Origin of the sequence: Pseudomonas sp. NPDC086581, from assembly GCF_044746165.1 — a bacterium.
GTDB lineage: Bacteria > Pseudomonadota > Gammaproteobacteria > Pseudomonadales > Pseudomonadaceae > Pseudomonas.
In genome coordinates, this window is sequence record NZ_JBIVBR010000001.1 from 669,263 (window position 1) to 778,560 (window position 109,298).

107 protein-coding genes and 1 riboswitch (1 of these 108 cut by a window edge) are annotated in these 109,298 nt (G+C 65.4%); of the genes, 43 read left to right on the top strand and 64 right to left on the bottom strand.

Annotated elements, in window-relative coordinates; all coding sequences use genetic code 11:
• Nucleotides 1-174, top strand: partial view of a sulfate transporter CysZ gene (gene cysZ / locus ACIPK7_RS03250; protein WP_401085227.1) — the 3' end only. 567 nt of this gene lie to the left of the window's left edge; the window shows 174 of its 741 coding nt (coding positions 568-741); its start codon lies beyond the left edge, outside the window; the stop codon is at nt 172-174.
• 83 nt (nt 175-257) lie between these two features.
• Nucleotides 258-1,454, top strand: coding sequence for a glycosyltransferase family 1 protein (locus ACIPK7_RS03255; protein WP_192430775.1), 1,197 nt, complete (start codon nt 258-260; stop codon nt 1,452-1,454).
• A 2-nt stretch (nt 1,455-1,456) separates the two neighbouring features.
• Here ACIPK7_RS03255 and ACIPK7_RS03260 read toward each other — a convergent pair whose 3' ends face one another.
• The 4 genes from ACIPK7_RS03260 to ACIPK7_RS03275 form a co-directional block, all read right to left on the bottom strand.
• Nucleotides 1,457-2,416, bottom strand: a complete 960-nt coding sequence (locus tag ACIPK7_RS03260) for a DegV family protein (RefSeq protein ID WP_192430776.1) — start codon at nt 2,414-2,416, stop codon at nt 1,457-1,459.
• Nucleotides 2,417-2,723: 307 nt separating this feature from the next.
• Nucleotides 2,724-3,836 (bottom strand): NADH:flavin oxidoreductase, encoded by a 1,113-nt coding sequence (locus ACIPK7_RS03265; protein ID WP_401085230.1) that lies wholly within the window; start codon nt 3,834-3,836, stop codon nt 2,724-2,726.
• A 72-nt stretch (nt 3,837-3,908) separates the two neighbouring features.
• Complete coding sequence (locus ACIPK7_RS03270; protein WP_401085233.1) at nt 3,909-4,499, bottom strand: TetR/AcrR family transcriptional regulator; 591 nt, start codon at nt 4,497-4,499, stop codon at nt 3,909-3,911.
• A gap of 74 nt (nt 4,500-4,573) precedes the next feature.
• Nucleotides 4,574-5,464 carry a LysR substrate-binding domain-containing protein gene (locus tag ACIPK7_RS03275; protein ID WP_401085236.1) on the bottom strand — a complete coding sequence of 297 codons (891 nt, stop codon included), beginning with the start codon at nt 5,462-5,464 and terminating at the stop codon, nt 4,574-4,576.
• 107 nt (nt 5,465-5,571) lie between these two features.
• Between ACIPK7_RS03275 and ACIPK7_RS03280 the strand changes: the two genes are divergently transcribed.
• Together ACIPK7_RS03280 and ACIPK7_RS03285 are read left to right on the top strand one after the other, a co-directional pair.
• Nucleotides 5,572-5,877 (top strand): carboxymuconolactone decarboxylase family protein, encoded by a 306-nt coding sequence (locus tag ACIPK7_RS03280; RefSeq protein WP_401085239.1) that lies wholly within the window; start codon nt 5,572-5,574, stop codon nt 5,875-5,877.
• A 4-nt stretch (nt 5,878-5,881) separates the two neighbouring features.
• Nucleotides 5,882-6,289, top strand: a complete 408-nt coding sequence (locus ACIPK7_RS03285) for a tautomerase family protein (RefSeq protein WP_401085242.1) — start codon at nt 5,882-5,884, stop codon at nt 6,287-6,289.
• On the opposite strand, the gene ACIPK7_RS03290 is transcribed toward ACIPK7_RS03285, so the two are convergent.
• The 3 genes from ACIPK7_RS03290 to ACIPK7_RS03300 all read right to left on the bottom strand — a co-directional run bounded on the left by ACIPK7_RS03290 (nt 6,276) and on the right by ACIPK7_RS03300 (nt 8,319).
• Complete coding sequence (locus tag ACIPK7_RS03290; protein WP_192430780.1) at nt 6,276-7,016, bottom strand: nitroreductase family protein; 741 nt, start codon at nt 7,014-7,016, stop codon at nt 6,276-6,278. The genes ACIPK7_RS03285 and ACIPK7_RS03290 overlap by 14 nt on opposite strands.
• A 113-nt stretch (nt 7,017-7,129) precedes the next feature.
• Complete coding sequence (locus ACIPK7_RS03295) at nt 7,130-7,615, bottom strand: glutathione peroxidase (RefSeq protein ID WP_192430781.1); 486 nt, start codon at nt 7,613-7,615, stop codon at nt 7,130-7,132.
• 218 nt (nt 7,616-7,833) lie between these two features.
• Entirely contained in the window at nt 7,834-8,319 is a 486-nt protein-coding gene (locus tag ACIPK7_RS03300) for a peptidylprolyl isomerase (RefSeq protein WP_192430782.1), read from the bottom strand.
• Here ACIPK7_RS03300 and ACIPK7_RS03305 point away from each other — a divergent pair.
• The 4 genes from ACIPK7_RS03305 to ACIPK7_RS03320 all read left to right on the top strand — a co-directional run bounded on the left by ACIPK7_RS03305 (nt 8,288) and on the right by ACIPK7_RS03320 (nt 12,994).
• Nucleotides 8,288-8,647: a DUF3565 domain-containing protein gene (locus tag ACIPK7_RS03305; RefSeq protein ID WP_401085246.1), complete on the top strand. Its 360-nt coding sequence runs from the start codon at nt 8,288-8,290 to the stop codon at nt 8,645-8,647. The genes ACIPK7_RS03300 and ACIPK7_RS03305 overlap by 32 nt on opposite strands.
• Nucleotides 8,623-9,813: an acetate kinase gene (locus ACIPK7_RS03310; RefSeq protein WP_401085249.1), complete on the top strand. Its 1,191-nt coding sequence runs from the start codon at nt 8,623-8,625 to the stop codon at nt 9,811-9,813. The genes ACIPK7_RS03305 and ACIPK7_RS03310 overlap by 25 nt, the downstream gene beginning before the upstream one ends.
• 61 nt (nt 9,814-9,874) lie before the next feature.
• On the top strand, nt 9,875-12,001 hold the full coding sequence (gene pta / locus ACIPK7_RS03315; RefSeq protein WP_401085252.1) for a phosphate acetyltransferase: 2,127 nt from the start codon (nt 9,875-9,877) through the stop codon (nt 11,999-12,001).
• Between the two features lie 81 nt (nt 12,002-12,082).
• Nucleotides 12,083-12,994 carry an acyltransferase gene (locus ACIPK7_RS03320; protein ID WP_401085255.1) on the top strand — a complete coding sequence of 304 codons (912 nt, stop codon included), beginning with the start codon at nt 12,083-12,085 and terminating at the stop codon, nt 12,992-12,994.
• Nucleotides 12,995-13,202: 208 nt separating this feature from the next.
• Here ACIPK7_RS03320 and ACIPK7_RS03325 read toward each other — a convergent pair whose 3' ends face one another.
• The 3 genes from ACIPK7_RS03325 to ACIPK7_RS03335 form a co-directional block, all read right to left on the bottom strand.
• Entirely contained in the window at nt 13,203-13,916 is a 714-nt protein-coding gene (locus tag ACIPK7_RS03325; RefSeq protein ID WP_192430787.1) for an OmpA family protein, read from the bottom strand.
• An 85-nt stretch (nt 13,917-14,001) separates the two neighbouring features.
• Nucleotides 14,002-14,643 carry an MBL fold metallo-hydrolase gene (locus ACIPK7_RS03330; RefSeq protein WP_192430788.1) on the bottom strand — a complete coding sequence of 214 codons (642 nt, stop codon included), beginning with the start codon at nt 14,641-14,643 and terminating at the stop codon, nt 14,002-14,004.
• 83 nt (nt 14,644-14,726) lie between these two features.
• Entirely contained in the window at nt 14,727-15,746 is a 1,020-nt protein-coding gene (locus ACIPK7_RS03335; protein WP_192430789.1) for an AraC family transcriptional regulator, read from the bottom strand.
• A gap of 121 nt (nt 15,747-15,867) precedes the next feature.
• Here ACIPK7_RS03335 and ACIPK7_RS03340 point away from each other — a divergent pair, with 121 nt between their 5' ends.
• Nucleotides 15,868-16,707 (top strand): metal-dependent hydrolase, encoded by an 840-nt coding sequence (locus ACIPK7_RS03340; RefSeq protein WP_401085604.1) that lies wholly within the window; start codon nt 15,868-15,870, stop codon nt 16,705-16,707.
• Nucleotides 16,708-17,037: 330 nt separating this feature from the next.
• Here the strand turns inward: ACIPK7_RS03340 and ACIPK7_RS03345 are convergent, their stop codons facing one another.
• Nucleotides 17,038-17,976 carry an alpha/beta fold hydrolase gene (locus tag ACIPK7_RS03345; protein ID WP_401085260.1) on the bottom strand — a complete coding sequence of 313 codons (939 nt, stop codon included), beginning with the start codon at nt 17,974-17,976 and terminating at the stop codon, nt 17,038-17,040.
• 163 nt (nt 17,977-18,139) lie between these two features.
• Here ACIPK7_RS03345 and ACIPK7_RS03350 point away from each other — a divergent pair, with 163 nt between their 5' ends.
• Nucleotides 18,140-19,012, top strand: coding sequence for a hypothetical protein (locus tag ACIPK7_RS03350; RefSeq protein WP_401085263.1), 873 nt, complete (start codon nt 18,140-18,142; stop codon nt 19,010-19,012).
• Between the two features lie 126 nt (nt 19,013-19,138).
• Here ACIPK7_RS03350 and ACIPK7_RS03355 read toward each other — a convergent pair whose 3' ends face one another.
• The 4 genes from ACIPK7_RS03355 to ACIPK7_RS03370 all read right to left on the bottom strand — a co-directional run bounded on the left by ACIPK7_RS03355 (nt 19,139) and on the right by ACIPK7_RS03370 (nt 27,443).
• Complete coding sequence (locus ACIPK7_RS03355; RefSeq protein WP_401085266.1) at nt 19,139-21,865, bottom strand: LuxR C-terminal-related transcriptional regulator; 2,727 nt, start codon at nt 21,863-21,865, stop codon at nt 19,139-19,141.
• Between the two features lie 231 nt (nt 21,866-22,096).
• Complete coding sequence (locus ACIPK7_RS03360) at nt 22,097-23,464, bottom strand: DUF1329 domain-containing protein (RefSeq protein ID WP_192430793.1); 1,368 nt, start codon at nt 23,462-23,464, stop codon at nt 22,097-22,099.
• A gap of 166 nt (nt 23,465-23,630) precedes the next feature.
• Nucleotides 23,631-25,553 (bottom strand): DUF1302 domain-containing protein, encoded by a 1,923-nt coding sequence (locus ACIPK7_RS03365; protein ID WP_192430794.1) that lies wholly within the window; start codon nt 25,551-25,553, stop codon nt 23,631-23,633.
• A 207-nt stretch (nt 25,554-25,760) separates the two neighbouring features.
• The gene (locus ACIPK7_RS03370) at nt 25,761-27,443 is read right to left on the bottom strand and encodes a fatty acid--CoA ligase (protein ID WP_192430795.1); all 1,683 of its coding nucleotides are present in this window, start codon (nt 27,441-27,443) and stop codon (nt 25,761-25,763) included.
• Between the two features lie 333 nt (nt 27,444-27,776).
• On the opposite strand from ACIPK7_RS03370, the gene ACIPK7_RS03375 reads away from it, so the two are divergent.
• Complete coding sequence (locus ACIPK7_RS03375) at nt 27,777-28,952, top strand: acetyl-CoA C-acyltransferase (RefSeq protein ID WP_192430796.1); 1,176 nt, start codon at nt 27,777-27,779, stop codon at nt 28,950-28,952.
• A gap of 106 nt (nt 28,953-29,058) precedes the next feature.
• Here the strand turns inward: ACIPK7_RS03375 and ACIPK7_RS03380 are convergent, their stop codons facing one another.
• A complete protein-coding gene (locus tag ACIPK7_RS03380; RefSeq protein WP_192430797.1) occupies nt 29,059-29,688 on the bottom strand; it encodes a LysE family translocator in 630 nt (209 codons plus the stop codon).
• A 29-nt stretch (nt 29,689-29,717) separates the two neighbouring features.
• Nucleotides 29,718-31,058 (bottom strand): DUF1266 domain-containing protein, encoded by a 1,341-nt coding sequence (locus ACIPK7_RS03385; RefSeq protein ID WP_192430798.1) that lies wholly within the window; start codon nt 31,056-31,058, stop codon nt 29,718-29,720.
• A 327-nt stretch (nt 31,059-31,385) separates the two neighbouring features.
• Here ACIPK7_RS03385 and ACIPK7_RS03390 point away from each other — a divergent pair, with 327 nt between their 5' ends.
• The 6 genes from ACIPK7_RS03390 to ACIPK7_RS03415 all read left to right on the top strand — a co-directional run bounded on the left by ACIPK7_RS03390 (nt 31,386) and on the right by ACIPK7_RS03415 (nt 37,124).
• Nucleotides 31,386-32,351, top strand: a complete 966-nt coding sequence (locus ACIPK7_RS03390) for a 2-hydroxyacid dehydrogenase (RefSeq protein WP_401085272.1) — start codon at nt 31,386-31,388, stop codon at nt 32,349-32,351.
• The gene (locus ACIPK7_RS03395) at nt 32,348-33,112 is read left to right on the top strand and encodes a DUF1835 domain-containing protein (RefSeq protein ID WP_192430800.1); all 765 of its coding nucleotides are present in this window, start codon (nt 32,348-32,350) and stop codon (nt 33,110-33,112) included. The genes ACIPK7_RS03390 and ACIPK7_RS03395 overlap by 4 nt, the downstream gene beginning before the upstream one ends.
• 53 nt (nt 33,113-33,165) lie before the next feature.
• Nucleotides 33,166-34,167, top strand: coding sequence for a methyltransferase (locus ACIPK7_RS03400; RefSeq protein ID WP_401085275.1), 1,002 nt, complete (start codon nt 33,166-33,168; stop codon nt 34,165-34,167).
• A gap of 119 nt (nt 34,168-34,286) precedes the next feature.
• Complete coding sequence (locus ACIPK7_RS03405; RefSeq protein WP_401085607.1) at nt 34,287-35,744, top strand: amino acid permease; 1,458 nt, start codon at nt 34,287-34,289, stop codon at nt 35,742-35,744.
• Between the two features lie 44 nt (nt 35,745-35,788).
• A riboswitch (yybP-ykoY riboswitch) is annotated at nt 35,789-35,992 on the top strand.
• Nucleotides 35,993-35,998: 6 nt separating this feature from the next.
• Nucleotides 35,999-36,580 carry a TMEM165/GDT1 family protein gene (locus tag ACIPK7_RS03410; protein WP_081516290.1) on the top strand — a complete coding sequence of 194 codons (582 nt, stop codon included), beginning with the start codon at nt 35,999-36,001 and terminating at the stop codon, nt 36,578-36,580.
• Between the two features lie 100 nt (nt 36,581-36,680).
• Nucleotides 36,681-37,124 carry a ketosteroid isomerase-related protein gene (locus ACIPK7_RS03415; RefSeq protein ID WP_045210962.1) on the top strand — a complete coding sequence of 148 codons (444 nt, stop codon included), beginning with the start codon at nt 36,681-36,683 and terminating at the stop codon, nt 37,122-37,124.
• 167 nt (nt 37,125-37,291) lie between these two features.
• On the opposite strand, the gene ACIPK7_RS03420 is transcribed toward ACIPK7_RS03415, so the two are convergent.
• Both ACIPK7_RS03420 and ACIPK7_RS03425 read right to left on the bottom strand, forming a co-directional pair.
• Nucleotides 37,292-38,275 (bottom strand): NAD-dependent epimerase/dehydratase family protein, encoded by a 984-nt coding sequence (locus ACIPK7_RS03420; protein WP_138216039.1) that lies wholly within the window; start codon nt 38,273-38,275, stop codon nt 37,292-37,294.
• Between the two features lie 92 nt (nt 38,276-38,367).
• Nucleotides 38,368-39,189, bottom strand: a complete 822-nt coding sequence (locus tag ACIPK7_RS03425; RefSeq protein WP_401085280.1) for a M48 family metallopeptidase — start codon at nt 39,187-39,189, stop codon at nt 38,368-38,370.
• 430 nt (nt 39,190-39,619) lie between these two features.
• On the opposite strand from ACIPK7_RS03425, the gene ACIPK7_RS03430 reads away from it, so the two are divergent.
• Nucleotides 39,620-41,752 carry a methyl-accepting chemotaxis protein gene (locus tag ACIPK7_RS03430; protein ID WP_401085283.1) on the top strand — a complete coding sequence of 711 codons (2,133 nt, stop codon included), beginning with the start codon at nt 39,620-39,622 and terminating at the stop codon, nt 41,750-41,752.
• Between the two features lie 193 nt (nt 41,753-41,945).
• Here ACIPK7_RS03430 and ACIPK7_RS03435 read toward each other — a convergent pair whose 3' ends face one another.
• From ACIPK7_RS03435 to ACIPK7_RS03445, 3 genes are read right to left on the bottom strand one after another with little or no spacing between them, the layout of a single operon-like run.
• Nucleotides 41,946-42,557 carry an SOS response-associated peptidase gene (locus tag ACIPK7_RS03435; protein ID WP_401085286.1) on the bottom strand — a complete coding sequence of 204 codons (612 nt, stop codon included), beginning with the start codon at nt 42,555-42,557 and terminating at the stop codon, nt 41,946-41,948.
• Nucleotides 42,558-42,603: 46 nt separating this feature from the next.
• Nucleotides 42,604-42,870: a putative signal transducing protein gene (locus ACIPK7_RS03440; protein ID WP_192430806.1), complete on the bottom strand. Its 267-nt coding sequence runs from the start codon at nt 42,868-42,870 to the stop codon at nt 42,604-42,606.
• Nucleotides 42,870-43,052: a CPXCG motif-containing cysteine-rich protein gene (locus tag ACIPK7_RS03445; protein ID WP_192430807.1), complete on the bottom strand. Its 183-nt coding sequence runs from the start codon at nt 43,050-43,052 to the stop codon at nt 42,870-42,872. Before ACIPK7_RS03445 ends, ACIPK7_RS03440 begins: the two co-directional genes overlap by 1 nt.
• A gap of 131 nt (nt 43,053-43,183) precedes the next feature.
• Here ACIPK7_RS03445 and ACIPK7_RS03450 point away from each other — a divergent pair, with 131 nt between their 5' ends.
• Nucleotides 43,184-44,344, top strand: coding sequence for a 1-acyl-sn-glycerol-3-phosphate acyltransferase (locus ACIPK7_RS03450; RefSeq protein WP_401085291.1), 1,161 nt, complete (start codon nt 43,184-43,186; stop codon nt 44,342-44,344).
• A 37-nt stretch (nt 44,345-44,381) separates the two neighbouring features.
• Here ACIPK7_RS03450 and ACIPK7_RS03455 read toward each other — a convergent pair whose 3' ends face one another.
• Nucleotides 44,382-44,666 carry a hypothetical protein gene (locus ACIPK7_RS03455; protein ID WP_401085294.1) on the bottom strand — a complete coding sequence of 95 codons (285 nt, stop codon included), beginning with the start codon at nt 44,664-44,666 and terminating at the stop codon, nt 44,382-44,384.
• A gap of 263 nt (nt 44,667-44,929) precedes the next feature.
• Between ACIPK7_RS03455 and ACIPK7_RS03460 the strand changes: the two genes are divergently transcribed.
• Nucleotides 44,930-45,136, top strand: a complete 207-nt coding sequence (locus tag ACIPK7_RS03460; RefSeq protein ID WP_081516299.1) for a hypothetical protein — start codon at nt 44,930-44,932, stop codon at nt 45,134-45,136.
• 63 nt (nt 45,137-45,199) lie between these two features.
• On the opposite strand, the gene ACIPK7_RS03465 is transcribed toward ACIPK7_RS03460, so the two are convergent.
• A complete protein-coding gene (locus ACIPK7_RS03465; RefSeq protein WP_081516300.1) occupies nt 45,200-45,787 on the bottom strand; it encodes a YajG family lipoprotein in 588 nt (195 codons plus the stop codon).
• Between the two features lie 802 nt (nt 45,788-46,589).
• On the opposite strand from ACIPK7_RS03465, the gene mqo reads away from it, so the two are divergent.
• Nucleotides 46,590-48,083, top strand: a complete 1,494-nt coding sequence (mqo, locus tag ACIPK7_RS03470) for a malate dehydrogenase (quinone) (RefSeq protein ID WP_401085298.1) — start codon at nt 46,590-46,592, stop codon at nt 48,081-48,083.
• Nucleotides 48,084-48,146: 63 nt separating this feature from the next.
• On the opposite strand, the gene ACIPK7_RS03475 is transcribed toward mqo, so the two are convergent.
• The 3 genes from ACIPK7_RS03475 to ACIPK7_RS03485 form a co-directional block, all read right to left on the bottom strand.
• Nucleotides 48,147-48,548 (bottom strand): VOC family protein, encoded by a 402-nt coding sequence (locus ACIPK7_RS03475; protein ID WP_401085301.1) that lies wholly within the window; start codon nt 48,546-48,548, stop codon nt 48,147-48,149.
• A 187-nt stretch (nt 48,549-48,735) separates the two neighbouring features.
• Nucleotides 48,736-49,023, bottom strand: coding sequence for a PA4642 family protein (locus tag ACIPK7_RS03480; RefSeq protein ID WP_401085304.1), 288 nt, complete (start codon nt 49,021-49,023; stop codon nt 48,736-48,738).
• 98 nt (nt 49,024-49,121) lie between these two features.
• Nucleotides 49,122-49,550 (bottom strand): hypothetical protein, encoded by a 429-nt coding sequence (locus ACIPK7_RS03485; RefSeq protein WP_401085610.1) that lies wholly within the window; start codon nt 49,548-49,550, stop codon nt 49,122-49,124.
• A gap of 194 nt (nt 49,551-49,744) precedes the next feature.
• Between ACIPK7_RS03485 and ACIPK7_RS03490 the strand changes: the two genes are divergently transcribed.
• On the top strand, nt 49,745-50,662 hold the full coding sequence (locus tag ACIPK7_RS03490; RefSeq protein ID WP_401085307.1) for a LysR family transcriptional regulator: 918 nt from the start codon (nt 49,745-49,747) through the stop codon (nt 50,660-50,662).
• On the opposite strand, the gene ACIPK7_RS03495 is transcribed toward ACIPK7_RS03490, so the two are convergent.
• The 3 genes from ACIPK7_RS03495 to ACIPK7_RS03505 form a co-directional block, all read right to left on the bottom strand.
• Entirely contained in the window at nt 50,646-52,070 is a 1,425-nt protein-coding gene (locus ACIPK7_RS03495; RefSeq protein WP_401085309.1) for an aldehyde dehydrogenase family protein, read from the bottom strand. The two genes, ACIPK7_RS03490 and ACIPK7_RS03495, sit on opposite strands and share 17 nt — an antisense overlap.
• Before the next feature lie 202 nt (nt 52,071-52,272).
• Entirely contained in the window at nt 52,273-52,746 is a 474-nt protein-coding gene (locus ACIPK7_RS03500) for a WbuC family cupin fold metalloprotein (RefSeq protein WP_401085312.1), read from the bottom strand.
• Between the two features lie 2 nt (nt 52,747-52,748).
• Complete coding sequence (locus tag ACIPK7_RS03505; RefSeq protein ID WP_017519718.1) at nt 52,749-53,306, bottom strand: hypoxanthine-guanine phosphoribosyltransferase; 558 nt, start codon at nt 53,304-53,306, stop codon at nt 52,749-52,751.
• A 155-nt stretch (nt 53,307-53,461) separates the two neighbouring features.
• On the opposite strand from ACIPK7_RS03505, the gene upp reads away from it, so the two are divergent.
• The 3 genes from upp to ACIPK7_RS03520 all read left to right on the top strand — a co-directional run bounded on the left by upp (nt 53,462) and on the right by ACIPK7_RS03520 (nt 56,565).
• Nucleotides 53,462-54,100 carry a uracil phosphoribosyltransferase gene (upp, locus tag ACIPK7_RS03510; protein ID WP_081516307.1) on the top strand — a complete coding sequence of 213 codons (639 nt, stop codon included), beginning with the start codon at nt 53,462-53,464 and terminating at the stop codon, nt 54,098-54,100.
• A 3-nt stretch (nt 54,101-54,103) separates the two neighbouring features.
• A complete protein-coding gene (locus tag ACIPK7_RS03515; RefSeq protein ID WP_192430816.1) occupies nt 54,104-55,405 on the top strand; it encodes a uracil-xanthine permease family protein in 1,302 nt (433 codons plus the stop codon).
• A 161-nt stretch (nt 55,406-55,566) separates the two neighbouring features.
• The gene (locus ACIPK7_RS03520; protein ID WP_192430817.1) at nt 55,567-56,565 is read left to right on the top strand and encodes a YbhN family protein; all 999 of its coding nucleotides are present in this window, start codon (nt 55,567-55,569) and stop codon (nt 56,563-56,565) included.
• Between the two features lie 3 nt (nt 56,566-56,568).
• On the opposite strand, the gene ACIPK7_RS03525 is transcribed toward ACIPK7_RS03520, so the two are convergent.
• Nucleotides 56,569-56,754 (bottom strand): hypothetical protein, encoded by a 186-nt coding sequence (locus ACIPK7_RS03525; RefSeq protein ID WP_192430818.1) that lies wholly within the window; start codon nt 56,752-56,754, stop codon nt 56,569-56,571.
• An 87-nt stretch (nt 56,755-56,841) separates the two neighbouring features.
• The gene (purU, locus tag ACIPK7_RS03530; RefSeq protein ID WP_017519713.1) at nt 56,842-57,693 is read right to left on the bottom strand and encodes a formyltetrahydrofolate deformylase; all 852 of its coding nucleotides are present in this window, start codon (nt 57,691-57,693) and stop codon (nt 56,842-56,844) included.
• A 258-nt stretch (nt 57,694-57,951) separates the two neighbouring features.
• Here purU and mvaT point away from each other — a divergent pair, with 258 nt between their 5' ends.
• Nucleotides 57,952-58,326 (top strand): histone-like nucleoid-structuring protein MvaT, encoded by a 375-nt coding sequence (gene mvaT, locus ACIPK7_RS03535; protein ID WP_045211008.1) that lies wholly within the window; start codon nt 57,952-57,954, stop codon nt 58,324-58,326.
• A 70-nt stretch (nt 58,327-58,396) separates the two neighbouring features.
• Here the strand turns inward: mvaT and sbcB are convergent, their stop codons facing one another.
• A complete protein-coding gene (gene sbcB / locus ACIPK7_RS03540; protein WP_401085315.1) occupies nt 58,397-59,827 on the bottom strand; it encodes an exodeoxyribonuclease I in 1,431 nt (476 codons plus the stop codon).
• 143 nt (nt 59,828-59,970) lie between these two features.
• On the opposite strand from sbcB, the gene ACIPK7_RS03545 reads away from it, so the two are divergent.
• From ACIPK7_RS03545 to ACIPK7_RS03575, 7 genes are all read left to right on the top strand, one after another.
• Nucleotides 59,971-60,786, top strand: coding sequence for a hypothetical protein (locus tag ACIPK7_RS03545; protein WP_192430820.1), 816 nt, complete (start codon nt 59,971-59,973; stop codon nt 60,784-60,786).
• A gap of 88 nt (nt 60,787-60,874) precedes the next feature.
• Nucleotides 60,875-61,612, top strand: coding sequence for an RDD family protein (locus ACIPK7_RS03550; protein WP_225614632.1), 738 nt, complete (start codon nt 60,875-60,877; stop codon nt 61,610-61,612).
• Nucleotides 61,609-62,595, top strand: a complete 987-nt coding sequence (locus tag ACIPK7_RS03555) for a stage II sporulation protein M (protein WP_401085316.1) — start codon at nt 61,609-61,611, stop codon at nt 62,593-62,595. Before ACIPK7_RS03550 ends, ACIPK7_RS03555 begins: the two co-directional genes overlap by 4 nt.
• The gene (locus tag ACIPK7_RS03560) at nt 62,582-64,177 is read left to right on the top strand and encodes a DUF4129 domain-containing protein (RefSeq protein ID WP_401085318.1); all 1,596 of its coding nucleotides are present in this window, start codon (nt 62,582-62,584) and stop codon (nt 64,175-64,177) included. Before ACIPK7_RS03555 ends, ACIPK7_RS03560 begins: the two co-directional genes overlap by 14 nt.
• Nucleotides 64,174-65,463, top strand: a complete 1,290-nt coding sequence (locus tag ACIPK7_RS03565) for a DUF4350 domain-containing protein (RefSeq protein WP_401085321.1) — start codon at nt 64,174-64,176, stop codon at nt 65,461-65,463. Before ACIPK7_RS03560 ends, ACIPK7_RS03565 begins: the two co-directional genes overlap by 4 nt.
• Complete coding sequence (locus tag ACIPK7_RS03570) at nt 65,460-66,479, top strand: MoxR family ATPase (protein WP_081516317.1); 1,020 nt, start codon at nt 65,460-65,462, stop codon at nt 66,477-66,479. Before ACIPK7_RS03565 ends, ACIPK7_RS03570 begins: the two co-directional genes overlap by 4 nt.
• Nucleotides 66,476-67,804 (top strand): DUF58 domain-containing protein, encoded by a 1,329-nt coding sequence (locus ACIPK7_RS03575; RefSeq protein ID WP_401085324.1) that lies wholly within the window; start codon nt 66,476-66,478, stop codon nt 67,802-67,804. Before ACIPK7_RS03570 ends, ACIPK7_RS03575 begins: the two co-directional genes overlap by 4 nt.
• A gap of 71 nt (nt 67,805-67,875) precedes the next feature.
• On the opposite strand, the gene ACIPK7_RS03580 is transcribed toward ACIPK7_RS03575, so the two are convergent.
• The 3 genes from ACIPK7_RS03580 to ACIPK7_RS03590 all read right to left on the bottom strand — a co-directional run bounded on the left by ACIPK7_RS03580 (nt 67,876) and on the right by ACIPK7_RS03590 (nt 69,162).
• Nucleotides 67,876-68,235: a PilZ domain-containing protein gene (locus ACIPK7_RS03580; protein ID WP_081516319.1), complete on the bottom strand. Its 360-nt coding sequence runs from the start codon at nt 68,233-68,235 to the stop codon at nt 67,876-67,878.
• Between the two features lie 60 nt (nt 68,236-68,295).
• Complete coding sequence (locus tag ACIPK7_RS03585; protein WP_192430825.1) at nt 68,296-68,718, bottom strand: DUF4124 domain-containing protein; 423 nt, start codon at nt 68,716-68,718, stop codon at nt 68,296-68,298.
• A gap of 75 nt (nt 68,719-68,793) precedes the next feature.
• The gene (locus ACIPK7_RS03590; protein WP_045211033.1) at nt 68,794-69,162 is read right to left on the bottom strand and encodes a lipoprotein; all 369 of its coding nucleotides are present in this window, start codon (nt 69,160-69,162) and stop codon (nt 68,794-68,796) included.
• A gap of 99 nt (nt 69,163-69,261) precedes the next feature.
• Between ACIPK7_RS03590 and ACIPK7_RS03595 the strand changes: the two genes are divergently transcribed.
• The 3 genes from ACIPK7_RS03595 (at nt 69,262) to pyk (ending at nt 72,652) form a co-directional block, all read left to right on the top strand.
• Complete coding sequence (locus tag ACIPK7_RS03595; RefSeq protein WP_401085329.1) at nt 69,262-70,086, top strand: outer membrane assembly lipoprotein YfiO; 825 nt, start codon at nt 69,262-69,264, stop codon at nt 70,084-70,086.
• Nucleotides 70,087-70,186: 100 nt separating this feature from the next.
• Nucleotides 70,187-71,095 (top strand): universal stress protein, encoded by a 909-nt coding sequence (locus ACIPK7_RS03600; RefSeq protein WP_081516322.1) that lies wholly within the window; start codon nt 70,187-70,189, stop codon nt 71,093-71,095.
• Nucleotides 71,096-71,200: 105 nt separating this feature from the next.
• Nucleotides 71,201-72,652 (top strand): pyruvate kinase, encoded by a 1,452-nt coding sequence (gene pyk, locus ACIPK7_RS03605; RefSeq protein ID WP_081516323.1) that lies wholly within the window; start codon nt 71,201-71,203, stop codon nt 72,650-72,652.
• A gap of 423 nt (nt 72,653-73,075) precedes the next feature.
• Here the strand turns inward: pyk and ACIPK7_RS03610 are convergent, their stop codons facing one another.
• From ACIPK7_RS03610 to ACIPK7_RS03620, 3 genes are all read right to left on the bottom strand, one after another.
• A complete protein-coding gene (locus ACIPK7_RS03610) occupies nt 73,076-73,849 on the bottom strand; it encodes an enoyl-CoA hydratase-related protein (protein WP_401085333.1) in 774 nt (257 codons plus the stop codon).
• A gap of 196 nt (nt 73,850-74,045) precedes the next feature.
• Nucleotides 74,046-74,984, bottom strand: coding sequence for an iron-sulfur-binding ferredoxin reductase (locus ACIPK7_RS03615; RefSeq protein ID WP_151188270.1), 939 nt, complete (start codon nt 74,982-74,984; stop codon nt 74,046-74,048).
• Nucleotides 74,977-76,104: a diguanylate cyclase gene (locus ACIPK7_RS03620; protein ID WP_192430831.1), complete on the bottom strand. Its 1,128-nt coding sequence runs from the start codon at nt 76,102-76,104 to the stop codon at nt 74,977-74,979. The genes ACIPK7_RS03615 and ACIPK7_RS03620 overlap by 8 nt, the downstream gene beginning before the upstream one ends.
• Before the next feature lie 274 nt (nt 76,105-76,378).
• Here ACIPK7_RS03620 and ACIPK7_RS03625 point away from each other — a divergent pair, with 274 nt between their 5' ends.
• Nucleotides 76,379-77,902 carry a fumarate hydratase gene (locus tag ACIPK7_RS03625; protein ID WP_054908611.1) on the top strand — a complete coding sequence of 508 codons (1,524 nt, stop codon included), beginning with the start codon at nt 76,379-76,381 and terminating at the stop codon, nt 77,900-77,902.
• 216 nt (nt 77,903-78,118) lie between these two features.
• Here ACIPK7_RS03625 and ACIPK7_RS03630 read toward each other — a convergent pair whose 3' ends face one another.
• The 8 genes from ACIPK7_RS03630 to ACIPK7_RS03665 all read right to left on the bottom strand — a co-directional run bounded on the left by ACIPK7_RS03630 (nt 78,119) and on the right by ACIPK7_RS03665 (nt 87,305).
• Nucleotides 78,119-78,421, bottom strand: coding sequence for a ribbon-helix-helix domain-containing protein (locus ACIPK7_RS03630; protein ID WP_275608579.1), 303 nt, complete (start codon nt 78,419-78,421; stop codon nt 78,119-78,121).
• A gap of 33 nt (nt 78,422-78,454) precedes the next feature.
• Entirely contained in the window at nt 78,455-79,036 is a 582-nt protein-coding gene (locus ACIPK7_RS03635; RefSeq protein ID WP_138216007.1) for a DJ-1/PfpI family protein, read from the bottom strand.
• 90 nt (nt 79,037-79,126) lie between these two features.
• Complete coding sequence (locus ACIPK7_RS03640; RefSeq protein ID WP_401085339.1) at nt 79,127-80,791, bottom strand: GMC family oxidoreductase; 1,665 nt, start codon at nt 80,789-80,791, stop codon at nt 79,127-79,129.
• A gap of 75 nt (nt 80,792-80,866) precedes the next feature.
• Entirely contained in the window at nt 80,867-82,084 is a 1,218-nt protein-coding gene (locus ACIPK7_RS03645) for a mandelate racemase/muconate lactonizing enzyme family protein (RefSeq protein ID WP_401085342.1), read from the bottom strand.
• Nucleotides 82,081-83,376, bottom strand: coding sequence for a nitrate/nitrite transporter (locus ACIPK7_RS03650; RefSeq protein ID WP_401085345.1), 1,296 nt, complete (start codon nt 83,374-83,376; stop codon nt 82,081-82,083). The genes ACIPK7_RS03645 and ACIPK7_RS03650 overlap by 4 nt, the downstream gene beginning before the upstream one ends.
• A gap of 106 nt (nt 83,377-83,482) precedes the next feature.
• Nucleotides 83,483-84,904 (bottom strand): aldehyde dehydrogenase, encoded by a 1,422-nt coding sequence (gene aldA, locus ACIPK7_RS03655; protein ID WP_401085348.1) that lies wholly within the window; start codon nt 84,902-84,904, stop codon nt 83,483-83,485.
• 257 nt (nt 84,905-85,161) lie between these two features.
• Complete coding sequence (locus ACIPK7_RS03660) at nt 85,162-86,100, bottom strand: LysR substrate-binding domain-containing protein (protein WP_401085351.1); 939 nt, start codon at nt 86,098-86,100, stop codon at nt 85,162-85,164.
• A 53-nt stretch (nt 86,101-86,153) separates the two neighbouring features.
• Complete coding sequence (locus ACIPK7_RS03665) at nt 86,154-87,305, bottom strand: hypothetical protein (protein WP_401085612.1); 1,152 nt, start codon at nt 87,303-87,305, stop codon at nt 86,154-86,156.
• 236 nt (nt 87,306-87,541) lie between these two features.
• Here ACIPK7_RS03665 and ACIPK7_RS03670 point away from each other — a divergent pair, with 236 nt between their 5' ends.
• The gene (locus ACIPK7_RS03670) at nt 87,542-88,417 is read left to right on the top strand and encodes a LysR substrate-binding domain-containing protein (RefSeq protein WP_401085354.1); all 876 of its coding nucleotides are present in this window, start codon (nt 87,542-87,544) and stop codon (nt 88,415-88,417) included.
• A 32-nt stretch (nt 88,418-88,449) separates the two neighbouring features.
• Here the strand turns inward: ACIPK7_RS03670 and ACIPK7_RS03675 are convergent, their stop codons facing one another.
• The 5 genes from ACIPK7_RS03675 to ACIPK7_RS03695 form a co-directional block, all read right to left on the bottom strand.
• A complete protein-coding gene (locus ACIPK7_RS03675) occupies nt 88,450-89,811 on the bottom strand; it encodes an MFS transporter (RefSeq protein WP_192430840.1) in 1,362 nt (453 codons plus the stop codon).
• Between the two features lie 96 nt (nt 89,812-89,907).
• Nucleotides 89,908-91,347, bottom strand: a complete 1,440-nt coding sequence (locus ACIPK7_RS03680; RefSeq protein ID WP_401085357.1) for an NAD-dependent succinate-semialdehyde dehydrogenase — start codon at nt 91,345-91,347, stop codon at nt 89,908-89,910.
• Nucleotides 91,344-92,378 carry an aldo/keto reductase gene (locus ACIPK7_RS03685; RefSeq protein ID WP_401085360.1) on the bottom strand — a complete coding sequence of 345 codons (1,035 nt, stop codon included), beginning with the start codon at nt 92,376-92,378 and terminating at the stop codon, nt 91,344-91,346. The genes ACIPK7_RS03680 and ACIPK7_RS03685 overlap by 4 nt, the downstream gene beginning before the upstream one ends.
• A 10-nt stretch (nt 92,379-92,388) precedes the next feature.
• Nucleotides 92,389-92,901: a formaldehyde-activating enzyme gene (fae, locus tag ACIPK7_RS03690; protein ID WP_192430843.1), complete on the bottom strand. Its 513-nt coding sequence runs from the start codon at nt 92,899-92,901 to the stop codon at nt 92,389-92,391.
• A 329-nt stretch (nt 92,902-93,230) separates the two neighbouring features.
• Nucleotides 93,231-93,809, bottom strand: coding sequence for a DUF2846 domain-containing protein (locus ACIPK7_RS03695; RefSeq protein ID WP_192430844.1), 579 nt, complete (start codon nt 93,807-93,809; stop codon nt 93,231-93,233).
• 187 nt (nt 93,810-93,996) lie between these two features.
• Between ACIPK7_RS03695 and ACIPK7_RS03700 the strand changes: the two genes are divergently transcribed.
• Together ACIPK7_RS03700 and ACIPK7_RS03705 are read left to right on the top strand one after the other, a co-directional pair.
• Nucleotides 93,997-94,266: a CopG family ribbon-helix-helix protein gene (locus tag ACIPK7_RS03700; RefSeq protein ID WP_199287148.1), complete on the top strand. Its 270-nt coding sequence runs from the start codon at nt 93,997-93,999 to the stop codon at nt 94,264-94,266.
• The gene (locus ACIPK7_RS03705) at nt 94,257-94,544 is read left to right on the top strand and encodes a type II toxin-antitoxin system RelE/ParE family toxin (protein ID WP_401085365.1); all 288 of its coding nucleotides are present in this window, start codon (nt 94,257-94,259) and stop codon (nt 94,542-94,544) included. The genes ACIPK7_RS03700 and ACIPK7_RS03705 overlap by 10 nt, the downstream gene beginning before the upstream one ends.
• A gap of 7 nt (nt 94,545-94,551) precedes the next feature.
• On the opposite strand, the gene ACIPK7_RS03710 is transcribed toward ACIPK7_RS03705, so the two are convergent.
• The 5 genes from ACIPK7_RS03710 to ACIPK7_RS03730 form a co-directional block, all read right to left on the bottom strand.
• Entirely contained in the window at nt 94,552-95,139 is a 588-nt protein-coding gene (locus tag ACIPK7_RS03710) for a GNAT family acetyltransferase (RefSeq protein WP_401085615.1), read from the bottom strand.
• Nucleotides 95,140-95,299: 160 nt separating this feature from the next.
• Entirely contained in the window at nt 95,300-96,586 is a 1,287-nt protein-coding gene (locus ACIPK7_RS03715; RefSeq protein WP_401085368.1) for an acyltransferase family protein, read from the bottom strand.
• Between the two features lie 51 nt (nt 96,587-96,637).
• A complete protein-coding gene (locus tag ACIPK7_RS03720) occupies nt 96,638-97,795 on the bottom strand; it encodes a phosphatidylserine/phosphatidylglycerophosphate/cardiolipin synthase family protein (protein ID WP_401085371.1) in 1,158 nt (385 codons plus the stop codon).
• Nucleotides 97,792-98,367: a YceI family protein gene (locus ACIPK7_RS03725; protein WP_401085374.1), complete on the bottom strand. Its 576-nt coding sequence runs from the start codon at nt 98,365-98,367 to the stop codon at nt 97,792-97,794. The genes ACIPK7_RS03720 and ACIPK7_RS03725 overlap by 4 nt, the downstream gene beginning before the upstream one ends.
• Before the next feature lie 112 nt (nt 98,368-98,479).
• Nucleotides 98,480-99,385, bottom strand: coding sequence for a LysR family transcriptional regulator (locus ACIPK7_RS03730; protein WP_192430850.1), 906 nt, complete (start codon nt 99,383-99,385; stop codon nt 98,480-98,482).
• 109 nt (nt 99,386-99,494) lie between these two features.
• Between ACIPK7_RS03730 and ACIPK7_RS03735 the strand changes: the two genes are divergently transcribed.
• Nucleotides 99,495-100,994: an MFS transporter gene (locus tag ACIPK7_RS03735; RefSeq protein WP_401085377.1), complete on the top strand. Its 1,500-nt coding sequence runs from the start codon at nt 99,495-99,497 to the stop codon at nt 100,992-100,994.
• A 634-nt stretch (nt 100,995-101,628) separates the two neighbouring features.
• On the opposite strand, the gene ACIPK7_RS03740 is transcribed toward ACIPK7_RS03735, so the two are convergent.
• The 5 genes from ACIPK7_RS03740 to ACIPK7_RS03760 form a co-directional block, all read right to left on the bottom strand.
• Entirely contained in the window at nt 101,629-102,228 is a 600-nt protein-coding gene (locus ACIPK7_RS03740; protein ID WP_401085379.1) for a YceI family protein, read from the bottom strand.
• Between the two features lie 43 nt (nt 102,229-102,271).
• On the bottom strand, nt 102,272-102,619 hold the full coding sequence (locus tag ACIPK7_RS03745; protein WP_401085382.1) for an amidase: 348 nt from the start codon (nt 102,617-102,619) through the stop codon (nt 102,272-102,274).
• Nucleotides 102,616-103,743 carry a serine hydrolase domain-containing protein gene (locus ACIPK7_RS03750; RefSeq protein WP_401085385.1) on the bottom strand — a complete coding sequence of 376 codons (1,128 nt, stop codon included), beginning with the start codon at nt 103,741-103,743 and terminating at the stop codon, nt 102,616-102,618. Before ACIPK7_RS03750 ends, ACIPK7_RS03745 begins: the two co-directional genes overlap by 4 nt.
• A gap of 144 nt (nt 103,744-103,887) precedes the next feature.
• Complete coding sequence (locus ACIPK7_RS03755; protein ID WP_192430854.1) at nt 103,888-104,673, bottom strand: MBL fold metallo-hydrolase; 786 nt, start codon at nt 104,671-104,673, stop codon at nt 103,888-103,890.
• Nucleotides 104,674-104,778: 105 nt separating this feature from the next.
• On the bottom strand, nt 104,779-105,675 hold the full coding sequence (locus ACIPK7_RS03760) for an acyl-CoA dehydrogenase (protein ID WP_192430855.1): 897 nt from the start codon (nt 105,673-105,675) through the stop codon (nt 104,779-104,781).
• Nucleotides 105,676-105,823: 148 nt separating this feature from the next.
• Between ACIPK7_RS03760 and olsB the strand changes: the two genes are divergently transcribed.
• Together olsB and ACIPK7_RS03770 are read left to right on the top strand one after the other, a co-directional pair.
• Nucleotides 105,824-106,579 carry an L-ornithine N(alpha)-acyltransferase gene (gene olsB / locus ACIPK7_RS03765; RefSeq protein WP_192430856.1) on the top strand — a complete coding sequence of 252 codons (756 nt, stop codon included), beginning with the start codon at nt 105,824-105,826 and terminating at the stop codon, nt 106,577-106,579.
• Entirely contained in the window at nt 106,579-107,346 is a 768-nt protein-coding gene (locus ACIPK7_RS03770) for a 1-acyl-sn-glycerol-3-phosphate acyltransferase (RefSeq protein ID WP_192430857.1), read from the top strand. The genes olsB and ACIPK7_RS03770 overlap by 1 nt, the downstream gene beginning before the upstream one ends.
• 161 nt (nt 107,347-107,507) lie before the next feature.
• On the opposite strand, the gene ACIPK7_RS03775 is transcribed toward ACIPK7_RS03770, so the two are convergent.
• Nucleotides 107,508-108,368 (bottom strand): universal stress protein, encoded by an 861-nt coding sequence (locus ACIPK7_RS03775; protein ID WP_225614634.1) that lies wholly within the window; start codon nt 108,366-108,368, stop codon nt 107,508-107,510.
• A gap of 75 nt (nt 108,369-108,443) precedes the next feature.
• A complete protein-coding gene (locus ACIPK7_RS03780) occupies nt 108,444-109,037 on the bottom strand; it encodes an ACP phosphodiesterase (protein WP_401085390.1) in 594 nt (197 codons plus the stop codon).
• Nucleotides 109,038-109,298 lie beyond the last annotated feature (261 nt).

Below are 109,298 nucleotides of genomic sequence, written 5' to 3' on the forward strand. Positions count from 1 at the left end.
AACGAGATGCTCGCCTGGCTGCGCAGCAAGCGCTGGGCGTGCATGGGCTTTGGCGGCATCACCTACCTGGCGCTGCTGATCCCGGTGGTCAACCTGGTCGCCATGCCCGCCGCCGTGGCCGGCGCCGTGCTGTTCTGGGTGCGCGAAGGCGGGGACAAGGCGCTGGTAAAGTAAACACCAGTACCGCCTCAGCGCCTGTCACCTATCGATCATCGCTCTGTCATCGGCGCGCCACCGCGCGCCGGGACACTGCGAGCATGACCACGACTCCTCTGCGCATCGCGCTGATCAGCGAAACCTTTCCGCCGGAAATCAACGGCGTTGCCAACACCCTGGGTCGACTGGCCTCTGGGCTGTTACGCCTTGGCCACCAGATTCAGGTCGTGCGCCCGCGCCAGCAGGGCGATGAAGGCCGTCACAGCGATGGCGAGCTGGTGCTCACCCGTGGATGGCCGCTCCCGGGCTACCCCGGCCTGCAATGGGGCCAGTCCTGCCTGCACAAGCTGCTGCGCCACTGGAACAGCACCCGCCCGGACGTGCTCTACATCGCCACCGAAGGCCCGCTCGGTCTCGCCGCCCTGCGCGCCGCGCGGCGCCTTCGGATCCCGGTGATCAGCGGCTTCCACACCAACTTCCAGCAGTACAGCGCGCACTACGGCTTCGGCCCGCTGATGCGCCTGGTGACGCTGTACCTGCGCTGGTTCCACAACCGCACTCAGCAGACCCTGGTGCCCAGCGCCAGCCAGTCCATGGAACTGCAACGGCGCGGTTTCGAACGTCTTGCGCAACTCTCGCGCGGCGTCGACAGCAAACTGTTCAACCCCGCCCGGCGCGATGAAGCGCTGCGCCGCGAATGGGGCCTGGGCGAGCGCGACATCGCCGTGCTGCATGTCGGTCGGCTGGCGGCGGAGAAGAACCTGTCGCTTCTGGGCAACAGCTTCCGCGCGCTGTGCGCGGCGCACCCGCAGCTCAAGCTGCGTCTGGTGATAGTCGGCGACGGCCCGCAGCGCGCGCATTTGCAGAAGGAACTTCCCGAAGCGATCTTCTGTGGCCTGCAGCGGGGCGAGGAACTGGCCCGGCACTACGCCAGCGGCGACCTGTTCCTGTTTCCCAGCCTGTCGGAAACCTTCGGCAACGTGGTCCTGGAAGCCTTGGCATCAGGGCTGGGCGTGGTGGCTTTCGACCAGGCAGCCGCCGGCCAGCACATTCGCCACGGGCACAACGGCGTGCTCGGCGTGCCGGGGGAAGAGCAGAGCTTCTTCGAAGCGGCGAGCTGGTTGCTGAGCGACCCGGAGCGCCTGCGCCGGGTGCGCCTCAACGCGCGCCACCACGCCATCCATCAGGCGTGGGACACGGTGGTCGAGCGTTTCGAGGGCTATCTGCAGGCAGCCTGCCGCACAGCCTTGCCGGGGAAGAACCCCGGCGGCCTGGGGCACCCTGAAATCCACAAATAGGATCAGGTGAAGGGCTTGGGCTCGGCGGCGAAGGACAGGCTCATGGCGCCCGCGCCGAGGTTGATGCCCCCCGTGGGGCTGAGCATCGCCAGGTGTACCTGGATGCCTTTTGCCTCGCAGGCATCCTCCAGCGCCGCAAAACCGGGCAGATCGCGCAGGGCGGAAGGATCGCCGGCGTAGCTCAGGCACATCTGCGGCGCCAGCAGCTCGCCCGCCTCGACCCGCGCACGGGCGAAGTTGAGCAGCCGCTCGGCGGACTTCTCGTAGTTCGGCGACACCGATACCGGCTTGTCCTCGCCCTGTACCAGACTCAGCACCGGTTTCATGTCGAGCATCGAGCCCAGGCCGAGGAAGGCACCGCGCAGGCGGTCGCCGATGCTGCTGCGGTCGCCCTTCTGGAAGCCCCGGCGGCGGATGTGCCCCAGGTCGCTGGCGACCAGGAAGGTGTTCATCTGCTGGCTGAGCTGTTCCAGGCGGGTGCGCACGGCGTTGGGATGCTGGTCTTCGCCGAGCAGGCGCACGCCTTCGGCGGCCAGCACGGCAAGGCCGGCGAATACGGTCTGGCTGTCGATCACCCGCAATGCGAACGGCCCGGCGATGCCCGCGGCGGCTCGGCGCTCCTTGTAGCTCTGCAGCAGGCTGAAGGAGGCCTGGGTGGCGTGCTCGAAGATCGGGCTGCGCTGGCTGGTCACGGTCAGGCAGATAACGTAGTCGAAGTCGGTGACCAACTGCTCCAGGAACCAGTCGTGGGTCTGCGCCGGCGTCAGCGGTTCGCTGCCGTCCTCCGGGCCGACCTTGGGCAGGTCCTGGGAATAGAATTTGAGGGTGGTGTCGGGATCGCGGTCATCGACGATGCGCCGCTCGCCCACGCGGATACCGATGGGCAGCACGCGAATGTTGTGGGCAGCAAGGAACTCGGGGGGAAGGTCGCAGGTTGCATCGACTGCCAAGCCGATCCGCATGACTTACTCCTATGGCCGTCTCCCGGCCTATTGTTGTGTGAACGCGTTCATACTCTGCCCGTTTCGGACTGGGAAGTCAGCATGCGGAAAGGTGGGTCTCAGAAAAGTTTTGTAAACGCCTAGGACGGTGCTTTCAGACCATTCAGGCAATCAATACTCCGCCATCATCGAGACGCATCTCTAGGAACGAGATTGCTCGCGAACATCGCCCCCAGCGGGGGTCCGTTCGCGAGCAGCCTCGCTCTAACGAAGAGCAAAAAGCCCCTGGCACCATCGGCGCCAGGGGCTTTTCACATCCACTCGCGGATCAGGCCAGCGACATCAGCGCATCGCGGCTGAAGGGCTTGATGTCCGCCAGGCGGCCATCGCGTACCTTCACTGCCCAGTCCGGGTCAACCAGCAGGGCGCGGCCAACAGCCACCAAGTCGAACTCTTCCTTGTTCAGGCGCTCCAGCAGACCGTCGATACCCGACGGCTGGGCGACTTCCTCGGTGTTGCCGAAGAAGGCGAGGAACTCGCTGCCATCCAGGCCGACGTTACCGACGGTGATGGTCGGCTTGCCGATGAGTTGGCGGGTCCACCCGGCCAGGTTGAGGTCGGAGCCTTCGAATTCCGGAATCCAGAAGCGGCGGGTAGAGCAGTGGAAGATGTCCACGCCGGCATCCGACAGCGGCTTGAGGAAGGCTTCCAGCTCTTCGGCGGTCTGTACCAGGCGGGCGCTGTAGTCCTGCTGCTTCCACTGGGAGAAGCGGAAGATGATCGGGTAGTCGGGGCCGACGGCCGCGCGCACGGCCTGGATCAGCTCGATGGCGAAGCGCGAACGGTTGGCCAGGCTGCCGCCGTATTCGTCGGTGCGCTTGTTGCTGCCGTCCCAGAAGAACTGGTCGATCAGGTAGCCGTGGGCGCCGTGGATTTCCACGCCGTCCATGCCGATGGACTTCGCGTCGACGGCGGCCTGGGCGAAGGCGGCGATGACCTCCTGGATGTCTTCCTTGGTCATCTCATGGACCAGCACGGTGCCGTCCTTTTCCTTGCCGCTGGGGCCGTAGCCCGGAACGCTGGCGTCCGGCTCGGTGCCCAGGCGGCGCACGGCGCCGACGTGCCACAGCTGCGGGACGATCTTGCCGCCTTCGGCGTGCACGGCGTCGACTACCTGCTTCCAGCCGGCCAGGGCGTCTTCACCGTGGAAGCGCGGTACGTTCGGGTAGCCGTTGGCGGCCTTGTGGTTGACCGTGGTGCCTTCGGTGACGATCAGGCCGACGCCGGCAGCGGCGCGGCGACGGTAGTACTCGACTACCTGGGCGTGCGGTACGCCACCCGGGGTGAAGTTGCGGGTCATCGGCGCCATCACGATGCGCGTGGGCAGTTCCAGGCCGCCCAGGCGGAAGGGCGAAAACAGGGTGTCTACGGATGCGGTCATTGAGGTCTCCAGGACGGCCAGGCGACCGGTCGTCTCGTTTTTCAATTTAAGGGTGGGGATAACTCAGGCAGATCAGGCCTGAAGCAGGTGCTCCAGGCGTTCGATAAAGCGTTCTACGGGCTTGAGTGAGGCGCTGACTTTCATGCGCGCCAGCACACCCTGCCAGGCGTTGCCGATGAACTCGGCCAGGGATTCGGCGTCCTCTGTTGCCGGCAGCTCACCGGCGCGCTGGGCATCGGCCAGGCAGCCGCGCAGGGTGTCGATGGACTGCTGGAGGATGCCATCCACCCGTTCGGCGATGGCTGGCGACAGCTCCGCCATCTCGAAGCTCAGGCTACCGATGAAGCAGTGGTATTCGAGCTTCTCCTGGCGGGCGAAGTGCGCCAGGAGTTCGCGGTAATAGGTGAGGATACGTGCACGCGGGCCCAATGCCGGGTTGCCCAGCGCCTCGGCGTAACGAGCCAGGCGCGGCGCGTACAGATGCTCCAGGGCCTGCAGAGCGAAGTCTTCCTTGCTCTCGAAGTAGTGATAGAAGGAGCCCTTGGGGATGCCGGCTGCCTGGACGATGTCCTGCACGCCGGTGCCGTGGTAGCCGCTGCGGGTCATCGCCAGGGAGCCCTTGGCGAGGATCAGGTCGCGTTTGTCGAGTCGGATACTGTTCATGGGCGCAAGAATATGACCGGTCGTCTCGCTTTTTCCAGCACCATTGATCGCAGTGATTTTCCCCCAGAAGCGGATCAGCGAATCGCCGGGCTTTCCAGCAGCTCCGCCACGCCCTCCTGCAGCAGTTCCCGCAGGCGCTCCACGACCGCTTCCGGCTCGGCTTCGCCACGGTGCAGGCACAGACCCAGCGGCGCCATCACCGGCAACCCGGTGCGCGCGGCGTCCAGCCGTTCGACGCTGGCCGGCAGACCGATCGGCGTGCGCAGGCCGACGCCCAAGCCGGCGCCAACCGCCGCCCAGATGCCGGACAACCCGGCACTGGTAAAGGCCACGCGCCAGGCGATGCCAGCCCGGTCCAGCGCCGCCGTTGCCGCGCTGCGCAGCAGGCACGGCGCCTCCAGCATTACCAGCGGCAAGGGTTCCGCGCTAGGCGACGGGAGGGCGTCCGGTGCTCCGATCCAGCACTGCGCCACCGCGCCGATGCGCTCCATGTGCGGCGTGCGCTCGCCGGTTTCCCAGGCCAGCGCCAGGTCCAGCTCGCCGCTGCGCACGCCTTCGATGAGCTGCTGGTTGCGCGCCGTGCGCACTTCGATGCGCACCTTGGGATGGGCGCGGGCGAAGCGCGCCAGCACAGCGGGCAGCAGGGTTTCGCCGAAGTCTTCCTGCAGGCCGAGTCGCACCCGGCCTTCCAGCGAGCCGCCGCGCAAGGCGCCGGCCGCCTCGTCGTTCAACTCCAGCAGGCGACGGGCGTAGGCCAGCAGCGTCTCGCCCGCCTCGGTCAGCGCCATGCCGCGCCCTTCACGGCGCAGCACCGGGGTGCCGGCCTGCTCTTCCAGCTTCTTCAGCTGCGCGCTGACGGCGGAAGTGGAACGCCCCAGGCGATCCGCCGCGCGGGCGAAGCTGCCCAGTTCGATGCCGGTGACGAAGGTGCGCAGCACGTCCAAGTCGAAGTTGATGCGGGCCATGGCAACCATCCTGATTAATCGAACTGTTGGTAAAATATTTCCCGATTTTCTGAATCAACTTGCCGGGATAGCCTGAACTCGTCAAGTCACCGAAGAGGAACGGCACGATGTCTTCTCCACCCCGGGTTTCCCCCGCCCTGCAGCGGCAGGCTCCCAAACTGGCGCAGATCACCGAGCAAGTGCTGTTCGGCGATATCTGGCAGCGCCCGCAACTGGCCCCGCGAGAACGCAGCCTGGCGACCGTTGCGGCACTGGTCGCGATGGGACGGCTGGAGCAGTTGCCCTTCCATCTCCAACTGGCCCGCGACAACGGCCTGACCCGCGAGGAGCTGGTCGAGCTGATCACCCACCTGGCCTTCTACAGCGGCTGGCCGACCGCTGCTTCCGCTCTCAACCGTCTCGAAGAGGAATAACCCCATGCCTACCGTCCGCATCTCCCTGCTCAAGGGCAAGCAGCCCGACTACCTGCGCACTCTCGCCGACACCGTCTACGACGCCATGCACGAGGCCTTCAACGTGCCGGAGGGCGATCAGTTCGTGATGATCCACCAGCACGAGGCAGAAGAGTTCGTGTTCAACCGTCACTACCTGGGAGGGCCGCGGAGCAACGACTTCGTGCTGATCGCCATCACCATCGGCCGCCCACGGGACTCGCAGATCAAGCAGGCACTCTACCGCCGGCTCAACGCGCTGCTGGGCGAGCGACTGGGATTGGCCAGCGAGGACGTGATGGTGCAGATCACCACCAGCGAGGCGGACGACTGGTCCTTCGGCGGCGGACGCATGGGCGTGCTGACGCGCCCCGATGCGGTCAGTGCCAGCTGACGCGCTGCTCCAGCGGGAAGCGCAGGCGCGGATTGTAGACGCCGTTGTCGGCAGCCCGCCCGACGGCCAGCAGCATGATCGGCACTGCGCGCCGGGGAATCTGCAGCACCTTGCGCAGCCGCACCTCGTCGAAGCCCTCCATGGGGCAGGTGGCAAAGCCGTGGCTCTGCAAGGCGAGCATCAGGTTCTGCGCCGCCAGCGAGGTGGACTTCACCGCCCACAGCCGCATCTCGGCGTGGCTGTTGGGTTGGCGCATCAGCGCGCGGCGCAGGCCGACCACCGAGTAGAGCGCACGCTTGAACAGCCCGAGAAGGCCGAACGCGCCCTGGTTGTACTGGAAGGGCGCGGTGCGCTGGTAGAAGTCGCGCACCTTGTCCGGAACGTTAGCTTCGGGCCACTGATCGAGGATCGCCGCGCAGGACTCGCGCCAGGTATCCGGGCGCGCCAGCACGGCGATCAGCACCGGAGCCGTGCGCGCCGCATTCTGCCCCAGGCACACTGGCGCCAGCCGGCGGCGCAGCTCGGCATCGCGTATCACCTGGAAGCTCCAGGGCTGCAGGTTGCAGGCATTGGGCGCCAGCACCGCCTGTTCCAGGCAGTCGCGCAGCACGACATCCGGCACCGGCTCGTCGAGGAAACGGCGCACCGCGCGGCGCTGTTCGATCAGGGCGCGCAAGGCATCGGGCGTGGCGGGCAGGCAGGCGGACTCGACGGCAAAACGGCTCATGGCGGGCTCCGGAAGCAGGTCGCCCGATTAAGCCGCCACCATCGGCGTGGAACAAGACGAAAGGGAGAAATGCCGGCGGGATTGGCGCATGCGCCCTCTCCCGCCGGGAAAGATCAGGCGCCCAGCGCCTTCTCGATAGCGTGGATCAGCGCCGGATCATCCGGCGTGGTGCGCGGGCTGAAGCGGGCCAGCACACGGCCATCCGGGCCGAGGAGGAACTTCTCGAAATTCCAGGTGATGTCGCCGGGGAACTCGGCGCCCTCGCCCGCGAGCAGACGGTACAGCGGGTGGCGCTCGGAGCCGTTCACCTCGAGCTTGCCCGACATGGGGAAGCTGACCCCGTAGTTCAGCGAGCAGAACGACTGGATCTCGGATTCGCTGCCCGGCTCCTGCCCGGCGAACTGGTTGCATGGCAGGCCCAGCACCACGAACCCCTGATCCTTGTATTGCTGGTAGAGCTGCTCCAGACCGGTGTACTGCGGAGTCAGGCCGCATTTCGAGGCGACGTTGACCACCAGCACGACCTTGCCCTTGAGCGGGGCCAGCGGCAGATCCTGGCCGTCGAGACCATGCAGCGTCAGATCGTGAAAAGCGCTCATTGCTTGCTCCTTGAAGAGGTAGGCACAAAGTGCCCGCGCAGGGAGCGGACAACGCGTCCGTCGTGCTGCGCAATCCCAGTCGATACGGGAAAAATGCCCTGGCATTCTTTGCAGTTACAGCGACTTGCATGAGAAAGGCGCCCGAAGGCGCCTTTCACGATTGAGCGTAGCAGCTCAATGATGGCTGCACCCGGTCGAAGGCGACCGAGTGACGGCAATCAGTGGTGGTGACCACCTTCGCCATGCACGTGGCCATGGGCGACTTCTTCGGCGGAAGCGTCGCGGATGTCGACCACTTTCACCTTGAAGTTCAGGCGCTGGCCGGCCAGCGGGTGGTTGCCGTCGACGATCACGTCATCGCCTTCGATGTCGCGGATGGTGACGATCTGCATGCCGCCGTCCGGCGCGGAAGCGTGGAACTGCATGCCGACTTCCAGCTCGTCCACGCCTTCGAACATTTCGCGGGTCAGGGTGGCAACCAGCTCGGCGCTGTATTCGCCGTAGGCATCGGCCGGCTCGACGGTCACGTCCAGCTCGTCACCGACCTGCTTGCCTTCCAGGGCCTTTTCCAGGCCGCCGATGATGTTGCTGGCGCCGTGCAGGTAAACCAGCGGAGCGCCACCGGCGGAGCTGTCGATGACCTCACCCGCGTCGTTGGTCAGGGTATAGTCGATGGAAACCGCCTTGTTGGCCGCGATCTGCATGGTTCGAAACCTATCTGATATAGAAGTTGAGCGCGTAAGTTTACGCGGCGACGCCCCCGAATGCGACCCGAAGACGGACGGACGGGATCACGCGGCCCCGCCGCGCCTGCTTGACTTTCATCAGGACGAAGACGGCCACTGGGTGGCAGTCTTGTCCTGCGGCCATACCCAGCATCTGCGCCACCAGCCGCCCTGGCAGTCTCGGCCCTGGGTGCTGGACCCGCAGCAGCGCATGGCGCAGATCGGCCGCGACTTCCCCTGCGGCTGGTGCGCCAAAGATTCCGACAGCAACAAGGAGTATGCATGCCGGCTCGCAATATCCTGGTGATCAACTGCGGTAGTTCGTCGATCAAGTTCGCTCTGGTTCGAGAGGGCCGCGACGATTTCATCCTCCACGGCCTGGCCGAACGCCTCGGCGCTAATGGCGCCAGCCTGCGCTGGCAGGGCGAGACCGACGAGCAGCCGCAAACACTGGAGATTCCCGGCGCCGACCACAAGGCTGCCCTCGCCCGCCTGCTGCCGCTGGTAGCCCAAGCCGCGCAGGGCGAACTGCATGCCATCGGCCACCGCGTAGTACACGGCGGCGAGCGCTTCACCCAGGCCTCGCGCCTGACCGAAGAAGTGCTCAGCGCGATCCGCGAGACCTCGCCGCTGGCGCCGCTGCACAACCCGGCCAACCTGGTCGGTATCGACGCCGCCATGGCGCTCTATCCGGACCTGCCGCACATCGCGGTATTCGACACCGCCTTCCACCAGAGCCTGCCCGAGCGCGCCTACCGCTACGCCATCCCCGAGCCGCTGTACCGCGAGCAGCACGTACGCCGCTACGGCTTCCACGGCACCAGCCACCGCTATGTCAGCCACAAGGCCGCCGAGATGAGCGGGCTGGCGGTGGGCGACAGCTACTGGCTGTCCGCGCACCTGGGCAACGGCAGCTCCACCTGCGCCATCGCCAACGGCCAGAGCCGCGACACCAGCATGGGCCTGACCCCGCTGGAAGGCCTGATGATGGGCACCCGCTCCGGTGACGTCGACCCGAACCTGCACAGCCACCTGGCGCGCACCCTGGGCTGGAGCCTGGAAAAGATCGACCACATGCTCAACCACGACAGCGGCCTGCTCGGCCTGTCGGGGCTGTCCAACGATATGCGTACCCTGGAGAACGCCCGCGAGCAGGGCCACGCCAATGCGGCGCTGGCCATCGAAGTATTCTGTTACCGATTGGCCAAGTCCCTGGCCTCGCTGACCTGTGCGCTCCCGCGCCTGGACGGCATCATCTTCACCGGTGGCATCGGCGAGAACTCCGCGCTGGTGCGCAACCTCACGGTCAAGCACCTGCATGTGCTCAATCTCGAACTCGATGGCGAAGCCAATGCCCGCTGCGTGCGTGGCGTCGGCGGGCCGATCCACCTGTCCGGCCACCCCCGCGTACTGGTGATCCCCACCAACGAGGAAAAACAGATCGCGCTCGACACCCTGGCCGTGCTCGACTGAAGATTCATCGGTCGCGCCCCACAAGGGCACAGACCACTCCCGCACGGCTTAAGGAGCCCGGATGCACACCTTCTTCCTCGCGCCGACCGGTTTCGGTGTCGGCCTGACGTCCACCAGCCTGGGCTTGATCCGCGCCCTGCAACGCGCCGGCCTGAAAGTCGGCTTCTTCAAGCCCATCGCCCAGCCCCACGCCGGGGACGACGGCCCGGAGCGTTCCAGCGAACTGGTCGCGCGCACCCACGGCCTCAACGCACCCACCCCGCTATCGCTATCCAAGGTCGAGCGCATGCTCGGCGACGGCCTGCTCGACGAGCTGCTCGAGGACATCGTCGGCATGTACAACAGCGCCGCCGTCGACAAGGACGTGATGATCGTCGAGGGCATGGTGCCGACCAAGCACGCCAGCTACGCCGCGCGTATCAACGCGCACCTGGCGCGCAGCGTGGACGCCGAGGTGATCCTCGTCTCCGCGCCGGACAACGAGACGGTGAGCGAGCTGTCCGACCGCATCGAGATCCTCGCCCAGCTGTTCGGCGGCCCGCGCGACCCGCACCTGGCCGGCCTGATCGTGAACAAGGTGCGCGGCGGCGAGCGCGAGGACATGCCCCGCGACGCCGAGGAAGCCGCGCGGTTGTTCGGCGAGCGCCTGAAGGAACACTCGCCGCTGCTGCGCGACGGCGACGTGCGCCTGGTCGGCTGCATTCCCTGGCAGGACGAGATGAACGCCCCGCGTACCCGCGACGTGGCCGACCTGCTGGACGCCAGCGTGCTCAACGCCGGCGATTACGAACAACGCCGCGTGCAGAAGATCATCCTCTGCGCGCCCTCGGCGCCCAACACCGTGCACCTGCTCAAGCCGGGCGTGCTGGTGGTGGTGCCGGGCGACCGCGACGACATCATCCTCGCCGCCTGCCTGGCCGCCATGAATGGCGTGCCGCTGGCCGGCCTGCTGCTGTGCTCGGGCCTGACGCCGGACGCGCGCATCCTCGAACTGTGCCGCAGCGCGCTGCAGAGCGGCCTCCCGGTGCTGACGGTGAAGACCGGCTCGTTCGACACCGCCGGCGACCTGTCGCGGATGAACAAGGAAATCCCGGTGGACGACCGCGAACGCGCCGAGCGCGTCACCGAGTTCGTCGCCGAGCACATCGACTTCGAATGGCTCAAGGACCGCTGCGGCGCGCCCCACGAACTGCGCCTGTCGCCGCCGGTGTTCCGCTACCAGCTGACCCAGCGCGCCAACCGCGCCGGCAAGCGCATTGTCCTGCCCGAAGGCAGCGAACCGCGCACCGTGCAGGCCGCCGCCATCTGCCACGCCCGCGGCATCGCCCGCTGCGTATTGCTGGCCAAGCCCGACGACGTACAGGCCGTGGCGCAGATGCTGGGCATCGTGCTGCCCGAGGACCTGGAAGTGGTCGACCCGGACCTGGTGCGCAGCCGCTACGTCGAGCCCATGGTCGAGCTGCGCAAGGGCAAGAGCCTGAACGCGCCGATGGCCGAGCAGCAACTGGAGGACAACGTGGTGCTGGGCACCATGATGCTCGCCCTGGATGAAGTGGACGGCCTGGTCTCCGGCGCCATCCACACCACCGCCAACACCATTCGCCCGGCCTTGCAACTGATCAAGACGGCGCCCGGCTACAACCTGGTGTCCTCGGTGTTCTTCATGTTGCTGCCCGACCAGGTGGTGGTCTACGGCGACTGCGCCGTGAATCCCGATCCTTCGGCCAGTGACCTGGCGGAGATCGCCCTGCAGAGTGCCGCCTCGGCGCAGGCGTTCGGCATCACCCCGCGGGTGGCGATGATCAGCTACTCCACCGGCGACTCCGGAACTGGCGCAGATGTCGAGAAAGTCCGCGAAGCTACGCGCATCGCGCGGGAAAAACGCCCCGATCTGTTGATCGACGGCCCCTTGCAGTATGATGCCGCCGCCATCGCCAGCGTGGGCCGCCAGAAGGCGCCCGACAGCCCGGTGGCCGGACGCGCCAACGTGTACGTGTTCCCCGACCTGAACACCGGGAACACCACCTACAAGGCGGTCCAGCGCAGCGCCGACTGCGTCAGCATCGGGCCGATGCTGCAGGGCCTGCGCAAACCGGTGAACGACCTGTCGCGCGGGGCGCTGGTGGACGACATCGTCTATACCATCGCGCTGACGGCGATCCAGGCAGACAGCGGCAAGGACGGCTGAAACCCAAGGCACGAGGGATGTGCCCAAGAACGCATCACGCGCCCGGCCGACCGGGCGCCTACGTACAAGGACCATTCCTCGATGTTGAGTTTTCTTCCGCACACTCTGCGCGGCATTCTCGCCACCCTGATCCTGGTGACGAGCACGCTGTGCTGGTGCATTCCGCTGCTGAGCATGTCGATCATCAAGCTGCTACTGCCCTTCGAAGCGGCCCAGCTGGCGCTCAGCAAGGTCATGAGCGTGATCGCCGAGAGCTGGATCAGTTGCAACAAGGGCTGGATGAACCTGGTCCGCAACACCGGCTGGAACGTCCAGGGCCTGCAGGGCCTGCACTACGACCACTCCTACCTGGTCACCAGCAACCACCAGAGCTGGGTGGACATCCTCGTCCTTCAATACCAGCTCAACCGCCGTATTCCGCTGCTGCGCTTCTTCCTCAAGCAGGAGCTGATCTGGGTCCCGGTGATCGGCCTGTGCTGGTGGGCGCTCGATTTCCCCTTCATGAAGCGCTACACCAAGGCCTACCTCGCCAAGCACCCGGAGAAAAAAGGCAAGGACCTGGAAACCACCCGCAAGGCGTGCGCCAAGTTCAGCCGCATCCCGGTGGCGATCTTCAACTTCCTCGAAGGCACCCGCTTCACCCCGGCCAAGCATGACGAGCAGAACTCGCCGTTCCAGCACCTGCTCAAGCCCAAGGCCGGCGGCATTGCCTTCGTCCTCGATGCCATGGGCGAGCAGCTGCGTACCCTGGTGAACGTGACCATCCACTACCCCGACGGCCGCCCGACCTTCTGGTGCCTGCTGTCCGGCCGCCTGCGCTCGGTGGTGGTGCGCTTCGAGGAGCTGGAAATCCCCCGCCAGTTCATCGGCAAGAGCTATGACCAGGACGAGGGCTATCGCGCCGAGTTCCAGCTGTGGGTGAACCAGCTGTGGGAGCGCAAGGACCAGTTGCTGAGCCAGCTGCACCGCGAGTTCCCCGCGGCCAAGGCCTGACTCGATCCGTAGGGCGCATAACCTGGAGCAGGTTATCCGCCAAAGTCCTGCCGGCGGATAACGCTGGCGCGTTATCCGCCCTACGAAAGCGACGCCAACGATGGATCACAGCGCGCAGGGAAATCATCGCGGATGGAGCCCGCTCCTACGACCCTTCCCCCAGGCACAAAAAAGCCCGCCAATCGGCGGGCTTTTTCATGGGCAGCGCTTACTGCTGGTACTGCTGGGTCTGAGCGTTCGGCAGGGCCTTCAGGTTCACTTCCACGCGGCGGTTCTGCGCGCGGCCGTTGGCGTCGGCGTTGGAGGCAACCGGCTGGTCCGGGCCCATGCCACGGGTGCTGACGCGAGTGCCGTCGACGCCCTGGGAGGTCAGGTAGGAGGCAACAGACTGCGCACGACGCTGGGACAGGTCCATGTTGTGCTGGCGGCTGCCGGTGCTGTCGGTGTAACCGACGATCTCGATGCTGTTCTGATTGAACTCCTTGAAGGAGTTGGCCAGGTTGTTCAGCGGGGTATAGAAGGACGGTGCGATGTTCGCCGAGTCGGTGGCGAAGGTGATGTTGCCCGGCATGATCAGCTTGATGTCGTCACCTTGGCGCTCGACCTGCACACCGGTGCCCTGCATCTGCTGGCGCAGCTTGGCTTCCTGCTTGTCGGCGTAGTAGCCGTAGCCAGCGGCGGCAGCACCGATGGCGGCGGCGCCGATCATTGCGCCCTTGCCACGGTTGTCATGGTTGATCGCGGCACCGGCGACGGCGCCAGCCAGCGCACCCAGCGCACCGTACTTGGCGGTCTTGCTCATGCCGCCCTCGGCTGGCGGGGCCTGGGTGTTGGGGTCATAGGGGTTCTGGGAGGCGCAACCGGCCATGAGGGCAAGGGCGGTGGCAGCCGCAACCATGGACAGACTACGTGCGGTGAACATGTCGGATGACTCCTCGAAATAGCGAAACACCCATTAGCGGGCGGCAGGTTAGAGCTTAGGTCGTGCAAATAATTCCGTAGCAACCTTAAGCACGGATGAAGGGATTTTCCCGCATCTCGTCGCCCAGGGTGGTATCCGGGCCATGCCCCGTGACCACGGTCGCGTCTTCGTCCAGCGAGTACAGGCGGTCGCGGATCGAGCGCTCGATAGTGGCGTAGTCGCCGCCCCACAGGTCGGTGCGGCCGATGCTGCGACGGAACAGCGTGTCGCCAGCGATCAGTAGCTTGTCCTGAGGAAACCAGAAGCTCATCGAGCCCGGTGTATGCCCAGGGGTGTGCAGTGCCACGCCGCAGCCGCAGGCCAGTTCTTCGTCATCGGCCAGCCATTGGTCCGGCGAAGGCACCGGCGTATAGGGGACGCCGAACATACGGCACTGCATCTCCAGGTTGTCCCAGAGGAACTGGTCATCTTTGTGCAGGTGCAGGGTCGCGCCGGTCTTCTCCTTCATCTGCCCGGAAGCGAGGAAGTGGTCCAGGTGCGCGTGGGTATGGATGATGCTGACCACCTTCAGCCCCAGCGCGTCTAGGCGCTGCAGGATGAGTTCGTGGTCGCCACCCGGATCGACGACGATGGCCTTCTTCGTCAGCGGGTCGCCGATGATGGTGCAGTTGCACTGCAAGGGGCCGACGGGGAAGGTTTCGCGGATCAGGGCAGGCTGTTCGCTCATCGAAGACTCGCTCGGTTGCGGAAGAACACGGCGGGTATTTTCGCCGATTCCGCCCCGCCCTGGCGAGTCGATGGATCGAGTGTTCAGTCGCCCTGGCGGTAGTCCGTGGGCAGCTTGCCCGTCCACTTGCGGAACGCCCGGCGGAAGTTCGACGGGTCGTTGAAGCCCAGCAGCAGCGCGATCTCGTAGAGCGGCAAGTGGGTCGTGGTGAGGTATTGCAGGGCCAGGCGCTTGCGCACGTCGTCGAGCACTTCCTGGTAGGTGGTGCCCAGGTTCGAAAGATGTCGACGCAGGCTGCGGCCGCTGGTGTGCAGGTCGGCGGCGACCGCTTCCAGGTCGGGGAACTCACCGGGGCGCGCCAGCAGCAGGCGACGGATGCGGGTCAACAAGCCTTCCTGGACGTCCAGCGTGGCCAGCAGCGCCTCGCACTGCTGCTCGCACATCTGCACCGTGGCCGGGTTGGCCAGCGCCATGGGCCGCGCCAGGTATTCGCTGGGCAGGCCGATGAAGTGGAACGGCTGGTCGAACAGCACCTCGCAGCCGAACACCTCGGCGTACCGTTCGGCGTAGGCCGGCTCGGCATGGGCAAAGCCGACGCTGACACCCTGCAACGGTTCGCCGACCAGGAAGCGGGCGATGGTGTGCAGGCTGGTCATCAGGCCTTCGGCGGCGAAGCGGCTGGTGGGGCCGAGAGGAATCGACTCGCTGGCGCGCAGGTAGGACACGCCGCCGTCCTCCACCATCTCCAGGTCGTAGGCCAGGCCGAGCACGCGGTAGTACTTCAGGGCGAAACCGATGGCACGGCCGAGGTTGGCACTGGACAACACCGCATAGCCGAGGATGCCGTGGGTGGAAACGTTCAAGCGCTGCCCCAGCAACAGGCCGAAGGCTGGCTCGTTGCAGTGCACCAGCGCGGTACTGGAGAGCTGATGGAAGTCGATGAAAGACAGGCGTCCGTTGGGGCTCTGCAGTACCTCGGGGCGCACACGGGCCAGCTCGAACAGGCGCACACGCGGCACGCCCAGCTCTTCGGCGAGATCGAGCAGTGCCTGCGCATAGGCGACGGGCACCAGTTCGGCGGTGAAGTTGAGCGGTTGTTTCATCGTTTTTCTTATGCTGACCGCTGGCCGGATATGACCGGAAAGTTGGCAGACAATAACCTTGTGACGCTTTCCCTACAAGCCCAGAGTAATGACCATGGACAACCACAACAATGGAGCCGCCATGGCCAGCACCACCCCCGCAGGACTGGAGATCAAGCCCCGGCACATGGACTTCGATCTGCCCGATCCGCTGCCGCGTCACTGGCACGGCGGAGACGCCTTCAAGTCCCATCTGTTCGACGCCATGTCGGTGCTCTTCCCCGACGGCGAACGCTTCTTCATCGACTCGGTGCGGCAGTTCCGCGACCAGATCACCGACCCGGTGCTCAAGGAACAGATCCGTGGCTTCATCGGCCAGGAAGGCCACCACAGCCGCGAGCACCTGACCTACAGCCAGCGTCTGCGCGACCAGGGTTATGACATCACCACCATCGAGAAGCGCGCCCAGGCGCGCATCCGTTTCACCCAGAAGAAGTTCCCGGCCAGGCGTCAGCTGGCCGCGACTGCCGCGCTGGAGCACATCACCGCGATCATGGCCAACGGGCTGCTGACCGATCCGCGCACCATGGAAGGTGCCGACCCGGTGATGCAGCGCCTGTGGCGCTGGCACGCGCTCGAGGAAACCGAGCACAAGGCGGTGGCCTTCGACGTCTACAACCAGGTCTGCGGCAGCCGCAAGCTGCTGCGCCGTGCGATGCGCATGGCGACCTTCTTCTTCGTGCTGGATACCTTCCGCGGGCTGGTGCACATGCTCAAGGTGGACGGATTGCTGTGGAACTGGCGCGTCTGGCGCGACGGCCTCAAGTGGACCTGGGGCAAGCACGGCGTATTCCGCCCATTGCTGCGCGAGTACATGGACTTCTTCAACTCCGACTTCCACCCCTGGCAGCACAACAACCTCGATGTGCTGTACGAGGTGCGCAAGGAGTACGACGCGCAGCCGCTGGCGCACGCGGGCTGATTCGCCCTGCGCTTCGAACACCGCCCCGCTCTGTCGGGGCGGTTTCGTTTGCGTCCCATCGCAGACCGTAGGGCGCATAACCTGGAACAGGTTATCCGCCGGCGACTACGCGGCGGGTATCGCTGGCGCGCTATTCGCCCTGCGAGCTGCTGGAGCGCACCAAGCAATCGGGAGCATCCGGGCAGGATGGGTGGAGCGCAGCGATACCCATGCTGTCCGCGCGAGGGAATCGATGGCTATCGCTACGCTCCACACCACCCAGCGAAGAGCGATCCGGCAGAACGAAAACGCCCGGCACTTGGCCGGGCTTTTTCACCGAGCGATCAGCCATCATGCATGCAGGAAACGCAACGCATCCGCCGCCGATTCCTCGGGGATTTCCTCCATCGGGATATGCCCGACGCCCGGATAGACCTTCACCTCGATGCCTGGCACGTCGCGCTGCCACATCGGCACGTGGCGCGGCGAAATCCAGCGGTCGCGCTCGCCCCACATCAGCATCGTCGGCACCTTCAGCCCCGCAACGCGGTTGGGCGTAGTGGGAAGCTCCTCGCGGTTGGCTTTCACCAGTACACGGAAGATGTCGATCATCGCGCGGCGGTTGCCCGGCCGGCGGCTGATGTCGTAGTAGCGATCAATCACGCCCGGCTTGATCTTGCGCGCATCGCCGTAGACTTCCTTGATGCCCTGCGCCACCAGCGCGCGCGGCATCCACATCGGCATCATGATCCCGGCGCCGGGTAGCACCGCGCTGGCGATCATCAGCGGCACCTTCTGCATGTAGTAGCCGGCCGGGTCGATGAGGATCAGCCGCTCGACACGGTGGGCGTTGGCCAGCGCGTAGTTCCAGGCGATGTAGCCGCCCAGGGAGTTGCCGGCGATGGATACGTGCTTGAGGTCCAGGCGGTCGAGGAACAGGCCGAACACCTTCACCAGGCGCTCGCCGTCGTACTCGCGGTCCTGGCCGCCGCCGGTGAGGCCGAAGCCGGGCACGTCGAGGCGGATGATGCGGAAGTGCTCGGAAAGCTCGGCAACCCAGCCATCCCAGGTGTGCAGCGAGGCCATCACGCCGTGGACCATCACCAGCACCGGCTTGTCCGGGCTGCCTTCGTCGCGGTAGTGGATGTCGAACCCGTCGACGTGGATGAACTTCGAACCGGATTCGGGCGAGGCATAGCGCGCCTTCAAGGCGGCCAGTGGCAGGGGGCCGAAACCATAGCGGGCCAGGCCCTCAGCCAGCGGCGGTTGCACAGACAATGTAGCGGTCATGGACGAGTGACTCCCGTGCTTGTTGTTCTAAAGGCTGAATCACACCACAGCGCCCGCGCCGCCGCGCCCAACCTAGGTAGTGTGATGGCCTGCCACGGGATGACGCAGGCCGCTCGCCCCGCTAACCTAGCCCGACCCGCCCTCGCGCAAGGAAAGCCCGTTCGTGCCGATCCTCATTCGCCGCTCGCTGTGGCCGCTGGCCGTGCTGTTGCTGCTCCTGTGCCGCCCTGCCCTGTCCGCCGACCTGTATTACCTGGGCCAGAAGATTCCCGACATCCAGCGCAACTGGACCAGCGCCGACTACCAGATGCTGATCGATGCACTGAAAAAGATCGACGAAACCCAAGTCAACGGCCTGCCCCGACGCAGCGGCGAATTCACCGGGCCGATCTACCAGCGCATGGTCAGCGAGGAGAACTTTCGCCCGCAGCTGAACATCTACGCCCCGCTGGAGCTGCGGCAAAACGAGGCACGCGAGGTACTGTTCAAGCTCAAGGAGCTGATGCGCCTGTACTTCAACTTCCGCGCCGCCAAGCAGCCCTATGGTGCCGAGGCGCTGGGCCTGATGAGCTACTCGCTGCGCGAACAGGCGATCCTGTTCAACCTGACGGTAGAGTTCTGGATGACCCTGGCGCAGAGCGAGCAGCGCAACCCGGTGCGCCTGCAGGGCATGCAGGAAGCCAAGGCCGCCGCCTCGATGCTCACCAGCAGCGCCCTGGACTACCTAGGCCTCACCGCGCAGTTCGACCGCCAGGACCTGGTGCTCTACAGCGCCGAGCTGGCCAAGCAGTTGCCGGAACTCTTCATCCACCTGCCGCCGGAAGTGCGCGTGCAACTGCTGATGCGCGTGGATGAGCTGTCGCAGAAGCACGCCTACCCGGAAGTGCGCGAGAACATGCGCGACCTGCTGCCGGTGCTGCAGGCGATCCAGGCAGACGTGCAGAAGCAACTGGCCGCCCCGGCCAAGGGGCAGCCCGTGCCCAAGGGGCTGGACCTGAGTGCGCCGCCGGAGGCGGAGAAGAAGAAGGGGATGTGAGGCTGCGCCAGCGGATCGCTATTCAGAACCGTAGGGCGCATAACCCGGAACGGGTTATCCGCCGAGTGCCTCGCGGCGGATAACGCTGGCGCGGTATGCGCCCTACGATCTTCAGAGCGGGGTGCCCTAGCGCAACAACCCCATCTCCTTCGCCCGCGCCACCGCCTGGGTGCGGCGTTCTACACCGAGCTTGTCGTTGATGTGGCGAGCGTGGCTTTTCACGGTGTGTAGCGAGATGAACAGACGCTCGCTGATCTCCTGGTTCGAGCAGCCCTGGGCGATCAGTTCCAGCACCGCCAGCTCGCGCCCGCTCAGGCAATCGTTGAGCACCGCGCAGCGCTCCGGCGGCGCCGGCAGACGCTCACGCAGCGCCTCGATGGCCGGGGAAGAAGCTCGCACCGCCAGTTGCTCGCGCAGCCATTCCGGATGTTGCTGCAGCACTTCCTGCAGGGGGATCAGCAAGCCGACTGCCAGGCCGTTGAGGCATTCGCCCAACTCGAACGACGCTTCGCGCTCGCGGCCGCCCTGCAGCAACAGGGCGACCAGCTGGCCCTGGGCGAAACGCGCCTGCAACTGCGCACCGCCTTGCAGGGCGCCGCTGGCCACCGCGCGCAGCCGTGCCTCGGCGTCGGCCAGGCGGCCTTCACGGCGTTCCAGCTGGGATTGCAGCATTTCCACATTGCGCGGCAACTGCGGCGAGCATTCCGGAGGGGTGGCCGGTTCGTCGCCGGTGTAGGTGTCGCGCAGGCGCTCCAGCCAGGCTGTGGCCAGTTCGACCTGGCCCTGGCCGAGCCAGAGTTCGCACTTGATCAGGGTGATGGCCGACAGGTAGTAGACCGGCGGCACGTCCCACACATGCATCATCCGCTCGACCTCGGCGAGGTGGGCGAAGGCGCGGGTGTAATTGCCCAGCCGACCTTCCAGGCTGGCCAGCACGCAGAAGCCGATCACCAGGCTGATGTCTCGGCAGGCGCGGGCTTCCTCGATGCCGGCCTTGAGGCCCTTGCGCGCCTCGTCCGGCTGCAGCGCGAGGCTGCGCAGGTAACCCTGGTAAAGCATCAGTCGACCCCGCACGGCGTAGCGACGCTGGGAAGACAGGCCGGACAACCGCGCCAGCCCCTGGCGCACCTCGTCCTCGGCGCGCAGCACCTCGCCACGTGCCTGCAGGACGCGGGCACGGTCGTAATGCACCATGGCCTCGAACAGCGGGTTGCCGAAGCGCTGCGCCAGCTCCAGGGCTTCGCGGTTGAGCCCGCGGGCACGCCACAGGTCGTCGCGCACGATGGCCAGGTTGCTCAGGGTCGAAAGGCACAGCAGGCGCGGGCCGAAGCGCTCCGGGCCGAGGCCGTGCATGGCCTCTTCGCAATGCCGCTCGGCCGCGTCGATCTCGCCACGGCCCCGGGCGATCACACCGGCCAGCGCCTGCCACTGCGCGAGCAGGTCACGCTGGGCCGTGGCATCGGCGGCGGGCAGGAAGCGCGCCAGTTGCGCCGCCAGCTCTTCGGCCGCATCCAGCTGGCAGGCCAGAGCCAGCGCCCAGCTGTACAGCACGATCAGGCGCGGCGTGCTGGCCAGCAGGCTGTCGGGCAGGTCCATCTTCCAGCGCAGCAGCGTGGCGACGTTCTGCTCGGCCAGCAGTTGCTCTTCGGACAGGCTCTGTACCAGGCTCGCCGCGACCTCCGGGTGGCCGGCGCGCAGGGCCTGCTCCACTGCGTCATCGAACAGCCCCTGGGCGCTGAACCAGCGACAGGCGCGCAGGTGCAGCGCCGCTGCCGAAGGCCCGGAGCCGGGTAGCGGGCGCGCGAGCAGCAGGTCGGAAAACAGGTGGTGATAGCGGAACCACTGGCCCTGCTCGTCCAGCGGCACGAGGAAAACCTGGTGCTGCTGCAGATGTCGCAGGATGGAAGCACTGTCGTGCGCATCGCGCAGCGCATCGCACAGTTCGGCGGAGAAGCGTTCGAAGCGCGCGGTCTGGGCCAGGAATATCTGGACCTCCGGCGACTGCTTGTCGATCACTTCTTCCAATAGATAGTCGCGGATCAGTTCTTCGGCGCCATGTACCGACAGATCGGGCACCTTGGCCGCCAGCTCGTCGCCGTGGGCCAGCAACCACAGGCGCAGCCCGGCGATCCAGCCTTCGCTGCGCTCGACCAGGTTATCGAGGGCATTGTCGTCGAGTTGCGCGCCGTTGGCGCTGACCAACTGCGCGGTTTCCTCGACGGTCAGGCGCAGGTCCTGTTCGGTGAACTCCAGCAACTGCCGCGACAGGCGCAGGCGCGCCAGGTGCCAGTCCGGCCGCTGGCGGCTGGTGACCAGCACGACCAGGCCGGCGGGCTGGTGATTGAGCAGGAATTGCAGGCATCGGTCGAGCACCGCGCCCTGGGCCAGGTGGTAGTCGTCCAGAACCAGCAACAGGGGGCGCTCCACCGATAGGCTGTCCACCAGTTCATCGAGCAGGTCGTCGAGCCAGGCTTCGAAGGCGAACGGCTGGTGGCGCTGGCGCATTTTCAGCAGGGCCAGGGCTTCCTCGCCGAGGGTGGGAAAATGCAGGCGCAGGCCTTCGAGCAGGCGCTCAAGAAAACGTCCGGGGTCGCTGTCTCGGGCACTGAGCCCCAGCCACAGGCTGCGCCAGTGATCTTCCAGCGTCTGACAGAATTCGATGGCCAGCGAGCTCTTGCCGAACCCGGCCGGGGCGGATACCAGTATCAGCCGTCCCTGCAGCCCCGCGGCCATGCGCTGGCACAGCCGCGAACGGGCGACGTGGCCATGCGGCAGCGGCGGTCGGAAGAAGCGGCTGCCGGCCGTACTGGGGGGAACATCGGTCAGACTTGGCAGAGTCGAGAAGTCGGTCATCGGCCTGGCTCTTGCTCTAGCTCTTATAGCGGTCAACGAAGGTCACACTGCCGTCCGAGCCTAGCCGCTCGCGGTCGGGAATAGAAGTCGATTTTGTTACCTTTGCTCACAACATGACCAGAAGCCGTCCTACATTTCGCCCTTCATTCATCTGACAGATGATCTCCCATAAAAAAACCGGCCCGAAGGCCGGTTTTTTTCACCGCGGAACCACCCGTGGGGATCGGGGGATCAGCGCACGCCTTCCTGGCGAAGCGCTGCCGGGGTGAAGTCGCTTTCCGAAGCGCTGTAGTTGAAGTCGTAGGCGGATTTCTCCTCGTTCTTCAGGCCCAGCACCAGGTAGCGACCGGACAGCAGGTCATACAGGGTTTCCGCGGTGTACCACGGTACCTGGTAGTTGTAGTAGTACTGGTTGAACGCCTCGGCTACGCGCCACAGGGTGCCACGACCGTCGTAGTGGTCGATCTCTACGGCCTGCCAGGTGTCCTCGTCGATGAAGAAGTCGCGCTTGGCGTAGATGTGACGCTCGCCCGGCTTCAGGGTCGCGGTCACGTGCCACACGCGGTGCAGCTCGTAGCGGGCCAGGTCCTGGTTCAGGTGGCCGGGCTTGATGATGTCCGAATACTTCAGCTTCGGATCGTCCATCTTGTAGTTGTTGTACGGGATGTACAGCTCCTGCTTGCCCACCAGTTTCCAGTCGTAGCGGTCCGGCGCACCGTTGTACATGTCCAGGTTGTCGGAGGTACGCAGGCCGTCGGCTGCGGTACCCGGGCCGTCGTAGGAAACCTGCGGGGCACGGCGCACGCGGCGCTGGCCGGCGTTGTAGAGCCACGCCAGGCGCGGTTCCTTCACTTGGTCGAGGGTCTCGTGCACCAGCAGCACGTTACCGGCCAGGCGCGCCGGAGCGGTTACACGCTGCTTGAAGTAGAACAGTACGTTGCTCGGCTTGCTGGCGTCGTAGTCCTTCAGGTCGGTACGGAAGACGAACTCGTCCTGGAAGTACACCAGCGAGTAGGAACCGTTGACCTGCGGGGTGGCCTGGGTCACCAGACGGCGCACGTGGCCGCCGCGGTAACGGGTGATGTGGTTCCAGATGACTTCCAGGCCGTCCTTCGGAATCGGGAAGGGGTTGGCCACCTGGAAGTTCTCCAGGCCGTTGCCGCCTTGCAGCAACTTGGTGCTGGTTGCGTTCTTCTTGGTCGCCTCCAGCACGTTATCCGGCACAGTAGCGGTACGGTGCGTGGTGTACACCGGCATCTTGTAGGTGTCGGGGTAGCGCTTGAACATGGCCTGCTGGCCGGGGGTCAGCTTGTCCTTGTACTGGTCCATGTTCTGCGCGGTGATGGTGAACAGCGGCTTCTCGCTGGCGAACGGGTCGCTGAGGAAGCCCTTGCTGTCGGCAGTGCCGGCGTTCTTGGGCAGGCCACCGGTCCAGGCCGGAATCGAGCCATCGGCGTTGCCGGCCTTTTCCGCGCCCATCGGGGTCAGCGTGGTACCGAGCTTGGCCGCTTCGTCGGCAGAGACGGCCGCCATCACCTGTGAGGCGATGAGGCTGAGCGCCAGGGCGCCCGTGTGCAGCAGGATCTTTGTTGTTCTCATTCGTTTATCGTCCTCATTGAGTCTTTGCCCACCGCGCTGGCCGCCCTTGCCGGATGATTTCGCAAAGACGGGGCGCGGTTTTGTCTGCTGCCCCGCGCGGCCGGGTCACCCAGCCGCAGGGATGGCCCGCCGCGAGGGCGGGCCGTTTGCCGGTTGAACGGCCGGCTTAGAAGGTCACCCCGAAGCTCAAGCTGACGAAGTCACGATCGTCGACGGTGGAGTACTTGCCGTCGAAGTAGTTGGTGTAGGCCAGGCTGGCGGTGTAGGTGTTCAGGTAGTCGGCGTCGATACCCAGGCTGACGGCCTTGCGGCCTTCCTCGAAGTTGCCGCCAGGGCCGGGGGAGTAGCCGTCCACGTCGTGGGACCAGGCCACGTTGGGCTTGAGGTTCACACCGGCGAACACGTCGTTGTAGTCCCAGATCGCCCGAGCGCGGTAGCCCCAGGAGTCAGCAGTGGTGAAGCCGTCGCTCTCACATTTGCGCGACACGTTGTTCTGCGGACCAGTGCCCAGGGTCGAGGCGTTCAGCGCTTCGCAGGTCGGTCGGCCGCCAAGGCTGCCGTTCAGCGGGCCGGGACCGAAGACCGGGTCACGGCCGTAGCGAGCATCGTTCTGGCTTTCTAGGCCGCCGACGTGGGTCCAGCCGACTTCGCCCACCAGGGTCAGACGCTCGGCGCCCATGACCTGGTCGAAGAAGTGGGTGAAGGTGGTCTGCAGCTGGGTCACTTCCTTGCGGCGGTAGCCGTGCAGGTCCTGGCCAGCGGTGCCGGTCAGCACGGAGGCGTTGTCGTAGACGTGGTTGCCGCCGATGGAGACCGGGTCCAGGCCCGAGTACAGGATGTCGGTAGTGTTCAACTGTACCGGAGCGTTCGGGCGGTAGCTGATCTCGCCCTGCCAGGCGGTGCCGGTGGGCAGCGTGGTGGAGAAGCTCAGGCCATACAGACGGATGTCTTCGGGATATTCGATGAAGTAGCTGGAGTTGCCCGCCATCGCCGCCGCGCCGGCCTGAGACGCCAGGGTCGGACTGATGGCCGCGATGTTGGTGATCAGCTGGTTGATCTGCGCGACCTTGGAGGCGTCGGCGCCACGGCCGGAGAAGATCGGCAGGCGGCTGTGGTAGTTCATGTAGTAGCCGCCGAACTCGGTGTTCAGGCTGTCGGCGAAGTACTTCAGCGAAAATCCGTACTGGCCGCTGTCACGGGCATCGCGGTCCGGGCCGCGCTTGACCACCAGGCCTTCGTTCCACGGCGACGGGGTCACCGCCAGGTTCGGGCCGAGCAGGCCGTTCAGGGTGCGGATCGACGCCGCGTTGTTGGTCAGCACCGCGAGGTTCTGGGTGCAACCGTCAGCCACCACGTCCGGCTGGGAGAAGAAGGTGCCGCAGTTATCGACAGCAGTCTGGTCCCACTCGAGCTGGTAGAAGCCTTCGGCAGACAGGTTCTCGGTGAGGTTCTGCGAGAGGTAGAACATGTTCACCGGCACCAGGGCTTCCTTGATCTCGGAGCCTGGGCGGCGGAAGGCGGTAACGTCGAACGGGTTGATCACGCTGATGCCGTTCTGGATGAAGGTGCTTTCACCCCAGTTCACCACCTGCTTGCCCAGGCGCACGGTGCCGGGCAGTTCGCCGATGTTGTAGTTGTGGTAGATGAAGGCGTCGAGCAGTTGCGCGCCGGAAGCCTGGGCGGCTTCCTTGCGGTTGTGGTCGGAGAGCGGCTTGAACTCGGTGTTCTCGTCCTTCTGTTCGAAGTCGTACCAGTACTTGCCGCGCAGGAAGACGCCGGTGTCCTGATACTTGAGCTCCAGGTCGTGGATGCCCTTGAAGATCTTCGAGAAGGTCTTGCCGGCCTTGTAGTTCAGGTGACCATCGTCAGAGGTCTGGGACAGGCCCTTGCCGCCGTTGTTCACGCCGATGAGATTGCTGTCCGGATTCTGCGTCGACCAGCTGGCCCCCACGGACAGCGTCGAGTCGAACGAACCTTCGATTTCCCCGATGTTGAAACTGACGGCGGAAGCCGGCGTTGCCAGCGTGGATGCCAGGCTGACTGCCAGCGGCAACCGTGCCAGGCGCCAGATATGTTGCATGGTTTTCATCGACGCTACTCCATGTGTTTTTTGTTATGAGTAGCGGCGACTATAGCCAGCGTCCTACGGTGCTTGATCGCTCGAAAGTGTGATTTATCTTACAAAGGCCCTGACTAGACGCTTGCGCAGGCCCCGAGGTGGCGTAGTCACTGGGCTGCGCTGTGCCAAGCGCTTGCTTGGCACAGCGCCCGAAAACCGTGACTCGCCGGTCGTCGGTCACACCGTGGAGAGGAAAGCGCTGCCGGCCTCCTGCCATTGGGCGATGTCTACCCGGATGCGCTTCTTGTCGAGCTTGCCGACGCTGGTCTTGGGAACTTCAGTAACAACGGCGATCTGCGAGGGAATCGCCCACTTGTTGATGTGGCCCTGCTCGACGAAAGGCTTGAGGTGTTCACGCAACGCCTTGGCGTCCAGCGCCTGGCCATCACGCAGCACCAGCAACGCGAACGGGCGCTCGCCCCATTGCGGATCGGGCACCCCAACCACGGCCACCTCGCGCACCGCCGGGTGACGGCTGATGAGGTCTTCCAGCTCAAGGGAGGACAGCCACTCGCCGCCGGTCTTGATCACATCCTTGATACGGTCGCGGATGTCGATGAAGCCCATGCCGTCGAGGGTCGCCACGTCGCCGGTGTGCATCCAGCCGCCGGCCCAGAGCTCCTCGCCCTTCTCCGGCTCGCGGAAATACCCCTGCGTCAGCCAGGGCGCGCGCAGCACCAGCTCGCCCTGAGATTCGCCGTCGGCCGGGTGGAACTGGCCGTGCTCGTCCATGATCGCTGCTTCCACCAGCGGCACCGGCACGCCGGCCTTGATGCGGTAGGTGGTGCGTTCATCCTCGCTGCCGGCGCAGAGTTCCTGGTTGAGGTAGCCACAGGAAATCAGCGGGCAGGTCTCGGACATGCCATAGGCCGCCGTGAGCTGGATGCCGCGGGCCTTGGCGGCGTCGTACAGCGCGTGGTTGAGGGCGCTGCCGCCGATGATGATCTTCAGCCCGCCGAAGTCGTGGTCCTTGGCGCTGGCGGCGTTGAGCATCATCTGCAGGATGGTCGGCACGCAGTGGGAGAAGGTCACCTTCTCCTCGCGGATCAGCTTGCACAGAAGTTCCGGCTCGTAACGCCCCGGATACACCTGCTTCACCCCCAGCATGGTCGCCACATAGGGCACGCCCCAGGCGTGCACGTGGAACATCGGGGTGATCGGCATGTACACATCGTCGGTGCCCATCAGGCGGATGCTGTCCAGGCTGCCGATAGTTGCGGCCATCGCCAGGGTGTGCAGTACCAACTGGCGATGGGTGAAGTACACACCCTTGGGGTTACCGGTGGTGCCGGTGGTGTAGAAAGTGGTCGCCACCGAGTTCTCGTCGAAGTCGGGGAAGGCGTAGCGCGGGCTGGCGGCGGCCAGCAGGGTCTCGTACTCGCCCACGCAGTTGGGCAGCGTGCTGCTCTTGTCTGCTCCGTCGGTGATCAGCAGGGTCTTTTCCACCGTGGCCAGTTGCCCGGCAATACCCTGGTAGAGCGCGGCGAACTCGCTGTTGACCAGCACGAAGCGGTCATCGGCGTGGTTCATGGTGTAGAGAATCTGCTCCGGCGAGAGGCGGATGTTGATGGTGTGCAGCACTGCGCCAATCATCGGGATGGCGAACATGCACTCCAGGTAACGGTGGCTGTCCCAGTCCATCACCGCCACGGTGTCACCGGCCTTCACGCCAGCTTCGGTCAGCACGTTGGCCAGGCGCGCAACGCGCTCGTTGAAGGTGGCATAGCTGTAACGCACGGTGTCGCGGTAGACGATTTCCCGGCCTTTTTCGTAGCGGCTGCCCGACAGCAGCAGGCTCTTGATCAACAGCGGGTACTGGTAGGCGTTCTGTGCAGCGGGGATGACGCGAGTTTTCAGCATGGCGTACGCACTCTCAAGGCTGGATCTCATCTGGATGAGACCGACTCTAGAGCGCCCCGTGTGTCCATTCATCAGTCAAAAGAGTGATTTGCCGATGACTCTATGGCCACATCCGGTCACGCGGTAGAATCCTGACGCCCGGTCGTTCACGGCCGGTACCTTTACCCGGAGTCCGCGTAAGGCCTGCGAGCTGAAGCAGAACAAGGCGGAAGCAGGCGAGGGAGCGGAGTTTGCATCTTGCAAATGCGCATTCCGACGCCTGTTTCCGCGCAGTTATGCCGACGCGCAGCTGGCCCTACGCGGACTCCTACAACAAGAGCGAAGAGGTTAGTCATGTCCGAGATCGTCATCGTCAGCGGCGCCCGTACTCCCATGGGCGGCTTCCAAGGCAGCCTGTCCGGCGTTTCCGCCGTCGACCTGGGCGCCATCGCCATCCGCGAAGCCATTTCCCGTGCCGGCATCCAGCCCGAGGACGTGCAGGAAGTGATCATGGGCAACGTACTGCCCGCCGGTCTGAAACAGGGCCCGGCCCGCCAGGCATCGTTGAACGCCGGCCTGCCCGCCGCCACCGGCTGCACCACCATCAACAAGCTCTGCGGCTCGGGCATGAAGGCCGTGATGCTGGCCCACGACCTGCTCAAGGCCGGCACCAACAGCGTGATGGTCGCTGGCGGCATGGAAAGCATGTCCAACGCCCCCTACGTCATCGAGAAGGCCCGCACCGGCCTGCGCATGGGCCACGGCGAAATCAAGGACCACATGTTCCTCGACGGCCTGGAAGACGCCCGCACCGGCCGCCTGATGGGCTCCTTCGCCCAGGAAACCGCCGACAAGTACAACGTCACCCGCGAAGAGATGGACGCCTACGCCATCGAATCCCTGCAGCGCGCCCAGGCCGCCATCAAGGACGGCTCGCTGGATTCGGAAATCGTCCCGGTCACCGTCACTACCCGCAAGGGCGAGACCGTGGTGAAGGACGACGAGCAGCCTCTCACCGCCAACCTGGACAAGATCCCCGGCCTGCGCCCGGCCTTCCGCAAGGACGGCACCATCACTGCGGCCAACGCCAGTTCCATCTCCGACGGCGCTTCCGCGCTGGTCCTGATGACCGCTGATGAAGCCGCGCGCCGTGGCCTGAAGCCGCTGGCGAAGATCGTCGCACACGCCACCCAGAGCCAGGACCCGGCCGAGTTCACCCTGGCCCCGATCGGCGCCATGACCAACCTGTTCAACAAGGCTGGCTGGAGCAAGGACGACGTCGATCTGTTCGAGATCAATGAAGCCTTCGCCATGGTCACCATGCTCGCCATGCGCGAACACGGCCTGGACCATGCCAAGGTCAACGTCTACGGCGGCGCCTGCGCCCAAGGCCATCCGGTCGGTTCCACCGGCTCGCGCATCATCGTCACTCTGATCAACGCCCTGCAGAAGAAGGGCGGCAAGCGCGGCGTGGCCTCGCTGTGCATCGGCGGCGGCGAAGCCACTGCGATGGCGATCGAGCTGGTCTGACTTTCGCGTCGGACATGAAAAAGGGGCGCCTCGGCGCCCCTTTTTTGTTCCACAGAACTGGCAGCGGACCTCTTTGCAGGAGCAAGCTCGCTCCTACGAAAAGCTATCAGTGCAGCTCGGTGAACGCCAGCTTGACCCCCAGCCCCACCAGCACAACGCCCATCATCCGGTCGAACCAATGCCCCATCCGGGCGAAGCCCGCGCGCACCCGTTGCTGGCTGAATAATAGCGCCACCAGGCAGAACCAGGCGGCAGTCGCGCAGGCCAGGTACACGCCGTATCCAGCCTGGACCAGCAGCGGCGTGTGCGGGTTGATCACCACGGTGAACAGCGAGAGGAAGAACAGCGTGGCCTTGGGATTCAGGCCATTGGTGACGAAGCCGGCGACATAGGCTCCGCGCGCAGTACGGGCGACCGGCGTCGCAACGGTTTCGGCTGCCGCCGGGCCGGACGGACGCGCCCGCAGCGCCTTGAAGCCGATGTACAGCAAGTACGCCGCCGCCAGCCATTTCAGTGCGTTGAACAGCACGATGGACTGCGACACGATCAGGCCGATGCCCAGCAACGAGTAAGTCACGTGCAGGAAGATCGCGCTGCCCACGCCCAGCGCTGTCCAGGTGCCGGCACGGCGGCCGTGGGCCACGCTCTCGCGCACCACCACGGCGAAATCCGGGCCGGGGCTGGCAACTGCCAGCAGGTGAATGAACGCCACCGTGAGAAATTCCGCCCAGTACATCGCGCCTCCGAACCACCGCCAGGAAAGCCCTAGTTTCTATACGAAGCCCCAGGGCCCCGACAAGCGACAGGTGCCACTCGGTGCAGCACAGGCAACATTTCCAGCGGGCAGACCTGCCAGGGCGAAGGGTGCTGGGCGAACGGAGTGATGCCGTCGAGCAACGCCATGCCGCTGCGCAGCAACCGCTTGTCCGACAGGCGGTCCTCGTCGGCCAGGGCATGGCCGAGCATCAGCGAGACCAGGTATTGCTCCCAGCAATCGAATGCCGCGCGGGCCTGACGGGCCATGTGGCGCAAGGCATTCCACAGGCTTTCCTCGTCGAGCAGCCCGACGCTGAAGGCCATTCGCGCCCCGAAGGCGGCGCGCTCCAGGTCGTAGGCCAACACGGTGCGGCACTCATCGATCATTGCCGGATCGTGACCTTCCTTCAGCAGCGCCCGACGTGCCTGCGTGAAACGCGCCAGCGCGGTTCCGCCGACAGACACCGGCGCATCGGCCACCCTGCCCAGCAGCGGATCGAGCTTTTCGCGGCTGCCGCTTCCCAGCAGCCAGTCCATCCGCGCACGAACCTGCCCGGCATCGGCAGCCCACCAATGCTCGGCCAGCCACAGCCGGTGAAACTCCTTCTCCTGCGGCGCAATCCCCAGATCGTCGGCGCGCACGCCTGCGCTGTGGGCGATAACACACCCCAAAGCGAGCAGCGCACTGCGGGGTGGATGCGCCGCGGGCTCTCGGATGTGCTCCTCCTGCAACACCACCTCGCTCACGCGGATGCCCGCCAGCGGATGGGTTCGCCACAACCCGGCCAGCGAGGCCTTGTCGGTGCGGCAGCCGATCAGTTCCTTGAACGCCCCGATCGCCATGGTGCCGGACGTCCCGTCGCGCCGCAGGATTGCCCGACCCAGCACGAAAGACGCGGCATAGGCCTGCCAGTCGGAAAAGTTGCGGATGGCGTTCTCCGCCACCCAGGCCAGGCACAACAAGGTTTCCGACTCACTGAGATAGCCAAAGGCATGGCATTGCCGCGCCAGCCAGGCGAGGCTTTCGAGGTCGTGGGCGGCAATGGAGATATCCATAGGCAACGCCAGGCCCGCCTTGCTCCAGGCACGCTTCGCCTGCTTGAAGCGCACTCGCTGCTCACCGTCAAAGACGCCGGGCTCGTTGCGCTGCAGCCGGCGGAATTCCTCGTCCAGCGACTGACTCTGGGCTTCGAGCATCAGTTCCTGCAGTGTCCGGCGCGCCGTTACGGCATCGGTGATACCCCATAGCTCGACCAACTCGTTGGCTTGCGCTAAACCGGAGGCCGCATCGCAGTGCGACAGCAGCGCACCGAAGCACAGCAAGGGTTCGGGGCCAGCGGTGCGGAGCAAGTTTCGCCGCCGGGATCGGGGATATCCACTCACCGCTGCACTTCGCAGCCCGACACGAACGCCGAACGCCCGGATGGCCGTGAAGCCGGAGAGAAGCCAACCCATCATCGCCAGTTACCTACGGATTTCGATGGGATCACTCTAAGAAGCTGGCGCGGGACAGTAGATGAGGGAAAACCGAAACGTCTGTCAGACTTTTCACTCAAGCATCTACCATCAATACGCAGCCTCCCCGTCCACGTCCGCGGGCAGACTGGGTTGTCCACGACGGCGGTTCTGCCGAGAATCCCCTTCATCCTGCCCCTTCCGATCAAGGTGTCATCGCACATGAATCCTGCTCGCGCCGTCTTCCTCGACCATGCTTCCCTCGACCTCGGAGACCTCGACCTCACGCCACTGCGCACGCCATTTGGCGAACTGGTCCTGCACGAGCGCAGCGACACGCAGCAGGTCGCCGAGCGACTGAAGGGCGCGCAGGTAGCGATCAGCAACAAAGTGCGCATCGGAGCAGAAGTGTTCGAGCAGTGCCCGGACCTCAAGCTGATCCTGGTGGCTGCCACCGGCACCAACAACGTCGACCTCCAGGCCGCGCACCAGCACGGCGTGACGGTGAGCAACTGCCAGGGCTACGGCACCCCGTCGGTGGCCCAGCACACCCTGATGCTGCTGCTCGCCCTGGCCACGCGCCTGCCGGACTACCAGGCGGCGATCCGCGACGGCCGCTGGCAGAAGGCCCCGCAGTTCTGCCTGCTGGACTTCCCCATCGTCGAACTGGAAGGCAAGACCCTCGGCCTGCTCGGGCACGGCGAACTGGGCGGCGCGGTGGCGAAACTGGCCGAAGCCTTCGGCATGCGCGTGCTGCTTGGCGTCCTGCCTGGACGCCCTGCGCGCCCTGATCGCCTGGCGCTGGACGAACTGCTGCCGCAAGTCGACGCCCTCACCCTGCATTGCCCGCTGACCGATGCCACGCGCAACCTGATCGGCCGGCGCGAGTTGGACCTGATGAAGCCCGGCGCCTACCTGATCAACACCGCCCGCGGCGGACTGGTCGACGAGCAGGCGCTGGCCGACACCCTGCGCCGCGGCCATCTCGGCGGCGCGGCCTTCGACGTGCTCAGCGTCGAGCCGCCCAGGGACGGCAACCCGCTGCTGGCCGGCGACATTCCGCGCTTCATCCTCACCCCGCACAGTGCCTGGGGCAGCCGCGAGGCCCGGCAGCGCATCGTCGGCCAGTTGAGCGAGAACGCCGCCGGCTTCTTCGCCGGCGAGCCGCGCCGGGTGGTGGCGCCATGAGCCTGCATCTGGTCTGCGGCGACGGCGCCGCCGAAGCCCTGCATCGGGCCGTCGAGGCAGGCGTGCTGACCGAAAAGAAAATCCGCGTGATGCCGGACGACCTCGCGGTCGGCCCGCTGAGCGATGTGGACAACCCGCCCTGCCAGCAGCGCGCCGCGTTCTGGCACGAACTGGGCGGCGAAGTCCTGCGCGCGCGGGAAATCGCCATCGAGATGGCCACCGAGGTGAACTGGCTGCGCAGCCCGGACATCGCCTCCGTCACCCTCTGGCATGGCGACAGCGCCAGCGAGCAACTCCTGCTGCGCCGCGTCTGTGCTTTGCTGCCGGCGAACATCATCCTGCGCAGTGTCGGTGCCGGCAGCGGCCAGTGCCGCAGCGAGGACCGCCACGCCATTGCCATGCTCAAACCCGTCGAACTGGCCAACGCCCTGGCCGCCAGCCACGAAGTGGACGTCGCCGAGCGCCAAGGCCTGGCGGCGGACTGGCAGCGCGCCCTGGCCGAAAACGCCCAACTGCGCGTGTGGCTGGATGGCCAACTGAGCGGCACCGGCTACGCCCACATCGACCGCATCCTGCTGGACAGCGCCAGCGAATCCTGGCGCCCGGTGCAGTCGCTGATCGGCCCCACCATGGCCTACGTCGACGGCCTGTTCGTCAGCGACCTGCTGGCCGCCTGGCGCCTGCGCGAACAAGTAGCGGCCGGGGCGCTGGAACTGCGCGGCGACGACTTCTGGAAGAACGCCGAGGTGCGCCTCGCCTAGGCTCGGCCGCGGCAGCCCTGCTAAACTCGCGCCCTTTTTTGCCAGGAGGCCGCATGTCCAACGCCCCCACCAGTGAAGTGCTGCTGCGCCAGATCGAGCGCTTCCAGGGCCGCGTCCTGCTCGCCGGCCTGCCCGCCGACGCGCTGCTCGGTGACCTCCCGCAAGCCCGGGGCTGGAGCTGGCACGCCGGCGAAGCCCGGCAGTTGGAAGGTCGTTATCCCGGCCGCTGCCATTTCGGCGCCACGCCGCCGGAAGGCGACTTCGCGGCCGCCGTGCTGTTCCTGCCCAAGTCCCGCGAACTGACCGACTACCTGCTCGCCGCGCTGGCCAGCTGCGTGCCGGACGGCGAGCTGTACCTGGTCGGCGAGAAACGCGCCGGCGTCGAACGCGCCAGCAAGCAGCTCGGTGAATTCGGCCGCGCCAGCAAGCTGGACAGCGCCCGCCACTGCCAGCTGTGGCACACGCACATCGACGGCGCGCCGACCGCGCCGGACCTGCATGCCCTCGCGCAACGCTACGAACTGCCGCTGGCCGATGGCCCGCTGCAGGTCATCACCCTGCCCGGTGTGTTCAGCCATGGTCGCCTGGACCGCGGCAGCGCGCTGCTGCTGGAACATCTGGACAAGCTGCCAGCCGGCCATGTGCTGGACTTCGGCTGTGGCGCGGGGGTGCTCGGCGCCACGCTCAAGCGCCGTTATCCGCAGAGCCGCCTGTCCCTGCTGGACGTCGACGCCTTCGCCATCGAAAGCAGCCGACTGACCCTGGCCGCCAATGGCCTGGAGGGTGAAGTGATCGCCGGCGACGGCATCGACGCCGCGCCGGAAGGCCTCGCTGCCATCGTCAGCAACCCGCCCTTCCACCAGGGCGTGCACACCAGCTACGCCGCCACCGAACACCTGCTGCGCCAGTCGGCACGCCACCTGGCGTCCGGCGGCGAGCTGCGCCTGGTGGCCAACAGCTTCCTGAAATACCCGCCGCTGATCGAACAGCACCTGGGCCCGTGCCGCATCCTGGCCGAGGCCGACGGCTTCCGTATCTACAGCGCCCGGCGCTGATCCAAGGCTCGCACTACACTCCACCGAGCCTGTCGGATCGGCGCATCGCCGCTCGCCCTGAACTATCGAGGACACCCGTGAACCGAAGAATTAGAGATGACGTCGAACTGACTTTCGCCATGGGGCCGAAGGAGAAGCCGCATCATCTGAAGCGCTCCCTCAAGCCGCGCCACCTGAACATGATCGCCATCGGCGGCTCCATCGGCACCGGCCTGTTCGTCGCCTCCGGCAGCACCATCGCCACTGCCGGCCCCGGCGGTGCGCTGCTGGCCTATGCGCTGATCGGCCTGATGGTGTTCTTCCTCATGACCAGCCTCGGCGAGCTGGCGGCGTATATTCCTGATTCCGGCTCGTTCTGCACCTATGGCAGCCGTTTCATCGACGATGGCTTCGGTTTCGCCATGGGCTGGAACTACTGGTACAACTGGGCGGTGACCATCGCCGCCGAACTGGTGGCGGCGCAACTGGTGATGAAGTTCTGGTTCCCGGAAGTCTCGGGCATGTACTGGAGCGCCGGATTCCTCGGCATCATGTTCATGCTCAACTTCTTCTCGGTGAAGGGCTTCGGCGAGAGCGAATTCTGGTTCGCGCTGATCAAGGTGGTGGCCGTGGTCATCTTCATCGGCATCGGCCTCGCCAGCATCATCGGCATCATGCACGGCATCGACAGCCCCGGCTTCAGCAACTTCACCAGCGGTGACGCGCCCTTCGTCGGCGGCCTGCAGGCGATGATCGGGGTGGCGATGATCGCCGGCTTCTCCTTCCAGGGCACCGAGTTGATCGGCGTTGCCGCGGGCGAGTCGGAGAACCCGCAGAAGTCCATTCCCATCGCCATTCGCCAGGTGTTCTGGCGAATCCTGATGTTCTATATCCTGTCGATCTTCGTCATCGGCATGCTGATCCCCTACACCGATCCGAACCTGCTCAAGACCGACAGCAGCGACATCAGCACCTCGCCCTTCACCCTGCTGTTCGAGCGCGCGGGCCTCGCCGCCGCGGCGGGCGTGATGAACGCGGTGATCCTCTCGGCGATCCTTTCGGCAGGCAACTCGGGCATGTACGCTTCGACCCGGATGCTCTACACCATGGCCACCCAGGGCAAGGCGCCACGCCTGTTCACCCAAGTGTCCGAGAGCGGCGTGCCGCGCTACGCCCTCTACGCCACGACGCTGATCGGCGCGCTGTGCTTCCTCACCAGCTTCATCGGCGACAAGACCGTCTACACTTGGCTGCTCAACGCCTCGGGCATGTGCGGCTTCATTGTCTGGCTGGGCATCGCAGTGTCCCATTACCGCTTCCGCAAGGGCTTCATCCTGCAGGGCGGCAACCTCAACGACCTGCCCTACCGCGCCAAGTGGTTCCCCCTCGGCCCGCTGTTCGCCTTCACCCTATGTCTGATCATCACCCTGGGGCAGAACTACCAGGCCTTCGTCGGCGAGCACGTGGACTGGGCCGGGCTGGTCGCCACCTACATCACCATCCCGCTGTTCCTGGCGATCTGGCTGGGTTACCGCTTCAAGAACGGCACCCGCTTCATCCGCTACGAGGACATGGACGTTCGCCCGACCCGCGACTGATCCGACGCGCAGGCTTGCCCAAGTCCCGGGACTTGGGCAGAATGCGCCCCGTCCTAGGGGAGTAGTCTCCCGCGAGCGCCCTGCTCGCCCGGTACGCGTCAACACACTTGGTCCACAGACCATGGCGCGTACGATCCAGGCCTGCAGCGTTCAGGCCGGGGTTTGACAAGACCTATGACACGAGCAACCTGACCCGGGGCGGGCAGGTGGCGCGTGTCATGGTGATTAGTCGACCCGCCCCCTTAGGAAGTCTGATGGAATCCCTCTTCGTCCCAACCCTGATCGTTGCCCTCGCGGAAATCGGCGACAAGACGCAACTGCTCGCGCTCGTCCTCGCCGCGCGCTTCCGCAAGCCCTGGCCGATCATCGCCGGGATCATCGCCGCCACCCTGGCCAACCACTTCGCCGCCGGTGCCGTCGGTAGCTGGGTCGCCTCGTTCTTCTCGGAAAGCACGCTGAGCTGGGTGCTGGCCGTGTGCTTCCTGGCGGTCGCTGGCTGGACCCTGATTCCGGACAAGCTGGATGACGACGAAGAAGGTTCGCTGAAGAAATTCGGTCCGTTCCTCACCACCCTGATCGCCTTCTTCCTCGCCGAGATGGGCGACAAGACCCAGGTCGCCACCGTGATGCTGGCCGCGCAGTACCCGCACTTCTGGCTGGTGGTCATCGGCACCACGCTGGGCATGCTGATCGCCAACGTACCGGTGGTCCTGGCGGGCAACTTCGCCGCCGAGCGCCTGCCGCTGAACCTGATCCGCCGCCTGGCCGCCGCCGCCTTCGCCATCCTCGGCCTGGCTGCTGTGTACCACGCACTGAAGCTCTCCGGGGTGTTCTGACCGGCCGCTTTCGTCGGGAGGCTGGCGCGCCGGCCAATGCCTGTGTATCGCCCGCGATACACAGTGGCGCCTGAAGCCTCCCACGACAAAGGATGTCGCCATGCCGGAAAAAGACCTGAAGAAAGTCGCCCGCCACCACATCGACCTCGCCTGGAACAAGGGTCATCTGGCGCTGGTCGAGCAGCTGCACAGCCCAGACTTCATCTACAAGAGCGCCTTCACCGCCCAGCCGCTGGACAACGCCGGCTACCGGGCGCTGGTGGAGGAGATCCGCAGTGGCATGGAGGACCTGGAAGTGGCCGTGGAGGAATGCATCCGCGAGGGCAACAAGGTCTTCACCTGGAGCACCCTGATGGGCAGCATCGCCCGCCCGGTGCTGGGCTACCCGGCCAGCGACCGCATCGTCAGCATCTCCGCCATGGGCTTCTGGACCTTCAACAGCCAGAACCAGGTACAGGAACTGTGCACGCTGTTCGACATGGAAAGCTTCCGCGCGCAGATGGGACTACCCAACCGTCCCTTCGCCGAGAAGGCGCTGCCCTGACAACGAAAAAGCCCGACCATGCGCCGGGCTTTTTTGTCTGCTTGCCACCCTGGTCGCGCTCTTGCAGGGAACTCCGTAACAGCTTTTCGTAGGACCGAGGGGGACGCCCAGTCCTTGCTCGCGAACCGGAGCCGCGAGCAAGCTCGCTCCTACAAAGACAGCCGGAGTCAGAGGTAATCGTTGGCGTGGAACCAGGAAATGGCCCGTTCCAGCGTATCCTCCAGCGGCACATGGGATTCGAAGCCCAGCTCCTCGCGGGCCTTGCGGCCGTCGAGGAACTGCCCGCCGGCCATCACCTCGATGGCGGTATCGTCCAGCAGCGGCATCTTGCCGGTCAGGCGGTAGCGCCAGCGGCCCAGTGTCGCCAGCGCACGGGCGCGGTGCAGCGGCATCGGAGTCGGTGCCGGCTTGCCCAGTAGCTTTGCGATGGTGGCAGTCAGCTCACCCATCTCGATGTTGTGCCCGGTGAGCAGGTAGCGCTCGCCCACCCGACCGCGCTCGAGCGCCGTGAGCAGGCCGCGCCCGGCCTCGGAGGCATCGATGACGTTCCTCCGGCCCGGTACGTAGTGCAGCATCTCGTCTCGGCCGATGGCGGTGATCAGGCGCCCGGTGGTCGGGCCGATGTCCAGCTCGCCCAGCACCATGCCAGGAATCCCGATGACCACCGGCAGGCCGCCACGGGCCTGCTCGCGGGCCTGTTCGTCCAGCGCCCACTTGCACATCACGTAGGCGCTCTTGCCGGTGGGCAGTCCTTCGTAGAACAGCCCCTCATGCCCGGGCAGCCCCTGCGGGTGCGAGGGCATGGCGAAGGCCGAGCCAACATAGAGGATGCGCGGCACTTTCGCCTGCAGGCAGGCGGCGTAGAAATGATTGGTCAGGTCCAGTGCGCTGGCCACTTCCTCCTGCCAGCGACGCGGGCGCACCGGGTAATAACCGGCGCTGAAGATCACCGCGTCCAGCCCACTGAGCGCGCGGGCCATGCCCTGGTGATCGAAGAGTTCGGCTACCCGGCACTCAGGCTCGAGGTAGGCCAGGCGCTGGATCTGCGACGAGGGTCGGTGGATCAGCACCAGCTGGTGGCCGGCCGCCTTGATCGCGCGGGCGGCGTGGTGGCCCAGGAGCCCGGTGGCTCCGAGTACAGCGATTTTCACGGGTGCTCCCTGTTCACTGGATAAAGCGGCGCAACTTACGCCGCTCCTGGCCGTTCGAGAGAATCACGAACCCCTGCTCTCAAAACCACTGCTTAATGGGTCTTGGCCTGCTCATAGAGCGGCATGACCTTCGGGATGGCGGCCTGCAGGTTGGCCATCCGCGTACTGTCCGCCGGGTGCGTGCTGAGGATTTCCGGCGGAGCTTCACCGTTCGACGCCTGGCCCATCTTCTGCCACAGGGTCATCGCGGCGTTGGGGTTATAACCGGCTCGCGCTGCCAATTCCAGGCCGATCAGGTCAGCTTCGTTCTCATTCTGCCGACTATTGGGCAGCGTCAGGCTGTATTCGACCACCTGATGGGCCATGTCCACGCTGCTTTGACCCAGTCCCAGCAGCGCGCCGCCAATGCCCAGCCCCATCTGCTCCGCGTAGGCGCGGGACATCGCTTCACGACCGTGCTCACGCAAGGCGTGGGCGATCTCGTGGCCCATCACCGCGGCCAGTTCGTCGTCGGTGAGCTTGAGCTGATCGATCAGCCCGGTGTAGACGATGATCTTGCCACCGGGACCGCAGTTGGCGTTGAGCTCGTCGCTCTTGATCACGTTGACCTCCCACTGCCAGGACGGCGCGTCGGAGCGGAAAGCGCCGGTCTGCGGAATCAACCGCGCGGCAATGGCCTTCACGCGCTTGGCGTCATTGCTGCTGGCATCCAGCTTGCCGGCTTTGGAGGCCTCACCGAGGGTCTGCTGGTAGGACTGCGCATACATCTGGTCGACCTGCGCACTGGACAGCATGCTGAACATGTTCTGTTTGCGATCGACACCGACGACGCCGCCGCTGGTGGTGTTCACCTGCTGGCAAGCGGTGAGGAGCAGGGCTGCGGCCAGGCCTGCGACACGAAATACTTTGGGCATGTTGCTCTCCCGAAACAATGCAATCTCCCACGGACAGCGCGCATGGTAGGCCCACCCCCGATGCCCGGCAACTGGCAGAAAACAGCCGGCGCAGCAGTGACTTACGAAATCGCACCGACTCATCGGAAGGTGCTGTGGGGCGGCTGTCGTGGCGTACGCGGTGCACGGCATCGCACCTGCGATCCACACCCGCGAGATAGCCGCAGCCAGCGTCTGATTTCACCCTGAAAACCAGGACGTCGAGGCGCTCGCCACGGCCAGATAATTTCATTTTGACATCACATGCTAGACCTCCCGGTCAGCGCCGACAATCCTGCGACAGGCGGCGAACAGCCGCGTTACAACCCATTACAACGGCCCCCTAAGGAAAATCCCCGGACCTGCCGATACAGATAGACACGCAGACCTCTGGCGCATTCCGGGTACCCGTATGAAATTCAAGTCGATCCAGTTTTCCGTGGTGGCGTTGGCAGGTGCCAGCGTTCTGGCAGTGGTCGCGGCGCTGGTGCTTTACGCGCTGTTCGCCGGCTCGCGGACCCAGGCGCTGGTGCAAGAGCGCACCCAGGCGCTGCTCGAGCAAGTGATCAACGATCGCCTGGTGGCGATCGCGCGCGGCCAGGTCGCACAGATCCAGCGCGAACTGGAATATCCGCTCACCGTCGCACGCGACCTCGCCAACACCAACGCCCTGCTGGACGAGACCGACGCCAATGGCCAGCCGCTGCTGAGCATCGGCCGCGCCGGCATGTCCAACCTGCTGCGCCAGACCGTGGCACAGAACCCCAAGCTGCTCGACGCCTTCGCCGGCTGGGAACCCAACGCCTTCGCCGGCAACGACAGCCAGTACGCCGGCCTGCCCGGCTACGACGCCAGCGGCCGCTTCATGCCCTGGTGGTACCGCAAGGACGGCGGCCTGACCGTGGAAGCCATGGGCGACACCCTGGAAAGCCAGAAGATGCAGCCTACCGGCGTGCGCGAGGGCGAGTACTACCTCTGCCCGAAAGAGAAGCACCAGCCGTGCATCATCGACCCGGCGCCCTACGAGATGGCCGGCAAAATGGTGCTGATGTCCTCGTTCAACGCGCCGATCATAGTCAAGGGCCAGTTCAAGGGCACCGTCGGCGTGGACCTGTCGCTGGACTTCATCCAGGACCTGCTCAAGACCGCCGACAGCCAGCTCTACGACGGCGCTGGCGAGATGGCGCTGATCTCCACCAACGGCCGCCTGGTCGCCTACACCAAGGACCCGGCCAAGCTCGGCGAACCCGCCAGCAGCGTGCTGGACGCCAACGAAGTGGCCAACCTTGCCAAGCTCACCCTCGACCAGCCGCTGACCTCAATGGACAAGGAGCACGGCCACATTGAGCTGTTCCTGCCCTTCACCATCGCCGACTCTGGCGCGCGCTGGACCCTGATGCTGCAACTGCCGCAGGAAGCCGTGCTGGGTGACTTGAACCAGTTGCAGAGCGACCTGAAATCCCAGCGCGACAGCGACACCCTGGGCATGACCCTGGTCGGCTTGCTGATCGCCGCCATCGGCCTGGCCGTGATCTGGCTGGTCGGCCACGGCATCGCCCGGCCGCTGCGCCAGCTGGTCGGCATGCTCGACGACATCGCCCAGGGCGAAGGCGACCTCACCCGCCGCCTGAGCAGCGACCGCGCCGACGAACTGGGCTCCATCGCCAAGGGCTTCAACACCTTCCTCGGCAAGCTGCAGGGCATGATCGGCCAGGTGGTGACCTCGGTGCAGCACGTCAGCGACTCCTCCGAGCACACCGCCGACATCGCTATCCGCACCAACCAGGGCGTGCAGAAGCAGCTAGCAGAAATCGAACTGGTGGCCACCGCCGTCCACGAGATGACCGCCACCGCCCAGGATGTGGCGCGCAACGCCACCCATGCAGCCGAAGCGGCCAATCATGCCGACCAGGCGGCGCACCACGGCAAGCGCATCGTCGAAAGCAGCTCCACGGCGATCCAGGCGCTGGCCAGCGAGATCGGCCGCGCCGTGGGCGTAGTGCAGTCGCTGGCCCGCGACAGCGAGAACATCAACGCGATCCTGGTAGCCATCCGCGGTATCGCCGAGCAGACCAACCTGCTGGCGCTCAACGCCGCCATCGAGGCCGCCCGCGCCGGTGAACAGGGCCGCGGTTTCGCGGTGGTCGCCGACGAGGTGCGCAACCTGGCGCAGAAGACCCAGCAGGCCACCGAGGAAATCCAATCGATGATCCAGCAGCTGCAGAACGGCACCCGCGAAGTGGTGCAGGTGATGCAGCAGAGCCAGGACAAGACCGAGGACAGCGTGCGCCACGCCGGCGAGGCGGCCCAGGCGCTGGAGTCGATCACCCAGGCGGTGTCGGTGATCAACGACATGAACACCCAGATCGCCAGCGCCGCCGAAGAGCAGAGTGCGGTGGCCGAGGACATCAACCGTAACGTCAGCAACATCGGCATGGTCGCCAACCAGGTGGCCGGCGGCGCCGACGAGGCCTCCCAGGCCAGCGCCGAGCTGACCAAACTGGCCGAGCAGCAGCGCCGGCTGGTGAATCAGTTCAAGGTGTGACGATGATCGGCTTGGCCGGGGCGCTGGTCACCGCCGCAACGAAGTTGCTGGCGCCCCCGCTACCGCCCCGTCCCCCTCTCCCTGAAGGAGAGGGTTAGGGTGAGGGCTGGCCCAAACGCAGGAGTTCCCCCAGTAGGAGCAGGCCATGCCCGCGATCGCGCCCATAGGCGCTCTTACAAGGGGAATTCCGGCATCAGGCCGGCGTCAGACACTCCGGCCCATTGCAGGTCGGATCATTGATGAAATTCGCCAACGCCTGCACACGCAGCCGCGCCTGGGGCAACTGCAGCAACTCCAGCAACCGCGCGGTGGGCGTCTCGTTCGACAGCCATTGCCCCTGCTCCTGCACATCGAGAATCAGCGGCCGGCGCAACTCCCCCGCCGCTTGGGTGAGCATCGCCACGCTGTAATAGGTGTGGCCTTCCACCGGATACGCCTCCCACACCCCCGCGAAGCAGATCAACCCACCACCGGAAACCCAATGCGGCCGCTTGCGCACGCCCAGCCACTCGTAGAAGCCGTTGGCTGGCAGCAGGCAGCGGCGTTGGGCGAAGGCGTCACGGAACATTGGCTGTTCGGCGATGGTTTCCGTGCGGGCATGGGCGGGGGTGCACGACAGGTCCTTCAGCCAGGCCGGCGTCAGGCCCCAGCGCGCGAGGCCGGCATGGCGCGCGCCGTCCTCCTCACGCAGCATCAGCACGCGGGCGCCGGGCGCGACACTCCACTGCGGCTGCAGGTCGGCGGGGAAGCCGGCGTTTTCTGCAAGCTCGCGACTCCAGCGGAACAGGGCGTAACGGCTGGTCATGGGCGGCTGTTCATGAGGCGTAGTTCATGGGGGTCGTAGAGGCGGATCAGCAGAGCAGGACGCCAGGGCCGCCCTCGTGATCATCGGCGCTTCCCGGCAGGGGTTGCGCGGCATTGTACGCGGCGATCAGTTCGCGCGCCTGCTCGGCCACATCGTCCTCCACCCACAGGTGCAGCAAGCCCATGCCCGGCAGCTCGCCGATGCCGCCGACCAGGTGGCGCCCGCCCAAGTGCGACGAAATGCCCTCGTTGGCCAGCATGCCGCCCAGCAGTTCGGCTTCGATCAGGTCGGCGGGTTCGTAGATTCGCTGCATCAATCGTCCTCGCGCTGGACTTCCAGGGTCCACTCCACACCGTCGGTATGGAGCTGGAACAGGATTGGCCGGCAACACACCGGACAATCTTCATAGTAGCTCTGGTCGCCTCCGGACAGGTCAAGCACCGCCTCGGCCGGCTCGCCGCAATAGGGACAGGAATAGGCCTGACTTTCGAGCATCGCTGGTTCCCCCGTGACTTCCGTTTATAATCGCGCGTTCTTTTTGGGTGCCCGCCTGGCCGGTGAGTCGACGGCATACCCTTCCGGGCCGTCTATTTCGCGGCCCGTCCTCCCCAAAATTCATAGAGAGCATGATGGGCGAGTTCGAAGCCATCCGACCGTACAACGACGCCGAAGTCCCGGCTGTCCTGCAGCGCCTGCTGAGCGATGACGCCTTCCTCGGCGCGCTGGCGCGTTACCGTTTCCCGCGTCTGTCCGGTCCGTTCGGCTGGCTGCTCAGACCACTTATAGCCCATCGGCTGGCCCGCGAAGTCACCGGCATCCGCAGCGTCAGCGAGCTGCAGCACAAAGTCGAGCCCTACGTCGACCGGACCATCGAACACGCCACCGACGGCGTCACCTATTCGGGCGTTGAGCGCCTGCAATCCGGCCGCGCCTACCTGTTCATCGCCAACCACCGCGACATCGTGGTGGACCCGGCCTTCTGCAACTACGCGATCTACCACGCCAAGCTGCCTACGCCGCGCATCGCAATCGGCGACAACCTGCTGCAGAAGCCATTCGTCAGCGACCTGATGCGCCTGAACAAGAGCTTCATCGTGCACCGCTCGATCAGCGGCCGTCGCGAGAAGCTGGCGGCGTACCAGAACCTCTCGGCCTACATCAATCACTCGATCTGCCAGGACGGCCAGTCGATCTGGATCGCCCAGGCCGAGGGCCGCGCCAAGGACGGTGACGACCGTACCGACTCGGCGATCCTCAAGATGTTCCACATGAGCCGCAAGGACGAGCCGTTCGCCGAAGTGATCCGCCAACTGCACCTGATCCCGGTGTCCATCAGCTACGAGTACGACCCGTGCGACGCCGCCAAGGCCCGCGAGCTGTTCACCCGCGCAACCACCGGCGAATACAGGAAGGCGCCGGGCGAGGACGACCGCAGCATCGTGCAGGGCATCACCGGCTACAAGGGCCGCGTGCACATCAACTTCGGCGAAGAGATCACCGGCGACTTTGCCGACGCCAAGCAGCTCGCCGCCGAGCTTGACCGGCAGATCCTCGGCAACTACCGGTTGTTCCCGGTGCACTACCTCGCGTACGAGGCCTCCGACCTGCGCGACGCCGCGCTGAACGTGCCGCGCGCCGAGACCCTGTTCAAGGCCGAGGAACTGCAGCGCGCGCGCACCGAATGGGAGCGTCGCCTGGGCGAATGCCCCGCGGAGCAGCGCGGCCATCTGATCCTGCAGTACGCCAACCCGGTGCTGAACCAGTACCGGCTCAAGCAGCAGGCATGAAAAAAGGCGCCCTGGGGCGCCTTTTTAATTTCATCCGTTACTGATTCAGCTGCGTGCTATACCAGCTCACCATCACCGCCAACACCATGCAGGCGAAACCGAAACGGTAGAAAAAGCGGTTCATCCGCGCGGTGGGCTCGATGCTGTCCAGCGGCACCGGCGCGACTTCGCTCTCGGCGGCCAGGCGCGCCAGGGCGAGGCGCTCGCGGCGGCGGGTCGCCAGCAGCAGCCAGCCTCCGGCCAGGGCGAAGAACAGGGCCAGGTCGTTCACGATACGACCAGGATGGGCCTGGAAAAGACTCCAGAGCGCCTGCAGCGACATCACAACCTCCGCTTCAGAACTGCACGCCATCGACTTCGAAGCAAAGCGGGGGTCAGTCTGGACGAACGGGCATGGCCCGTCATGGATGAGAAACAATCGACGCGCATTTTATCCGCTGGCCCGCCACCGCAGCCAGTGCGCAACGCTTATTTACGACGAGCGTAAGAGTTATCGAGAAAGGGTCTAAGACCTCTCCCGCCCTCTGGCACGTTGCTGGCTTTAAGGAATTCTGCAAACCCGGTCTTTCGCCAAGGAGATTCGCCATGCTCGACATCGTCCCCCACGAAAATGCCTACCTGATCGAACACCTCGAGGAAATCGAAGCCGTGGTCGTCGAACTCTCGTTCAACGTCCAGGACGACCACTGGCTGGTCTACACCCAGGCCTGCGGCCACGAACACCTGGACCTACCGGAAACCGACGAGCGCATGCGCTCGTTCGAGGTCGACCCGTACCGCCAGGCCGCCTGATCGCCGCCGCTCAGCGCCCATGAAAAAGCCCGCCATTCGGCGGGCTTTTTCATGTCCGATCGATCAGCGCTGGTTCAGCGTCTGGCCGATGGTCGGGTCCTTGAACACGCGGGTCAGCGCGTCGCTGAGCACATCGCTCACCAGCTTGGTGTTGGTCGCCTGGTTCGGCGCCATACCGAAGCGCTGGTTGGTCGAGGCGCCGTAACGCCCGCTGTAGCGACGAGTGCCGCTCTGCACGTCGGCGCGGAAAGTGGCGCCGATATCGGCCTCGGTAACGTACATGCCTTCCTTGGGCGACTGGTACTTCAGCTCGGCCAGGGTCAGGGTCAGTTGCGGTGCGTTATAGGCGTTGGCCGACGGGGTGAAGCCCAGCAGGCGCACGGCGGTTTCAGCCTGCAGCTGCAGCTTGGGGATCACGTCTTCGCTGCGCACGGTCAACTGGCTGGTTTCCGAATACAGGCCGCCTCGGGTACCCAGCGCGGTGCTCGGACGACCGTCGACGACTTTCACCACCACCGGCTGGCCTTGGCCAACGGCGGCGACCGGCCCCTTGAACTCGGGGGTCGGGTTGAGTTGTTGCGGGCTGAGGGCGCAGCCGGTCAAGGTCAGGCTGGCGGCAGCGATAAAGCCGAGCAACAGGCGAGGCAGCATGCTCATCTCTCCATGGGTTAAGCGATGGCCGGCAGTATACCGGCGGGCAGCGCGGTCAGATAGCGCTTGGCCATTGGACGCGGAACCTGTTCTCAGGGTTCCCTCGCCGCGCGTCGATAGGCCGCCTTGACCCAGCTGCAGGCAAGACGCGCCGGGAGGGGGCACAAAGGGTCAATCAAGGGGTAGACACTAGGAAAAAAGTCTAAGGTGCAGAGCTTTTTTTTGTGTTTCGCCGTTATAATCGCCCCCCGATTATAAGGACGCCTCCTGGTCGGGCCCCGCACGATGCCGACACACCGTGTCTCGCCTCTGCCACCCCTCAAAGAGAGTCGCCACTCGCCTCGGTCACTGGCCGTCGCGCTTTGTACGTTCGTTGCGCAGAACTTGGCAAGGATGCAGCCGCCCCCTCCGCATGGAGACCGGACCGGCCCGCGACGACGATCCCCTTTGAGCTTCACGCCTCCAAAAGAGCGTGATCGAAGGTTTTTCACTACTTCACGAGAGTGTGGCGAGCAATGAAGAGTTTTGCGTTGGTAGCACCATTGACGTCTGACCCCGCAGCACTGAATCGCTTTTTCGGCACCGGAAGCCGCGCCTAAGCGCCACTTTCGGATGCACTTGCGGATGAATTCGTCCGCCGTGGACTGCCGAGAGGGTGCGCACTTCCCTTTCTCCGATCCCGGCCCGAGACATTCCGCGAAAGGTCCTTTGCGACCTGAGAAGAATTCGGACACGCGGCTTTCGCGCAACGAGCGCAAGGCCCCTGTCACAACTGGCTGCTGATAGTTTTGGAGACGCGTTAATGGCGCAGAACGAAATCGAATCGATGGACGTGCTGCTGGTCGGCGCCGGCATCATGAGCGCAACCCTGGCTGTCCTGCTCAAGGAAGTCGATCCGGGCGTCAAGCTCGAGATCGTCGAACTGCAGGAATCCGGAGCCATCGAGAGTTCCAACCCGTGGAACAACGCCGGTACCGGTCACGCCGGCCTCTGCGAGCTGAACTACACCCCGCAGGCGGCTGACGGCTCGATCGACATCAAGAAGGCGGTGAATATCAACGCCCAGTTCGAGGTGTCCAAGCAGTTCTGGGCCTACCTGACCGGGAAGGATGCCTTCGGCGCGCCGCGCAACTTCATCAACCCCGTTCCGCACATGAGCTTCGTGCGTGGCAAGGACATTCCTTTCCTGAAGAAGCGCCATGAGCTGCTCAGCCAGCACCATGCCTTCTCCTCGATGGAATACACCGAGGACCGCGCGAAGATCGCCGACTGGGCCCCGCTGACCATCCCCGGCCGCCCGGCCGACGAGCAGGTCGCGATGACCCGCGTGGAAAGCGGCACCGACGTCAACTTCGGCGCCCTGACCAACCAGCTGCTGAGCTACCTCTCCAGCCGCGAAGGCAGCGAAGTCCGCTACTTCCAGAAGGTCGTGGGACTCGAGCGCACAGGCGACGGCTGGCTGGTGGACATCAAGAACACCCAGACCGGCGACGCCCGCAAGGTCAAGGCGAAGTTCGTCTTCCTCGGCGCCGGTGGCGGCGCGCTGCCGCTGCTGCAGATGTCCGGCATCCCGGAAAGCAAGGGTTTCGGCGGCTTCCCGGTGAGCGGCCAGTGGCTGCGTTGCGACAACCCGGAAGTGGTCAAGCACCACCAGGCCAAGGTCTACAGCCAGGCCGAAGTGGGCGCCCCGCCGATGTCCGTGCCGCACCTGGACACCCGCGTGGTCGAGGGCAAGACCTCCCTGCTGTTCGGCCCGTACGCCGGCTTCTCCACCAAGTTCCTGCGCCACGGTTCGTTCCTCGACCTGCCGCTCTCGGTGCGCACCAGCAACCTGCTGCCGATGCTCGCCGTGGCCCGTGACAACATGGACCTCACCCGCTACCTGGTGAAGGAAGTCATGCAGTCCATGGACCAGCGTATCGAAGCCCTGCGCAAGTTCTACCCGGAACTGAACCCAGCCGACTGGCGCCTCGAAACCGCTGGCCAGCGCGTGCAGATCATCAAGAAGGACCCGAAGAAAGGCGGCATCCTGCAGTTCGGTACCGAACTGGTGGCAGCCCAGGACGGCAGCATCGCCGCCCTGCTCGGCGCCTCGCCGGGTGCCTCGGTCACCGTCTCGATCATGCTGGGCCTGCTGGAGCGCTGCTTCCCCGAGCGCTACAAGTCGGCCGAGTGGACCGCGAAGCTCAAGGAGATCTTCCCGGCCCGCGAGAAGCAGCTGGAAACCGACGCCGCGGTGTACCGCGAAGTCAACCAGATGACCGCAGACCGTCTGCAGATCGTCGCCGCGTCCTGAGTGCCGCACTCATGAAAAAGCCCGCCATCCGGCGGGCTTTTTCGTTTCTGTCTTCGCAAAAGGTCAATGGCAGCTGACCATCCAGCCGACGCCGAAACGGTCGGTGAGCATGCCGAAGCGCTGCGCCCAGAAAGTCTTCTCCAGCGGCATCTCCACCCGCCCCTCCTCCGCCAGGGCGGCGAATGCCTGCTCCGCCGCCACCACGCTGCGCAGCGTCAGATGCAGGGAGAAACCATTGAAAGCGGCGTTGTGCTCGCCGCGGCCATCGGACAGGAAGACTTCCGTCTCGCCGATCTGCAGGCTGGCGTGCATCACCTTGTCCAGCCAGCCATCGGGCACCGGCGACGGTCCCGGCGCCTCCTCAAAGCGCATCAGCGCCCCCAGTTGAGCACCCACTGCGTGTTGGTAGAAGGCAATGGCCTCTTCGGCACGACCATGGAAAAACAGATAGGGCTGTACTTGCACGGCTTCGTCCTCGCCTTGTCGTTATCGTTCTGAGAAGAAGTCTAGGCGGGGATTGCACAGCGGGCTCTGTTCGCGAGCAAGCTCGCCCCTACAGGGTGAGCCCGCTTTTCGTAGGAGCGAGCTTGCTCGCGAACCGCCCTGAACAAAAAAGCCCGCACAAGGCGGGCTTTTCAGCGGTTCGCAGCGGTCAGCCGCGAGCGGCCTTGATCACTTCGATGTAGGGCTCGGCCTGGCGCTGGTCCTGGATCAGGGCGATGAAGTCCAGGCCCTGGGCATCCTTGGCGGACAGGTCGTAACCGGCTTCGACGAAGAAGCCGACGAAGCGCTCGAAGTCGTCGATGCGCAGGCCGCGGTAGGCTTTGATCAGCTTGTGCAGGGACGCCGGGGTGTCGTCGGCCGGTTCCACGTCGAGGAACAGCTTGATGGCGTCGTCGTTGATCTCTTCGCCAATCACCTGCTTCTTGTCTTTACGCATCGCTCGCTTCTCTCTACGGCTGTCTCGGGGATCGCGGCCGGCAACGGCTCAGGCCGGGCACCACGGGTCGGGCAGTTTAACCCTGCGCCGTGCGCGGCTCAACGCGCACGCACCGCGCCGGTATGCAGGTCGGCCCAGATATGGCCGTTGCCGTAGGTGAGGAACTGCACGTAGACGGTGCCGTTGCGCAGCAGGTCGAGCAACTGTGGATAAGCCGCCTGCGGGTAATACAGGCTGAGCACGCGGGCCCTCTCGTCGTAGGCCGGCTTCTTCAGGCTCTTGCCCTCGGCGTCGAAGCTGATGACCACTTGGCTGATCTGCGCGCCCTTGTTCAGCGGCTTGCCCTTGAGGCGCAGCAGCGAAGGCGTGGTGATCGGGATCGGCTGCTGGTTGGACTGGCGCTGGTTGCCCAGCACCACGCTGTATTCGGTGACTTGCAGCAGTTGCTGCTGCTCCGGCTCGCCCTGGCGCAGACCGGCGTCGTCCGGCGGCAGGAACTGGCTGTGCATCGGCGCGGCAATGGTCATCCCGGCAAAGCCGAGGGGAAGGCAGAACAACAGCGCCAGCACGGCGCCCGGCATGCGAACGGACATCATCACCTCCGCGGGACAGGGCCAAGCACTCTAGCACGCGCCCGAAGCGCCACGACAGGCGCACATGGCAAGCCCGGTGATACATTGATAGCCTTCGAAGCAACAACCCCAACACATTGACAACGTACATGCTGCACAACGTCTCCGACCTCGACCTGCGCCTGCTGCGCATCTTCGCCTGCGTGGTGCGCTGCGGTGGCTTTTCCGCCGCCCAGGGCGAGCTGGGCATGGGCCAGTCGACCATCAGCACGCACATCGCCAGCCTGGAAACGCGCCTGGGATATCGCTTGTGCGAACGCGGCAAGAGCGGCTTCCGCCTGACCGAGAAAGGCGAGCGCGTGCTGGATTACGCGCAGAGCCTGTTCGCCGCGCTGGACGACTTCCGCGATCAGGTGCAGTCCCTGGCCGGGCGTCTGGTCGGCGAGCTGCACCTGGGTCTGGCCGACAACATCGCCACCCTCCCCGACGCCCGCATCCACCAGACCCTGGCGCGCTTCAGCTGCCGCGACCAGGATGTGCGCCTGCATTTCCTCATCGAATCTTCCAGCGAGCTGGAACGTCTGGTGCTCAGTGGCAGACTGCACCTGGCCATCGCCTGCTTCAGCCGGCGCCTGCCGAACCTGCGCTACGAGCCGCTGTACCACGAGCGGGTAGCAGTGTTCTGCGGGCGCGAGCATCCACTGTTCGACAAGTCAGTGAAGGACGCCGCAGAGCTGGAAAGCTGCGACTGGATCCAGCACGGCTACGCGGTGGCCGACGTGCAGTTGCCCGCCGACCCGCAACGCAGCACGGCCTTCACCCAGCACATGGAGGCGGTGCTCCACGCCGTGCGCGCCGGCACGCACCTGGGCTACCTGCCCACGCACTACGCCGAACGCTGGGTGGAACAGGGCGAGATGCGCGCGCTGCTGCCGGACAGCCTCGGCTACGGGATCACCCACAGCCTGGTGGTGCGCGACGATCCGGGGCACAACGAAGCGCTCCAGGCGCTGGTCGAGGACCTGCGCCTGGAGCACGGGGTGACGCCGATCAGCGCGGCGCGGTGATGTGCTTGATGTCGAAGAACGCCGACAAGCCCCACGGGCCCAGCTCGCGGCCGATACCGCTGCGCTTGCCGCCGCCCCAGGAGGTCTGCGGGAACACCACTTGCGGCGAGTTCAGCCAGACGTTGCCGGCTTCCAGGTTCTCCGCGACACGCTGAGCGCGCTCGAGATCGGCGCTGCACACGGTGGCGGCCAGGGCGAAATCGCTGTCGTTGGCCTGGCGCAGGGCATCCGCTTCATCACTGAAGGTGCGCACGCACAGCACCGGGCCGAAGATTTCCTCGCGCCACAGGCGGCTGTCCGCCGGTACGTCGGTGTACACGGTCGGCTGGATGAACCAGCCCTCGGCCGCTTCGCCGCCGGTCAGGCAGGCCAGGCCTTCGTCGCGGGCGACCGCGAAGTAATCGAGCACCTTGCGGTACTGCGCCTCGCTGGTCATCGGCCCCATGTCGGTCTCGCCGAGCAGCGAGTCACCGACGCGCAGGCCTTCCACCGCGACCTTCAGCTTCGCCAGCAGCGGCGCGGCAATAGACTCCTGCACCAACAGGCGCGAGGTGGCGGAGCACATCTGCCCGGCGTTCCAGTAGACGCCGGCGATGATCCACTGCACGGCCTCGTCCAGATCGCAGTCCTCGAACACCAGGATCGGCGACTTGCCGCCCAGCTCCAGGCCCACCGGCAGAGTGCGCGCGGCAGCGGCTTCCATGACCTTGCGGCCGACGACGTTGCTGCCGGTGAAGGACAGCTTGGCGATGCCCGGATGGCCGCACAGCGCGGCGCCGGCATCGGCCAGGCCCGGCACCAGGTTCAGCACGCCGGCCGGCAGGCCGATGGCGTCGGCGATCTCGCCCAGCACCAGTTCGATCAGCGGGGTGATTTCCGAGGGCTTGAGCACCACGGTGCAGCCCGCCGCCAGGGCTGGCGCGACTTTCCAGGCGCTGGTCACCAGTGGGAAGTTCCACGGCACGATCAGGCCGACCACGCCAATCGGCTCGAAGCGGGTCTGCGAGCGGTAGCCGGCATCCGGCAGGGCCACCTCGGCGTTCTGCCGGGCGTCCAGTTGGTCGGCCAGTTCGGCGTAGTAGGCGAAGGTGGCGATGGCGTCGCCGATATCGATTTCCGCTTCCAAGCGCGGCTTGCCGCTAGCCTGCATCTGCAGGGCGATCAGCGCTTCGCTGCGAGCTTCGAGCTGCTCGGCGAAGGCGCGCAGGTAACCGGCGCGCTGGGCGGCGCTGGTTAGTTTCCAGTCGGCGAAGGCGCGCTTGGCGGCAGCGACGGCGCGCTCCACGTCGGACACACCGGCGCAGGCGACTTCCGGCAGCGCTTCACGGGTGGCGGGAGCGATCGGGCGCAGGACGGCGCCGCTGTCGGCAGACTGCCATTGGCCATCGATATAAAGGAGACGGGACATGCGAACCTCGGACGGTTGTCTGGTGAGGGTCGCAGGATAGGGGGAGCATGCGTCGGCAAAAATGCGAGTCACCCCATGCACGCATCGATGCAGACAGATGTGTCAGAGGACTGTAGGAGCGAGCTTGCTCGCGAACAGACTCAGCAGACGCAGCGGAGCTGGGCGGTTCGCGAGCAAGCTCGCTCCTACGAAAAGCAATCGCTCAGGCGAATTGCGAGCGCATCCACGCCAGATAGTCTGCAGCACCCGCCTCGCCCTCGCGGGGCGCCCACTGCCCGCGCTCGTCCTCACCCAGCGGCACGAAGGGGCCGGCCTTGGCTTCGAACATGATGCTGTCCGGCTCCAGCGCCACGATGGCGTGGAAGGTGCCCGGCGGCAGTTCCGCACCGACGCAATCGCCGCCCGCGCGCAGTACGCGGGTAGTCAGCAGCTCGCCGTTATCGGAAAAAATCAGCAGGCCCAGCGCGCCCTTCACCACCAGCAGGCTCTCGGCCTTGTCCGGATGACGGTGGCAATGCGGCGGGATGTAACTGTCGGGCTGCAGCGCATTGAGCAGCCGATGACACGGCTCGGTCTGCTCATGGAAGTTGTGGTTCTGCCGGCGCCGGGGGCTGGCAGCGGCACGTGCCGTGACCTCATCGAACAGCGCACTGTCGAGAAAACGCGGCCCGCTCATCGTCAGAGACCTTTTACGGCGAAGATACCGGCGGCGTTGCGCCAGTAGCCTTTGTAGTCCATGCCGTAGCCGAAGATGTAGCGGTCGATGCAGGACAGGCCCACGTAGTCGGCCTTCAGATCCGGACGGGCCTTGCGGTCGTGGTCCTTGTCGATCAGCACGGCGGTGTGCACGCGCTTGGCGCCGGCGTGCTTGCAGAAGTCCATGATCGCCGAGAGGGTGTGCCCTTCGTCGAGGATGTCGTCGATGATCAGCACTTCGCGGTCGATGAAGGAGATTTCCGGCTTGGCCTTCCAGAACAGCTCGCCGCCGGTGGTTTCGTTGCGGTAACGGGTCGCATGCAGGTAGGAGGCTTCCAGCGGGAAATTCAGCAGCGGAAGCAACTTGCCAGAGAAGATCAGGCCGCCGTTCATCACGCAGAACACCACCGGATTGGTGTCGGCCAGCGAGCCATTGATGGCCTCGGCCACACGGGCGATGGCGGCCTCTACCTCGGCGTTGGTGTACAGGCAGTCGGCTTCGGCCATGACTTGGCGGATGTGCGCGAGATCGACGGACATGGGGGTTCTCCCGTGAAAAAGTGCGCAAAGGTACCTATCGGCGTGCCACGGAGCAAGGGGCAGCGGACGAATGTCGCCGACAATCGTGGCCCAAGGTAGCTAGGATGCATTACGCTACCGCAATTTTTTTGCCAGCCCGTCCGGAGAACCCGTCCATGCCCGTCCTCGAGATCCGCCATCCCCTGATCCGCCACAAGATCGGACTGATGCGCCGTCACGATATCAGTACCAAGAATTTCCGCGAGCTGGCCCAGGAAGTAGGCGCCCTGCTGACCTACGAGGCGACCAAGGACCTGCCGCTGGAGAACTACGAGATCGAAGGCTGGGCCGGCCCCGTGCAGGTCGAGAAGATCGCCGGCAAGAAGATCACCGTGGTGCCGATCCTGCGCGCCGGCATCGGCATGCTTGACGGCGTGCTCAGCCTGATTCCGGGTGCCAAGGTCAGCGCCGTGGGCGTGGCGCGCAACGAGGAAACCCTCGAAGCGCACACCTACCTGGAAAAGCTCGCGCCGGACATCGCCGAGCGCCGTTCGCTGATCATCGACCCGATGCTCGCCACCGGCGGCTCGATGGTCGCCACCATCGACCTGCTCAAGAAAGCCGGCAGCAAGGACATCCGCGCCATGGTGCTGGTGGCCGCTCCCGAAGGGATCAAGGCAGTCAACGATGCGCATCCGGACGTGCTCATCCTGACCGCTTCCATCGACCAGTGCCTGAACGAGAACGGGTACATCATGCCGGGCCTGGGCGACGCCGGTGACAAGATCTTCGGCACCAAGCAGAAGGAAACCTGATAGATGGCCGATGAATTCAACGAACCGCTGTGGCGCCAGGTTATTTCCGGCGCGCAGATGCTCTTCGTGGCCTTCGGCGCACTGGTGCTGATGCCGCTGATCACCGGCCTGGACCCGAACGTCGCGCTGTTCACCGCCGGCTTCGGCACCCTGATGTTCCAGATCGTCACCGGCCGCCAGGTTCCGGTTTTCCTGGCCTCGAGCTTCGCCTTCATCACCCCGATCATCCTCGCCAAGGGCCAGTTCGGCCTGGCGGCGACCATGGGTGGGGTAGTGGCGGCAGGCTTCGTCTACACCTTCCTGGGCCTGGCGGTGAAGGTCAAGGGCACCGGTTTCATCGACCGCCTGCTACCGCCAGTGGTCATCGGCCCGGTGATCATCTCCATCGGCCTGGCCATGGCTCCCATCGCCGCCAACATGGCGATGGGCAAGGCCGGTGACGGCACCGAGCTGATCCCCTACAAGACCGCCATGTTCATCTCCATGCCGGCGCTGCTGACCACCCTGATCGTCGCCGTGTTCGGCAAGGGCATGCTGCGCCTGGTACCGATCATCGCCGGCGTGCTGGTGGGCTACGGCCTGTCCTTCGCCTTCGGCGTGGTCGACGTGGCGAAGATCGTCGCTGCGCCCTGGCTGGAGCTGCCGAAGTTCACTGCGCCGGAATTCAACTGGCAGGCCATCCTGTTCATCGTTCCGGTGGCGCTGGCCCCGGCCATCGAGCACATCGGCGGCGTCATCGCGGTGGGCGGCGTGACCGGCAAGAACTACCTGAAGACCCCGGGCCTGCACCGCACCCTGCTGGGCGACGGCATCGCCACCTCCGCCGCCGGCCTGTTCGGCGGGCCGCCGAACACCACCTATGCCGAAGTCACCGGCGCGGTGATGCTGACCAAGAACTACAACCCGAAGATCATGACCTGGGCGGCGGTGTTCGCCATCAGCCTGGCCTTCGTCGGCAAGTTCGGCGCCATCCTGCAGAGCATCCCGGTCCCGGTGATGGGCGGCATCCTCTGCCTACTGTTCGGCACCATCGCCTCGGTGGGCATGAACACCCTGATCCGCCATAAGGTGGACCTGTCCCAGGCGCGCAACCTGTGCATCGTCTCGGTCACTCTGGTGTTTGGCATCGGCGGCGTACTGATCGGCACCGGCACCGGCCCGGACGACTTCGGCCTGAAGGGCATTGCCCTGTGCGCGATCGTCGCCATTTTGCTCAACCTGATCCTGCCCGGCGAAGAAGGCTGGGAGAACAAGGCGCTGGAACAAGGCGCCGGCGACTCCTCCGCTGACACGCCCGCCGAGTGAGGCAGCGGCGCCGCCGGAGGGCGGCGCCGAAGCCCACGTAAAGTTGGGCGAACGCCACATGCCGAACACGGTCCATTCAGCATGACAGTTCGATTCCGACAGGAGGCACTGCCCATCCGCTTCGCCTCGCTCGTCCCGTTTTCCCCGTCGCAGGTGCGCCCGTGAGCCGTGCCGCGTGGCTGCTGCTCGGCCTGATCGGCGCCTCGCTGATCCCCCTCGCCATCGGCGGCCGGGAGATGCTCGAGCATGTCCTGGCCTTCCCCCTCGACCAGTTGCTGATCATGTTCGGCATGATCTGCCTGTGCTGGCTGATCAACGCGCAGAAGCTGCGGGTGCTGCTCAACGGCCGCGCCGGCGAGATCGGCAAGGTACGCTCAGTGGGCATCATCATGGCCTCGGAGTTCGCCTTCTACGCGACCCCCGGCGGCACCGGCGGCCCGCTGACCCTGATGGCCCTGCTCGCCCGCCGCGGCATGCGCCCGGCGCACAGCAGCGCGATCTTCGCCGTGGACCAGTTGAGCGACCTGCTGTTCTTTCTCTGCGCACTGGCCGCGGTGCTGGTGTGGGCGCTGTCGCACAGCGTCAGCCCGAACCTGGAGACATCGCTGATCACCAGCGGCGTGCTGCTGGGTGGAATCTTCTTCGGCGTCGTGCTGCTCGCACGCTTCCAGCGCCAGGTGATCACGGCCAACGGGCGCCTGTTCAAGCGTCTGGGGATGAAGCCACGCACGCGCCTGCACTGGGCGCGCAAATGCCTGCATTTCCGCGACACACTGGTGAGCTGCCTGCGCCAGCCCAAGCGCCGGCTGCTACTGATCTTCTTCTTTACCTGCTGCCACTGGGTGCTGCGCTTCTCGGTGCTCTACATCACCTTGAAGGCGCTGGGCGTAGACCTGCACTGGGCCTGGGCCTTCCTGATCCAGCTGCTGTCGCTGGCCGCAGGTCTCGCCACGCTGCTGCCCGGTGGCGCAGGAGGCACGGAGCTGACCAGCGCCGCACTGCTCGCCCCGCTGGTGGGCAAGTCCACGGCGGCCGCGGCCATCCTGATCTGGCGCGTGGTGACCTACTACTTCTACCTGGTGATGGGCGCGCCGGTATTCGCCCTGATGGCGGGCCGGCCGTTGCTGCGCAAGCTGATGGGGTTGCGGGAAAGCGCCTGAGGATCAGTCGCCGGAAGACTCGTCGTTTTCGGACGGCGTCTTTGGCTTGAGTGAGTCCCAGAGTTCAGCGGCGCCGGGAAACTCGGTGCCGTCCTCGTCGCTCAAGGCTTCGGGATCATAGCGGCTGGTGCAACCTTCGCCCAGGGTGGGCGGCGGGGTGGCGGTACCGGGGTTCTTCGGGTCACTCATGCTGGCCATCTCCGTTGAGCGCAGCGCCCGCCGCCGAACAGCGGCGGGAGCATGCGAAGTACCCAGTCTAGAACGAGACTGCGTGGATCAGTCGAACACCACGGTCTTGTTGTCGTGCACCAGCACGCGGTCTTCCAGGTGGTAGCGCAGGCCGCGGGCCAGCACCAGCTTCTCTACGTCCTTGCCCAGGCGCACCAGGTCCTCGATGTTGTCGCGGTGGCTGATGCGCACCACGTCCTGCTCGATGATCGGGCCGGCGTCCAGCTCCTCGGTCACGTAGTGGCAAGTCGCACCGATCAGCTTCACCCCGCGCAGCGACGCCTGGTGGTAAGGCTTGGCGCCAACGAAGGACGGCAGGAAGCTGTGGTGGATGTTGATCACCTGGTGGCGGTACTTCTGGCACAGGTCCGGCGGCAGGATCTGCATGTAGCGCGCCAGCACCACGTTGTCGGCCTGGTGTTCGTCGATCAGGCGCGACACCTGCTCGAAGGCCGGTTGCTTGTTCTTCGGGTCCACCGGGACGTGGAAGTACGGAATGCCGTGCCACTCCACCATGCTGCGCAGGTCATCGTGGTTGGCGATCACGCAGGGAATCTCGCAATCCAGCTCGCCGCTGTGCCAGCGGTGCAGCAGGTCGGCCAGGCAGTGCGATTCGCGACTGGCCATCAGCACGACGCGTTTCTTCACCGAGGAGTCGGTGATGCGCCACTCCATGGAGAACTCGCGGGCAATCGGGGCGAAGGCCTGGCGGAAACCGTCGATATCGAACGGCAGGGAATCGGCACGAATCTCGTGCCGCATGAAGAACCAGCCGTTGTCGTTGTCGGAATGGTGACTGGCCTCGGTGATCCAGCCGTTGTAAGTGGCCAGGAAATTACTCACCTTGGCGACGATGCCGACCCCGTCAGGGCAGGCGATCACCAGTCGGAAAGTGCGCATGGGTGTACTCCAGATACATCGCGAAGGCCGCCATTCTAGCGGCTCGAGGGGAAAAGATCAGCCATTGCCGCGGTGCGCCGACGAGAGCCAGTTCGGTGCATTGCGAGTGCATCGATTAATTACCGGCGAATGAACTAGTTAAATAAGTCGACAATTACCGACAAAACTTTTCCCAAGCATTTACTTGAAGAACTTCGCTGACTATTATGTCTGCTACAAACTTTCCGCCAACGCTGGACCCAGAACAAGGTACCCAACATGTCGCTGATCAACGAGTACCGCGCTACCGAAGAAGCCATCAAGGAACTTCAGGAGCGGCTGAAATCCCTGGAACAGGACGACAAGCTGAAGAAAGAGCTTGAGTTCGAAGAGAAACTTCGCGCACTCATGGCCAGCTACGGCAAGTCCCTGCGTGACGTCATCGCCCTGCTCGATCCGGACGCGAAGCTGAGCAAATCGCCGCGTGCCGCAAAAGCCACCGTGAGCAAGCGCGCTCGCAAGGTCAAGCAGTACAAGAACCCGCACAATGGTGAAGTGATCGAAACCAAGGGCGGCAACCACAAGACCCTCAAGGAATGGAAAGCCAAGTGGGGCGCCGAGGCCGTAGAAGGCTGGGCCACACTGCTGGGCTAAGCCTTGCGGAGTTAAAAAACGCCAGCCTTGCGCTGGCGTTTTTTATTGCCTGTGAGAAATGTGCGCGGCGCTACAGGCTGTAGCGCGCACGCAGCACCTGCGCATACTTGTCCCACTCTTGCAGCACCAGACGGCCGGCCGGCGTCACATTGACCAGTTGCTCGCTCATTGCGGCGGCAAAGTTATCCAGAGTATTCGGCGCCCCCCACTCGGCCTGACTCAGGCGCGCACGGCAAAAGTCCTGCCATTGTTGCTGTTCCGAGGCATTCAAAGTTTCGGGGAAATTGCGTGCCCGATAACGGAAGAGAAGTTCGGGAAGTCGCGCGTCATCGAACGGCCATTGCTCTTTCGCCAACCGCGCAGGGTCGGCCTGGCGAACCTGTTCGCACAATCGGCGATCACGGTCGCCGATAAATCCGTCATACAACTGCTGCTCGGGATCTTCACTGCCGGCGAAACTTTCCTCGGTATACAGGGGCGCGAGTTTGTCCTGCCAGATTGCCTTCGCCTCGGTCAGTGTCCGCGCCGCCGCCAGGCAGGCGTCGAGGTTAAGGCCGATGCGCTCGCGATCCTGCGGGCGCAGGACGGACAGCGGCGCCACCACCGGGCATTTGTTGATGTGCAGCAGCTTCAGCGGCACCGGCAGCTCGCCCTCGGCCAACTGGTCACGACGCGTGTAAAGGCGCTTGCGCAGGGTTTCCGCATCCAGTTCCAGCAAGGGCGAAACATCGGCGCCCAGGTCGCAGACGATCAATGCATTGCGGTTGCGCGGATGCCAGCCCAGCGGAAGCACCACGGAGAGATAGTGCCGCGCCCCGGAAAACATGCCGGAGATATGCACCATCGGCTGCAACACGCGCACCTGATCCAAAACACCCTGCTTGCCGCGCAGGCGATAGAGGTAGTCGTAGAGCTTGGGCTGGCGGTCACGCACCAGCCGCGCCAGGGCGATGGTAGCGCGCACGTCGGACAGCGCGTCGTGCGCCTGCCCGTGATCGATGCCGTTGGCCGCGGTAAGGCGCTCCAGCTTGAGGCTGACGACGCCGTCCTGCTCGGGCCAGACGATGCCTTCGGGGCGGAGGGCGTAGGCGGTCCTCACCATGTCGATCAGGTCCCAGCGGCTGTTGCCGCCCTGCCACTCGCGGGCATAGGGATCGAAGAAATTGCGGTACAGGCTGTAGCGCGTCACCTCATCGTCGAAGCGCAGGCTGTTGTAGCCCGCCACGCAGGTTCCCGGCTGCGCCAGTTCGGCGTGCAGGCGGGTCATGAATTCGGCTTCGCCCAGACCGCGCTCTTCCAGGCGATCCGGGGTGATGCCGGTGACCAGGCAGGCGGCCGGGTGCGGAAGGATGTCGTCGCTGGGCCGGCAATAGAGGTTCAGCGATTCACCAATCTCGTTGAGTTCCTCGTCCGTGCGGATACCGGCCACCTGCAATGGGCGGTCGCGGCGCGGGTCGATACCGGTGGTTTCGTAGTCGTACCAGAAGATGCTGGCGTTCATCGTTTTTCCTTGCCTGCAAGCGAGTGCGTCGCAGTCTAACAGTGCGGCCGACCACACTTCCAAAACGCCTCACTGGCACCTAGCCAGCCCCCGCCTTTATGATGGGCGTCGCAAGGACACACCCACTGGAAAGGACTTTCCTCATGCAAGACATCGCTGCACAAAATCCCTACAGCGCTCCGCAGAGCAACCTCGAACCGAGTGCCGCCCAAGGCGCGGCACCGTCAATCGTCGAGGCCCTGACCCGCGGCTACAACTTCAGCATCGGCGACCTGCTGGGCGAATCCTGGCGCCGAACCAAAGGCGCCAAGGGCCTGATCATCGGCGGCTTCGTGGTTTTCTATGCGGCGATCTTCGCCCTGGTCAACGTGCTCAGCCTGTTCCTCACCGTGGTCGGCGTCGCCGGGATCGCCGGCATGGGCCTGCTCGGTGACAGCGAAGCCGCCGGCGGAATGGCAGTCGGCGCGCTGGTCGCGTTCTTCATCGGCTCCCTCGTTCTGAGCTTCATCGCCACCGCCGTCTGCTACCCGCTGCTGGCCGGTGTGAACATGCTCGGCATCCGCCGCGCGGCCGATCAGCCGCTTCGCTTCAACGAAGTCTTCAGCCACTTCGGCCGCACCTTCCAGGTTGTGGTCTGCGTGCTGCTGAGCACCATCATGATCTTCATCGGCTACTTCCTCTTCGTGCTGCCGGGCATCTACCTGAGCATCGCCTACATGCTCGCCATCCCGCTGGTGGTCGAGCGCGGCCTGTCGCCCTGGGCGGCGATGGAAGTCTCGCGCAAGGCCATCACCCAGCACTGGTTCAAGGTCTTCGGCCTACTGCTGGTGTTCGGCGTGCTGTTCATGCTCAGCACCTTGACCCTGGGCATCGCGCTGATCTGGGTGTTGCCGTGGCTGATCGTCGCCATCGGTGTGCTCTACCGCACCATCTTCGGCGTGCTGCCGCCGGCCAAGTAACCAAATTGGCCTGAGCCTGCCAGCGCGGTTGCCTCGCCGCACCGCGCTGGCTAGCATCTGGCACCTACGTCATCGACAGCGGTTTCCCTTGAGCCCAGCAGATCTCTATTCCAACGCGTCTACCCACGCGCCCGTCCTGGATACCCGCTACCACGTGGAGACCCCGGAAGGTATCGACCTGCTGCTGCGTCCCGCCGGTGTCGTCCCCCGCGCCCTCGCCTACCTGATCGACCTGGGGATTCGCATCCTGCTGATGGTGGCGCTGTTCATGCTGCTGGCCTTCCTCGGCGAGCTGGGCACCGGGCTGGGGCTGATCCTCACCTTCATCATGACCTGGTGGTACATGGTGCTCTTCGAAGTGCTCAACCAGGGCCGCTCGCCCGGCAAGCAGATGATGGGCCTGCGCGTGGTGCACGACGACGGCACACCTATCGGCTGGTCCGCCTCGCTGCTGCGCAACCTGCTGCGCTTCGCCGATATCCTGCCGTTCGCCTACACGCTCGGGCTGCTCAGCTGCTTGTCCAACTCCGCGTTCAAGCGCCTGGGCGACCTCGCCGCCGGCACCCTGGTGATCTACCGTGATCCGCCGCCAAGCCGCCCGCAGGTACCGGAGACCACGCCCGAACTCGCACCCTGGCCCCTGAACCTGGAAGAACAGCGCGCCCTGATGAGCTTCGCGGAGCGCGGCACGCAGCTTTCGGCAGCGCGCCGTGAGGAGCTGGCCGCCATCCTCGCGCAACCACTGGGCATCGCGCCCGAGCAGGCGGAGGCACGCCTGAACCGCATCGCCAGCGGCCTGCTCGGCAACGGGACGGGCCATCCATGAAGCAGGCGTTCTTCGAACAACGCCACCAGGGCAGCTGGAAGCGTTTCGCCAAGCGCCTGGAGCAGCTGGAGGGCGGCAAACGCCAGGAACCGAGCGAGAAGCCCGAGGAGTTCGCCGCCGACTATCGGCGCATCTGCCAGCAGCTCGCCCTAGCCCAGGAGCGTGGCTACAGCAGCCACTTGATCGACCAGTTGCAGCAGCTCGCCATGCGCGGGCACCAGCAGTTCTACCGCCACCGCAGCCACCTGGGCGCACGCATCCTTGGCTTCCTGGTTGCCGGCTTCCCGCGTCTGGTGCGCGAGGAATGGCGCTGCATCGCCCTCGCCAGCCTGCTGTTCTACGGCAGCCTGCTGCTGATGGGCGTGCTGGTCTATCACTTCCCCGACCTGGTCTACAGCGTCATTGCACCGGAGCGGGTTTCCGAGATGGAGTCGATGTACTCGCCGGAAGCCACGCGCCTGGGACCGATGAGCACGCGCGACGCCGGCGATGATTGGAAGATGTTCGGCTACTACATCATGAACAACATCGGCATCGCCTTTCAGACCTTTGCCAGCGGCCTGCTGTTCTGCGTCGGCAGCCTGTTCTTCCTGTTGTTCAACGGCCTGATGATCGGCACGGTAGCCGGCCACCTGACACAGGTCGGCTATATCGAGACCTTCTGGTCCTTCGTCGTCGGTCACGGAGCTTTCGAACTGACTGCGATCACCTTCGCCGGTGCTGCCGGCCTCAAGCTCGGCTGGGCGCTGCTCGCCCCCGGCCGTCTGAGCCGCCTGGAGGCCCTGCGCCAGGCTGCAGCGCGCGCCGTGCAACTGATCGGCGGGGTGATCCTGATGCTGCTGATCGCCGCCTTCGTCGAGGGCTACTGGTCGTCCGTCACGCACTTCTCCGCGACTGTGAAGTACATCGTCGGCGCCTGCCTGTGGCTGCTGGTGGGCAGCTATTTCCTCCTGGCCGGACGGGGTCGCCATGCGCCTGACTGACGCCAGCGTCGCCATCCGTCCGCGCAGCGCCTGGGAGGCGCTGGACCTCGGCATCCTGCTGGCGCGCCGTCACGCCGGCCTGCTGATAGCCAGCTGGGCGATCGTCACCCTGCCGGTGTTCGTGCTGCTTTCCGTGCTGCTGTGGAACTACTCCAGCTGGGCGGTGCTGATCTTCTGGTGGCTCAAGCCCGCCTTCGAGCGCCTGCCGCTGTACATCCTGTCGCGCTCGCTGTTCGGCGATACGCCGACGCTCAAGGAAGCGCTGCGGGCCTTCCCTGGCCTGCTCAAGTCGCAACTGCTGCCCAGCCTGCTCTGGCGCCGGCTGAGCCCGACGCGCAGCTTCGACCTGCCGGTGCTGCAACTCGAAGGCCTCAAGGGCCAGGCGCGCAGCCAGCGTCTGGTCGTGCTCGGCCAGCGCAATGCCGGCGGCGCCACCTGGCTGACCATTGTCGGCATGCATTTCGAACTGGCGTTGTGGCTGGGCCTTTCCGCACTGATGTACCTGATGCTGCCGCAGCAGTGGGTGGACGACTGGAAATGGCAGTCGCTGATCAGCGTGGCGCAAGGCGACTGGGCGTGGCTGGAACATGTCAGCAACCTGATCTACGCGCTGCTGCTGATCGTCTGGGAACCGGTGTACGTCGCCTGCGGCTTCACCCTCTACCTCAATCGCCGCACCGAGCTGGAGGCCTGGGACATCGAGCTGGTGTTCCGCCGTCTGCGCCAGCGCCTGATCGGCAGCGCCTACGCCCTGCTGCTGGTCGTCGCCGGCGCCTTCGCCCTGCTGCCGGCCCACGACGCGCTGGCTGCCGGTTCGGAGACCGGCAGCAAGGCCAGCCAGAGTTGCCCGCTGCCCGACCAGAATCCCGACGGCCCGCAGGGTGCGCGGCTGACCCAGCAGAAACTCAACAGCGAAGATTCGCGCGGCGCTGCGGAAAAGATCCTCACCGCGCCGCCCTTCAAGAACAACGAGAAAGTCACCAGTTGGCGCCTTATCGAAGACAAGAAAGCCCCGAAGTCGGCCGACCCGGACGAGGCCAAGCGGCTGAAGAGCTTCTTCGAGGCGCTGGGTAACTGGAAAGCCTTCAAGTTCGCCGCGCAAGGCATCGAAGTGCTGCTCTGGGGCATTCTGTTCACCGTCGTCGCCCTGGTCATCTGGCGCTACCGCGAATGGCTGCGGCTGTTCGTCGGGCGCATCGGCCTGCCGCAGAAGCCGCGCCGCGAAGCGCCCAGCGTGCTGTTCGGGCTGGACCTCGCGCCGGAAACCCTGCCCAGCGACGTCGCCAGCGAAGCCGAACGCCTGTGGGACGAACAGCCCCGCGCCGCGCTCGGCCTGCTCTACCGCGCCCTGCTCAGCCGCCTGCTGCACGACTTCCGCGTGCCGCTGCGCGAGTCGACCACCGAAGGCGAAGTCCTGGTCCGCGTGGCTGACCTCAATGACCCGCCGCTGGACAACTTTGCCCGCAGCCTGACCCAGCAGTGGCAGGCGCTCGCCTACGGTCACCGCACACCACAGGCTGAACTCAAGCAGCAGCTGTGCGGCGAATGGCGCCACCTGTTCGGCAGCGAGGTGCGGGCATGAAGCGCGGCAACCTCGCCCTGCTGGTGCTGCTCGTCCTGCTCGTGCTCGGAGGCATCGGCTACTACCTGTACCGCAACCTCGAGCCCTACACCGAGACCATCGAGCACGGTGCCTCCCCGGAGGCCCGCGCCAACCCCTATCTCGCCGCCGAAATGTACCTGCGCGGTCGCGGCATCCACGTCACCACCGCGCGCGGCATGGAAGTGCTGGACCAGTTGCCGAGCAAAGGCCAGACCCTGATCCTGCTGGGCACCCGCGAGAACGTCACGCCGGCGCAGAACGCGCGGCTGCTCGACTGGGCCAATCGCGGCGGCCACCTCATCGTCACCGCCGAAAGCCTGTGGGACGAAGATGAGGGCAAGAGCGGCGACGCGCTGCTGGATCAGCTGGGCGTGCAACAATTCCTCACCTCCGACCTGAAGGACAAGGAGGAGGAGAAATCCGCTCCGACCGACGGGAAGTCCGCAGAGGCGTCCGAAGACCAGAAGCCGGACGAAGCCGCCAAGCCGGAAGTGGAAGAAGAACATCCGGACCAGGCCTCCAGCGCCCACGACAACGAGGCAACGGAAACGGACCCTTACCCGAACCTGACCAAGCTCTACCTGGAGAACGAGAAAGCCCCGGCCTACTTCGACTTCGACACCGACTACCACCTGTTCGACTCGAAGAACCTCGCCTACGCCTGGGCCAACAGCGCCGACTCCACCCACCTGCTGCAACTGCAGCAGGGCCAGGGGCTGATCACCGTGCTCACCGACAACTGGATCTGGCAGAACGGCGAACTCGACGCCTACGACAACGCCTGGCTGCTCTGGTACCTGACCCAGGACAGCGCCGTCACGCTGGTCTACCGCGCCGACGGCACCAGCCTTATGACCCTGCTGATGCGCTATTTCCCGCAGGCACTGCTGGCCGCCGTCCTGCTGCTGGTCCTGGTGCTCTGGCGCAACGGCCTGCGCCAGGGCCCGCTGCAGCCCACCCCGGATCGTAGCCGCCGACAACTGGAAGAACACCTGCGCGCCGGCGCCGACTTCATCCTCCGCCAACGCGACCAGCTCGCCCTGCTGCAGGGCCTGCAACGTGACGTGATGCGCCGGGCGAGGCAGCGCCAGCCCGGCTTCGACCGCCTGCCGGTCGCCGAACAATGGCAAGCTCTGGGCCGCATGACGCGCATGTCGGTCAGCGCCATCAGCCAGGCCATGCGCCCCTATCCGCCAAAGCGCATGGCCGTCGCCGAATTCACCCGCCAGGTCGCGCACCTGCAAAGCCTCAGGAATGCCCTATGAGCGAACAGACGCCCGAACAGCCCGGCACCACCGCCGGCACCGCCCCCAACCCAGGCGCCCAGCGCCAGCGCGCCAGCCAGCTGGCCCAGGCGCTGCGCCACGAACTGCAGAAGGCCCTGATCGGCCAGCAGGAGGTGATCGACGACGTGCTCACCGCCCTGCTCGCCGGGGGCCACGTGCTCATCGAAGGCGTTCCCGGCCTGGGCAAAACCCTGCTAGTGCGCGCCCTCGCCCGCTGCTTCGACGGCGGCTTCGCGCGCATCCAGTTCACTCCCGACCTGATGCCCAGCGACGTCACCGGCCACGCGGTGTACGACCTGGCCACCGAGCAGTTCAAGCTGCGCAAGGGCCCGGTGTTCACCCACCTGCTGCTGGCGGACGAGATCAACCGCGCCCCGGCCAAGACCCAGGCCGCGCTGCTGGAAGTGATGCAGGAGCGCCAGGTCACCCTCGAGGGCCGCGCCCTGGCCGTGCCGCAGCCGTTCATGGTGCTGGCGACGCAGAACCCCATCGAGCAGGAAGGCACCTACCCGCTGCCCGAAGCCGAGCTCGACCGCTTCATGCTCAAGCTGCGCATCGACTATCCGCTGGAAGCCGAGGAGCAGACCCTGGTGCGCCAGGTCACCCGTTCCGCGCGCAGCGACATGCTCGACGTGGCACCAATGCGCGCCCTGCTCAAGGACAAGGACGTGCTGGCCCTGCAGAAGATCGCCGCCGACCTGCCCATCGATGACCAGGTGCTCGACTACGCCGTGCGCATTGCCCGCACCACCCGCAACTGGCCGGGCCTGGCGCTGGGCGCCGGGCCGCGCGCATCCATCGCCCTGGTGCGTTGCGCCCGCGCCCGTGCCCTACTGCGCAGCGGCGATTTCGTGATTCCGGACGACGTCAAGGGCAGTGCCCTGGCCGTGCTGCGCCATCGCGTGCGCCTGTCGCCAGAACTGGAGATCGAAGGCCTGTCGGTCGACCAGGTGCTGCAACAGCTGCTCGACCAGGTACCGGCGCCGCGCGTATGAAGCCATCGCGCGCGCTCCTCGCGCTGCTCGGCGTCCTGCTGGCGATCGCCATCGCCCTGGGCGCAGCCGAGGCTCTGGACTCAGGTTCGGCGCTGCTCGGTCGTCTCTGGTGGGGTGCGCTCTGCGCGCTGATCCTGCTGGCGCTGGCCGATGCCCTCTGGCTGCGCCGCACGCCATCGCCCGAGCTGCGCCGCCAGTTGAGCGGCAACCTGCCGCTGGGCCGCTGGAGCGAGGTACGCCTGCAATTCCATCACCGCTACGCCCAGCCGCAACGCATCACGGTGTTCGACCACCTGCCCGCCGGCATGGACTTCGAATACCTGCCGCAGACCGTGGAGCTGCACCCCGGCGAACAGACCGAACTGGGTTACCGCGTGCGTCCGCTGTCCCGTGGGCATTTCGTCTTCCAGCGCTGCGAGATCGAGCTGTCCAGCCCGCTGCGCCTGTGGAAGGGCCGGCGCTACCTGGAACAGCGCGACGAAACCCGCGTCTACCCGGACTTCGCCCGCCTCTACGGCGCCGAGCTGATGGCCGTGGACCACTGGCTCAACCGCATCGGAGTGCGCTCCGGGCAGCGCCGTGGGCTGGGCCTGGATTTCCACCAGCTGCGCGAATTCCGCGACGGCGACACCCTCCGGCAGATCGACTGGAAGGCGACCGCGCGCAAGCGCACTCCCATCGCCCGCGAGTACCAGGACGAACGCGACCAGCAGATTCTCTTCCTGCTCGACTGTGGCCGGCGCATGCGCAGCCACGACGGCGACCTTTCGCACTTCGACCATTCGCTCAACGCCAGCCTGCTGCTGGCCTACGTCGCGCTACGCCAGGGCGACGCAGTGGGCCTGATGACCTTTGCCGGCGACCAGCCGCGCCATCTGCCACCAGCCAAGGGCAGCGCCCAGCTCACCGCCTTGCTCAACAGCGTCTACGATCTGCGCAGCAGTCAGCGCCCAGCGGACTTCCCCGCCGCCGTGCAGGCCGTACTCACGCGCCAGCGCCGGCGCGCGCTGGTGGTGATAGTGACCAACCTGCGCGACGAGGATGACGAGGAACTGGTGGCCGCGGTGAAACGCCTCGGGCGCCAGCACCGCGTGCTGGTCGCGAGCCTGCGCGAGGAAGTACTGGACCGTCTGCGCCAGGCGCCGGTTGAAGGTTTCGACGAAGCCCTGGCCTACTGCGGGGCAGTGGATTACCTGAACGCCCGCGCGGGACTGCACGAGAAGCTGACAGCCCATGGCGTGCCGGTACTCGACACGCGGCCGAGCCAGCTGGGGCCGGAACTGATCAGCCGTTACCTGGGCTGGAAGAAGGCTGGCTCGCTATAACAGCGCGCCATCACCGGACGCCAAATCCCTGGCATCCCACACCGTGCAGATCGGTCAGCGCGTCCTGCGCTTCAGACCGACTCCACCTGCCGGCGAAAACTGAAATAACGGCGCAGCGCGTCGACCAGCTCGACGTACTCCATCGGCGGCGCCGTCAGGCTGAAGCCCGAATCGTAGTTGCCCGGATTGACGTCCTCGCGGCACCACTGGCAAGTGGCGGCGAACTCGATCAATTGCAGCTTGCCGTCATGTCCGGGGATCTTCAGGCGCATCTCGAAACGGCCGCCCACCAGCATCGGTAGTTGGCTGATCAGGAGCAGCCCATCCAGCGACACGTTGCCCAGGTAACCCATCGGTTTGTCGGTGATGCTGTTGAACACCTTCAGGTAGTAGGGCAGCTGATGGCGCTCGATATGTCGTTGATGACGCATAATGGCGTTTCGCTATGAAATATCGTCCAGTATGACGATGCCGCCCATGCAGGGCCAGTCCTAACGACAACCTTCCGCCAGCCGTGCGCTAAGCGCCTGACGAGCGGCGTCGAGCTGTGCATCGCTGTAGTAAGTCCTTTCACCACTGCTGGTCTGCGTGAAGTACCGCCCACCATGACTGAGCGACTCCAGGTCACGGCGCCACTTCGCGCACTGCTGTTCCAGCTTGGCCTGCTGCTCCGTCGCCTGGCTCTGGGCGGCGGCGCTTTCATCTCGACGCGCGTCGTAGAATCGGCGAGTGCGTTCCTCCCGCTCGCGGGTCGCCGCATCGCGTTCGATGACCTGTGGCTTGACCTCGACGCGTTGCGCCCCTGGCGGTGGGGTTTCGCTGAAGTGCACCTTCCCCTGAGCGTCGGTCCAGCGGTAGATATCCGCCGAAGCCAGCAGGGGGAAACACAAGGCGCAGAGCCACAGGGCGCGCATTCGTAACTCCTTGCATGAAGCACTGAACAGATTAGCCAGCTATGAGCGGCGCTCAAGTCGGCCCGCGACCGGCGGTCAGGGCGTGGGCGTATCCAGGCGCAGGTCGTTGGGCAGACGGCCATTCAAGCGCAGCGTTTCCAGCCGCGCCTTGGCCCGATAAGCATATTCACTGGTGGGGTAACGGGCGACGATGAATTGGTAGGTCTGCGCCGCATCGACGTAGAACTTCTCACGCTCCAGGCACTGGCCGCGCAGCATGGAGATTTCCGGCTGGATCCACGGCCGCGCACGGGCCTTGCGCTCGGTCTCCGAGAGCTCCAGCTGCACGCGCTGGCAGTCGCCGCTCTTGTACGCGCGATAGGCGTTGTTCAGGTGATAGTTCATCGACCAGCTGGTGCAGCCGGTAACACTCAGCGCCAGCAGCGCGAGGAAAAGGGTTCGCATGGGCATATCCTCCGTTGGGAAGTGTATCGGCCCGTCTTGGCCGTACTGTAGCCCGCCACTAGACTCACGTGGACTTCGCCTCAGCGCAAAGGATCTGCCATGCGTTTCGCATACCCAATTTCAATTGCCCTCCCGTTCGCCGTACTGCTGCCCTGGCTGGCCGCCTGCGCCCCGACCACGCCGCTGTTCGTCGCCCAGATCACCACCGGGGAAGTTGCCGAATACAAGCAGCTCAAGAACAAGCGCATGACCGCTGCCGTGGAAGAGGAAGGCGACCTCCTCACCTACAGCGCCCAGGCCATCCGCGACGGCAAGAGCAGCGAAGCCGAGCAGCTCTACCTCACCGGCTACGACAACACCCGCTACGGCCCCGAGGTACGCGCCATCGCGCTGTACCAGATCGGCCTGATCTACATGAGCCGCTACAACGACCAGCGCGACGATCAGAAAGCCATGGATTACTTCCAGCGCATCGATCACGAATTCCCCGGCACCAAGGCTGCCGAACATGCCGATGCCCGCGAGCTGATCATCCGCCAGCGGGCCAAGGACCCGGTGCAGAAGACCGCCAAGCAATTGCTGGCCGACTGGCAGCCGCAGTACAACCTCGACCTGAACAAGCCGACCCTCGACCCGGACATGACCCTGCTGTCGCGCCGTGCCGTGCTCAAGGGCCGCGTCGACGAAGCCGCTCAACTCTACCTGCTGGGCGCCAATGATCCGGCCATCCCGGCGGACATCCGCGAGAAGGCGCTGTACCAGTTGGGACTGATGTACATGGCGCCGGACAACCCGCACCCGGACCGCGAGAAGGCCATCGCCTACCTGCGCCGCCAGCTCGCCGAATTCCCCAGCGGCGAACTGGCCGACAAGGGCGCCCGGCATCTGGACCGCGCGCTGAACCAGACCTCGCCCCGCAGCTGACGGCAAAGCCCGCGCACCGCTGAGCCACGTCAAGACGCGCGGCGGGCGGCAGTGTCTACGCTTGCTCTGCAATAAGCGCAGAGCAAGCGAGGACTCCGCCATGAAGCTGCAGCACCTGCTCGTCATCATCGACCCGACCCGCACGGATCAGCCTGCCCTCACCCGCGCCCGCTGGATCGCCCAGCGCTGCGGCGCACGCCTGGAACTGCTGGCCTGCGAGTACAACCCGGCGCTGGACAACGCCCTGTTGCTGGACCGCGGTGACCTCGATGCCGCCCAGCGCAACCTGCTGGACGAACGCCTGGCCTGGTTGCAGCAACTGGCCGCGCCACTGCGCGAGGCAGGTCTCGACGTGCACTGCCAGGTGCGCTGGGGCAAGTCCCTGCACCACCAGGTGGTTCTCCACTGCGAGCAGACCACGCCCGATCTGGTACTCAAGTCCGCGCATCACCACAACCTGCTCAAGCGCCTGTTCCTCACCAACAACGACTGGCAGCTGATCCGCCATTGCCCGCAGCCGCTGTGGCTGGTGCAGCACGGCGAATGGTCGGGGAAGAACCTGTGCGCCGCCGTCGACCCGCTGCACGCCGGCGATACCCCGGCCACGCTGGATCATCGGCTGATCACGGTAGCCCGCGAACTGGAGCAGCGCCTGCAGCTCGACGCCCACTACCTGCACGCTTACATGGCCGTGCCCCGCACCCTGGCGTTCAACGCCGAGCTGCTGGCCGACTACGATAACTACGTGCTGCGCACCGAAGCCCACCACCGCGAAGCCTTCGACGCCCTGCTCGCGCACTACCCGCAGATCGATCGCCAGCGCACGTTGCTGGGCCAGGGCTTCGCCGAGGAAGTGATCCCGGCCTACGTAAAGGACCACGCCATCGACCTGCTGCTGATGGGCGCCGTCGCCCGTGGGCAGCTCGACAACGCGCTGATCGGCCAGACCGCCGAGCGGGTCTTCGAGGAAGTCGAATGTGATCTGCTGGTGATCCGGCCCCGCACCTGAGAGAGCTACCTGAAAGAGTCACCTGAAGAGAGTAAGATGGCGCCCTGGCCGCTCCGGACCTGCTCCGGCGGCGGCCTGACCGCTGCTTTCCCCTAGGAGTCCCGCATGTCCCTTCGCCGCACCAAGATCGTCGCCACCCTCGGCCCAGCCAGCAATTCCCCCGAAGTCCTGGAACAGCTGATCCTCGCCGGGATCGACGTCGCCCGTCTGAACTTCTCCCACGGCACTCCCGACGAACACCGCGCGCGCGCCCAGCTGGTGCGCGACATCGCCGCCAAGCACGGTCGCTTCGTGGCGCTGCTGGGCGACCTGCAGGGTCCCAAGATCCGTATCGCCAAGTTTGCCAACAAGCGCATCGAACTGGCCGTCGGCGACACCTTCCGCTTCTCCACCAGCCACCCGCGTACCGAAGGCAACCAGCAGGTCGTGGGCATCGACTACCCGGACCTGGTCAAGGACTGCGGCATCGGTGACGAGCTGCTGCTGGACGACGGCCGCGTGGTCATGGCGGTCAAGGAAGTGAAGGCGGACGAACTGGTCTGCGAAGTGCTGATCGGCGGCCCGCTGTCCGACCACAAGGGCATCAACCGCCGTGGCGGCGGCCTCACCGCGCCGGCCCTGACCGAGAAGGACAAGGCCGATATCAAGCTGGCCGCGAGCATGGACCTGGACTACGTCGCCGTGTCCTTCCCGCGTGACGCCAAGGACATGGAATACGCCCGCAGCCTGCTCACCGAAGCCGGCGGCACCGCCTGGCTGGTGGCCAAGATCGAACGCGCCGAAGCCGTGGCCGACGACGAAGCCCTGGACGGCCTGATCCGCGCCAGCGACGCCGTGATGGTTGCCCGTGGTGACCTCGGCGTGGAAATCGGCGACGCCGAGCTGGTGGGCATCCAGAAGAAGATCATTCTGCACGCGCGCCGCTACAACAAGGCGGTGATCACCGCGACCCAGATGATGGAGTCGATGATCCAGAACCCGATGCCGACCCGCGCGGAAGTCTCCGACGTGGCCAACGCCGTGCTCGACTACACCGACGCCGTGATGCTCTCGGCCGAATCCGCCGCAGGCGAATACCCGGTGGAAGCGGTCAAGGCCATGGCGCGCATCTGCGCCGGCGCCGAGAAGCACCCGACCACCAAGAAGTCCAGCCACCGCCTGGGCCAGACCTTCGAGCGCTGCGACGAGAGCATCGCCCTGGCGGCCATGTACACCGCCAACCACTTCCCGGGCATCAAGGCGATCATCTGCCTGACCGAAAGCGGTTACACCCCGCTGATCATGTCGCGCATCCGCTCCTCGGTACCGATCTTCGCCTACTCCCCGCACCGCGAAACCCAGGCCCGCGTGGCGCTGTTCCGTGGCGTGGAGACCATCCCGTTCGACCCGGCCGCCCTGCCGCCAGAACGTGTCAGCCAGGAAGCCGTCGACGCGCTGCTGCAGCGTGGCGTGGTGACCAAGGGTGACTGGGTGATCCTGACCAAGGGCGACAGCTACACCGCCCAGGGCGGCACCAACACTATGAAGGTGCTGCACGTGGGCGACCTGCTGGTCTGATCCTGCTGTAGCTGAAAAAGAAAAGGCCGCCCTCGGGCGGCCTTTTCCTTTTGCGGTTGCTCAAAGGGCAACCAATCGGCTGAAAGCCCGGCGCCATGCGGCTTCGGCACCTTGGCCCCAAGCTTATCCACAGCACCTTCCACACCTTATGTGGGCAACCTGCCGGGTATCGTTCAAATACCGTTCAATCCCCTGCAGGCCACGGCTGGCGTGGGCTAGCTTGGTTGCCCCAGAGCTTATCCACAGCGCGTTCCACAGATTGTGTGGGCAACCCGGCCATCCCACGGCGGATAACGCTGGCGCGTTATTCGCCCTACCAGAGTGACCCAGGGAACGACGCAGGATGGCGTGGAGCGCAGCGATACCCATCCTACATAAGCGGGGCGTACAACCGCTCGCGGTTGTACGCCGTGAGCGAGCCGCTCAGAGGAACTTGGAGAAATCCGGCTGGCGGCGCTGGGTGAAGGCACTCAGCGCTTCGTGGGCTTCCGGCGAATGCAGACGCTGCACGAAGTGCTGGCCTTCCTCCGCCACCACGCGGCGCAGTTCCTCGATGAAGGGCGCTTTCAGCAGGCGCTTGCTCAGCGCCACCGCGGCCGGCGGCAGTTGCTGGAAGGCTTGGCAAACCTCGCGGGCGCGCTCCAGCGCAGCCGCGCCGTCTGCCAGCGCCTCATTGGCGATGCCGTAGGCCACGGCCTGCTCGCCGGTGAAACCTTCGCCACGCAACAGGAGACTGGAGGCCTTGACCGGACCGACCAGACGCGGCACCAGGAAGCTGGAACCGAACTCCGGGCACAGCCCCAGGTTGACGAAGGGCATCTTCAGCTTGGCACCCTTGGCGATGAACACCTGGTCGCAATGCAGCAGCAGCGTGGTACCGATGCCCACGGCCGGGCCGGCGACGGCGGCGACCACCGGTTTGGTGAATTCCATCAGCGCGCGCATGAAGCGGAACACCGCGCTGTCCGGGCCGCTCGGCGGCTCCTGGAGGAAGTCGACGATGTCGTTGCCGCTGGTGAAGCACTCAGCGTTGCCGGTGATCAGAACCACGCGCACCGAACGATCCTCCTGCGCCGCTTCCAGCGCATCGGCGAGACCGGCATACATGCTGCGGGTCAGCGCGTTCATCTTGTCCGGACGGTTCAGGCGCAGGGTCAGCAGGCCCTCTTCGCGCTCGACGAGAATCTGTTCGCTCATGGCAATTCCTTGTTCTTATTGAAGGGTGGGACCGCTTCAGAGCCTTTTCAACACCTCGCGAGCTAAAGCAGAACAAGGCGGAACCAGGCTGAAAAAGCGGAGTTTACATCGCGTAAATAAGCATTTTCATCGGACTCGCGCACGAGCCTGGTTCCAACGCAGTCATGCCGACGCGCAGCAGGTGTTCAAATGGCTCTCAGGCGTGGGGCAGGTACAGGTCAGCCAGCGTCTGGCCACGGGGCACGCCGCAGAGGTAGAGGCGGCGGGCGAAGGCATCGACGCTGGCAGGATGGCCGCAGAGTAAGGCGAGGGTTCGCCGCGAAACAAGCCGGAGTTGCGCCAAAACCTCGGCCGACTCGGCCGTGGTCATCAGCGTCACGTCCAGCTCAGGGTGGCTGGCGGCCAGGGATTGCAGGGGCTCGGCCAGATAATGGCCGGCGTGGTCATGAGCCTGGTGAATGACGCGGATCGGCCCGCTGTGATGCTGCCGCTGCGCTTCGCGCAGGACGCCCCAGAGCGGCGCCAGGCCGGTGCCCGAAGCCATCAGCAGCAGCGGCCGCTCGTGCCATTCCGGGTCGTAGTGCAGCGCGCCGCCCCGCAACTCGCCCAGGCGCAGGCCATCGCCGACCTTCAGGCCACGGGCGAAATCGGCGAAGGCGCCACGCTCGCGGCAGTCGATGTGGAATTCGAGCCAGGGGTCGAGGCCCGGCACGCTGGCCAGGGAATAGGGCCGCGCGACGCCTTCGGCGCTCCAGAGGATCAGGTGCTGACCAGCGCTGTAGCGCAACGGGCGTTGCGGGGCGAGGCGCAGGCGCAGCACGTCCGGCGCCGGCCAGTCCAGTTCAGTGACCGTGGCGGGCAGGCCATCGCGCTGCGGGTCGAAGGTTTCCAGCGAGAGGTCCTCGATCACCCGGCACTGGCAGGACAGTCGCCAGCCCTCCGCGCGGCGCACGGAATCCAGCGCCTCGGGCAAGGCATCCAGCACCTCGCCACGGGTGCAGCGCACCAGGCAGGCGTGGCAACTGCCGGCCCGGCAGCTGTAAGGCACGGCGATGCCGGCCCCGCGCAGGGCATCGAGCAGGTTGACTCCGGGGCTGACCGAAAAGCGTTGCGATCCGGCCTGTATCTCAGGCACGCGTCCACTCCCATGCGGCATCGCAGCGGTCACGTCCGCTGCGTTTCGCACGGTAGAGCGCCTGGTCGGCCCGTTGCAAGGCCTCGTCGAGATCATCGTTGGCGTCCAGCAGGGTCATACCCGCCGACAGGCTCAGGGTCTCGATGTTCACCCCCACCGGTTCAGCCGCCGAATAGGCCGTCCGCAGGCGTTCGCAGCAGGTGGTCAGGCGATCGGCGTCGGCGTTGGGCAGCAGCAGGACGAACTCTTCGCCGCCGTAGCGCGCCAGCACGTCGCCTTCGCGCAGGCAGGCCCGCGCCACGGCGGCGAAGGTCTGCAGCACGCGGTCACCGGCGGCATGGCCGTGGACGTCGTTGATACGCTTGAAGTGGTCCAGGTCGATCAGCGCCAGGCCGTGGCGCTGTCCGGGGCGCATTTCTTCCAGTGCACGGCCGGCCAGGCGAATGAAGTGGCGGCGGTTGAACAGCCCGGTGAGCTCGTCGGTGGCCACCAGGTCTTCGAGCTGGCGCATCATGCCGCGCAGGGTGTCCTGGTGCGCCTGCAGCGCATAGCGGCGCTGGCGCATGCGTTGGCGCAACGACTGCACATAGCCGGCGAACAGGCTCAGCCAGGTGAGCACGATGAACAGCACCAGTAGTTGCAGGACCGCCTGGGCCGGCAGTTGCAGGCGTTGCTGGAAGGCTTCGTGGAGGTTCAGGCCGGCGAAGGCAATGAAGGCCAGCGCGGCGCAGCGGGCAAATACCCGGGGCTGCAACTGGAACACGCCGAACAGCAGGATCAGCACATAGAGCACCATCAGCGTACCGCGCGCGGTATCGACGTTGGCCAGGAACAATGTGTTCCAGACCACCGCCACCAGCACCTGCGGTTCGGTCATGCTCGGGTCGCTGAAGCGTTGGTTGCGCCCGCTGAAAAACAGCCAGGCGAACACCAGCTGGCTGCCGGCGACCAGCAGCGTACAGGTCAGGGCAAAGCTGACGGGCGCGCGATAGAACTCGCCGAACACGGCCAACCACAGCAACAGAAGCGCCAGGGCATAGGTCCCGAGGGCCATGCCGAATCGCCTGATGAGTAGTTTTTGTAAGGCGTGCTGCTTCAGAGGTGGTTTCAGCGTGCTCATGGGGCTCCGTCCCGTAATGGCACCTGGCCTTCACTCTACTATCAAAGCGCCCCAGTGCCTAGCCGATCGGAATGTGGGCGGTCAGCGAGCTCTTTGATAAGAGCTGCGGGTTATCTGGGACCAAGGTCGGATCACTGGCCAGTGCGCGGCAAGCGGCCGCGGCGCTATACTATGGCGCCTTTTTTCGCCGCAGCCGTGTCGGCGAAACCCTGAAGTAACAGGCGAGAGCCTGTCTTACCCGCCTGACTTTCCTGCCTGAAGAGGACCGTGCTCCATGGCCGTGATCAAGCAAGACGACCTGATCCAGAGCGTCGCCGATGCCCTGCAGTTCATCTCCTACTACCACCCGGTTGACTTCATCCAGGCCATGCATGAGGCCTACCTGCGCGAAGAATCGCCGGCTGCCCGGGACTCGATGGCGCAGATTCTGATCAACTCGCGCATGTGCGCCACCGGCCACCGCCCGATCTGCCAGGACACCGGTATCGTCACCGTGTTCGTCCGCGTCGGCATGGACGTGAGCTGGGCCGGCGCCACCATGAGCGTCGACGACATGATCAACGAAGGCGTGCGTCGCGCCTACAACCTGCCGGAGAACGTCCTGCGCGCCTCCATCCTGGCCGACCCGGCCGGCGCGCGTAAGAACACCAAGGACAACACCCCGGCCGTGATCCACTACTCCATCGTCCCGGGCAACACCGTGGAAGTGGACGTGGCAGCCAAGGGCGGCGGCTCCGAGAACAAGTCGAAGATGGCCATGCTCAACCCGTCCGACTCCATCGTCGACTGGGTGCTGAAGACCGTTCCGACCATGGGCGCCGGCTGGTGCCCGCCGGGCATGCTCGGCATCGGCATCGGCGGCACTGCCGAGAAGGCCGCAGTGATGGCGAAGGAAGTCCTGATGGACGAGATCGACATCCACGAACTGAAGGCTCGCGGTCCGCAGAACAAGATCGAGGAAATGCGCCTCGAGCTGTTCGAGAAGGTCAACCAGTTGGGTATCGGTGCCCAGGGCCTGGGCGGCCTGACCACCGTGCTCGACGTGAAGATCATGGACTACCCGACCCACGCCGCCTCGCTGCCGGTCTGCATGATCCCCAACTGTGCCGCCACCCGCCACGCGCACTTCGTGCTCGACGGCTCGGGCCCGGCCGAACTGGAAGCGCCGTCGCTGGACGCCTACCCGGAAATCGTCTGGGAAGCCGGCCCGTCCGCGCGCCGCGTCAACCTCGACAGCATCACCCCGGAAGAAGTGCAGAGCTGGAAGCCGGGCGAGACCATCCTGCTCAACGGCAAGATGCTCACCGGCCGCGACGCCGCGCACAAGCGCATGGTCGACATGCTGAACAAGGGCGAAGAGCTGCCGGTAGACCTGAAAGGCCGCTTCATCTACTACGTCGGCCCGGTCGATCCAGTCGGTGACGAAGTGGTTGGCCCGGCTGGCCCGACCACCGCGACCCGGATGGACAAGTTCACCCGCCAGATCCTTGAGCAGACCGGTCTGCTGGGCATGATCGGCAAATCCGAGCGCGGCCCGATCGCCATCGAGGCCATCAAGGACAACAAGGCCGTCTACCTGATGGCCGTCGGCGGCGCCGCCTACCTGGTCGCCCAGGCGATCAAGAAGTCCAAGGTCCTGGCCTTCGCCGAACTGGGCATGGAAGCGATCTACGAGTTCGAAGTGAAAGACATGCCGGTGACCGTTGCGGTCGACACCAATGGCGAATCGGTGCACATCACCGGCCCGGCCATCTGGCAGAAGAAGATCGCCGAGAACCTGGCGGTGGAAGTGCAGTAATCACTGCATGACCGCCCCATGAAAAAGCCCGGCCAAGTGCCGGGCTTTTTCATGGGTGGAATTTGGGTGACATGGCGCGGGGGCAAGTCGATCGCGGATAAATCCGCTCCTACAGCAGCGGGATTTCCCTGTAGGAGCGAGCTTGCTCGCGAACTGCCCAGCTCAAGTGCTGCCGGGAAACCTGTTCGCGAGCAAGCTCGCTCCTCCGAAAAGCGGTCAGGCGCTGCGCGGCACCCGGTTCAGCTCGACGACATTGTCGCGGCGCTGGGCGAGAAAGCGCGTGCAGCTCACCCGCAGGAAGGAGGCGAAGTTCACCACCTCCCCGCGGTAGTCCATCACCTCGTCGTAGAGTTTGGTGATCAGTTGGTTGGTGGTCATGCCGTCCACTTCGGCAATCTCGCGCAGGATGTCCCAGAACTGATTCTCCAGGCGCAGCGTGGTGACCACGCCACGGATGCGCAGCGAGCGCGAGCGCGACTCATAGAGAATCGGGTCGGCCTTTACGTAGAGTTCGCACATGGACGGCTTCTCCAGCTTCTATGACGGGCCAGTTTACAGGCTGATCTTCGTGCCAAGCACGTCGAGGAATTTCGCCAGCCAGGCGGGGTGCGCCGGCCAGGCCGGGGCGGTGACCAGGTTACCGTCGACATGGGCCGCGTCCACCGGGATGTCCACGTACTCGCCACCGGCCAGCGTCACTTCCGGGCCGCAGGCCGGGTAGGCGCTGCAGGCGCGGCCCTTGAGCACACCGGCAGCGGCCAGCAGCTGCGCACCGTGACAGACAGCGGCGATGGGCTTTTTCGCGGCGTCGAAGGCTTTCACCAGTTCGATCACTTTCGCGTTCAGGCGCAGGTACTCCGGGGCGCGGCCGCCGGGGATCAGCAGCGCGTCGTAGTCTTCGGCGCGCACATCCGCGAAGTTGGCATTAAGGGCGAAGTTGTGACCGGGCTTCTCGCTGTAGGTCTGGTCGCCTTCGAAATCGTGGATGGCGGTACGGATGCTCTGGCCGGCCTTCTTGTCCGGGCAGACGGCATGGACGGTGTGCCCGACCATCAGCAGGGCCTGGAACGGCACCATGGTTTCGTAGTCTTCGGCGTAGTCGCCGACCAGCATCAGGATCTTCTTCGCGGCCATCTGGGCATCCTCCCGGCAGGGCCCGGCCGTGTTGGCCGGGCATGCGGGAGAGCTTAGTCAGTGGCGCGGGCAGCGGGTAATACGCCGCTACTACACCGCCACGCGCCGCGCGGGCCTGGTGCTCGGGCGCTGCTCGGCGACCTGACGGGCGTCCTCGAGGATCAGATCGGCGCCCTTCTCCGCCACCATCATCACCGCAGCGTTGGTGTTGCCGGAGGTGACGTTGGGGAAGATCGACGCATCGACCACGCGCAGCCCCTTGAGGCCATGCACGCGCAGGCGGTTGTCCACCACCGAGGTCTGCGGGTCGCTGCCCATGGCGCAGCTGCCACACAGGTGGTAGATCGAGCCGCAGTTCTCGCGGAAGTACTGCAGCATCTGCTCGTCGGATTGGGCCGCCGGGCCCGGCAGCACTTCCTCGACGGTGATCTTCTTCAGCGCCGGGGCGTTCATGATCTTGCGGATCAGGTGACTGCCCTGGATGGCTTCGTCGATGTCCTTCTGCGTGCTGAGATAGTTCGGGTCGATCAGCGCAGCATCGGCCGGGTTCTTCGAGGCGATGCGGATTTCGCCGCGGCTGGTCGGACGGCACGGGTTGAAGCAGAGCAGAAAGCCCGAGTAGGGCTCGGGTTTCAGGCTGGCCTTGTTGCTCTTGGGAATCTGGTACGACAGCGGGTTGAAATACAGCTGCAGGTTCGGGTGCTCCAATGCATCGTCGCTGCGGAAGAAACCGCCGCTCTGGTTCACGCTCATCGACAGCGGGCCCTTGCGGGTCAGCAGGTATTCAAGACCCAGCTTGGCTTGGCCGAACAGCGAACCGAAGTCGTCGTTCAGGGTGCGGATATTGGCCTTGTAGTAGTAGCTGACGCAGAGATGGTCCTGCAGGTTCTTGCCCACAGCGGGTAGTTGGTGGACCTGCGGAATGCTGTGTTGGTCCAGCAGCGCGCGGTCAGCGACGCCGGAGAGTTGCAGCAGCTTGGGCGAATCCACCGCGCCGGCGGCGAGGATGACTTCGCGCTCGGCGCGGAACTCACGCTGCACGCCGCTCTGCTTCACGCTCACACCGATGGCGCGCTGGTTCTCGTCGAACAGCACGCGCTCCACCAGCGCATTGCGCTCGATGTTCAGGTTGGCGCGGTTCTGCGCCGGGTGCAGGTAGGCGAAGCTGCTGGAGCAGCGCTGGCCGTTCTTCGTGTTGACGTCGTAGAGGCCGGCGCCTTCGAAGTCCTTGCCGTTGAAGTCTTCGCTCAGCGGGTAGCCCAGCTCCTGGCAGCCCTTGAGGAAGCTGTCGCAGATCGGATGGGTGTGGCCCTTCATCGGCGTGATCCGGATCGGACCGTTGGCGCCGTGGTACTCGGTGTTGCCCAGCGGGTGCGATTCCAGCTTGCGGAAGTACGGCAGCACATCCTTGAACGACCAGCCCTCGTTGCCGTTGGCCGACCAGTCATCGAAGTCATGGGCCTGGCCGCGCACGTAGATCATCGCGTTGATCGAGCCCGAGCCACCCTGCACCTTGCCGCGCGGCGCATAGAGTTCGCGGTTGGCGAGCTGCTTCTGCGGCTGGCTGTAGTACATCCAGTTGAAGGTGGGGTTGTAGTAGAGCTTGGCGAAGCCCACCGGGATCTTGAACCAGTGCGAGCTGTCCTTGCCGCCAGCCTCCAGCAGCAGGACGCTGTGTTCGCCCGATTCGCTCAGGCGGGCGGCGAGGATGCAACCGGCGGAACCGGCGCCGACGATGATGTAGTCGTATTTCATGGAATGCGTACCGCGGTATTGGGTAGAACCCCGCCCCGCTTTTCTTTGCTGGAAAAGACAGGAGCGGGTCCGGCATCAGCCTTTGGCCGGTGCGTTGTCTTTCACGTCGACGGGGTCCGGGCCCATCTGCAGGTGCAGGCGCTCGCCGGTGTACGGGCTGTGGGCACGCACCACGTCCATGTTCAGCTCGACGCCCAGGCCAGGCTCGCTGGATGGGATGATGTAGCCGTCTTCCCACCGCAGCGGCGTCTTCAGCACCTGCGCGTGGAAGCCGTCCCAAGTGCCGATGCTTTCCTGGATCAGGAAGTTCGGCGTGCAGGCCGCCAGCTGGAAGCTCGCCGCCGCGCCGATGGGGCCGTTATAGAGGTGCGGGGCGATCTGCGCGTAGAAGGATTCGGCCATGGAAGCGATCTTCTTGCCTTCGAGCAGGCCGCCGCAGCGACCGACGTTCATCTGCAGGATCGACGCGCCGCCCGCCTGCAGCAGCTTGAAGAACTCGTACTTGGTGGTCAGGCGCTCGCCGGTGGCGATCGGGATGCTGGTCTTGGCGGCGACCTGGCCCATGGCATCTTCCTGGCCCGGCGGGATCGGCTCCTCGAACCACAGCGGGTCGTACTTCTCCAGGCGCCTGGCCAGGCGGATGGCCGAGGACGGCACCATCTGCCCATGGGTGCCGAACAGCAGATCGCATTTACTACCCACCGCTTCGCGGATCTTGCGGCAGAAGGTCTCGCAGCGATCCAGCACTTCCAGCGACACCTGGTGGCCGGAAAACGCGGTGTATGGGCCGGCCGGGTCGAACTTCAGCGCGGTGAAGCCGAGCTTCATGTTCTCGATGGCGCACTCGGCGGCCAGGTCCGGGTCGGAGTAGTCGTACTCGCCCTGGGCGTTCTTCGGGTACAGGTAGGTGTAGGAGCGCAGGCGCTCGTGGACCTTGCCGCCGAGCAGTTCGTAGACCGGCTTGTTCGCGGCCTTGCCGATGATGTCCCAGCAAGCCATTTCCAGGCCGCTGACGATGCCCATCATGGTCAGGTCGGGGCGCTGGGTGAAACCGCTCGAATAGGCGCGGCGGAAGAAGCGTTCGATGTGGTGCGGGTCCTGGTTTTCCAGGTAGCGGCCGAACACGTCCTCGATGGCCGGGACCATGACCCTGGGATGGAAGGTGGCGGCGTAGATCTCGCCGACGCCTTCGATGCCGCAATCGGTCTTCAGCTTGACGAACAGCCAGTACATGCCACCGACGTGGGGCGGCGGGACGGCGACCACATGGGTTTCGAGGGAGACGATCTTCATGCTTGTTTCGCTCTCTTCTGGATGCGCTTGTTCAGGATCAGGGTGGCGACCACGCCCAGCAGGCCCATCACCACGACGTAGGAGAAATAGATCTGGTAGCCGACGAAGCCGGGGAAGCGGTCAGTGATCCAGCCGTTGAGCAGCGGCAGGTAGGCATCGGGCGAGTAGCCGATGACCGAGATGATGCCGATGGCCAGGCCGGTGACGCGCAGCGGGATGCGGCAGTCGTCCAGCACGGCCCAGTACAGGCCGCGGATGGCGTAGGTCATCAGGCCGATGAAGATCACCAGGAAGATCAGCACGCCGAGCACATGCAGGCTCGGCAGCACGATCAGGCCGATCATGCCCAGCGCGGAGAGCAACATCGCCCAGGTCAGCACGCCGGCCTTGGAGAAGCGGTCACCCAGCCAGCCACCGCCGATGCCGCCCACCGGGCGCATCCAGAGCTTGATGGTGGTGATGACGCCAGCAGCGGTGGCGGAGAGGCCGAAACCGCCTTCCTGCAGGTAGGCCGAGAAGCTGTAGGTGGCCCAGAAGAAGTGGTAGCCGCAGAAGACGATGGCGGTCACCAGCCAGAGTTCGGGAATGCGCAGAAGCGTGCGGAAGTCTTCCAGCAGGTTGCCCTTTTCGGCGCGGGACTGCTTGCCGTTCTTCTGCGGATCGCGCACCAGCATCAGCGCGGCGCCCAGCACGATGCAGAAGATCGCGTACATATGGATGACCAGTTGCAGGCCCTGGGCGTTCTTCTCACCACGGGTCTCGGTGACGTAGGCGAACAGCGCGATGGCGATAGTCGCCAGCAGCGCCTCGACCAGCCCGCGGCCACCGTCGAGCACACCGAAGAAACGCCCCTGCTCATCTTCGCCGGCGAGCATCTTCACCCGCTTGATCAGCGCGGCCCAGAATGTCAGGCCGGTAGTGACGCCGAAACCGCAGAAGATCACCAGCAGCGTGTCGAAGCCCGGCAGCATGGCGTACCACATACCGAGCAGGCCGGTGCCGATCAGCGAGAAGCTGATCAGGAAGCGCGGTGACAGGCGATCCGCCAGCCAACCGCTGGGCAGGTAGCTGAGCAGGAAGGCGGTGCCGAGGATCGAATAGAGGTAGCCCAGTTCGCTGTTGTTGATCGCCAGCGCCTCGAGCATGGTGCTCTGATACACCTGGCGCAGATACAGCATCGGGTAGATCGCCCCCGCCGCGAGCACGAGCAGTGCGAGCTGGATGTAACGGGTGAGGTTGGCGTTAGCGGGCACGGCCATGGGCATGGCTTCTGCACTTATTGTTTTTTTCATCATGCATCTCGCAGCCGGCTCGGTCGCCGGCAACTGGTCGGAACAGCAGTGGGAGTGACGGAGCCCAGGCAGTGGGCCCCGTGGGTTGGATCAGCAGATCAGCGAATCAGAACTTCAGGACCACGAGGCGCGTCTGGGTGAACTCCAGCATCCCGTGCTTGCCGTCGTCGCCGCCCAGGCCCGAGCGCTTCCAGCCGGCGTGGAAGCCCTGGTAGGGGTCGGCGGGCGTGCGGTTGATGTAGATCTCGCCAGCCTCGATGTGGTTGGCGACCTTCATGGCGTTGCGGTAGTTCTCGGTGAACAGCACCGAGGACAGGCCGAACTGGTGGTCGTTGGCCATGGTCAGCGCGTCGTCGAGGGTCTCGTAGGACAGCACCGGCAGCACCGGGCCGAAGATTTCCTCCTGAACGATCTCCATGTCCTGGCGGCAGCCGCTAAGCAGGGTCGCCGGATAGAAGTGGCCGGCGCCCTCGGGCAGCACGCCGCCGCACTCCAGCACGGCACCTTCGGCCAGCGCGCGCTGGACCTTGGCGTGCACGTCGGTACGGGCGCGGCCGTATTGCAGCGGGCCCATCAGGCTGGCGTCCTCGGCACGGTTGCCGATGCGCACAGCGGCCATCTTCTCGCGCAGCAGGGCGAGGAAACGGTCATGCACGCTAGCCTGTACGTAGACGCGCTCGATGGCAGTGCACAGCTGGCCGCAGTGGGTGGTCTTGGAAGCGACAATGGCGGCGACGGCCTTCTCCAGGTCAGCGTCCGCCTCGATGATCGCCGGGGTCTTGCCCCCCAGTTCCAGCGACGGCTTGGCGATGTTGGCCTTGCAGTAGTCGAGCACGATGCGGCCGGCGCCGACGCTACCAGTCAGAGTGATCAGGCCGATCTGCGGCTGCTGGCAGAGCACGGCGGCGACGTCGTGGTTCATGGTCAACACGTTCAGTACGCCGGCGGGCAGGCCGGCTTCCTCGGCGCATCGGGCGATCTCGAAGGCGGAAGTCGGGGTGTTGTTGCTCGGGCGCACCGCCACGGTGTTGCCGGTGATCAGCGCCGGCGCGACCTTGCGCAGGAAGGTGTAGACCGGGTAGTTGAACGGGATCAGCGCCGCGACCACACCGATCGGTTCGCGCTGCAGCAGGATGGTTTCGTCGGTGGAATCGCTGGGTATGACTTCGCCTTCGATGCGACGCGCCCATTCGGCGTGGTAGCGGGTGATCTGGCCGGCGTAGAAAGCTTCGCTGCTGGCGTCGGCCAGGCTCTTGCCGGACTCGGCGGCCAGGGCGGCGCCGATGCGCTCGGCGTTGCGTTCCAGAGCTTCGGCGAAGCGGCGCAGGTGCTCGCCACGCTCGATGGCCGGCAGGCGGGCCCAGCTGCGCTGGGCGCGGGCGGCGGCTTCGACGGCGTTGCGCACATCGGCTTCGGTCGCAGCCGGCACCTGGGCGACCTGCTGCTCGGTCGCCGGGTCGAACACGGCGATGTGGGCGGAGGAGGCGTCGGCGAAACGGCCGTCGATGAAGTTTCGATCTGTACGCATGGTCATGTCCTGTCGTTCAAGCAAGGCTTCGGGCCGGTGGCGGCCCCACGTAACGACAAGGTGCAGGTTGGCTCATGCAGGCGACAGGCAAGGCGGCGCAGGCAGGAAGGTGACTCTTGTCGTTATCGGTTGGCCGAAGTTTCGACAGCCGCCCAGGTCGCGACAAGCGATTAATAGACCGCCATAACATGCAAAAAACGCAGGTTAGTGCGCGTAGGAAAGTCGTCACGTCCTACAGGAAATGACTACGGATTCGTTCAGGGAAGACTGACGAAGGAGCCCGATCCCGCCAGGTTGCGCTCGGTCATCCACACCTCCTGCTGCAACCATTCATGGAAGCGCTGAACGTGGGGCGGCAGCTCCTGTTCCGGCCGGCTGACCCACCAGTAGGACTGGTGACCCTGCACCTCGACGTCGAGCATCTGCACCAACTGCCCCGCCGCCAGTTCACGGGCGACCATCTGCCGGTCGGCGATAGTGATGCCCAGGCCGTCGATGGCCGCGCGGATGGCCATGTCCAGGAGGTCGAACTCGTAGCCGCCCTGCAGGTCGACGCCCTGGATCTTCGCCGCATCCAGCCAGTGGCGCCAGGTCAGGAAGCGCTGGTCGTCGCGCGCCAGCACATGCAGCAAAGTCATGCTGCGCAGGTCGATGTCCTGCTCCTCGCGCTGCGCCAGCAGGTTGGGCGCGCACACCGCGATGTGCCGCTCGTGCATCAGCAGCGAGCTGTCCAGGCCGTCCCATTCGCCGTTGCCGAAACGGATCGCGCAATCCAGCGTGCTGCTCTGCGCAAGGCTGTCCTGCAGGTTGGTGGTCAGGCTCACTTCAAGGTCGGGGTGCGCCTCACGCAGGCGCGACAGACGCGGCAACAGCCAGCGCAGGGCGAAGGTGGGCGGCGCGTTGACCCGCAGGCGGTTGAGGTGGTGGCGCTGCTGGATACCGCGCACCGTCAGCTCGATGCGGTCGAATGAGAGTTGCAGCGCACGCAGCAGTACACGCCCAGCCTCGGTCAGCTCCAGGTGATGATGCCGGCGCACCAGCAGGCTCTCGCCCAGTTGTTCCTCCAACTGGCGCACCTGGCGGCTGACCGCGCTCTGGGTCACGTTGAGCAGCTCGGCCGCACGGGTAAAGCTCCCGGTGCTGCCGGCGACTTCGAAGGCCTTCAGCGCATTGAGCGCCGGAATCTTGCGTTTCACCCACCCTTCCCTGCCCACCGGCCGTCACCGTGCGGGCTTCGTCTGCGCGCTGATCAGAAGTAATAGCCGATGTTGGCGTACAGCTGATTCTCCCAGTGGTCGGTGCCACCTTCGGCCAGACTCCGGGTGTAACTGCTGCCACCGATATACGGGTCGTTGCGGCCGTTGAGCCATTCCACGGCGATGTACACCGACTTCACCGAGAAGGAGGTACCGAGGATGAAACGCTCGGAGGTCTTGAAGTCATCGGCGGATTTGTCGAAGGCGCTGTAATTGCCATAGACCTTCACGCCGCTGACCCAACCATCAAGGAAATTTCCGGGAATGCTGTAGCTCAGGTCGCCGACGTATAGGTTACCGCGGCTGGCAACATTGAAAGTACCGTCGTACCCACCGAATGTGACTACCTCGTCGCTACCCGGATTCCTAGGCGACATCTGCTGGCGGGCAGCTTGCAACTGCACGCCCCATGGGCCGTTCTGTCCCATGTAGTGGACGGCGTAGGCATTGCGCCGGCCGTCGTTGCCGGTGTCGCGGTTTTCCAGGCGCGAGGTCAGCGCGGAAGCGCCCACCTCGGCTTTCCAGTCGCCCAGCTGCAACGAGCGCGCCACGCGGCCGACCAGGATCTGTCGTTCCTTGTTGCGGTTGCCGTCGGCGACATAGCTGTCGGCATCGGTGACCACAGTGGAATAGCTGGCGCCGTTGCTGGTGCCGTTGCCGGCCCACGCTGGCCGCGCATAGGCGCCGAGCTGAAAGTTCCAGCCGCCCTGCTGCTGAATGTACTTCACACCGACATCGTTGACGTCTTCCAGGCCAACAACGTTGCCCAGGGTTTCGTAGAAGGTGCTGCCGAAGTAGGGCTGCAGGCCGAAGGGAATGCTGTTGAGGCCGACCTGCACCTGTTTGTCCGGATCGAACTTGTAGCCGATCCACGCGTACTCGGCGAAGTTCACGTCGCCAAAGTGCTGGGTGTACTGGTAGGGATAGTCCTTGCCGTACCACCGGTAACGCGCCGCGCCGATCCAGGTGTCGGAGGTGTAGGTGACGCGCAGCATCGCGGTATCGATGCCGAACTTCTCGATGTCGCGGTCCGGGTCATGATCCCAACGCGCACGCACGGCGCCGCCGATGTCCAGGTTGTCGGTCACCGGTACGGCGATGGCGGTGGAGCTGAGGGCGAAGAGTGCGGGAAGCAGGAACGGCAGGTGGAGTCTGGCCACGTTGAAGGTGCCTCGGCTGGTTTCTTGTCGTTATGGGAGTCGCCCGCGCCCGGTGCTCCCCGGTGCGTGAGCGCGGCCGAAACTAGCCCTTGGCCGAGCCGCCACACAAACGACTAAATCGCAACCCAAACCCGAGAAAAACGCATACTCCAAAAGCATCGCCATCGCTAGAATCAGCGAAAAAAGCCCGCGCCCCGAGCGTACTTCCGGATGGCCCCGCCATGCGTAATCTGCCGCCCTTGACCATGCTCCGCGTTTTCGAAGAAGTAGCCCGCCACCGCAGTTTCAATCGTGCGGCCGATGCACTGAACGTCACCCAGGGAGCCGTCAGCCGGCAGATCAAGCAGTTGGAGGAATACCTCGGAATCAGCCTTTTCCTACGCACACCCCGTGGGCTGACGTTGACCGAAGTCGGCAGTGCCCTCGCTCCGCACCTGGGCGAAGCCTTCGACCAGATCGAACGTGCGCTGCAGGCCGTGCGCGTGCCCAACCTGCGTCAACGCCTGCGCATCCTCGCTCCACCGACCTGGGGTACCCGCTGGCTGTCGCCGCGTCTGCGCAGCTTCCTCAAGCGCTATCCGGACATCAACCTGAGTGTCACCAACCACCTGGACGGCGAGAATGCCGGCGAGCTGGACTGCCGCATCCGCTTCGGCCTGGAGCAGGCCGTCCACTGCCACAGCGAGCTGCTGGTGATGGAACGTCACATCGCCGTGGCGAGCCCGGAGCTGTTCGACGGAGAGCAACCACCGGATCTCAATGCCCACCCGCTGCTGCACATCCTGCATGAGGGCAAGCGCCTGCGGGTCTGGGAAAACTGGCTGGAAGCGGTGGGTCGTAGCGACGTCGATGCCGCCAGCGGTATCGAGTTCAGCACCCTGGACCAGGTCATCCACACGACCCTGGCCGGGGGCGGACTGGCGGTGATCGACCGGCAGATGATCGAGCGGGAGCTTCTCAGCGGAAGCCTGCTGCCGATCACCCCCGTCGAAGTGATCGGTCCCTACGGCTACTGGCTGGATATCGCGACTGACCGGCAGGGCCTGTCGAAGGTACAGCGCTTCCAGGACTGGTTGAGTCTGGTCAGCAATCCCTGAGCGTCAGCAACGCCCAGGGAGCGCTGGCTGCATCAAGCCACGCTGGCGACTTTGCCCGGCGATGCCGGCGCCGCAGCGTCCTCCTCCGCGCGACCGCAATCGGTGAGGGTCAGGTACTTGGTTTCCGGCGCCCAGGCGATGGAGATGATTGCGCCCAGCAGCAGGATGCCGGCGAGAATCGCCATGGTCGGGTTGAGCCCGATGCCTGCCACGCTGACCGGCAGCAGGAAGGTGCTCAGTGCCGAGCCCAAACGGCTGGCCGCCGTCGCCAGGCCGATTCCGCCGGCGCGTACTTCAGTGGGGAAGCTTTCCGCCGGGTAGACGCCGACCAGGTTGCTCACCGCCGACAGCACCAGGGTGAACAGGCCGAAGCACGCGACCATCAGCCAGGCCATGCTGCCCGGCAGCAGCACCAGCAGGAACAGCGAAGCGGCGAGGATCAGGAAGGAGTTGATGAGGAAGCCGCGGCGACTGAACTTGATGGTGCACCAGATGCCCAGCAGCGCGCCGACGATCAGTAGTGCGTTGAGCATCATCTCGGTGCCGAAGCCTTCGGACAGTCCCATCTTCTGCAGGATCGACGGCAGGAAGGTGTAGATGGCGAAGTACGGCATGACGATGCAGATGAAGAACAGGCAGTTGAACGCCGTGCGCTTGCGGTATTGCGCGCTGAACAGCGCCTTGTAGCCGCTGTGCTTGCGATTGATGACTTCCTCGTCGATCTCCACGTTGGCGCCCAGGTGCTTCCTGACGATGGCGCGGGCTTCTTCGATGCGGCCCTTGTAGACCAGCCAGCGCGGCGACTCGGGGGTGCCGATACGGGCGATCAGGATCATCGCCGCCGGAATGGCCGAGGACGCCAGCATCCAGCGCCAAGCGTCATCGCCCAGGGACAGCATGGCCGTGCCGACGAAGGTGGCGGCGACGTAGCCGAAGGTCCAGATCACGCTGAACGAGCCCAGCAGCACGCCACGGTGCTTGCGTGGCGAGAACTCGGCGAGCATGGCGTGGCCGACGCTGAAGTCGCCGCCCAGGCCGATGCCGATCAGCACCCGGCAGAGGAACAGCTGCATCGCGGTTTCCACATAGAACTGCATCACCGATGCAGCCGTGATCAGCACGAAACTGATGAGGAATATCTTCTGCCGGCCGAGGTGGTCGGAAATCCAGCCGAAGAACAGGCTGCCGAGGAACAGGCCGAACAGCGCCGAGCTGCCGATCAGGCCCTGCCAGAACGGCGTCAGCGCCATCTGCGGATTGATCAGGGTAAAGGCGATGCCGATCAGGCCGAGGATGTAGCCATCGGTGAAGTGGGCGCCGAAGGTGAGGCCGGCGATCTTGATGTGGAACCTGCCGATGGGCAGGTCATCGATTTTGACTGGTTGACCCGACATGATCGTCTCCGAGTTTTTGTTATAGGAAACACCGCGAGGTTGAACCACCGCGCCCTTGGCGGCGCGGCGGATGAGGCAGAACTCCTTTGGGGCGCGTCAGGCAGACAGGCCGCCCATGAGCAGGTACTTGATCTCCACGTAGTCCTCGATGCCGTATTTCGAGCCTTCGCGGCCCAGGCCCGATTCCTTGATGCCGCCAAAGGGCGCCACCTCGGTGGAGATGATTCCTTCGTTGATGCCGACCATGCCGGCTTCCAGGCCCTCGGCCATGCGCCAGACGCGGCCGATGTCGCGGCTGTAGAAATAGGCGGACAGGCCGTAGGGCGTGTCGTTCGCCAGATTCAGGACTTCAGCCTCGTCGCGGAAGCGGAAGCAGGCGGCGACAGGGCCGAAGGTTTCCTCACTCGCGATGAGCATTTGCGGATTCGCTTCGGCCAGCACGGTGGGCTCGTAGAAGGTGCCACCCATTGCATGGCGGCGACCGCCACAGAGTACCCGTGCGCCCTTCTCCACCGCGTCACCGACGTGTTGCTCGACCTTGGCCAGCGCCGCTTCGTTGATCAGTGGGCCCTGCTCGGTCTCGCCTTCCAGCGCATTGCCCACCCGCATGGCGCGCACGGCTTCGGTGAGGCGCGAAACGAAAGCCTCGTACACCCTCTCCTGGATGTAGAAGCGATTCACGCACACGCAGGTCTGTCCGGTGTTGCGGAACTTCGACGCCATGGCGCCGCGCACGGCGGCCTCGATATCGGCGTCATCGAAGACGATGAAGGGGGCGTTGCCGCCCAGCTCCAGCGAGACCTTCTTCAGCGTCTCCGCCGCCTGGCGCATCAGCAGCTTGCCGGTGCGGGTCGAGCCGGTGAACGACAGTTTGCGCACCGCCCCCGATGCCTGCAGCGCGCCGCCGATGGCCGGGGCGTCGCCAGAAACGATGTTGAACACGCCCGGCGGGATGCCCGCTTCTTCCGCCAGCACCGCGAGGGCGAAGGCCGACAGCGGGGTTTCTTCCGAAGGCTTGAGAATCATCGTGCAGCCGGCGGCCAACGCCGGACCGACCTTGCGGGTGACCATCGCCAGAGGGAAGTTCCACGGAGTGATCGCCGCGACCACGCCGATCGCCTGCTTGATGACCACGATGCGCGCATCCCCCTTGTGCGAAGGGATCACATCGCCGTAGACACGTTTGGCTTCCTCGGCGAACCACTCGAGGAAGCTCGCCGCATAGGCTACTTCGCCCTTGGCCTCGGCCAGCGGCTTGCCCTGCTCGGTACTGAGCAGGCGCGCCAGATCGTCCTGGCGCTGCAGCATCAGCTCGCCCCAGCGGCGGATGCGCGCGCTGCGTTCCTTGGCAGTCAACGCGCGCCAGGCCGGCAATGCGCGTTCGGCGGCGGCGATGGCGGCGTTGGTTTCCTCGGCGCCACCACGGGCGACTTCGACGATCAGCGCACCGGTGGCCGGGTTGCGCACCGGATAGGTCGCGCCACCGGTCACCCATTGGCCGTCGATATAGTGGCCGGTCTTCAGCAGCTCGCTCATGCCACCGCCTCCGTCAGCGCGAAGGCTTCGCGCATGGGCCGGGCAGCACGCAGGATGCGCTTGCCGGCGGTGTAGTCGTTGATCACGTCGCAGGGCGTGTAGTTGCGCTCCAGCTCGTGGATTTCCTCATCATCCAGACGGGTTTCCAGTGCAGCCAGCGCGCTGTCGAACTGCGCGGTGGTGTCGGCGCCGACCAGCATGCAGTCCACGCCCGAATGCTGCAGGACCCAAGCCTGGGCGATCTGCGCGTTGGACACGCCGCGGCGCTGGGCCACGCGCTGCACGGAGCGGGCGATCTCGAAGGAGGCTTCGTCGGCGTACATCTGCTGCGTGAAGAAGTCGGTCTGGTTGCGCGTGGAGTTCGCATCGCCGGTCAGCAGGCCGCGCGCCAGCGGGCTGAACACCGAGACGCCGAGGCCCTGGTCGCGGCAGAACGGGATCATCTCGCGCTCTTCCTCGCGGTAGGCGCAGTTGAGCTGCAGCTGCATGTTGATCGGCTTGACCCAGCCGTTGCGCTCGCAGGCCATGAGGATCTTCGCCAGCTGGCCGGTGAGCATGGTGGACACGCCGATGTAGCGGGCCTTACCGGCGCGGACGATGTCGTTCAGCGCGCCCATCACCTCTTCCACCGGGGTGTTCACGTCGTAGAAGTGCAGCATGTAGATGTCGACGTAATCCATGCCCATGCGCTTCAGGGAGGCATCGATGCCATCCATGATGTGCTTGCGCGAATGGCCGCTGGCGTTGATGCCGGGGCGGGTGCCGTAGCCGACCTTGGTGGTGATCACCACGTCCTCGCGACGCACCAGGCGCTTGAGGATGCGGCAGACCACTTCTTCGCCGACGCCGGCGGAATAGAAGTCGGCCAGATCGATGAAGTTCACGCCGGCATCCAGCGCATGCTTCACGATCGGCTCGCTCCTGGCCTCATCGAAAATCCACGGTTTCCAGTCCGGGGTGCCCATGTTCATGGTGCCCAGGCACAGCTTGGACACCTGCAGGCCGGAGTTGCCGAGACGGATGTATTCCATGGTGCGGACCTCAGGCCTTGGGGGTGTAGAAGGGGTTGGCGATGGCGTTGACCACGTCGGCCAGCTGCGCGCGCTCGGGCTTGCAGCTCAGCGCCGCGCGGATCGCGGTGCGGCAGGCGTTGTAGTTGTTCAGGTAGACGGCATCGAGGTCGTCGCAGCCCGGGTTGACCCAGTTGGCGGTGACGATGGCCCACTCGTCCTCGGCTTCGGGCGGCAGGGTCCCGTCCAGCAGCGCCTCGGTGACGGCCTTGGCGATGCCGGCCTGGGACGCGCCCCAGGTGGCGTTGGCGTGCATATCGCCATTGATCTCGGCCTTGTTCACGTAGAGGGTCATCGGCTTGACCGGGATGTTCGGCTGCGCGATCACCATGAATGGGCAGTGCCCCTGACTGGGCGAGGAAAGACTGTTGGAGAAGGCCTGGCCGGCCGGACCGCTGCGCGGGCCGAGCAGGATGTTGATGTGCGCGGCATTGACGCCGGGGCCTTCGAAACCTTCACCGATGTACAGGTCGAGCTTTTTCATGGGGTACCTCATGGAACCGTGGGGTGTAAGAAAGCCCGGGCCTGCGTGCGCGGCCCGTGGCAAAACCGGCGCAGTGGCGCCGGGGGAAAGCGGAAGGGGGATCAGGAATCGACGGGCGAGTCGGACGGGTGCGCGAAAGCACCGGACAGGCCGGAACGCGGAGGACGGATCGAGGGCGGGGTAAGCAGGAAGGTGATCATGTCGCGTCGCTCTTTGTTGTTGTCGATGAGCTGGTGCGACGATTTTTAGCACCGGGCCCGAGCGGCCCGGTAACCACAAAAACTCAAGGAGTTATGACTTGCCCTCATAACTGCAGAGCGCGATGAATCTCAGAGCCCGATGCGCTCGAAGAAGCCCGGCCCTTCCACTTCCTTGCCGCTGGCGGCAATGCTCACCGGCTCCTGGACCTGCCGGGTGGCGGGGATTTCCCGCGAGCCCAGCTCCTTGCCCACCAGTTGCAGCGGGCCGGCGCCCTGGCCGGCGGTGTGTTCGTACTTGGGCGGCGTGTGGGTCTCGTCGTAGCGCAGGTAGTAGACCTCGCCAGCGCGGGCTTCCAGGGTGAAGCCGGCGATCAGAGTGAAGTCCAGGCTGCCGCCGGCGAAGTAGGTCCAGAAGCTGCCCAGCAACGGGCGGCGCATCTGCAGCGGATAACTGCCGGGGGCGAAGCTCAGGGCGAAGTAGCCGTTGCTCGGCAGGCTGCCGATCAGTTCGTTGTTGATGAACAGGCCCGGCGCCTCCAGCTCTTCGTCGGACCACTGGTTCTGCGGCCGGTAGATGTACACCGTGGCCTGCTGCGCATCTGCGGGCAACGCGCCGAAAGGCGGCCCGTCCACCGCGCCGAAGAACGCGCCGGGCGAGCTGCAACCAGCGAGCATCAGGAGAAAGGCGCACAGGGCCACTCGGAGCATGGAAAGTCCCTCTTATGGTTATCCCCGGAGCATAACCAGCGCTTCGCGCCTTGCCACCCGTCGAAAGTCCGGGTCTACGGCATCACAGTTACCGGCGCCCTCGCCCCCGCCTATCCCTTCCTGTTTGACACTGTTCCCAGGCAAGCGAAGTATTATCCGGTATTACCTTTTAATAAGAGGTGTGAACATGGCCACTTCGGTCAAACTCGACGAGGAAATGCTCGCCCGAATCCGCGAACTGGCCGAGCTGCGCCAGCGCTCGCCGCACTGGATCATTCGCGAAGCCATCGGCCAGTACGTGGTGCGCGAAGAGCAGCGCGAAAAGCTGAAGAAGGACACCGAGCAGGCGTGGGAGGAGTTCCAGGCAACCGGTCAGCACGTCACCGCGGAGGCCGTGGAGAACTGGCTGAACAGCTGGGGCGCTGAGGACGAACAAGACACTCCGAAATGCGAGTGATCTACGCACCTGCAGCACTGCGCGACCTCGAACGTCTGCGGCGTTTCCTGCGGGAAACCAACCCTGCCGCCGCAAGCCGCGCCGGCCGGGTCATCATCGAAGCCACCCAGGCCCTCGCCGCGTATCCGCAGATAGGCCGGCTGATCGATGATCTGCCGGTGGCCTTTCGCGAATGGCCGATCGATTTCGGCGACAGCGGTTACCTCGCCCGCTACCGCATCGACGGTGAAACCCTGGTGATCCTCGCCATCCGCCACCAGCGCGAAGCCGGCTACTGAACCCGTATCAACTCAGATCCTTGAGCCAGAACATCATCGACTTGGCGGTCTCCTGTTGCTCGCCGATATCGCGCCAGTGGTGTTCGGTCTGCAGAGAGGGTTGCGGAGTGAAGCCGCGCTGCAACCAGAAGGCGTCCGGCGAGCGGTAGCTGGCAGGGCGCGCGGAATGCTCCGGCGGCCGCCGAAGGGCGCAGAACGCACACCAGTCGAAGCGATCCAGGCCACGCGCAAAGCGCTCGCGCTCCTCGAAGAAGCGCCGGTCGAGATCAGCGCTGCGGTACTGGGGCAGAACCACCGACTCGCCAAGATAGAAGATTCGCTCCGGATTCCAGCCTTGCGCCAGGAACGGCTGCTGGAAAGCCTCGGCCTCGTCCAGCAACGGCAGCCCGGTCGAGGCCCCGACCACCCGGCCTTCATCGATCACCAGCACGCACAGGCTCCAGGCCGAGCGCACATGGCTGGCGAGGTATCCGGCTTCGTATTCCGGGCTGCCGTCGAAGAGGTACGGATACTCGCGGAACACGGTGATGCGCAGTCGCGCCAGATCATCGATGAACGGGCGGAGGGCATCGCCGCTGAGCAGACGGAAATCCAGGGGCATGGCGGGAGTCCGCAGGTGCCGCCGCCGGCAAGGTGGCAGCAATGTTGAAACCTAGCATGGGCCGTGAAGTCAGCCGAAGTTCCAACCGCGACATAAGCGTATCCCTGCGCGCCAGCCTTCAAGGCAGTTCGCAGGCGTGGCCGACGGACACGCCTCAGGACTCCGTCGCCACCCGTCGCCGCGCGGCGGGCGGCGTGGGCAGCAGGTGACGCACCAGCCATTTGCGCACCGGTACCACGCAGCGCTCCTGCACCAGCACGCAACTGGTGACCATGAACAGCAGGAACAGCGGGTACAGCCACAGCGACAGTTGCTGGTGCGTTGCCGACTCCACGCAGAAGGCCCAGTCCGCCAGGCAGCCTCCCGGTGCGCGGATCAGCTTCTCGGTGCGCGAGAACAGGGTGAACAACGGCACATGCAGGGCGAACAGCGACAGCGACGCCGCCCCCAGACGTGGCGACCAGTGGCGGATCAGGCTGCTCTGTGGGTCGCGCGGCAAGGCGCTCATGTACACCAGCACCAATTGCGCCGGCAGCAGCAGGCCGTTGTGCAGCAGGAAGTACCAGTACTTGGCGCCGTGGGTGTAGAGGTAATCGGCGACGAGGAAATTGGCCAGCACGAAAGCGCCCATCGCCACCAGCATCCCGCGCCCCGGCAGACGACCGGCGTCCTTGTACTCGCGGAACAGCCCGTAGGCGAGGATGCCGCTGAGGAACTCCGGCAAACGCAGCAGCGGGTTGCGGTGCAGCAGGCCGGTCCAGGGCATGCCGTACTGCTCGCTGGCGACCACCAGGATCGGCGGAATCAGGTAGAGCCCCCACAGCGCCAGCAGCCAGCGCCACTTGTTCGTCAGGCGTGCCAGGCGTGGGGCGACGAAGGGGAAGCAGAGGTAGAAGAAGAACAGCGTCGACAGCGACCAGAGCGGCGCGTTGAAGGTCAGGTAATACGGGTTCCAGGCCTGCAGCATGGTGAGTTGGAGGATGCTGTTGAACAGCAGTTCGCGGTCGCTCATCCAGTGGTGGAACAGCTCCGGCTGCAGCCGCCCGATGGCTTCGTTGGTGTCATAGATGACGAAGCGCGGCGTCGCCTGGTCGAGGTCCGGGCCTATGCCCAACCCGCTCACCACCAGCAGCACGGCGATGGTCAGCAGGATCGAGAAGATATGCAGCGGGTAGAGGTTGGACAGGCGCTTGGTGAAGAAACTGCGCGGGCTTTCGCGCAGGTGTCCCTCGGTCACGTAGACGTGGCAGAGCAGGAAGCCGGAGAGCACGAAAAAGGTACTGGTGGCGAAGAAGCCCAGCGCGGTCAGGTCATCCAGGCCGGCGAACTTCTGCTCCGCCGGGTAGCTGTGCAGCGTGTGGTAGACCACCACGTAAAGGCCCATCAGGAAGCGCAGCCATTCCAGCCCGATGAAACGCTCCTTTTTTTGTATGTTCTCCACGCTTCTCTCCTTCCAGGTAGGCGAACGACAGCTGGACGAACCACAACGACATCAGCGGCGGCGGTCGAGGAAGTTCACCACCAATCGGTCCAGCGAGCCCCACAGGCGCTCGCGCAGGCGCTTCCACCAGGGGCGCGCGCGCCAGAAAGCCAGGTCGATCTCGCGGCTCTGCGCGAAGTCGGCGGCCAGGCAGTCGGCCACCGCCACGGTGAAGGCCGGATCGAACGCTTCTACATTGGCCTCCAGATTGAACCGAAGGTTCCAATGATCGAAGTTGCACGAGCCGACGCTGACCCAGTCATCGACCAGTACCATCTTCAGATGAAGGAAACGCGGCTGGTATTCGAAGATCTTCACCCCGGCGCGCAATAGGCTCGGGTAATAGCGCTGCCCCGCGTAGCGCACGGGCGCGTGGTCGGTGAGACGCCCGGTGAGCAGCAGGCGCACATCGACGCCGCGCTGGGCCGCCTTGCGCAGCGCGCGGCGGACTTTCCAGGTCGGCAGGAAATACGGCGTCGCCAGCCACACGCGCTGGTGCGCGCCACGTAGCGAGCGCACCAGCGCCTGGAGAATGTCGCGGTGCTGACCGGCGTCGGCATAGGCGACCCGCGCCAGACCTTCGCCGTAGTTGGGGATCGGCGGCAGGCGGGTCAGCAGGACTTCCTCGCGGGGCTTCCAGGCGCGCACGCCAAGGCAGGCATTCCACTGCCGCTCGAATAGCCGTTGCCAGTCGGCAACGATGTGGCCGGTCATCTCGACCATCACTTCATGCCAGTCGCTGCGGTTCTCCCGCGCGGACCAGAACTCATCGGTGGCGCCGGTGCCGCCGACATAGGCGATGCGTTCGTCCACCAGCAGCAGCTTGCGGTGGTCGCGGTACAGGTTGCGGATGCCGGCCTTCCAGTTCAGCGGGTTGTAGTGGCGCAGCTCGCCGCCCGCCTCCCGCAGTTGGCGCGTCCAGGAACTGGAGAGTTTCAGGCTGCCGAAGGCGTCGAACAGGCAACGCACCTTCACGCCGCGCGAGCGCGCAGCCAGCAAGCGATCCAGCAGCGCCTCGGCGCAGCTGCCGCTTTCCACCAGGTAGAGTTCCAGTTCGATCTGCCGCTCGGCGCTGTCGATGGCCTCGAACATGCGCGGGAAAAAGCGCTCGCCATCGCAGAGCAGGGCGAAACGGTTGCCCGTCCGCCAGGGGAAGATCGGCCCGCTCACCGCGAGGCGAAGATCAGCACGGCGCCCACCGGCACCGACAGGCCGATGCTCTTGAGCCCGGCCAGTTTGCGCAGCTGCGCCACACCCGGCGCGAGGCCGAAGTCAGCGGCGTTGATCACCAGCGGCGAGAGGGTCACCACCTGGAAACGATGCTCATCCAGGCGGGTGATCAGCACATCGGTGCGGTAGTCCTTCGCCTGGCCGTTCAGCTCCAGGCGCAGCGGCAGGCGCGTTTCCAGTTGCACGCCATTGGCGAGATCGGTGATGGGGCGAAGGTCGATGGTCGAGGTGATGCGCGCCTCGGGGAATTTCTCCGTATCGAACAGCTTGTCGCGCACACGTTCGTCGCGCAGCGGGATGCCGGTGCTCAGGGAATCCATCTCGATACGCAGTTCCACCTGGCCCTGCTCCTCCACCTTGCCGTGCATCACCAGGAAGCGGTTCACCTCGGCGATATCGGCGTTCTTGGTGGTGACGAAGGTCAGCCGCGAGGACTCGTAGTCGAGGTACCAGGCAGCCTGGGCGGAAGCGGCGAAGCAGGCCGCGAAGAGGAAGGCGAACAGCGAGCGCATGAAATCCCTTACATGGAAAACGGATGGATCAACGGCCAACGATAGCGGCCCGCCGTCGGCTTGCAAACCAGCCGACTGGCGAGCCCATTGGGCAGGCGCTGGCGCCAATGGTTCAGTCGGCCAGCAGCGCGGGAATTCCGGCCACCAGCGCATCGATAGCGCAGCGGATCTTCGAAGGCATGTAGCGGGTCTTGGGCCACACCGCGTGGATATCCAGCGGCGGCAGGTTGCAGCGCCCCTTCACCACCACCAGTTCGCCCAGCTTCACGTGCCGGGCCAGCAACCAGGACGGCAGACGCGCCAGGCCGAAGCCGGCCACGGCGGCGGCGGTAATGGCCTGAAGGTCGTCCATGCTCAGTTGCGGATCGATGTCGATGCGTTTCACCCGGCCGTCGTCGTCGCGCAGGTCCCAAGGGGAGGTTACGCCCGCGACGGAATAGCTGATGGCCGAGTGGCCGACCAGATCGTCCAGCTCCTCGGGCATGCCGTATTGCGCGATGTAGGAAGGCGCCGCGCCGATGCTGGTGTACTGCACGCCCAGCTTGCGTGCCGCGAGCGTGGCACTGTCGCCCAGCGGCCCGATGCGCACGGCCAGGTCGAAGCCCTCCTCCACCAGGTCGACGCGGCGGTCGGTGAACGACAGGTCGATCTTCAGCGACGGATACTGCCGCGCCAGCGCCAGCATCAGCGGCGCCACGCAGAGGTGACCAAAGGAGATCGGCACGCTGACCCGCAGGCGCCCACGCGGCTCCATGCGCCCGCCTTCCAGCGCGGTGTGCGCGGCGTCCAGCTCGGCCAGCGCACGCACACAACTGTCGTAGAACACCTGGCCGTCGTCAGTGAGGTTCTGGCTGCGCGTGGTGCGTTGTAGCAGGCGCACGCCCAGGCGCGCCTCCAGCCGGGCGATGGCCTTGCCCACCGCAGAACGCGTGAGGTTCAGGCGCTCCGCCGCGAGGGCGAAGCTGCCGGCATCCACCACCTGGACGAAGGTGGCGATGCCATCGAATCGGTCATCCATCGGCCTGCTCGTTTGATTCCTGAAGAGCCCCAATGATGGGACCAAATGGAGTCAATGGGGAACCCTGTTCTTTTCGACAATGGTGGCTCGCCAAACGGAGCCCACTCCCATGACTGCCCACCACAACCCCAGAAACCTCATCGCCCTGGCGGCGGTGTGCCTGTCCTCGATGATGTTCGGCCTGGAAATCTCCAGCGTACCGGCCAGCCTGCCGGCGCTGGAGCGCGTGCTGCACGGCGACTTCCAAGACCTGCAATGGGTGATGAACGCCTACACCATCGCCGTCACCAGCGTACTGATGGCCGCCGGCACCCTGGCCGACCGCTTCGGCCGCAAGCGTCTGTTCGTCATCAGCCTGGCGCTGTTCGGCCTGACCTCGCTGCTCTGCGGACTGGCGGGCGACATGCCGACCATGATCGCCGGGCGCTTCCTGCAGGGCGCCGCCGGCGGGGTGATGCTGATCTGCCAGGTGGCCGTGCTCACCAGCCAGTTCAGCGACCCGGCAGAACGCGTGCGCGCCTTCGCTGCCTGGGGCGTGGTGTTCGGCATCGGCCTGGGCTTTGGGCCGATCGTCGGCAGCGCCATCGTCGCCCTCGCCAGCTGGCAATGGGTGTTCCTGGTCCACGGCCCGCTCGCCCTGCTCACCTTGGCGCTGGCGCAGTACGGCGCGGTGGAATCGCGCGATCCGGACGCCGAGCAGTTGGATGTCGGCGGCATGCTCACGCTGTCGCTGGCGGTGCTCGGCACGGTGTTCTACATCACCCAGGGCGCCGAGATGGGCTTCGCCAGCCCGGCCGCGCTGGCAATCCTGCTGTTCACTTTCGCCTGCCTGATCGCCTTCGTTCTGATCGAGCGCCGCGTCGCCCACCCGATGTTCGACTTCTCGGTGCTGCGCATCCGCGCTTTCTCCGGCGCGATCTTCGCCTCGGCGGGAATGAACGTCAGCTTCTGGCCGCTCATGATCTACCTGCCGGTCTACTACCACGGCGTGCTCGGCTACGACGACGTGAAGGCCGGCTGGTCACTGCTCGCCTACACCCTGCCGACGCTGGTGGTGCCGCCGATCGCTGAGCGCCTGGCACACCGCTTCCAGCCGGGCTGGGTGATTCCGGGCGGGATGTTCGTGATCGGGGCCGGCTTCTTCCTGATGCTCTGGGGCAGCGCCGTGGACCACGCCAGCTGGCTGACCCTGCTGCCCGGCTGCGTGCTGGCCGGCATCGGCCTGGGCCTGACCAACACCACGGTGACCAACACCTCCACCGCCGCCGTCCCGGCCGCTCGCGCCGGCATGGCCTCGGGCATCGACATGAGCGCGCGGATGATCTCCCTGGCGATCAATATCGCGGTGATGGGGCTGATCCTGCTTTCCGGCGTCGCGGCAGCTCTGAACGGCGCAGAGGGTGGCGAGAAGCTGCCCCTGGCGGCGAGCATCGCCAGCGGCCGGTTGGGCACGGACGATCCGGACGCTGCCCGCGCCGCACTGGTTCAAGGGTTTGGCTGGGTACTCGGCTACGGCGGCATCAGCGCCTGGCTGTTCGCGGTGGGCAGCTTCCTGACCTTCGGTGTGCATCGGACGGAGCGGCCTAGACTGGAGGCTGTCCAATCCTGAATGAAAGGAGAGTCGCCATGAAAACTATCCTGCTGCTCACCTTCGTGGTTATCGGCGCTTCCAGTTGCAGCGTGGGGTCCGGGTTTCGCTTCCAGCCCGACGTGCCGGCGATTGAGGCGCGGGCTTGAGGCCAGCTGTTTTTTGCGGTTGACGCTGTGCCGTGCGGCTCGCGAGCAAGCTCGCTCCTACGAAGAGCCGTATATGTCGGCATGGCTCTGGCTCTGGCTCTGGCTCTGGCTCTGGCAGACTTCCAGATAAACCTCAGCGGCACTCCGAACGCCCCGTTCAGGAGGCCTCGTTGAAGCGGAGTTTCAGGGGTTGAGCGACATGGATGTCGCGAGAGCCGCGATGGGCCAGGGATGGCCCTTCGCGGCGTGCCCCTGAAACTTCGCTTCAACGAGGGTATTTTTCGCCCCAAGCGAAAAACCGGATGTCCGGGGCAAGACCTTTTGGTTCCTTTTGGGGCGTTTGCCAAAAGGGACTCGCCCGAGGGGGCGAAACACGAGGTCCACGCACACGCCGTAGCGGCGCCGAAGTGCCCAAACCAAAGCAGCAACATTGGAGCAAAACAAGGCGCCGGCCATACCAACGGATCGCGGATAAGATCCGCTCCTGGAAGGTCACGGCGTGCGTATCAAGGCGCCTGCTTGATCACCTGACTGAACCCCAACACCGCAAACACCGGCACCTCCGGAGTAATGGACGGCACATTGGCGACCTCCTTGAGCGGCTCCAGCTTCTCCTCCAGGTCGAAGTCGATCAGCTTGAGCACCAGCGGCTCCATGGTCGTCACTTCGATGCGGCTCTCACTGGGGCGGCTGACCAGCACCTCGGACTTCAGTCGGCGCTGCTGGCCGTGCAGGTCGAGGTTGAAGTCGATGGTTTCCTGGCGCGACTGGCCGACCTGCAGGTCCTCGTAACGGCTGAGGTCCAGCTGGCTGCTGATGATCGCCTCGGGGAAGCGCTCGATCTCGAAGAAGGCATTTCGCATGCGCTCGTCGCGCAGCGCCAGGCCGCTGTCGATGGACTCCAACGGCACCACGACGCGCACGGCGCCCTTGTCGTCGATCTGCCCAGAAAGGCGGTCGAAGCGCTGCACCTCGGCCATCTTGCCGCGCTTGACCGAGACGAAGCTGATCCGCGAGGTGTCGCCGTCCAGTTGCCATTCGGCCAGCGCAACGGGGCTCGTCAGCACGAGCAACGCACACACCGCTCCTGTTACAAAAGAATGCATTGATCCTCCGAAGCGGGTCGCCCCGCTCCGTGGAACGCGCCCGTCAGTGGCTGCCCGATTCGGGCAAATCGTCCGCCTGGGGCATCAGTTGGCATCCCTCGCGCGCACTGAGCCAAGCGGCTGTCTGCGTACTGCCCAGGCCGCGGGCGGTCACCCGCTTGCGCGCTTCGTCGTCGAGGAAGGCGCTGGTCGGCACGTACTGCTTGGTATAGGCCCGGCAATAGTCCGCCGAGTTCCCCATAACGTAGCGGCAGGAGCAGTACTCCTTGGCGGTGTAGGCGCCGATGATGCCGGGGAAGGCGGCGAGGTGGACGCGGTTCTGCCACGCCGTGGTGACCAGCGCGAGCAGCAACAGGACCAGGGCGGTGAGGATCGGATGACGGCGGATCATGGCTGCACCTCCCCGTGGGCGAAGGCCGCCTGGGCAAGCTTGAGGAAGGTGTCATGCTGGTAGCTGCCGTCGCGGTCGTCGGCGTAACGAACGATCACCAGCTTCTGTTCGGGGATCACGTACAGCGCCTGGCCCCAGTGGCCCAGGGCGGCGAAGGTGTCCTCGGGCGCATCCGGCCAGGGCGCGGGCGCACCGGCCACCGGGCGGTTGAGCCACCACTGGCCGCCGGGCACTGCCTCATTGGGCTTCTTCGGATCGGGCTGGTACTCGGGGAATGGCGCGAGGACAAATTTCAGCCAGTCCTGCGGCAGCAACTGGCGATCCTTCCAGCGCCCGTCGCGCTCCATCAGCAGGCCGATGCGCGCGAGGTCGCGGGCGGTCATATAGGCGTAGGACGAGCCGACGAAGGTGCCGCTGGCGTCACGCTCCCAGACGACGGACTGGATGCCCAGCGGCTCGAACAGCGCGGTCCAGGGGTAGTTGCCGTAGTCCTTGCCGACCATCTGCTTGAGCGTGGCGGAGAGCACGTTGCTGTCGCCGCTGGAGTAGCGGAAGCGCTTGCCCGGCTCGGCATCGGCGGGGAAACCGGCGGTGAACCTGGCCATGTCATCGCGGCCGCGGGTGTAGAGCATCGCCACCACCGAGGAGCGCACCGGCGCGTACTCATATTCTTCCTGCCAGGCCAGGCCTGAGGCCCAGTGCAGCAGGTCGCGCATCTTGATGTCGGGGTGGTCGGCGAAGGCCGGATAATGCTTGGCCACTGAATCGTCGAGCTGGAACTTGCCCTCGCCGAAGGCTACGCCGAGGACGCTGGCCATCACGCTCTTGCTCATCGACCAGGCCAAGTGCGGAGTCTCGGCGCGTGTCGGGCCGGCGTAGCGCTCGTAGATCAGCTGGCCGTCGCGAATGACGACCACGGCGTCAGTGCGCACGCCCTTGCGGGTGCCGTCATCACGGGTAGGAAAGGCGTAGTTTTCGAACGCCTGCACGGCGGCGCCGCTGGGCATGGCGCCGTGGGGCCAGTCGGCCTCGGGCCAGGTTTCGGCTCCGTGGGCGTGGCTGCTCAGCAGGCAGGTGGCCAGCGCCAGCGCGCGCAGCGCTGGGCGGAAGGGGGCAAAGGGCATCGGCGGGCCTCTTGTTATCAGGTCGGCCCGCACCCTAGCACGGTGAAGATGACGGATTAAGCGCCGATCGTGCCGTAATCAAGGACGATTGGCGCAATCGGTCAGCGCCGTGCTTGTTAACAGGAGCGTGTCAGCACGAGCGCGCTAGCGCGGAACCTGGTAGTCGTCCGGCCCCATGAGATCCATGCCGCATTGCAGGTCGGCGATCCAGTCGAGGAATGCCGTGATCATCGGCTTGCCCACGAAGGGCCGGCCGTGCTGCGGGACGATCATCTCGATGTCCAGGCCACGGACCATGTTGGCCCACAGTCGGCCGACCTTGTTCGAGGCCATGTAGCGACGGTGGAAGCCCTCCATGTGAGGCACGTGGGCGGCGAAGTCCTGCACCGGGCTGGCGTCGTCCACCAGGGAGGCGCCCATATCGCCGGAGAAGAGGATCTTGCTGATCGGGTCGTAGATCTGGAAGTTGCCCACCGAGTGGAGGAAGTGCGCGGGGATCATCTTCAGTTGGCAGCGGCCCAGTTGCACCGACTCGCCACGGTCCGGCAGCGGGATCACGCGGTCATAGGTGGAAATGCCGTGGCTGACCGCCAGGTAGCTGGCCGTGAGGTGCGGCAGGAAGCGCGCCCAGAGCTTGGAGCAGATGACCTTGGCGCGGGTGTGCAGCAGCCACTTGTCCAGCGCGGCGATGATGTCCGGGTCCTGGTGCGAGGCGAAGATATAGTCCAGGTCCTGGAGCGGGAACAGCTTGGAGAGTTCCAGCGACAACGGGGTGTAGGTCAGGTCGCCGCCCGGATCGAGCAGCAGGCGCTTATCGTGGTCGACGATGAGGAACTGGTTGGATTGCACACCGTCGCCGCTGACCAGATCGTCGAAACACAGGCATTGATGTTTACCGTCGTCGAACAGCACGATGGGTTCGCGTCGCATGAGGGGATTTCCTAAAGCAGTGGGAGGGAAAACAGTGGGTAGCCCTGCGGAAATTTCTAGGTATCTCAGAAACTTCTGTAAGGCTAACGTCCCCTCCCCGAGCCCTCACTGACGTGGGTCAAGGCCTATTGCCACCCTCGCTTTCTCCAGGCGTTTGGCCCGCGCGGAGCCGGCAATGGCAAGCACGCCCTTGTCCCGCTTCCATACCGCGGCCAGCTCCGCAGCACCGGAGGCGAACGCGGTATCCAGCGCCGCGGCGAGGCTTTCGAACTGGCTGAACACACCGGCCAGCAGCAGATGGGTTTCCGGCGGCGAGGCGGGCTGCCGGCTGACTTCGGCGCAACCGGCAAGTACGCCGGTGAGGCGCAGACTCAGCTCCGCCGGCCATCGGTGTTCCACGGCCAGGCCATAGAGCCAGGCGCAGACTGCAGCCAGCACATGGGTGTCTTCCAGGGTGCGGAAAGGTTTGCTGTAAGCCTCCCAGCCATCGCCGGGCAGGCGCTCGCAATGGGCCCCATCGAGCAGCAGGCGGGCATGGGGGATATCGGGCATCAGCGGCAGGGCCGGCAGCGCTTCGAGCTTCGCGCCGGGGGCGCCGGCCAGCACCACGGTCATGGCGATGCGCGGCGGCTCGCCCTCTTCCTCATCGCGCGCAGCGACCAGCCACCAGGCGGCGCTGTCGGCGGCGGTGGCGAAGTCCTTGCGCCCGTGCAGCACCAGGCCTTCGAGGCGCGTCTGCAAGTCGGCGGGGCGCACGCTCTTCTTCTCGGTCACACACAACGCTCCGAGACTCCGCGGGGCAGCCGGCCAGAGAGCGCGCAGCGCCGCCTGGTAGCCGGCAAGAAAAGCCAACCCCGGCGAAGTCGCCAGACGGCCACCGAGCACTGCCAGTTCGAAGCTGCCGGCGCACTCTGCGCGGGTGAGCAATTCGGCGTACCAGTCGTCCAGGGCCAGGCCGGACGGTAACCGGTCCTGCGGGCCGAGCAGGCATTTCCAGGGCATCGCGGCGCTCCTTCCTTCGAGGTCGTCGTTCTTGTCATACAAGCATCACCGCACCGTCATGGGCGTGACACCGGTCATTCCTAGCCTGAGCTTGCACAACAAAGCCGACCGGCCGCAACCCGCATGGCCGGTTCACGGAGGCACTCGCATGAGTCAGATCGCCCTCTCCTGTGACACCCCGGCAGAACGCCGTCTCAAGGCCGTGCGTCTGCGCGGCGCCCGCGCCCTGCGCGAAGCCCAGGCCCTGCGTTACCGCGTGTTCAGCAGCGAGTTCGATGCCCAGCTCAAGGGCGCGGACCAGGGGCTGGACATGGACGACTACGACCGCCACTGCGCCCACATCGGCGTGCGCGACCTGAATACCGGCGCGCTGGTGGCCACCACCCGCCTGCTCGACCACCGCGCCGCGCAGCGCCTGGGCCGCTTCTACAGCGAAGAGGAATTCGCCCTCGACGGCCTGGGCGACCTGCAAGGGCCGGTGCTGGAAATCGGCCGCACCTGCGTCGACCCGGACTACCGCAACGGCGGCACCATCGCCGTGCTCTGGAGCGAGCTGGCCGAAGTGCTCAACGAAGGCGGCTACCGCTACCTGATGGGCTGCGCCAGCATTCCCATGCGCGACGGCGGCATCCAGGCCCGCGCCGTGATGCAGCGCCTGCGCGACCGCTACCTGTGCCAGCAAAACCTGCGCGCCGAGCCGAAGACCCCGCTGCCGCCGATGGACGTGCCGGACAACCTCACCGCCGAGCTGCCGCCGTTGCTCAAGGCCTACATGCGCCTGGGCGCGAAGATCTGCGGCGAACCCTGCTGGGACCCGGATTTCGGCGTTGCCGACGTGTTCATCCTGCTCAAGCGCGACGAGCTCTGCCCGCGCTACGCCCGCCACTTCAAGGCCGCGGTCTGATGCGCAGCCTGCGCGCCTGGCTGCGCGTCGCCCGCCTGCTGTCATTGCTGCTGGTGGGCCTCGCGCTGGCCAGCTTCGTCAGCCTGCTGGAGCGCCTGCCTGGCGACCGTATGCCCCTGCGTCAGCGCCTGACGCGCTGGTTCCTGGCACGCCTGTCTGGTGCCCTGCCCTTCGAACTACAGGTGCACGGCGAGCTGCCCACGCAGCCGATGCTGTGGGTCTCCAACCATGTGTCGTGGGTCGATATTCCGCTGCTGGGCGGGCTGCTGCCGCTGACTTTCCTGTCCAAGGCCGAAGTGCGCCAGTGGCCGGTGGCCGGCTGGCTGGCGGAGAAGGCCGGCACGCTGTTCATTCGCCGTGGCTCGGGTGATGCGCGGATGATCAACGCACAGCTGGCCACGCACCTGTCGCGCGGTCGTTCGCTGCTAGTCTTCCCCGAAGGCACCACCACCGACGGTCAGGGCCTGCGCACTTTCCATGGCCGCCTGATGGCCAGCGCCATCGAAGCCGGCGTGCCGGTGCAGCCGGTAGCGCTGCGCTACCGCCGCAACGACCGGGCGTGCGAACTGGCGCCGTTCATTGGTGATGACGATCTGGTCAGCCACCTGAAACGCCTGTTCGACCATGACCGGGGCGTCGTGGAAATTCACCTGCTGCCGGCGCTGTCCAGCGCGCACCAGGACCGCAACCTGCTGGCCAAGCAGGCGCACGCCGCGATCCACGCAGTGGTGTGTGAGGCTCAGGAAGAATCGGCCATCGCGGCCTGAAGCCTGCCTGGAAAGCGGCAGGGAGTAAGGAGATGGTTTGGAGCCCGCCGTAACCTACGGCCGACGGGTTCCCACTCTGACGAAACGGCTTTCAAACTGCGCCGGGCGGCACCCTCGAGCCGCCCGATGCAACCTGAAAACAGTCTCCAGGCGCCGGTGGCTCAAGCCTCCGGCGGCACGACCAGGATGTCACAATCCAGTTCGCGCAGAGCGTAGTCGGCAACACTGCCGATCAGGGCACGCTTGATCCCACCCATACCCCGAGTACCCATGACCAGCAGATCGGGCCGATGCTTGTCGACCATCCGCTGCAACACGTTGCCCGGCAGCCCGACGGCCACCAGTTGTTCGTCGATGCGTTCTTCCAGATGGCGCTCGTGGAGGAACTTCTTCAGCTCGTCCACCGCCTGGCGGGATTCGCTGCCGACGAATTCGTCGATGCGTTCCTCGCTCACTCCGGAGTACTGCATCATGCCCTTGGCCAGCGGGCTGAAGGCGTAGACGCCCCGGCGCACGGCACCTTCGAGCAGGCCCAGCTCATCGGCCACTTCCACCGCATGGGCCGAGGCCGGCGAGGTATCGAGGGCGATCAACAGATCGCGGTACTGGCCGCCGGCCGGCTGGTTGACCACCAGCACCGGCAGTTGCCCGGCGCGCAGCACTCGCTCGACCGTGGTGCCGACGAAGATGTCGCGCAGCACGCTCTTGCGGTGCGCGCCCATCACCAGCATCTCGCAGTCCTGCTGCTTCGCCGCGGCGAGGATCCGCTGATTCGGATCGCCGCGCTCCACCAGCAGTTTCGGACAGGTGCCGCCCAATTCGGTGAGTTCCACCAGCCGCGCCTCGAGCATCAGGCGCACCTGGGTAAGCTCCTGCTCGACCAGCGCCGAGGGCTGGTCTTCATCAACCACGTAGAGCACGGTCCAGGGACAGGCGTAGCGCTTGGCCAGCGCTGCCGCACGGTGCAAAGCCTTTTCGGAACGGCCGGACAGATCCGTTGCGACCATTAACGACTTCATCATGCTGCTCCTCTCGTCGTCCTTCAGATGTGTCTATTGCACACGCGATGGGCCGTCGGGCGGTTGACACATATCAAGTCAGGTCGGACCGCCCATCACATTTGGCAGATTTCTGACGAAAGCCTGCAACTCGGGATAGAACTCGCGGAAATCGCTGCTCAACGGTTCGTACAGACGATCCAGTTCATCCCAGGCGCCGTCCAGCAGGGACGGCCGGGACAGACGGCGGGACATCCCGGCGACCACGTCCTGCAGTACCTCGAACTCGCGATAACTGCCAAGCCAGTCCTGCGCTGCCATGCGCGGTGCAATGCGCGCCAGACGCTCCGGCAGGCCGGGCGTGCGGCCCAGTACACCGTAGACCCGTTGGGTGAAGTGCTCCAGCGGCTCGCCGGAGAAACGCCCCCAGTCGCGGGCCAGGCAATGGTCGAAGAACACGTCCAGAAGCACGCCGGCCATGCGCCGTCGCTCACTGGGGAAGCGCGTCTTGGCACTGTGTATCAAGGCGTGACTGTCGGTGAAGGCGTCGATGCGCCGGTGCAGGCGGATGCCAGCCTCGATCTCGGCGGGCCACTGGCCGGCCAGCGGTCCCTTGACGAAGTCGCCATAGAGGCTGCCAAGCAGTTGGGCGGGCCGGTCGCCGCCCAGGTGGAGGTGTGCGAGGTAGTTCATGCCGATCAGCTTAGCGCGGAACCGGTGCGGACCTGTAGGACCGAGGGGGACGCCCAGTCCTTGCTCGCGAACAGGTTACGCTTCGGCGCCGGGAGGTTCGCGAGCAAGCTCGCTCCTACAAAAGCAGGCTGCAACGCGCTGGACGTCTCTCGCGGATAGGCCGCAGGGCGCATGACGCGCAGCGTTATCCGCCGCGGGGCCATTGGCGCATAACCCGTTCCGGGTTATGCGCCCTACAAGGATTTCGCGGCAGGAATCCAC

Excerpts from the sequence above, each read along its gene's own strand:
- ACIPK7_RS03645 (WP_401085342.1), bottom strand. The coding sequence starts at position 82,084 with ATGAAGATCGTCTCCCTCGAAACCCATGTGGTCGCCGTCCCGCCGCCC.
- ACIPK7_RS03365 (WP_192430794.1), bottom strand. The coding sequence starts at position 25,553 with ATGAAAACCATGCAACATATCTGGCGCCTGGCACGGTTGCCGCTGGCA.
- ACIPK7_RS03705 (WP_401085365.1), top strand. The coding sequence starts at position 94,257 with ATGCGAGTGATCTACGCACCTGCAGCACTGCGCGACCTCGAACGTCTG.
- ACIPK7_RS03630 (WP_275608579.1), bottom strand. The coding sequence starts at position 78,421 with ATGTGCGAACTCTACGTAAAGGCCGACCCGATTCTCTATGAGTCGCGC.
- ACIPK7_RS03730 (WP_192430850.1), bottom strand. The coding sequence starts at position 99,385 with ATGGATGACCGATTCGATGGCATCGCCACCTTCGTCCAGGTGGTGGAT.
- ACIPK7_RS03495 (WP_401085309.1), bottom strand. The coding sequence starts at position 52,070 with ATGTCCCGTCTCCTTTATATCGATGGCCAATGGCAGTCTGCCGACAGC.
- ACIPK7_RS03775 (WP_225614634.1), bottom strand. The coding sequence starts at position 108,368 with ATGATGAAGTCGTTAATGGTCGCAACGGATCTGTCCGGCCGTTCCGAA.
- ACIPK7_RS03485 (WP_401085610.1), bottom strand. The coding sequence starts at position 49,550 with ATGACCATTGCCGCGCCGATGCACAGCCAGTTCCTGCCGCCGGACGAC.
- ACIPK7_RS03570 (WP_081516317.1), top strand. The coding sequence starts at position 65,460 with ATGAGCGAACAGACGCCCGAACAGCCCGGCACCACCGCCGGCACCGCC.
- ACIPK7_RS03255 (WP_192430775.1), top strand. The coding sequence starts at position 258 with ATGACCACGACTCCTCTGCGCATCGCGCTGATCAGCGAAACCTTTCCG.
- ACIPK7_RS03750 (WP_401085385.1), bottom strand. The coding sequence starts at position 103,743 with ATGCCCTTTGCCCCCTTCCGCCCAGCGCTGCGCGCGCTGGCGCTGGCC.
- ACIPK7_RS03525 (WP_192430818.1), bottom strand. The coding sequence starts at position 56,754 with ATGAGTGACCCGAAGAACCCCGGTACCGCCACCCCGCCGCCCACCCTG.
- ACIPK7_RS03515 (WP_192430816.1), top strand. The coding sequence starts at position 54,104 with ATGGCCGATGAATTCAACGAACCGCTGTGGCGCCAGGTTATTTCCGGC.
- ACIPK7_RS03635 (WP_138216007.1), bottom strand. The coding sequence starts at position 79,036 with ATGGCCGCGAAGAAGATCCTGATGCTGGTCGGCGACTACGCCGAAGAC.
- ACIPK7_RS03330 (WP_192430788.1), bottom strand. The coding sequence starts at position 14,643 with ATGAGCGAACAGCCTGCCCTGATCCGCGAAACCTTCCCCGTCGGCCCC.
- ACIPK7_RS03450 (WP_401085291.1), top strand. The coding sequence starts at position 43,184 with ATGATGGGCGAGTTCGAAGCCATCCGACCGTACAACGACGCCGAAGTC.
- ACIPK7_RS03735 (WP_401085377.1), top strand. The coding sequence starts at position 99,495 with ATGACTGCCCACCACAACCCCAGAAACCTCATCGCCCTGGCGGCGGTG.
- ACIPK7_RS03340 (WP_401085604.1), top strand. The coding sequence starts at position 15,868 with ATGGCCAGCACCACCCCCGCAGGACTGGAGATCAAGCCCCGGCACATG.
- ACIPK7_RS03360 (WP_192430793.1), bottom strand. The coding sequence starts at position 23,464 with ATGAGAACAACAAAGATCCTGCTGCACACGGGCGCCCTGGCGCTCAGC.
- ACIPK7_RS03745 (WP_401085382.1), bottom strand. The coding sequence starts at position 102,619 with ATGATCCGCCGTCATCCGATCCTCACCGCCCTGGTCCTGTTGCTGCTC.
- ACIPK7_RS03440 (WP_192430806.1), bottom strand. The coding sequence starts at position 42,870 with ATGCAGCGAATCTACGAACCCGCCGACCTGATCGAAGCCGAACTGCTG.
- ACIPK7_RS03675 (WP_192430840.1), bottom strand. The coding sequence starts at position 89,811 with ATGTCGGGTCAACCAGTCAAAATCGATGACCTGCCCATCGGCAGGTTC.
- ACIPK7_RS03770 (WP_192430857.1), top strand. The coding sequence starts at position 106,579 with ATGCGCAGCCTGCGCGCCTGGCTGCGCGTCGCCCGCCTGCTGTCATTG.
- ACIPK7_RS03670 (WP_401085354.1), top strand. The coding sequence starts at position 87,542 with ATGCGTAATCTGCCGCCCTTGACCATGCTCCGCGTTTTCGAAGAAGTA.
- ACIPK7_RS03425 (WP_401085280.1), bottom strand. The coding sequence starts at position 39,189 with ATGCCCAAAGTATTTCGTGTCGCAGGCCTGGCCGCAGCCCTGCTCCTC.
- ACIPK7_RS03685 (WP_401085360.1), bottom strand. The coding sequence starts at position 92,378 with ATGGAATACATCCGTCTCGGCAACTCCGGCCTGCAGGTGTCCAAGCTG.
- olsB (WP_192430856.1), top strand. The coding sequence starts at position 105,824 with ATGAGTCAGATCGCCCTCTCCTGTGACACCCCGGCAGAACGCCGTCTC.
- aldA (WP_401085348.1), bottom strand. The coding sequence starts at position 84,904 with ATGCGTACAGATCGAAACTTCATCGACGGCCGTTTCGCCGACGCCTCC.
- ACIPK7_RS03305 (WP_401085246.1), top strand. The coding sequence starts at position 8,288 with ATGGAAACCGCCTTGTTGGCCGCGATCTGCATGGTTCGAAACCTATCT.
- ACIPK7_RS03620 (WP_192430831.1), bottom strand. The coding sequence starts at position 76,104 with ATGAGCACGCTGAAACCACCTCTGAAGCAGCACGCCTTACAAAAACTA.
- ACIPK7_RS03260 (WP_192430776.1), bottom strand. The coding sequence starts at position 2,416 with ATGCGGATCGGCTTGGCAGTCGATGCAACCTGCGACCTTCCCCCCGAG.
- ACIPK7_RS03625 (WP_054908611.1), top strand. The coding sequence starts at position 76,379 with ATGGCCGTGATCAAGCAAGACGACCTGATCCAGAGCGTCGCCGATGCC.
- ACIPK7_RS03370 (WP_192430795.1), bottom strand. The coding sequence starts at position 27,443 with ATGCTGAAAACTCGCGTCATCCCCGCTGCACAGAACGCCTACCAGTAC.
- ACIPK7_RS03335 (WP_192430789.1), bottom strand. The coding sequence starts at position 15,746 with ATGAAACAACCGCTCAACTTCACCGCCGAACTGGTGCCCGTCGCCTAT.
- ACIPK7_RS03585 (WP_192430825.1), bottom strand. The coding sequence starts at position 68,718 with ATGCGCGCCCTGTGGCTCTGCGCCTTGTGTTTCCCCCTGCTGGCTTCG.
- ACIPK7_RS03355 (WP_401085266.1), bottom strand. The coding sequence starts at position 21,865 with ATGACCGACTTCTCGACTCTGCCAAGTCTGACCGATGTTCCCCCCAGT.
- ACIPK7_RS03650 (WP_401085345.1), bottom strand. The coding sequence starts at position 83,376 with ATGAAAAAAACAATAAGTGCAGAAGCCATGCCCATGGCCGTGCCCGCT.
- ACIPK7_RS03680 (WP_401085357.1), bottom strand. The coding sequence starts at position 91,347 with ATGAGCGAGCTGCTGAAGACCGGCCACTATATCGACGGCCAATGGGTG.
- pyk (WP_081516323.1), top strand. The coding sequence starts at position 71,201 with ATGTCCCTTCGCCGCACCAAGATCGTCGCCACCCTCGGCCCAGCCAGC.
- ACIPK7_RS03280 (WP_401085239.1), top strand. The coding sequence starts at position 5,572 with ATGTCTTCTCCACCCCGGGTTTCCCCCGCCCTGCAGCGGCAGGCTCCC.
- ACIPK7_RS03695 (WP_192430844.1), bottom strand. The coding sequence starts at position 93,809 with ATGCTCCGAGTGGCCCTGTGCGCCTTTCTCCTGATGCTCGCTGGTTGC.
- sbcB (WP_401085315.1), bottom strand. The coding sequence starts at position 59,827 with ATGAACGCCAGCATCTTCTGGTACGACTACGAAACCACCGGTATCGAC.
- ACIPK7_RS03415 (WP_045210962.1), top strand. The coding sequence starts at position 36,681 with ATGCCGGAAAAAGACCTGAAGAAAGTCGCCCGCCACCACATCGACCTC.
- ACIPK7_RS03580 (WP_081516319.1), bottom strand. The coding sequence starts at position 68,235 with ATGCGTCATCAACGACATATCGAGCGCCATCAGCTGCCCTACTACCTG.
- ACIPK7_RS03285 (WP_401085242.1), top strand. The coding sequence starts at position 5,882 with ATGCCTACCGTCCGCATCTCCCTGCTCAAGGGCAAGCAGCCCGACTAC.
- ACIPK7_RS03320 (WP_401085255.1), top strand. The coding sequence starts at position 12,083 with ATGTTGAGTTTTCTTCCGCACACTCTGCGCGGCATTCTCGCCACCCTG.
- ACIPK7_RS03430 (WP_401085283.1), top strand. The coding sequence starts at position 39,620 with ATGAAATTCAAGTCGATCCAGTTTTCCGTGGTGGCGTTGGCAGGTGCC.
- ACIPK7_RS03610 (WP_401085333.1), bottom strand. The coding sequence starts at position 73,849 with ATGAGCGAACAGATTCTCGTCGAGCGCGAAGAGGGCCTGCTGACCCTG.
- ACIPK7_RS03600 (WP_081516322.1), top strand. The coding sequence starts at position 70,187 with ATGAAGCTGCAGCACCTGCTCGTCATCATCGACCCGACCCGCACGGAT.
- ACIPK7_RS03565 (WP_401085321.1), top strand. The coding sequence starts at position 64,174 with ATGAAGCGCGGCAACCTCGCCCTGCTGGTGCTGCTCGTCCTGCTCGTG.
- ACIPK7_RS03500 (WP_401085312.1), bottom strand. The coding sequence starts at position 52,746 with ATGAGCGGGCCGCGTTTTCTCGACAGTGCGCTGTTCGATGAGGTCACG.
- ACIPK7_RS03555 (WP_401085316.1), top strand. The coding sequence starts at position 61,609 with ATGAAGCAGGCGTTCTTCGAACAACGCCACCAGGGCAGCTGGAAGCGT.
- ACIPK7_RS03290 (WP_192430780.1), bottom strand. The coding sequence starts at position 7,016 with ATGAGCCGTTTTGCCGTCGAGTCCGCCTGCCTGCCCGCCACGCCCGAT.
- ACIPK7_RS03310 (WP_401085249.1), top strand. The coding sequence starts at position 8,623 with ATGCCGGCTCGCAATATCCTGGTGATCAACTGCGGTAGTTCGTCGATC.
- ACIPK7_RS03395 (WP_192430800.1), top strand. The coding sequence starts at position 32,348 with ATGAGCCTGCATCTGGTCTGCGGCGACGGCGCCGCCGAAGCCCTGCAT.
- ACIPK7_RS03455 (WP_401085294.1), bottom strand. The coding sequence starts at position 44,666 with ATGTCGCTGCAGGCGCTCTGGAGTCTTTTCCAGGCCCATCCTGGTCGT.
- ACIPK7_RS03505 (WP_017519718.1), bottom strand. The coding sequence starts at position 53,306 with ATGTCCGTCGATCTCGCGCACATCCGCCAAGTCATGGCCGAAGCCGAC.
- mqo (WP_401085298.1), top strand. The coding sequence starts at position 46,590 with ATGGCGCAGAACGAAATCGAATCGATGGACGTGCTGCTGGTCGGCGCC.
- ACIPK7_RS03410 (WP_081516290.1), top strand. The coding sequence starts at position 35,999 with ATGGAATCCCTCTTCGTCCCAACCCTGATCGTTGCCCTCGCGGAAATC.
- ACIPK7_RS03445 (WP_192430807.1), bottom strand. The coding sequence starts at position 43,052 with ATGCTCGAAAGTCAGGCCTATTCCTGTCCCTATTGCGGCGAGCCGGCC.
- ACIPK7_RS03755 (WP_192430854.1), bottom strand. The coding sequence starts at position 104,673 with ATGCGACGCGAACCCATCGTGCTGTTCGACGACGGTAAACATCAATGC.
- ACIPK7_RS03780 (WP_401085390.1), bottom strand. The coding sequence starts at position 109,037 with ATGAACTACCTCGCACACCTCCACCTGGGCGGCGACCGGCCCGCCCAA.
- ACIPK7_RS03640 (WP_401085339.1), bottom strand. The coding sequence starts at position 80,791 with ATGAAATACGACTACATCATCGTCGGCGCCGGTTCCGCCGGTTGCATC.
- ACIPK7_RS03265 (WP_401085230.1), bottom strand. The coding sequence starts at position 3,836 with ATGACCGCATCCGTAGACACCCTGTTTTCGCCCTTCCGCCTGGGCGGC.
- ACIPK7_RS03400 (WP_401085275.1), top strand. The coding sequence starts at position 33,166 with ATGTCCAACGCCCCCACCAGTGAAGTGCTGCTGCGCCAGATCGAGCGC.
- pta (WP_401085252.1), top strand. The coding sequence starts at position 9,875 with ATGCACACCTTCTTCCTCGCGCCGACCGGTTTCGGTGTCGGCCTGACG.
- ACIPK7_RS03435 (WP_401085286.1), bottom strand. The coding sequence starts at position 42,557 with ATGACCAGCCGTTACGCCCTGTTCCGCTGGAGTCGCGAGCTTGCAGAA.
- fae (WP_192430843.1), bottom strand. The coding sequence starts at position 92,901 with ATGAAAAAGCTCGACCTGTACATCGGTGAAGGTTTCGAAGGCCCCGGC.
- purU (WP_017519713.1), bottom strand. The coding sequence starts at position 57,693 with ATGCGCACTTTCCGACTGGTGATCGCCTGCCCTGACGGGGTCGGCATC.
- ACIPK7_RS03300 (WP_192430782.1), bottom strand. The coding sequence starts at position 8,319 with ATGCAGATCGCGGCCAACAAGGCGGTTTCCATCGACTATACCCTGACC.
- ACIPK7_RS03725 (WP_401085374.1), bottom strand. The coding sequence starts at position 98,367 with ATGCGCTCGCTGTTCGCCTTCCTCTTCGCGGCCTGCTTCGCCGCTTCC.
- ACIPK7_RS03560 (WP_401085318.1), top strand. The coding sequence starts at position 62,582 with ATGCGCCTGACTGACGCCAGCGTCGCCATCCGTCCGCGCAGCGCCTGG.
- ACIPK7_RS03595 (WP_401085329.1), top strand. The coding sequence starts at position 69,262 with ATGCGTTTCGCATACCCAATTTCAATTGCCCTCCCGTTCGCCGTACTG.
- ACIPK7_RS03760 (WP_192430855.1), bottom strand. The coding sequence starts at position 105,675 with ATGCCCTGGAAATGCCTGCTCGGCCCGCAGGACCGGTTACCGTCCGGC.
- ACIPK7_RS03270 (WP_401085233.1), bottom strand. The coding sequence starts at position 4,499 with ATGAACAGTATCCGACTCGACAAACGCGACCTGATCCTCGCCAAGGGC.
- ACIPK7_RS03700 (WP_199287148.1), top strand. The coding sequence starts at position 93,997 with ATGGCCACTTCGGTCAAACTCGACGAGGAAATGCTCGCCCGAATCCGC.
- ACIPK7_RS03295 (WP_192430781.1), bottom strand. The coding sequence starts at position 7,615 with ATGAGCGCTTTTCACGATCTGACGCTGCATGGTCTCGACGGCCAGGAT.
- ACIPK7_RS03345 (WP_401085260.1), bottom strand. The coding sequence starts at position 17,976 with ATGACCGCTACATTGTCTGTGCAACCGCCGCTGGCTGAGGGCCTGGCC.
- ACIPK7_RS03480 (WP_401085304.1), bottom strand. The coding sequence starts at position 49,023 with ATGCGTAAAGACAAGAAGCAGGTGATTGGCGAAGAGATCAACGACGAC.
- ACIPK7_RS03545 (WP_192430820.1), top strand. The coding sequence starts at position 59,971 with ATGCAAGACATCGCTGCACAAAATCCCTACAGCGCTCCGCAGAGCAAC.
- mvaT (WP_045211008.1), top strand. The coding sequence starts at position 57,952 with ATGTCGCTGATCAACGAGTACCGCGCTACCGAAGAAGCCATCAAGGAA.
- ACIPK7_RS03460 (WP_081516299.1), top strand. The coding sequence starts at position 44,930 with ATGCTCGACATCGTCCCCCACGAAAATGCCTACCTGATCGAACACCTC.
- ACIPK7_RS03575 (WP_401085324.1), top strand. The coding sequence starts at position 66,476 with ATGAAGCCATCGCGCGCGCTCCTCGCGCTGCTCGGCGTCCTGCTGGCG.
- ACIPK7_RS03380 (WP_192430797.1), bottom strand. The coding sequence starts at position 29,688 with ATGTACTGGGCGGAATTTCTCACGGTGGCGTTCATTCACCTGCTGGCA.
- ACIPK7_RS03405 (WP_401085607.1), top strand. The coding sequence starts at position 34,287 with ATGGGGCCGAAGGAGAAGCCGCATCATCTGAAGCGCTCCCTCAAGCCG.
- ACIPK7_RS03325 (WP_192430787.1), bottom strand. The coding sequence starts at position 13,916 with ATGTTCACCGCACGTAGTCTGTCCATGGTTGCGGCTGCCACCGCCCTT.
- upp (WP_081516307.1), top strand. The coding sequence starts at position 53,462 with ATGCCCGTCCTCGAGATCCGCCATCCCCTGATCCGCCACAAGATCGGA.
- ACIPK7_RS03490 (WP_401085307.1), top strand. The coding sequence starts at position 49,745 with ATGCTGCACAACGTCTCCGACCTCGACCTGCGCCTGCTGCGCATCTTC.
- ACIPK7_RS03740 (WP_401085379.1), bottom strand. The coding sequence starts at position 102,228 with ATGCATTCTTTTGTAACAGGAGCGGTGTGTGCGTTGCTCGTGCTGACG.
- ACIPK7_RS03275 (WP_401085236.1), bottom strand. The coding sequence starts at position 5,464 with ATGGCCCGCATCAACTTCGACTTGGACGTGCTGCGCACCTTCGTCACC.
- ACIPK7_RS03465 (WP_081516300.1), bottom strand. The coding sequence starts at position 45,787 with ATGCTGCCTCGCCTGTTGCTCGGCTTTATCGCTGCCGCCAGCCTGACC.
- ACIPK7_RS03390 (WP_401085272.1), top strand. The coding sequence starts at position 31,386 with ATGAATCCTGCTCGCGCCGTCTTCCTCGACCATGCTTCCCTCGACCTC.
- ACIPK7_RS03375 (WP_192430796.1), top strand. The coding sequence starts at position 27,777 with ATGTCCGAGATCGTCATCGTCAGCGGCGCCCGTACTCCCATGGGCGGC.
- ACIPK7_RS03590 (WP_045211033.1), bottom strand. The coding sequence starts at position 69,162 with ATGCGAACCCTTTTCCTCGCGCTGCTGGCGCTGAGTGTTACCGGCTGC.